Source organism: Pseudomonas sp. Choline-02u-1, from assembly GCF_002836515.1.
GTDB lineage: Bacteria > Pseudomonadota > Gammaproteobacteria > Pseudomonadales > Pseudomonadaceae > Aquipseudomonas.
On the sequence record NZ_PJBC01000007.1, the window covers coordinates 1 to 94,823 of the forward strand.

Sequence of the window (94,823 nt, forward strand, 5' to 3'; positions counted from 1 at the left end):
TTACAACCGGCATCGGTATTACGACCCGAGATTGGGGCGGTATCTGACCCCGGACCCGGTGAAGCTCGCGGGTGGGTTGAATCAATACCAGTACGTGCCGAACCCGACGGGGTGGGTGGATCCGTTGGGGTTGAACTCCAATTGCCCGCCGCCGAATAGGCCTGGGTGTGAGGTGCCGGGTGGGATTGGCTCGGCTAGAGTTGATAAGGGGGAGCCGGATGTACCGGCCATTGCTCACGATATAGATCCACAAACTTTGAAAAGAGTACATACAATCGAGGGAAAGACCTCAACCAAGACAGTCGAGGACTATAAAAGCCAAATGCGTAACGGGTACGACTCAGTGGAACCTATCGACGTAATAGAACATGACGGCCATTTATACATTCTGAACGGACACCATCGCGCAGCAGCTGCACGGCAAACTTCGACCAATGTGACAATCAGACTCATAACCGATCTCACAAAATACGACAGAACTCTAAACAGCATTGAAGATGTACTAAAGTCAGCAAACAACGTAGGTTTAGACAGATTGGAGCATCGCAGAAGAAGATGAGTGAACAAAGTGAAACTTTGGAAATCCTGATAAATGACTTTATCTCTATGGTAGAGTCCAGCACTCTGGTATTTGAGAGAAAATTTGGCACTCGAGATATTCGAAGGCTTTGGCGCACCGAGTCAATAAAGCGATGCGGGAGGGTCACTCGAGGCGTTAAATATGAATTGCATGGTATTGGCTGTCGAATCAATTTATCGACCGGAAGTGTAGATTTTGACTATGGCCCTAACGGTGAAATCAATGGATTTGATGTTTGGCGCCTATACAACTTCGCTCGCGAGAGACCATCAAAATATAAAAAATATTGCAACAAAAACAACATCGAAAAAGAATTAGAAGAGTATATAAATCTAAAAAAAATAAAAAAAATGTCAGCCATAAGCAATCTATATGTATTGGCCGACTCAAAAGAAATCGATTAGACCCACCACAAAAAGGGCCTGCTCACTCAGGCCCTCAAAACCAAATCCAAACTTTCAAGCCACCCTACTCCACTCACTGCTCATCCCCATCCTCCTCATACTCCATATCCGCCTCATCCGCATCATTCAACGGCACTGTCGCATCATCCATCAGCGAGCCCGGATCTTCATTCCCCGGGTCATTGATAAACGGCAGTCCACTCGGGCCCTTCTCTTCTTTGCCTTCGGTTTCAGGAGTCATGGCGAACCTCTTGATCGTGTGGGATGTATGACGTTCGAAAAGCCCTGCCGCCAATCGTTCCTCTGCCTGACGGCCAGACACGAAAAACCCGGCACCAGGCCGGGTTTTTCGTTGATCAATCAGCGATGTTTATTTTTGTGTTTGTTCTTGTGCTTGTGGCCGCCGGAATGAGATCCGCCGTCGTCGTCGCCAAGATTGTTACCTACCGCGCCGCCTGCTGCACCGCCCAGGCCCGCGCCGATGGCGGAGCCGGTGGAGCCGCCGATGCTGTTGCCGACGACCGAGCCGCCTGCTGCGCCCAGACCGCCACCAATGGCGGCTTCAGTGCGGTTGCGTTTGTTCGCGCCGACGGCACTGCCCGCCGCGCCGCCAACACCTGCGCCGACCGCCGCGCCCGTGCTGCCGCCGAGTTGTCCGCCAACCACATTACCCAACGCACCGCCGAGACCACCGCCTACGGCAGCGGTGCCGTCTCCGGCTGCCATCGCGCCTTGCGCCACGAACAAGCCAAAAAACAGTGCAGATAATGACAATCGCATATGAACCTCGCAGTTCCCGAAACGGGACAATCCGCCCAAGCGGGGCGTATGCAGATTGGAGATGATTTCGGACAAAACGTTCAGCCATGAAAAAGCCCGACATCGAGCCGGGCTTTTTCTGACAGGCAATCAGCCTCAGTGGCGCTTGTGACCTTTGCCCAGGTTGCTGCCGACTGCGCCGCCTGCCGCACCGCCCAGACCCGCGCCGATGGTGGCGCCGTTGCGACCGCCCAGGCTGTTGCCGATCACCGAACCACCGGCCGCACCGACACCGCCGCCGATCGCCGCTTTGGTACGGCTGCCCTTGCGTGCGGCGACGGCACTGCCCGCTGCGCCCGCGAGGCCAGCGCCGATGGCGGCACCGGTGCTGCCGCCCATTTTCTGACCGACCACATTACCCAGCGCACCACCCAGGCCACCGCCCAGCGCAGCGGTGCCATCACCGGCAGCCATCGCACCTTGAGCAACCAGAAGGCCAAGAACCAGAGCAGGCAGTGTTAAACGCATGACGAAAACCTCAAATAAACGGGATGACGAAAAGGAGCGGGATCTATGTGCGGCGCAGGAAAGTCCAGACGCCGGCGACAGCGTCGATTGGACAGCGATCAGGGAAAAGGTTTTATGCCGGGCAAAAAAAAGCCCGCTGGGGAGACGGGCTGGAGACTTGCTTTCTAACGGATGGCTTCACCCTACGTTGACCAACGTGAAAAGTTTGTGAAAAAAAACCGACATTAATGTCAACGCCCGCCCTGCATTCCATCTCCCATTCTTGCGCATAAAAAACCCCGCTCAGAGACGGGGTGCAGGATGAAATCACTTTCTGGTCCTTGCCGTGACCTTGGGCAGAAATTTCGCTTTCGGCCCTTTGGGGGCTATAGATTTGATTTTGCCGATGCTGACCGGATCTTCGCCAAAACCCGACTGATACTCCGACTGACCGCAGCGCACGCAGTTGTTGAATGAAAACTCTGCGCCATCATCTTCGATAAATGGACCTGACATAGACTCTCCCCTACGCAACCGGGTCGACACCGGCAAAACAGTTTTGCCTGGAAAATATCGTCCCTCAGCGCTTTTGAGACTAGCCGGTCATTACTGGACTTGCCGTCCAGCGGCATTGATCACCGACGAATGGATCAAGCGCTGCAATCAGCGCTCACTCGCTAAATCGGCTTTGGCTTGACGGCAAGCTCAGCGCAGCTTCACCGCCGTTCCGGTGACAAACACCACGACCATGCCGCCCTTGCCTGCCGGCATGCTGATCTCAAAATCCACGCCGACCACGGCGTCAGCCTGCAATGCCCGCGCTCGATCTTTCAGTTCGTCGGTTGCCTGAATGCGGGCCTCTTTAAGAGCCCGCTCCAACGTCTGCGACCGCCCACCAAAGAAGTCGCGCATGCCGGCGAACATATCGCGAATCACGTTGACGCCTTGCACAGACTCGGCGCTGACAATGTCCAGATAGGCCGTGATCTGCCGCCCCTCGACGGAATGAGTGGAGGAAATGATCATGAAAGCCGTCCTTATACTGCAAAAGTGAAAGCGGCGATTGTAACGCGGCACCAAACGTCGCACCCGCTGCTTCAATTACATTTAACGACCCACAATTGATCCAGCTTCGTCGTAAAACTCGAACTCATCATCTCCCGTCGCATCCCCCAATCCGGATCGGCTGGCACACTTCCCGCGCGCAACGTTCCATGGCCCCATCGCTGATTGATTCGATCCAGTACGCCCATCACCTTCTGCGCCGCTTGGGGTTGAGAATCTGCAAACAGGTCTTCGGTAAACTCTCCGGGCTGCCGAAGATCCATCAATAACACCTCAGCCTTGCTGTACTTGAAACCCGGCCGGAACAATCGGTCAATCGCCTCGCTCGCCAACTTGCTCAACAGTCGCACGTCGTTTGTCGGATAAGGCAATTCAATCAGCGCGCCATTGGCGTACTTGGCCTCCTGCGGATTGAACATGCCCGTGCGGATACTCACGCGGATCTTTTTGCACAGTGAATTCTGTGCCCGCAGCTTTTGCGCCGCTCGATGTACATAAGTCGCCACGGCTTCCTTGATCGGTTCGATGGTAGTCAAACGGTTGCCAAACATGCGGCTGCTGCAGATTTCCTGTTTCGGCGGCTCGGTTTCGGACAGTTCCAGACACGATGTGCCGCCCAGTTCGCGCGCGGTCTTCTCGATCACCACGCTGAACTTGCGCCGAAGTGTCCACGGATCAGCCCTGGCCAGGTCCATCGCGCTTCTGATCTGCATGCTCTCAAGATGAGCTTTCATGCGCCGACCGATGCCCCACACTTCGCCGACATCGGTGTTGCGCAGCACCCAGTCGCGTTTGACCGGATCGCAGATGTCGACCACGCCACCGGTGTGCGCCTGCAGGCGTTTCGCAGTGTGGTTGGCGAGCTTGGCCAGCGTTTTCGTAGGGGCGATGCCGACGCCGACGGGGATGCCGGTGCGTTTATAGACAGCAGAGCGGATGGTCCGGCCAAACAAGGTCAGGTCGCCTGGTATGCCGCTGAGATCGGCAAACGCCTCATCAATGCTGTACACCTCGACGGCGGGCACCATGGATTCGATGATCGTCATCACCCGCTCGCTCATGTCGCCGTACAACGCGTAGTTGCTGCTGAACACTTGGATACCGTGGCGGCGCAGATCATCACGAATCTGAAAATACGGCGCGCCCATTTTCACAAAGGGCTTGGCGTCGTAGCTGCGCGCAATCACGCAGCCATCGTTATTGCTCAGCACCACAATCGGCGTCTTCGCCAGATCGGGGCGAAAAACTCGCTCACAGCTGGCATAGAAGCTGTTGCAATCAATCAGCGCAAAGACCTGCTCACGATTTGCCATGGTCGCGCACGCTGTAAGTCACCACGCCCCAGATCACCAGCTCATCTCCTTCCATCACGTAACGAGGCGGATATTTACTGTTGGCTGAAAGAAGAATGATGGCGTTATCGCGCATGTGCAGGCGCTTGCAGACGGGCTCGGAGTTGAGCCCAGCGATCACGATATCGCCGTGCTCGGCATTCAGGCTGCGATTGACGATCACCAGATCACCGCAAAATATCCCCGCGTCCTGCATGCTCTCGCCTTCGATCTTCGCCAGATAAACGTGCGGCGCACGAATGTCGAAAACCTCGTCCAGAGAGATGTGCTTTTCAATGTGATCGGCCGCTGGCGAAGGAAAACCGGCGGGAATCCGAAACGAATACAGCGCAAGCTTTTCGCCTGCGCCAGACAAAGGGCCGAGGATGGTGACGCTCATGATACGAACCTGATAGTGAATTTACTGTATGCGCATACAGTAAACTCGGGACGGTTCAAGGGGTCAATGAGGCGTGTAGGAGATTTCGACGGGTGACAGGGTTTTGTACAACTTCTCGGAAAGAAAGGCACGCCGCCATACATTCCAGATCGTCGGTCCCAGTTGTTCGTTATTGCCCTTTTTTCCAGACGCCAAAAAACACAAACCCCCGACTTTCTCTAGGAAAATCAGTGGCTTGCGTTTACTGAATGTGGCGGTGAAGGAGAGATTCGAAACTACCCGTTTGCGTTCTTTTCAGCACACCCCCCCGATTTATAAGGGCTGCAGAGGAGCGAGTTTTTTAATCTCAGTCCCATGTCAGTCCCATCGGTTTTGCGCACCAGGTTGCAGCACACGGATGTGAAGCCCGTTTCGACGTTTCATGTTGACCCATGGGAAAAAGGTAATTTTGGTAATGCGGCATGAGGCAAGCTCTGGAAGCCTTGAAAATCGGGGCGTAGAGAGAAGTATGCAGAGGTAATAATTTGGTAAGTATGAGGTTAGAAAATTACCTTTCCTATGGGTAATCCCTTATAGCCCTCAAACCCAGTAAAACTGGGCACTTGAGAAATTATTACCCTAGCTCTTACCTAAAATTACCTCTTGAGGTAATGAGTGAAAGCCAGGCACGGCAAGGGCTTTAGCGCGTATCCACACCTCGCTTACCAAAATTACCTTTTTCCCAGCCCACGTCTGAAAATGGCCAAGACGACGTCCCTTTTCCGTGTTTTTCACATCATGAGAATTTGGGACTGATAGCAAGAAAATTCTTGGTGACTCTGTGCAATACCAGAAAACCCCGCAGAGCCAAGCAGACCGGGCCTTACAACCGCTTTCCCAGCGGACTGGGCGTTGCCGGATTCGCAAGTGGTGCGAACAGTTCCAAAAACGAAAATACTCTGTGCAGTAGGTTTTTCAGGCCGCAGCCCCTGCACGCCGGGCGTCTCACGTCCTTGGCCAACTCGTCGATGCTCCGTAAAGCTGTGCCACGGATCTGCACTTCTTTACAAAACCTTGCACTGCGTGCAATCCATGCAACGCCCCCAGCCCCCGCAGCAGGCCTGGGCAGAGCCGGTGATTGCACCGCTCTGGCCTTTGCACAAAAAAGGGACGCAAAGCCCGCCGGCGGGAGGGGGATAAGTGCTTTTTCACCGATTTTTTATAGAGATCGATTCGTTGCAAACGATTGAACACTCGCAGGGCTGATGTCTCGTGGACTCCAGCCTTTTCGCGTGCAGAGCTTAGAGATTCGCGAGCATCGCCGTAGTCGCATAATCGCGTCTGTAATCGCTTGTGCATTTGCGTCCAAGGTTTCCATGGCGACGAATGCGTTACCTGCAACATCCGCTACGCCGCTCTCTGAAAGCCACTTAGTGATCTCCTCGATGGCCGCGCCTAGCGCGTGCTGATTGTGTAGAAGCAACGTCAGAGCATCTGCCGTGGCGATCTTGCATTCCGAGTTATCCAGCATGGTGGCCATCCTTAAAAAGTGGTCTCGTAAGATTAGTCCATCCTCCGGATAGCTCGCTGGACGTTGCTAGATTAGTCAGCCTTAACCGACTCTGCTCGATGCGACGCTGGCAGGCATGGTAGTAACCGGCTTCGTGTTGAGCGGTATTGAGTACATCGATGGCTGCGCGTATGCGCAGTCGAGGTGGTGTCGACTCGGCTGAAAAGCAATTAGCGTGTGCACACAAAAAACCAAAATACAGACCATTCTTATTTTAAACGGAACAGCCATCTCCCACCCTCAATCAAATACATGCAACGCATGCGTCAGACATAAAAAATCTCACAATAAGTCGCTACATCAACGTGTATACAACGCGCCTCTGCTTTTTTGAGATATTTAACAGGATTATGAATAGGTTTTTTTAAATGCGATCAACACTACTACGCACAGTATCACTTTTAGCTGCTGCTACGATCCCCCTTTGTGCAAATGCTACCTGCACTTACCTTGCGGGGCACGGCCCAGTAACCATGAGCACCAAACTCCCTCCCAGCATTACTGTTCCAGCGAATACGCCCAACGGTACGATAATATACATAGGGGGCGATGGTTTTGCGAAAGAGCTAAAAAATCGATTTGGTTGTACTACTAGCTTTTCCGCTGGAAGTATGGACGCACGAGGACAGAATGCGACCTCTGGAACTTACCCCATAGGAGATACAGGCTTGGCGTGGGAATGGACTACTAACCAGGAGAGAGTTGGACAATACCCTGCTATCACAAAGGATGCCGCCCCCGATTATACTTTCAACTATTTGATCCTAGGTTTTAATATCGTTAAAATCGGAGACATCAAAGCTGGTGCAAGAATCCCCGGCGGAATATTGGGTTATTACAGAGATGGCGAACTTTACCCGATAACCCTAAGCGTCACGGAAATGAATGTTGTCGCAGCCTCCTGCGAAACACCGGATATCACTGTCCGAATGGGCACCTTCACGCTCAGCGACATTGGGAAGGCACAGGGAAGCCACTCTGAGCCTGTTGCTTTTGGCATAAAACTGAATAATTGCCCAGCAGGCCTTAATAAAATAAATTATCGCTTCACGAGAGTCGGCGAGACTGCCGATTATCGAAATGGTGTCATCAGATTGAATTCCAGTTCCACAGCCAAGGGTATTGGCATCCAGATAAAACACTCCAATGGCCAGCCAGCCATAATCGACGGCACAACCAAACAAATTTATGACGGTTATGATTCAAAAGGAGGAAACTTTGAAATCCCTATGACGGCCGCATATTTTCACATCGATAACGAAGACTTGAAGCCTGGCACAGCCAATGCCGAGCTTAACTTTACAATTGAATATCTATAACCGGAAAACTTTACAGCTAACAAAAAAAACAATGCAGCTTGATTGGTTTCAACCGTTGAGTTACGCCTAATAGCGCTGACTCAAAAATTATGCATTTAACTGTGCATCCACAAATAAAACACACTACATCGATACCGCAGGCTTCGGCTGCAACGTTATTTTTTCGAGTTTTACTAGGCCAGTAGAAGCTTGCGATGCATACAGGGTAAAATTGCCCGCATTGTTCGGCGTTTGCGTGACGCCATGATTATGCATGGCTATTTGCACATTCATATGCTCAATTAATTTAAGCACATCGCAAACAACCTGAAATAAGTTAATCGATTCCGACCCAATCCAGTTCTTCGGTGCCATCAGGTGCTGTTGTTTAGCTACGATGCTTCGGCGCAGCCCTTCAATTCGCTCCTGCATATCGCCTCCCACAGTGGCGTTGTACTTCTTTCCGACAACCAGGTTCAGATCACGACCGGTCGCTAGGTGCAGATCATCCACTGCCGCCAAGCTCGCGGATCCGCCCGACATCAGCTTGAGCGCTCCCAGCGCCTCGATCTTTTTCACACCACCCACAGTTTCGGTCGAGTGGTCGTCGATCGTCTGCGTGTAGCTCTGGAACTGCTCGCGGTTGTCCAGAGCTTCGACTTCGCGCTCGATCGCCTGATCTCGGATCTTGCCATCGGTCTGGCGTAGCCAGTTGCCATCGGCGTCGACGCGCTGCTGGGCGGCTTCGCTGTGCTGCCATACCTGGTCGCCCTTGGGCACCAGCGGTCAGCTGTCTGCGGCCAGTGAATTCAAGAAACGCCTGCTCGGCATGGCCGCCGGCGCCATGTTCACCGGCAGCGGCCAGCAGCTCGACAAGTTGATGAAGGATCAGCTGTTTGGCATCAAAACCGTGTCGACCATCGACTACGTCGGCTACAGCAAGGAATACGCCTGCTACGTCTACGGCGACCTCGCGATCAAGGACGGCACCACCTACAAGGTCAACAGTGAAGACTATTTCGAGTTCGGCAAGCTGCGCCTGAAAACGCTGCAGAAAGGCGTACCAATCAAGCTGCAGCGCGATGGAAAAGACTTCAACGAGAAGTGGGTACAGTTGCTGTGGACCTGTTTCGGCGCCCAGGGCTTCGTCGCGCTGGTGTTCTTCTTCGGCTCGCTGTTCTGTGAGCAGATCCGTGCGCGTTACCAGTCCTTCCCCTTCCTGGAAGCCACTGGTGAAGCCGGCGCCGGCAAGACCACACTGCTCAACCTGCTGTGGAAACTGCTCGGCCGCGAAGGTTATGAGGGTTTCGACCCGATGAAATCAACCAAGGCCGGGCGTTCGCGCCTGATGGGGCAGGTGTCCGGCATGCCGGTGGTGTTTCTTGAGGCCGATCGCCACTGCGACGATCGGGCGCACGCCAAAACCTTTGAATGGGACGAGCTGAAAGACTTCTACGGCGGCGGCACGCTGGCCACCAAAGGCGTCAAGACAGCGGGCAACGAGACGTATGAACCGCCCTTTCGCGGAACGATCGCGATCAGCCAGAACGCGGCGGTGGTAGCGCACGAAGCGATCATGACGCGCATCGTTAAATTGCACTTTGTGCGCCCGATCGTTACGCCGGAAAGCCGTACGGCCGCCGATCAGTTGAATGCGTTGGACGGCGCCACCCTCAGTCACTTCCTGTTGCGCGCCGTGGGCAAAGAGTCCGCTGTGCTTGAGCTGTTCGCTCAACGCATGCCCGAAAACGAAGCCAAGCTGCGCCGCCTGCACACGCACTGTTTTGCCTGCGGTACGGCCTATGCGAGCGAGCAAGGCAACTGCAGCAGTTGCGGCTACGACCTGCGCGGTTACATCCGGGTCGAGCGTATCAGCAAGAACCACGCGCAATTGTTGTCGCTGCTGGATGGCCTGCGCCTGGTGCTGAAACTCAGTGATCCGCAGGTCGCCGCCACGCAGCGGCAGATCGTGCGGATGGCCATTGAGCGCCAGGCCTCTATCAGCTCCGACCATCCGGCCGTCGCCGAATTTTGGGAAGTCTACGACTACCTCGAATCCTTGAGCGAAGACCCGGTGGTCGACCACAGCAGTGACCCGGCGGTGATTGCTATCAACCTCAACGAATTCTGCGAGCGCGCCGCCGAACACAAACAGAAGCTGGCGGACGTGGCCACGTTGCGCGACCTGCTTAAGGAGTCGCGCTCGCGCAAATTTCTCGACAGCAATAAGGCCGTGCACAGCGCCGTGCGCGCCGCCTTCAATCACCGCAACCCTGTTTCCCAACCCCGGCCGACCACGGTCAAGTGCTGGACATTCAAGGCGTAAAGGAGAGCAAGACCGATGCAGATCCAAGTGTTTATGGGCAATGCCGGCGACGGCCACACCAACAAGCTCCAGTCGGTGCAAGACCGTTTGGATTTGGCGGGACAACGCGCGCCGATCATTCAGGCCGGTGCTTACGCAGAGGACGGTTTGTTGCAGATGCTGGAAGTTCGAGCCGCCGCTGGACAGCGCGAAATCCTCGTGGACGACTGCAGCCGGCAACAGATTTTGCGGGTGTTGGAATGGCAGTCATGTGTTGAACATGAGCCGCGTTTTGACGGCCTGGTGATCCACCTGGCACGTAAGGACTGAGGAAAAACAGTGTCGAGGAGTTGCAGCTCCTCGACACCCGACTACAACTGAGGACCCTAACCATGCAAGCACAGAACCACAGCAGCAGCGGCGCGAAGGCTACCACACCGGCGCGGCACCTGGTGGCCACCGCGATTATCGGCGCCGCCGTCATCGGCTACCTGGTGCACAAACCCCCCGAGGCCCGCACGCGCCTGGAAAGCCTGAGCCAGATGGCCAGCCACTTGGGCGATCTGAGCGCGACGGATGCCGCCGTGATCAGTCAGCTACTCGCCCGCCCCGCCACACCGGGAGACTCACGCCATGTCCAGTGACCCAGCCGTAACACCGGTGCGCCGCTTTCCCTGGAACATCGATTACACCAGCGTGTGCGATCAGTGCGGCAAGTGGCGAGCCCAGGGCAATCACGATAAATGCAGCCGCCGGCGTCAGCGGCTGAACGCTCATCTGCGCCATCCCAAGCCCAAGGCATAGCCCGCGTCCACCAGAAGACGCACCCGCAGATACTTGGCCCGGAAACGGGCCTTTTTGTTTCCGATCGTCAGACTGTCGACATACGAGTACAGCGTTAGGGGTTTACATGAGTGGGGTTGAAACTCGCGGTAAGTCCGTGAGGATCTATTTTCAGTACAACGGGGAGAAATGCCGGGAGACGTTCCCGGGCGGCAACACACCGGCCACCGTGGCCCAGGCCAAGCGCTTGGCCGAGATCATCGAGTACGAGATCCAGACCGGTACCTTCGACTACGCGCGGCACTTTCCCAATTCGGCCAGATTGGTGGAAAACACCTTCGGCCACTACCTGGATCTGTGGTTGAAAATCAAGGCCAACAGTGTCGCGGCTTCCAGCTACCGAGGTTACGCCAACAAGGCCGAAGTGCATGTGCGCCCGCGCTGGGGCACGGTCCAGATCAACCAGATCGATCACCTGGACCTGCAGGAATGGATTCAGGACACGCTGTCCAAAACCCTGAAGAACAAGACCATCCGCGACATCATCAGCAATGTGCGCCAGGTGTTCCGCTTGTATCGCACGCGGATGAAAGTCGCGCACGACCCGACCGAAGGGTTGATGGTGCGTCTGCCGGATCCCGAAGCGCCGGACCCGTTCACCCGCGCCGAAATCCGACAGATACTCGAAACCCCGACCCAGCGCACGCAAGAACTGCTGATGGTGCAGTTCATGCTGTGGGCAGGTCCACGGGTATCGGAAACCATTGCCCTGGCCTGGGAGGACGTCGACCTGGCGCAAGGCACGGTGACCTTTCGCCGGTCCAAGGTGCGCGGCGCTTATCGCGTGACGAAAACCCGTCGATCAACGCGGCGGGTGCGCCTGCTGGCACCGGCGTGGGACGCCCTGCGCAAGATCGATGCGCTGAACCGCAACCGAAAAGCGGAAACCGTGGATGTGGTTGAGCGGGACAACAAGACGGTGCGAAAACACAAACTGCACTTCGTGTTCCTCAACACCAAAACCGGGCTGCCGCATGCCAATGACTTCGTGGTGCGCGATCGTTTCTTCAAGGCGCACTTGCTCGCCGCCGGCGTTCGTTATCGGGGGCCGGGACAATGCCGGCACACCTACGCCAGCCAGTTGCTGACCACCGGGGTGGCGTCGATCGACTGGATCGCCGAACAGATGGGCCACACCAACGGCAACATGATCCGTCAGCACTACGGGACGTGGATCAATGAAGACGGGCCGGACGTGATTGGGATGTTGCAAATTGCATTAGGAATCGAGACGGCGCCAGTACAGCACGACTTACGCCGCAACGCAGAAACTAGGAGCGGCTAAGCTATTTTATCGAGATAAGACTGAAACGCGTCTCTCGGCTCTGTACCATAGGCCCTGCTTTGGATTACGAGATACCTGAGAGGCTGCTACGAGTTCGGTGAGGAGTTTACCTACTGATCTGCTGGAAGATTTACAGACAATGCGAGCTGGGTGGCCAAATCCAACCCCAATTGAAATTGCATAAAATAGCGAATTTGTTGTAAAAATTGAGACGGTGTCGAGGGGATACCGCATTGGGAATTTTATGATCTTAGGCGTCAGTGTTAACGGTTTCAAATCGCTCGCCAACTTCAATCTAGTCAAAGATGGCCTGAGTAATTTTACTTGCCTCGTCGGGCTCAACGGTGCCGGCAAGAGCAGCGTACTACAATTGCTAGACTTTTCCTCACATCTGATGCGGGGAGATGTGGATAGCTGGCTATCTAAACGAGGTTGGAGTGCCTCCGACCTCCACTCTAAATTCAGTACTGGCTCAAACATAATCATCGCCATTACGGTTCAAATCAAGAGCGGCGACATACTCTCATGGGTGGGAAGCTTCAACAGAAGCACTCTTTCATGCACAACAGAAAGAGTATTCAACGTTGACGACAACTTATTTCAACTTTTGAGAGGGAAATACTCCATACTTGACGCACCGCCCTCTAAAGTTGAATTTAATTATACCGGCTCTATTCTTTCAGTACTGAAAGACGAAGCACTACACCCCGACATCGTTGAAGTCAAAGATATAATTTCAAATATAAAATCTTTAGAGCTTCTATCCCCTCACTTAATGCGATACTCGTTGCGAGAAGTTGCAACAGACATCGGAACAGGTGGCGAAAAGCTGTCTCCATTTTTATATAATATCAAGGGTAAGGAACGAGAGAAGCTCACAAATCTGTTGCGTGAATTTTACCCCTCTGTGATCGACTTCAAAGTTAAACAGGAAAGAGCAGGGTGGAAAAAACTGTCAATCATAGAGAGTTTCAATGGAGAAATCGTTGAAACTGATGCGAAGCACGTAAATGATGGGCTACTAAGGATTCTGGCAATTCTCGCACAGGCAGGCTCAGGTAATTCCACCCTACTTTTTGATGAAGTTGAAAACGGTGTAAATCCTGAAATAGTGGAAAGACTTGTTCACGTGTTACAAAACGCCGGACAACAGGTTATCGTTACTACACATAGCCCAATGATACTAAACTATCTTTCTGATGAAGTGGCCAAAGAGTCTGTTCACTTTATATATCGCACAGTTAGTGGCGGAACCCGCAGTCGCCCGCTATTCAGCATACCTAAAATGGCAAAGAAACTCGAAATAATGGGGCCTGGCGAAGCTTTTGTAGACACAAGCCTTTCCGACCTAACTATTGAATGTGCCAAGCTCGATTCGGACGATACCTCAAAATCAATGAAAGGTGCCTTGTGATAGTAGTGTGCAGTGGAGAGGGTGTAACGGATTTAGGATCATGCATAAATCATGCAGGATTTTGTCAGGATGACATGTACAAATTAGGCCCCCTTACTTTTGTCATCGACTACATAATCGAAGAGGTACTGCAGTACAGCCCACTAGAATCACACATTGGTACTTATAGATACTTCAGCGAAAACCACTTAACTCAACGCCTTGCAGCTAGGAAAAGAGAGCGAAGAGGGTTTGTACTCGCTGGACGCAAACACGGTGTGGAAACTGGCTTTTTTTATTTCAACGCTTGGATGCTCGGTGAGATATCCAAAGAACTAGAAGAGTCAGAACAGGATGTCGCTATTGCAGTCCTCTTCAGAGATTCTGATGGCACAAATGGTGACCCTAGCGATATTGGAGCGCAGAAGAGAGCTTCGATTGAGGCAGGCTTCAAACGCGCCGATTTCACGAGAGGTGTAGCAATGGTACCAAAACCGAAATCAGAATCATGGTTTATATGCGCGGCGAAGGAAAATCCGTATCAGAATTGCGCTGAACTGGAAGAGCTTCCTGGAAATGACCGATCGCCAAATTCTGCAAAGAGGATGCTCAGCGCAATACTAGAAGGAGACGCTACCAACGAACGCTTAGTAACTTGGCTAGAGAACAATAGATTGGATTGCAATAGACTTTCAGAGGTTATGCCAAGCTTTGGCAAATTTCATCGACGGCTAACCGAAGTTTTACAACAAATATAACCCATCATCAAACACGATAGAACAAATGATTTAATAGTGATTACGCGACTAAAAAGCACGAGCCGGTTAGCTTCAATATTAGCCCAATACCCGTGATAGAACACGATCTTCAACGGCTAAGCCAAGAACGAACTCTACGACTTCCGAAGTCGTATAATCGCGTCTGTAAGCGCTTTCGCGTTTGCATCCAGGGTTTCCATGGCGACGAGTGCGTTGTCGGCAACGTTCTCTACACCATTGTCTGAAAGCCATTTAGTGACCTCCTCTATCGCCGCGGCCAAGGCATGCTGGTTATGCAAGAGCAATGTCAGAGCATCTGCTGCAGCGACGTTGGATTGTGAGTCAGATGGCATCGAAGTCGTCCTTGTAGGTGAATTACAAAAAGCCTAGCTCATCGCATCGCTGGTGGTGGTGGTCGGTCATCCACTCGCGAGCCTCTACTTGCGCACCAAAATAGCGCACCAGTCCCATATCAGTCCCATATGGCTTTTTTTAGAACGTCAAAAACCACAAACCCCCGACTTTCTCTAGGAAAATCAGGGGTTTGCGTTTACTGAATGTGGCGGTGAAGGAGAGATTCGAACTCTCGATACAGTTTCCTGTATACACACTTTCCAGGCGTGCTCCTTAAGCCACTCGGACACTTCACCGTATCTCTGCAGACATCTTCTGTCTGTCGAGGCGCGCTAATGTAGTCGAAAGCTTTTCTGATGGCAAACTTTTTTTCAGAATTTTCATGCGCTTAAGAGAGCACCCAACGTTCGGCCTGTGAGCACGATGGCAAACCCGCCAATCTCGGGTAGGCCGCGCGCTTCCTTTATAGAAGGCAAGAGGCGCGCCGCGCTGGCCGAAGTGCTAAACGGTGACTGACAGGTCAGTCACGGCGCTTTACCTGGCTTGCGGCGGTGGGTAACGTCTGCCCATCTTTCTAATAAGGAATAGCGTCATGAGCGAGTTGATTGCCTACCACCTCGAAGACGGTATCGCGACCCTGACCCTGAACAACGGCAAGGTAAATGCCATCTCCCCGGATGTGATTGCGGCGTTTAACGCGGCGCTGGATCAAGCGGTGGCGGATCGGGCCGTGGTGATCATTACCGGCCAACCGGGAATTCTCTCGGGCGGTTATGACCTGAAGGTGATGACGGCAGGGCCGAAAGAGGCCGTTGCGCTGGTGACAGCCGGTTCTACACTCGCCCGTCGCCTGCTCTCTCACCCGTTCCCGGTGATCGTTGCCTGTCCGGGACATGCCGTGGCCAAGGGCGCTTTCCTGCTGTTGTCCGCCGATTACCGCATCGGTGTCGACGGCCCGTTCAGCATCGGTCTGAACGAAGTGCAGATCGGCATGACCATGCACCACGCCGGTATTGAATTGGCACGTGATCGCTTGCGGCGTTCGGCTTTCCATCGTTCGGTAATCAATGGCGAGATGTTCGATCCGCAAGGTGCCGTTGACGCAGGCTTCCTCGACAAGGTCGTGACTGCGCAAGAACTACAGGGCGCCGCTCTGGCTGCCGCGCGTCAGTTGAAGAAGATCAACATGCTCGCGCACAAGAACACCAAGCTCAAAGTGCGCAAGCATTTGCTGGAAATCCTCGACGATGCCATCGTCCAGGACCAACAGCATTTGGGCTGATTCGTCCAAGGTTCGCGTGCTAATGAAAAGCCCGACCCTCGTGTCGGGCTTTTTCTTACAGCGGGTGTTGAAGATTCGCTAGAAGCTCTAGGACGCGCCTGACGAGCAATGCTGAAACATGCGCTTAAACATCGGCCATCTCCGGACTCTATAGCAGCAATTGCCGAAAACAGTGCACATCCGTACACTGCGCCACCTTTTGTCCCGGTGGGCCTGCAAAATGCTGTTCGTGTTTCGTATGTTGTTGATGGGCCTGCACTTTATTCTGGCGGGCGTACTGGGCGTGATCCTTGGACTGTGCCGCCCGTTCAACCCGGACAACAGCCGACTGTGCGCCCGCCTCTACGCGCTGCCAGCAATGCGCATTTTGCGTTTGCGGGTCAAGTCCGAGGTCAACGGCTTGATGAACAAGCCTGACAGTTGCGTGATCATCGCCAACCACCAATCCAACTACGATCTTTTCGTGTTCGGCAACGTAGTCCCGCGCCGCACCGTGTGTATCGGCAAGAAAAGCCTGAAGTGGGTGCCTTTGTTTGGCCAGTTGTTCTGGCTGGCCGGCAATGTGTTGATCGACCGTGGCAATGCGCACAAGGCGCGGCAGTCGATGCTGACGACCACCCACACCCTGCAGAACAAAGACACCTCGATCTGGGTATTTCCGGAAGGCACGCGCAACCTCGGAGAAGAGTTGTTGCCGTTCAAGAAAGGCGCGTTCCAGATGGCGATTGCTGCCGGCGTGCCAATCGTTCCAGTGTGCGTGAGCAGTTACGTCAAGCACATGCGCCTGAATCGCTGGCGCAGCGGCAACGTTCTCATACGCTCGCTGCCAGCGATTCCTACAGTCGGATTGACCATGGATGACATGCCCCAGCTCATCGAGCGATGCCGCGAGCAGATGCGCGAGTGCATCGAGTCGATGGATCGGCAACTGCAAGCCGCGTGAAAAACAAACCCGCCCCGTGCGGGTTTTCTTTTGCCAGCTGAACTGTACAAGTTTCACTGACTCTCAAGCAGCGACACGGCTAAGCTGAAGCCTTGTTCCCCCTGCCATCTGCCAAGAAGAAGTGAATTACCACCATGGGTCGAGTTGTTGCCGCTGCGGTGTACAGCGAGGGTAAGAAAGTCACCAATATTTCTCTGGACGAAGGCGCTGCCTGGGCTGCCAAACCGGGCCACTTTGTCTGGATTGGTCTGGAAGAACCAGACGCACAGGAGTTATCCAACCTGCAACGCCAGTTCAATCTCCACGAACTGGCCATTGAAGATGCGTTGGAAAAACACAGCCGACCGAAACTGGAAACCTTTGGTGACGCTCTGTTTATCGTCACCTACTCACCGGTTCGCGAAAACGGCGTTTTGCAATTCATCGAAACGCATATCTTCGCCGGCAGGGGTTACATCATCACTGCGCGCAACGGCCACTCCGCGTCTTACGCGCATGTGCGCCAACGCTGTGAAGCGCGTCCACTGTTGCTCGAGCATGGCGAAGATTTCGTTCTGTATGCGCTGCTTGATTTCGTCATCGAGAACTATCAGCCGGTAGGCGAAGCGATCCACGCCGAGATCGATGAGCTGGAGCGCAACGTGTTGTGCAGTGCTCTCAATGAGCGAGACATCCAGAAGCTGCACGGTTTACGCCGAGACGTGGTGCGCTTGCGTCGGTATGCGGCGCCGATGGTGGAAATCGGCGAAGAGCTGCAAAAGCTCAGCTTCCCGTTCATCGACAAGAACATGCGCCCGTATTTTCGCGATGTGCAGATCCACGTGACGCGGCAGATGGAAGACCTGAGCACGCTGGCGGACATTGCCAGCCAGACCATCGAGATCGGTGTGCTGCTTGAGGCCTCCCGGCAAAGCGTGGTGCAGCGCAAGTTCGCGGCATGGGCGGCGATTCTGGCATTCCCGACAGCGGTGGCGGGCATTTACGGGATGAACTTCGAGAATATGCCGGAGTTGACCTGGCATTACGGTTATTTTGCGGTGCTGGGGTTTATTGCGGTGGGTTGTGTAAGCTTGTGGGCGAGCTTCAAGCGGTCGGGGTGGTTGTAGAAAAGAAAGATCGCAGCCTTCGGCAACTCCTACAGAATTTCGATGTGGGAGCTGCCGCCGCGATCTTTGGAACTTGCAAGTGTCAGGCAGCTTCCGGCTTGTGCGCCACAAACCGCATCATCCACTCAGCGACCGTAGCGCCGTGATGCTCCTGCTCAAGGCTGGCAACACCCTTGCTGTAGATCTGCGAACCCAGCGCTTCCTGCCGTAGTTCAAGCAGTGCGCGCGAGTAATCGTGAATGAACTCCGGGTGACCCTGGAAGCACAGCACTTGATCGTTGATGTGATAAGCCGCGAACGGGCAGAAATCGCTGGAGGCGATCACCGTCGCATTCTCCGGTAGCTCGGTCACTTGATCCTGGTGGCTGATCAGCAGTGTCAGCTCCTCGCGCACCGGGCTCATCCACGGAGCCTTGGCCGCCAGCTTGTAGCTGTGGGTGCCGACGCCCCACCCCTGGGATGCTCGCTCACTCTTGCCCCCAAGCAGCAACGCCAGCAATTGATGGCCGAAGCACACGCCGAGCAGTTTGTCGCCGCGCTCGTAGCGATTCAAAAGATAAGTCTTGAGAGTTTGAATCCACGGATCGGTACCGAACGAGTCGGCCTTGCTGCCGGTGACCAGGTACGCATCGAAAGTCTGATCGTCGCTTGGGTATTCGCCCTTCACCACGTTGTAGACAGTGAACTCAGCGGCGATCGGTTGTTGCGAAAAAAGGCGCTGAAACATCTGCCCATAGCCCTGATACTGATCGATCAGCTCGGGGCGCAGGATGTCGGTTTCGAGAATGCAGATGCGCAACGGCATAAAAAATACCTGACAGGTGATGGGAATAATGAACACCCCAGAGCCTGCCCTGAAACACCAGGCCAAGGCAAGCCCCGAAATGCCCGCTTGCCTTAGAACATTTCACCTTTCGCCGCTTTATCCAGCAGCAGCGCTGGCGGCGTAAATCGCTCGCCATATTGCTCCGCCAGATATTGCGCACGGGCGATGAAGTCCTTCAGGCCATACTGGTTGATGAACTGCAGCGCACCGCCGGTCCATGCGGCAAACCCAATGCCGAAGATTGAGCCGACGTTGGCATCCGCCGTCGAGGTCAACACGCCCTCCTCCACACAACGCACGGTTTCGATGGCCTGCACAAACAACAGACGATCACGCACATCCTTCGCTGGAATCTGTCCGTCGGGCTTCTCGAAACGCGTCTTCAATTCGGGCCACAGACGCTTTGAGGTTCCCGCCGGGTACTCATAAAAGCCGCCTCCGGCAGCTTTGCCTGATCGCTTGAATTCATTGAGCATCAAGTCAATCACGGCGAAGGCCGGATGCTCGATCGGCGTTTGCCCCTCGGCCTGCAGGTCCCTGGCCGTTTGCAGACGGATATGGCTCATCAGACTGAGGGAAACTTCGTCGGAGATTGCCAGAGGCCCGACCGGCATCCCGGCCTTGCGCGCTTCGGTCTCGATCATCGGCGCACTGACGCCCTCGCCGAGCATGGCAATGCCTTCGTTGGTGAATGTGCCGAAAACCCGTGAGGTGAAGAAGCCGCGACTGTCGTTGACCACAATCGGAGTTTTCTTGATCTGCAGAACGAAATCGAAACCGCGAGCGAGAGTTTCGGCGCTGGTCTGCGCACCTTTGATGATTTCCACCAGCGGCATTTTTTCTACCGGACTGAAGAAATGCAGGCCGATGAATTTGCTTTGATCGGGCACCGCCGTCGCCAGACCGGTGATCGGCAACGTCGACGTATTGGAAGCGATCACCGCTTCGCCACCCGCTACCTGTTGCGCGGCGGCGGACACCTTGGCTTTGAGTTGGCGATCTTCGAACACCGCTTCGATGATCAGATCGCAACCGCTTAGATCGGCATCGCTTTCGCTCGTAACGATACGCGCCAGCACCGCTTCGCGCTGTTCGACAGTCATTTGACCACGGGCGACTTTCTTATCCAGCAGCGCCGCGCAATGCGCTTTGCCCTTCTCGGCAGCGGCGAGGTTGATGTCCTTGAGGACGACGTCGATACCGGCCGAGGCGCTGACGAATGCGATGCCCGCGCCCATCATGCCGGCGCCAAGTACACCCACCTTCTGCGTTTTATGAGGCGCAAAACCTTGCGGCCTTGAACCGCCAGCGTTGATCTCGTTCAACTGGAACCAGAACGTGCCGATCAGGTTTTTCGAGATCTGCCCGGTCGTCAATTCTGTGAAATAACGGGTTTCGATCAGGTGCGCTGTGTCGAAATCGACCTGAGCACCCTCCACCGCCGCGCACAGAATCTTCTCCGGCGCCGGCAGCGTGCCCTGGGTTTTCGCGCGCAGGATCGATGGCGCGATCGCCAGCATCTGCGCCACTTTCGGGTTAGACGGCGTCCCGCCGGGAATCTGGTAACCCTTGACGTCCCAGCGCTGCACTGCCGCCGGGTTGGCGATAATCCAGGCGCGCGCCTTGGCCAGCAGCTCATCGTGATTCGCTGCCAGTTCATCAATCAGCCCGGCCTGCAACGCCTGTTGCGGGCGCACCTTTTTGCCTTCGAGCAGATACGGCAGGGCTTTTTCGATGCCGAGCATGCGCACCATGCGTACGACTCCGCCACCGCCCGGCAACAGCCCCAGCGTCACCTCCGGCAAACCGAGTTGCAGCGAGGCATCATCCACGGCGATGCGGTAATGACAGGCCAGGCAAATTTCCCAACCACCACCCAGCGCAGCGCCGTTGATCGCCGCGACCACCGGCCTACCGAGGGTTTCCAGGCTGCGCAACTGCGCCTTGAGCGTCAGCACCATGTCGTAGAAGGCTTTGGCCTCGGGCTTGCCGACCTTGATCAGTTCATTGAGGTCGCCGCCGGCAAAGAAGGTTTTCTTCGCAGAAGTGATGATCACCCCGGCAATGCTGTCTTTTTCCGCTGCCAGGCGAGCGACGCAAGCGGCCATGGCCTCGCGGTAAACGGCATTCATGGTGTTGGCGCTCTGGCCCGGCATGTCCATGGTCAGCACGACAATACCGTCCTGGCCTTTTTCGTAACGAATGGCTTCGCTCATAACAGAATTCCTTGAAGTCGGGGCTCAGAGCCGTTCGATGATGGTGGCGATGCCCATGCCGCCGCCGACACACAGCGTCGCCAGGCCGTAGCGCAGATGTCGCGCTTCGAGCTCATCGAGCAGGGTGCCCAGGATCGCGCAACCGGTGGCACCCAGCGGGTGGCCCATAGCAATCGAGCCGCCGTTGACGTTGACCTTGTTCGGGTCAACCGCCATGTCCTTGAGGAACTTCAACACCACCGAGGCAAACGCTTCGTTGACTTCGAACAGGTCGATGTCCTGCACACGCAGTCCGGCCTTTGCCAGCGCTTTGCGCGTCGCCGGCGCCGGGCCGGTGAGCATGATGGTCGGGTCGGTACTGGTAACGGCTGTGGCGACGATGCGCGCTCGCGGCTGCAAACCCAGCGCGCGGCCCTTGGCTTCGGAGCCGATGAGCATCAGCGCCGCGCCGTCGACGATCCCGGAACTGTTGCCTGGCGTGTGCACGTGGTTGATCCGCTCGACATGGCTGTAGACCCGCAACGCCGTGGCGTCAAAGCCCATCTGCCCGATCATTTCGAAACTCGGCTTGAGCTTGCCCAAGCCTTCGAGGGTCGATTCGGCGCGAATGAATTCATCGTGATCAAGGAGGATAATGCCGTTCTGGTCCTGCACCGGCACCAGCGACTTGCTGAACGAGCCGTCAGCCCGCGCGCGGGCCGCTTTCTGTTGCGAATGCAGGGCGTAGGCATCGACGTCCTGCCGGCTGAAGCCTTCGAGGGTGGCAATCAGGTCGGCGCCGACGCCTTGGGGGGTGAAGTGGCTGTGCAAATTGGTCTGCGGATCCAGCGCCCAGGCGCCGCCATCGCTGCCCATCGGCACCCGTGACATCGACTCGACGCCGCCGACCACCACCAGATCCTCGAATCCTGAGCGCACTTTCATCGCCCCGAGATTCACGGCTTCCAGACCTGAAGCGCAAAAACGGTTGATCTGCACGCCGGCGACACTGACGTCCCAGTCGGCCACTTGCACCGCCGTTTTGGCGATGTCCGAACCTTGATCGCCAATCGGCGTGACGCAGCCGAGGACGACGTCATCGACCTGACTGGTATCGAGCGCGGTGCGCACCTGCAAAGCACTCAGCAAACCCGCCACCAGGTTGACCGGTTTAACGCTGTGCAGCGCACCATCGGCCTTGCCTTTGCCGCGCGGGGTGCGTAAGGCATCGAAAATCAAAGCTTCAGTCATGACGTCCTCGAACCTGATCTATGGTCGCTTCACTTTCGCCCCGAGCAGACTGCCAGGCAATGACCACATTGCTCAAAGCGCTTGACGCACACGCTCAGACGGACGGTCATCGGGTCTCAGGTGAACCGGTTCAGGTCACCGAGTTGTCTAGCCAGCGGGCGGCGAAGAAGCTGGCAATACGCCTCATGTGTTTTTTAAAGCTTTTCGCGAGCGCTCCATATGAAATGGATCTAAGCCACCGCTGACGTGGGCCCTAAGGTGAACATGTACGCCATCGTCGTCGGGTTTTGCCGAGACGGGCGTCCTCCAACAGGAAGTGCAACGCATGCTGTCAGGGATATGCGGTCAGGCATGCATCAGGAAATAACAATAAAGGCGGTCAAGCCATGTTCAAACAACCGAAAGTACGTCAAGCAGGACTCATTCTTTTTGCCACGACGCTGTTGTTGATCTTGCCGAATCTGACCAAGGTCATCGGCTGACTCAAGCGGCGCGTGCTGTATATCGCCACTGAAAATGTGACTGGCCCGCTACCCGGGCCAGCGTGGTTGTGCCAACCTTTGCGCACTCCCCCGACATGGACGGCGATCATTTGAAAACGCTCATTGCGCTCGCAGCCATGCTGCTGAGCTTGCCCTTGGCTGCCGCACAACTGGACCTGCAGTTAGGCGCAAACAGCCGCACCTGGCAGACCGAGGAATTACTCAAGCATCCTCAAGTGCAAACCCTCACGATCAACAATGATGTTTCCTACAAAAAAGACATGACCTATCAAGTTGTGCCTGTGGCAGCGCTGCTGATCGGCGTCAAGCCCGAAGATCACTTGCAAGCGGTGGCGCTGGACGGCTTTGCCGCAGAATTGGCGGCTGCGCCGTTGCTTGACAGGGACGGCGCACGAGCATGGCTGGCAATCGAGGATCCGGCGCAGCCGTGGCCACCGTTGTCGGCGGGCAAGCATAGCGCCGGGCCGTTCTATCTGGTCTGGACTGATCCGCAGGCCGGCAATATCAGCCCCGAACAGTGGCCGTTCGAAGTCGCCAGCATCAAGTTGATGGCGCCAGTGGCCCAGCGCTTCCCTGCCCTGCTGCCGGATCGTGCCTTGAAGGCCGATGATCCGGTGAACCAGGGTTTTGCCTTGTTTCAGAAAAACTGCCTGGCGTGTCACCGGTTGAATGGTGCCGGGGATGCGCAGTTCGGGCCTGATCTGAATATTCCGTATAGCCCGACCGAGTATTTCGGTGCTGATTTCTTGAAGCGTTACATTCGCGACCCGCAGAGTTTGCGCCAGTGGCCGCAGGCGAAGATGCCGGAGTTTTCGGCGCAGGTGTTGCCGGACGGGGATCTCGAAATGCTGGTGGGCTATCTCAAGCACATGGCCGGGCGCAAAGTTAAACCCTGATCAGCAGAAAACTTTGCAGGAGCTGTCGAGTGCAACGAGGCTGCGATCTTTTGATCCTGTTTTTTACAGATAAGATCAAAAGATCGCAGCGTGCCGCAGCTCCTACAGGGCCCCGCAATTACTGTTGCTGCACGGAAATTACCGGCGTCGGCGAGACGAACACCTTCGCGTGCATCTGCTCGCAGCCACCGCCCCGGCGCATGCCACGTACCGGGCAGGCATCAAGATAATCCAGGCCCACCGCCAGTTTGAGATGTCGTTCGGGGCGTGCCAGCTGGTTGGTCACGTCGAAGCTGTACCACGCGTCATCCAGCCACGCTTCCGCCCAGGCATGGCTGGCCAGATGCTCGCAATCTTCGCTATACAGATAACCCGACACGTAACGCGACGGCACGCCGAGGCTGCGGGCGCAGGCGAGAAATGCGTGCGCATGATCCTGACAAACCCCGGCGCGACCAGCGAATGCTTCGGCGGCGCTGGTGTCGACTTCGGTAGAGCCAGGGGTGTAGGTCATGTACTGATTCAGGCCATGCATCAAATCGATCAGCGCGGTGCGATCACGGCGTTGCTTGCAGTTTTTCTCTGCAAACTCGCGCAGGGCTTCGTCGGCTTCGGTCAGCCGCGTGAAGCGCAGGAAGGGCAGCGCTGACTGGCTTTCGTGTTCGGCCTCGCGCAATTCATCGATATCGACCTGACCACGGGCGCCAATAATGATCGCTTCGTGCGGCTCGTCCATGGTCAGCACATGCAGGATGTTGCCAAACGGATCGAGCTGCGCTCGCACCGGACGCGGCAGGTCGAGTTGCCAACTGAGTACATGCTGACGCTCGCTGTCGTGGGGAGTCAGGCGCAGGTACTGGATGCTCGCCCGCACCTGATCTTCGTAGTGATAGGTGGTCTCGTGGCTTATGGAAAGTCTCATGCAGCCTCCAGATAGGAACTGTGAATGGCGTTGCCCAACTGGCGCACCAGCGGAATGAATTCAGTCAGCCAGGCGTGCAGGCCTTCTTCGAGGATCTCGTTGATGCCGGTGTAGCGCAGGCGAGCGTCCATTTCCGCCGCCAGGCGCTGTGCGGGGCGGCCATTGGCGCCCGGCAACTGCGCCAGGATCTGGTCGATTTCTTCGGTACAGGCACGCAGCGAACGCGGCACATCGGCGCGCAACAGCAGCAATTCGGCGACATGCCGGGCGCCGGGCGCATCGCGATAAATTTCGGTATAGGCCTCGAACGACGACAAGGCTCGCAGCAGCGCACTCCACTGGTAATAGGCATGGGCCGTGCCATCGCTGACCGCTTCGGCCTGATCGCCGGCCATTTCGTAGCGGGCATCGAGCAGACGCAGCGTGTTGTCCGCGCGCTCGATGAACGTGCCCAGACGAATGAAGCGAAACGCGTCGTTACGCATGATCGTGCCGTAGGACGCGCCACGAAACAGGTGCGAACGCTCCTTGATCCATTCGCAAAAACGGCTCATGCCGTAGCGGCTCAGGCCCTGTTCGGCGATCCCGCGAATTTCCAGCCAGGTCGCGTTGATGTTTTCCCACATGTCCGCAGTAATTCGCCCGCGTACCGCATGGGCACTGGCCCGAGCCGCGCCGAGGCAGCTGTAGATGCTGGCCGGGTTGGCCGCGTCCAGCGCAAAGAAATGCAGCAGCCTTTCGGCGTGCAGATCGCCGTGGCGTTCAAGGTAATCCTCGAGAGTGCCGGTAATCAGCAACGGCATGGCGAGTTCGTGCAGACCGTCGCCGCGCCCGTCCTGCGGCATCAGCGACAGCGAATAACTGATGTCGAGCATGCGCGCGAGGTTCTCCGCACGCTCCAGGTAACGCGACATCCAGTACAGATCCGAGGCAGTTCTACTTAACATGGCAAGCTTCCTTCAATCCTCGACTACCCAGGTGTCCTTGGTGCCGCCGCCCTGAGACGAATTCACCACCAGGGAGCCTTCACGCAACGCAACACGCGTCAACCCACCGGGCACGACTCGGGTCTCGCGCCCGGACAACACGAACGGGCGCAGGTCGATATGGCGCGGCGCGATGCCGTTTTCGACAAACGTCGGACAGGTCGACAGCGACAGCGTCGGTTGTGCGATGTAGGCATGCGGTTTGGCTTTGATGCGCTCGCGGAAGGCATCGATTTCCGCCGTCGTCGCGGCCGGCCCTACCAACATTCCATAGCCGCCGGAGCCTTGAGTCTCTTTGACCACCAGTTGCGCAAGATTGGCCAGTACGTGGGACAGTTCAGACGGATTGCGGCATTGCCAGGTCGGCACGTTTTTCAGAATCGGTTCTTCGTCGAGGTAGAAACGGATCATGTCAGTGACAAACGGGTACACCGATTTATCGTCCGCGACCCCGGTACCGATGGCATTGGCCAGCACCACATTGCCAGAGCGATAGGAGGACAGCAGCCCCGGCACGCCGAGCATCGAGTCAGGGTTGAACGCGAGCGGATCCAGGAATGCGTCGTCGAGGCGGCGGTAGATCACGTCGACCGCTTTCGGGCCGTCAGTGGTGCGCATGAACACCTTGTCGTCACGCACGAACAGATCCGCGCCTTCCACCAGTTCTACGCCCATTTCCCGCGCCAGAAACGCGTGCTCGAAAAACGCGCTGTTGAAGCGGCCCGGCGTCAGCACCACCACGCTGGGATTGTCGATCGGGCTTGAGCTTTTCAGGGTGTCGAGAAGCAGGTTCGGATAGTGATCAATAGGCGCAATGCGCTGGGCGGCGAACAGTTCGGGGAACAGGCGCATCATCATCTTGCGGTCTTCGAGCATGTAGCTCACGCCGCTGGGTGTACGCAGATTGTCTTCGAGGACGTAATAAGTGCCATCGCCATCGCGCACCAGATCGACGCCTGAGATGTGCGAGTAGATGTCGCGGTGCAGATCCAGGCCCTGCATCGCCAACTGGTATTGCTCGTTGGCCAGCACCTGTTCGGCGGGAATGATCCCGGCTTTGATGATGCGCTGCTCGTGGTAGAGATCGGCGAGAAACATGTTCAACGCCTTGACCCGCTGAATACAGCCGCGCTCGACTATCCGCCATTCACTGGCGGGAATGCTGCGAGGAATCGTATCGAACGGAATCAAGCGCTCGGTGCCCTGCTCATCGCCATAGAGCGTGAAGGTGATACCGGCACGGTGAAACAGCAGATCGGCCTCGCGGCGGCGTTGCGCGAGCAACTCGTCAGGCGTCTCGGCCAGCCAACGGGCAAATTCCCGGTAATGCGGGCGAACCAGGCCGCCAGCATCGTACATCTCGTCAAAATAGGTGCGGATCATGCCGTACTCCTTGTCACTCCGGACATACAGGCCTTCGCAAGGCCCGTGCCATCGGCATAAACGCTTTGATATCAATCGGTTGTAGATCCACGCAAAAGGCAGCGCACCATTCCTGTGCGGCAAATGCCCCGGCCCGATTGCCCCCGCTTCATTGCGACGCATTGCATCGCCTATCACCAGCATAGTCAGAGTTGATTTCACTGCCCGGCCGCGCCTGCGGATAATCCGCGCATTCGCTGCAAAACTTCACCGGCAAGGTGCGGCGACGTAGCCAGCTCAATTGATCTGAACTGCCTTGGCAGCCCCGTGCCGCCAAGACTTCACTGCATAACCGTCTTCCCTTTTAGCCACCCTCTCCGGTGGCTTTTTTTTGCCCGGGATTCTTGTTTCAGGGTTTTGCCACAGCGATGTGCACAGGCCAGAAACGACAACGGCCGACCCGAAGGTCAGCCGTTGCTCGACAGACAATGCGCAAGATCAATTCAAGCGGTAACGATTGCGCACCTCCTGCTTCACGCCCCAACCCTCGATGATGCCGCCCAACGGCTCGACTACGGCGGAGAAGCCCTGTTCAAAATCGCCGATGTCGTCATAGGTTGCGTACATCACTTTGCTCAATTCCAGCGACCAGGCACCATCGTCGCGCGCACTGACCTGGGCATTGATGGACTCGCCACGAAATTTGCCTGCTGCCCTGCGCGCCCGCTCCTCGTCCGGGAAAATCGCGTAGAACTCGATGGGATGGAACCGGGAAAAATCGAAACCGCCTTCTTTCATGCGGCGCAGAACCTTGCTGCTGATGTCTTCTTGATAGGCTGTGCTCATGAATCGTCCCCCTCGATTGATGGATAGACTTTCCGTATTCCCGCCCCGGGCCTTTTGGCCTAAGTACTACGGCAACGTGGTTGCGCGCGGGAAACAAGCATGTAGCTGACAAGACCAGACCTTAGCGATCCATTCGCTGATCTCGCTTGCAGAGTAGCCCCAAGAGAGCGCCGCTGCCAAGGTCTGGTTTACGAGATGACAGGAAGTGTTCAGACAGGTGTGATGCTGCGGATTTCGATGCCGTTCTGGGTTTTGAGGTTTTTCACCCCGGCATCGGCGGTGCGCCCTTCCAGATCGTTGAGATCCAGCTGGGCGGCGATCGGAAGAAGCCGCTCCTTGATGAGCCGCGCGGCTTCATCATCGGACGGGCATTCCTCACGTTCGAAGACTTCATCAACAATTTCGCCGTGATCATCCACGAAAGTGACTTTCCACTTTTGCATCAGTGCCTCCTCGATCAACCCGTAAATGGGCTTACCTCTATCTCGACTTTTTTCCGCGATAGTTGGTTCAAAAGGATTACAGCCGTGATCGTAAAAAACGCACAGAGCACATGTGCGAGCGGGCTTGCTCGAGAATGCGGTGTGCCAGTCACATCAATGTCGACTGGCACGGCCTCTTCGCGAGCAAGCCCGCTCCCACAGGGGGGGATTTTTGCAGGGTCGTCTTAGTCGTTGCTCGGCTTGTTGACTGCTTGCAGCACGTATTGCGGCAGAGCGAATGCGCCGATGTGGATCTCCGGATTGTAGTAACGCGTGACGATGCCGCTGCCGATGAAGCGCTGCTGCAGGGTTTCACGGCTGAGCTTGCGGTAGGCCGGGTTGGTCGAGCCCCAGGCGAAGGTCATCGAGCCGCCGATGTAGGTCGGCACGGCGGCCTGGTAGAAGTGCCAGTCCGGGAACAGACTGCGCAGGCGACCGGCGGTGGTTTTGACTTCGTCGATCTGCATGAACGGGGTGCCGTTCTGGGTGACGAGGATGCCGCCTTCGTTCAGGCAGCGGTGGCACGCCTGGTAGAAGTTCTCCGAGAACAGCACTTCGCCCGGGCCGATCGGGTCGGTGGAGTCGGAGATGATCACGTCGAATCTTTCAGTGGTGGTGGCGACGAAACGCATGCCGTCATCGATCACCAGGTTCAGGCGCGGGTCGTCGTAGGCACCGGCGGAATGGTTCGGCAGGAATTCCTTGCACATGTCGACCACGGTGCCGTCGATTTCGACCATGGTGATGTGCTCGACGCCGGCGTGCTTGGTCACTTCGCGCAGCATGCCGCCGTCACCACCGCCAATGATCAACACGCGCTTGGCAGTGCCGTGGGCGAGGATTGGCACGTGGGTGAGCATTTCGTGATAGATGAATTCGTCAGCTTCGGTGGTCTGGATCACGCCGTCCAGCGCCATGACCCGGCCCATGCGCGGGTTCTGGAAGATCACCAGGTGCTGGTGCTCGGTGCGCACTTCGTGCAGCAGTTTTTCCATGCGAAAACGCTGGCCGTAGCCTTCGTAGAGGGTTTCCAGGTACTCGCTGGTCTTGGTGACGGTCATGGTCAGGTGCTCCGATAAATGCGCGGGCGTCATCGTGGGGACGATTGCCCGGGAAAGGCGCGCATTCTACGTTGCCGAAGATGACAGGTCGAACCTCACAACCACAATTCCTGTAGGAGCTGCCGAAGGCTGCGATCTTTGATCGTTCCCACGCTCTGCGTGGGAATGCAACTGGGGACGCTCTGCGTCCCAAAAAGATCGCAGCCTTCGGCAGCTCCTACAGGGTATTGCGGTGTTAGCTGATTCAGATCCGCACGTTGCCCCGTGGCCCGGCAATCGCCCAGATGATCAGGCCGAGCACCGGCAGGAAGATGATCAGCAACACCCAGACGATTTTCATCCCGGTGGAGGTGCCGCTTTTCAGTACGTTGATGATGGCCCAGATGTCGAGGGCAAGAATGATCAGACCAATCAGACCGTTGAACGTGGAACCCATGGTGTCGCTCCAGAATAGTGGCATGCACTTTTAGGATAGACGGTCGCGCGCAGCGTTCCCTTTTATTGCGTTCAGACGTGAACGGCAACCTTCAAGGCTTCCAGCGCCGGCGCAGCGGCGATGCCGATCTCGGCGCATAACTCGAGCACGCGCGGCACATCGTTCCCGTAGACCAGGACCATCTGCAGCTCATCGTCGAGCAATTGGCTGAAGTTCATCAGCGTGTAACCGCCGTTTTCCTTGTTCAGGCTACTCATCTGCACCTGGATACGGTTGAGTGCAGTCAGCGCTTCGGTCTTGGCCAATTGTTTGGATTTGAGGTTGAAATCCACACCCGGGCCAAACGAGGCAACGATTTGCGCGAACAGATCGACGTAGGTGTCGGCCTGGAACAATACGGTTTCCGGCAGGCTGCCGACCACCACCCACTCACCCAGCGGAATCGGGAAGGTGTCGTCGTAGTTGATGTCCGGATTGGCTGCCAGAAACGCATCGGCATCAGCGTAGGCCTGCGCGGCTTCGTCGGCGACTTTCAGGATCTCGTCCTCGCCCATGCAGCCGGAGCTGATTTTGCTGATGAGTTCGACGAGTGCGGCTTTCATGAGGGCGGATCCTGTGGCGAAGGTAGATTTTGCGGGCGCGAAGAATAGCGCAGAAAAGCAAAACATCGCAGCCTTCGACAGCTGCTACAGATTCTGCGTTTGACCGAGTACAGGCTGCGATGTCTTGACGTTTATCAAGCCAACAACTTTTCCAGCTGCGCAGTGGTATCCACCGCGCCCATGGTTCGCGCCGCATCCAGCGCGGTTACGCCATTGGCATCCCTGGCTTGCGGATCAGCGCCCTGGCCGATCAGGTAATCGACGATTTCAACGCGGTTGAACATCGCCGCCATCATCAATGCCGTGCGGCCATCGAACGAGGAACCTTCGATCTCGGCGCCCGCCTCGACCAGTGCTTTGACTACCGCCAGGTCGCCTTTGAAAGCTGCACCGGCAATCGGGCTCTGGCCATTGCCATTGCGCATTTCCGGATCGGCCTTGTGTTTAAGCAGAACCTTCACCGCATCGATATGGCCGTAGTAACTGGCAAGCATCAGCAGCGTGTCGCCCTTGCTGTTTTTCAGGTTCACCGGCAGCCCGGCGGTGACCAGGCGATCAAGCATTTCGGCATCACCGTCGCGCGCCTTGTTGAAAACCTGCTCAGTGAATTCGGCAGCTTCTTCAGGGGTCATCTGGCGGCTTTGGTCGGACATGGGGCACTCCATTTTCGGTCTATCGGAAGGCCGACAGTTTCCCGAGCGCGACGGTGGCTGTCACTTGGTTTTTTCCGAGCGCCCCAATAGCCACACTCAATATCGATGTTTGCCTTGTTGAATTTCAGTGAAGATTTGCTCACTGACATGCACATAGGTTTCGCTGCAAGGCAGCCAGGCGAAGATCGGGTCATCGCCCGTGAGTCCGGGGTCAAAGCCCTCCTTTTTCAGGCGAGTCTTCTGGTATTTGAAGGTCCCGGTGGTTTCCATTTTTACTTTCACCCGCAAGAACAACGGCACGGCATAAGCCGGCATGCGTTGCCGGGCAAAACTCAACAGTTCGGCAAAATCCAGCGTGGCCAGGGATTCGGCGGGCGTGATCGCCGCCATTCCCGCACGTCCGTTGGTATTGGGGATTTCTACCCCATAGGCCACCGCTTCAGAGATCAACGGATGCTGCAAGAACAGGTTCTCGACTTCGGTGGTCGAGACATTTTCGCCCTTCCAGCGATAGGTATCACCGAGGCGATCTACGAACTGCGCGTGGCCGAAACCGATGTTGCGCAGCAGGTCGCCGGTGTTGAAAAAGCGATCGCCCTTGTTGAACACATCGTGCAGTACGACGCGGGCGGTTTTCTGCGGATCGGTGTAGCCGTCCAGCGGCGCCTTGTCGTCGATCCGCGCCAATAGCAGGCCCTGCTCGCCCTTGCCGGCCTTGCGCATGAAACCATCCTCGCCGCGCAACGGCTCGCCACTGTCGTGATCGTAGGCAACCAGCTCCCAGGCCATCAGCGAGAAACCGACGGTGTTGTCGAAATTGAGGATATTGCTGAAACCGATATTGCCGTCGCTCGCCGCGTACAGCTCACAGATGTGGTCGACGGCAAAACGTGTCTTGAACGCGGCCCAGGCACCGGGGCGCAGGCCGTTGCCGATCATCTTGCGCACCTCGTGACGGTTGTCATCGGCGCTGGCCGGTTGCTCGACCAGGTAGCGGCACAGTTCGCCGACATAGCCGATGGTGGTGGCGCGATACCGGCGCACATCATTCCAGAACTGGCTGGCGCTGAATTTGCGACGGATGGCGAAGCCAGCAGCGCCATTGACCGCCGCCCCCCAGCACACGCAAAGGCCTGTGGCGTGATACAGCGGCAAGGTGCAGTAGACGACATCATCCGGGCGCATATCGAGGGCGATCATGCCGAAGCTCGCCGAACTGCGCATCCAGCGCCCATGTTTGAATACCCCGGCCTTGGGCAGGCCGGTGGTGCCTGAGGTGTAGATGTAGAAGCATGGATCGTCGAAGAAGATCTGTGCACTGCTTGGCGGGTTATCGCTGCAGGCGTCGGCACTGGCACTGATCAGATTGACGTAACCTTCGGGCGCGATGCCCGGATGGCTGTAGGTGTCGTGATCAGCGACAAACCAGGTGCGCGGTGCTGCGATGGACACCTGGTCACGCACGCCGGCATAGGCCGCAGTCAACTCTTCGCCGACCACGATGGCGACCGGCGAGACCAGATTGATGCTGTGGATAAGCGAGTCGCGCATCAGCGAGGTATTGAGCAGCGCACTGACTGCGCCCAGTTTGGCCAGCGCCAGGATCGTCACCAGCAGTTCCGCACGGTTCTCGATGAAAACCGCGACGACATCTCCTTTGCCAACGCCCTGCTCGCTCAGGTAATGGGCGATGCGATTGGCCCACTGGTTGGCCTGAGTGTAGGTCAATGCAACGTCATCCTGCAGTAACGCCACGCCGTCTGGATTGCGCAGCGTCGCTTGCTCGAAAGTCCAGCCCAGGCCACACGTTTGGGTGGGATCAGTGACGTTGGCTGCCTTCATGCCTTTGACCACCCGGGGGATGGCCTTGGCGATCGTCGGCAGCTTGCGGAGCATCATGCCCCAGGTAATCGTGTCGCTTGGCGCATGACGCATGAAAGCTCCCCGTTCGACCCGGGCGTGCGGGTCGCTGTTCTTGTTATCGGGTAATGGCAGCGACCGACGTTTGTGTCGAGGGTCGAGAGGGAAAGTACGTCAGCGCTCGCGGGGCTGTACACGCGGTTTTTGCAATGATTTGTATCCCGAGACACCGGTGGGGAAAGCGCTGATTCTGGTACGGACGTTTGGTTCCGTTCTGCCAGGAAAAATCACGCAAAATGCAGGATGCACGATGGCCATTCATGCAGATTGCACGACGCCTGCAAAATGCATTGCTTGTAAGACGCTGATTTTAAAGGGATTTATTTATCATCAATACTGGCACAAACGCTGCAACTACCTCCGCATGCTTGCCATTCAAGTACATACGGAGCTGATGACATGAGCCTGATTCAAGAAAAATTTACATCGCTGTTCTCCAACTACGAAGTCAGCACTGCCCCACGTCCTGACGGTGGCATCCTGCTCACTCTGCGTAGCAGCGACGGCAAAGTCTTCAAACGCGCACTCTCGTATCAGCAACTGCATGCCGGTGACCAACTGTCGTGGGCGATCAGCGCGATCCGCCGTGACCTGGCCGAACAGGCCAGCGAGCTGCCGCAAATTGCAATGCTGCAGAGCCAGCAGCGTTTTGCTCTGCCGACCTATCACTCGCTGTAATCAGCCTTAAACAAAAAAATGTGGGAGCGGGGCTTGCCCGCGAAAGCGGTGTATCAGCCGACAGAGATGCTGGCTGATACACCGCTTTCGTGAGCAAGCCCACTCCCACATTTCGTTTGGATTAACTCAGAACGCTTCCGGTTCGATTCCAGTAAAAGTGTCCACCGTCACGTGCCCTGCCAATTCGCCGCCTTCACGCGCCAGGCCGCAGGTTTTCAGTCCGGCTGACTGCGCAGCGTCGAGCTCTTCGACGATGTCCGACAGGAACAGGATTTCGTCTGCCTCGACACCTATGGCCTGCTGAATATTGCGATAGGACTGCGCCTCACGCTTGGCGCCCGATGTCGTATCAAAATACCCGCTGAACAGCGGCGTCAGATCCCCGGCCTCCGAGCATCCAAAGATCAGCTTCTGCGCCTGGATCGAACCGGACGAGTAAACAAACAGCTGATAGCCCGCCGCATGCCAGCGTTGCAATGCTGCAACGGCATCCGGGTAAACGTGCCCTTTCAACTGCCCGGCCCGGTACCCCTGCGCCCAGACCATGCCTTGCAAGGCCTTGAGTGGCGTGGCTTTGCGATCCTCGGCGATCCAGCTCAAGAGGATTTCAACAACCCGTTCAACATCGGCCTGCGGCTCAAAGCTGTCGCGGCGCACGGCGTCGAGCTGTTCGGCGACATCAGCACGCGAAGCGTTCTGGCGCACAAAGTCCGGCAAATGTTTGGCGGCGTAGGGGAACAGCACGTCAAACACGAAACTCACCGCGCTGGTGGTGCCTTCGATGTCGGTGAGAATTACTTTGATCGACACGGTTTCAGTCCTCCAGACGCGGAAAGCGGCCGGCGATGTCTTCGCCGGTGAAATTGGCAACCCAGCCTTCCGGGTTGTTGAACAGACGGATCGCCACGAAATGCGGATGCTCGCCCATGTCGAACCAGTGCCTGGTGCCGGCGGGAACCGAGATCAGATCGTTCTTCTCACAAAGCACGGCGTAGACGTAATCGTCGATGTGCAGGGTAAACAAGCCACGCCCGGCGACGAAAAATCGCACCTCGTCTTCGCCATGGCGGTGTTCTTCGAGGAACTTGGCGCGCAATTCGGCTTTCTGCGGATGATCGCTGTTGAGGCTGATCACATCGACGGTGATGTAACCGCGCTCGGTCATCAGCTTGTCGATCTGTTCCTTATAAGCACTGATGACTTCTTCCTGACTGGCGCCGGGCTGGATCTTCGTGGCGGCTTGCCAGCGGTCGAAACGCACGCCGTGCTCGGCCAGCGTCGCGGCGATGTCTTCGAAATGGGTCAGCACCTTGTTGGGAATCTCGGGGCTGGAAACGTGATAAACGGACAGGCTGCTCATGGGCAAATCCTCGGTAGCGGCGGCGCCGTCCGGCTCTTGAAGGCCGGTCGGGCGCGGCATGTCATCAGGCAAACGGCTGTTTCTGGTGAACTCAGCCTTGGCGGTTCATGACGCTGCGGGTTTTCAACTCGCATTCAAACAGGAATTCAAAGGCCTCGATCTGCCGCAGCGCGTCGCTCATCTGCGCGCCCCAGGTGTAGAGGCCATGGCCGCGAATCAGATAACCGACGCAGTCCGGATGAGCGTCAAGCCAAGGCTGCACCTTGGCGGCGAGGCGCGCAATGTCCTGATCGTTGTCAAAAATCGGCACACGCACCCGTGATTCATGGGTGGAAATGCCGCTGAAGGCTTTCTGCAATTCGTAGTCTTCGAACTCGATGAAATCTTCCGGGGTCAGACGCGACAGCACCGTGGCATTCACCGAATGAGTGTGCAGCACCGCACCGATCTCCGCGCGCCAACTGTAGAGCTGGGTGTGCAGCAAGGTTTCGGCGGAGGGTTTCTTGCCCGGCTCCAGGCTATTGCCGGACAGATCGGTGGCGAGTACGTCATCCACACCCAACTGGCCCTTGTGCTTGCCCGACACCGTCAGCAACGCTTCGCTTGGCGACAGGCGTGTCGAATAGTTGCTGCTGGTGGCTGGCGACCAGCCCCGGCCATAGAGAAAACGCCCGGCGTCGACGATCTGCTGGGCGAGCTGTTCACGGGTAAGGCTCATGGCCTGTCCTCTTGCATGCGTGTGGCAATGATAACGGCAGCGGCAAGCGCTGCGAGACTGGCGATACTAAACGTCAATGTTGGGCCGAGGGCGTTCCAGCTGTAACCGGAATACAGCGCGCCGAGCGCTCCCCCGGTGCCGGCCAGTGCCGCGTAAAGCGCCTGGCCCTGGCCTTGCTGGCGGGCGCCAAAACTACGTTGCACGAAAGCGATGGCAGCCGCGTGAAAACTGCCGAAGGTCGCGGCATGCAGCACTTGGGCGAACAACAGCACCCAGAGAAATTCCGCAAACGAACCGAGCAACACCCAGCGCAACGCCGCCAGCAGAAAACTCGCCAACAGCACGCGCCGCAAGGAAAATCGCGCCAGAATGCGACTCATGGCCATGAACATCAGCACTTCCGCCACCACGCCCACGGCCCAGAGCATGCCGATGACGCCACGGCTGTAACCGAGGCGTTCAAGGTGCAGAGTCAGAAAGGTGTAATACGGCCCGTGGCTCACCTGCATCAGCGCGACGCAGGCATAAAACGCCAACACGCCGGGATGGCGCAATTGCTTGAGAAAGCCCTCACCCGCCAGCCGACTGCCTTGCGCCGGCTGCGCATTCGGCACCCACAAACTGCTGAGGACGATGCCAGCCATGATCAGCACCAGCGCCGCCGGATAAATGTCCAGACTGAGCCATTCGAACAGCCGCCCCAGCACCACCACGGTGATGATGAAACCGATCGAGCCCCACAGGCGAATCTGGCTGTAGCGCGACGTCTGCCCTTGCAGATGCGCGAGGGTGATGACTTCGAATTGCGGCAGCACCGCATGCCAGAAGAATGCATGCAGGGCCATGACCATCGCCAACCAGGCGTAGGTCTGGCTGACGAAAATCAGCGAAAAGGTCAGCAACGTGCACACCGCGCCAAAGCGCACGATGGCCAGACGCCTGCCAGTGTAATCGCCGAGCCAGCCCCAGATGTTCGGCGCCACACAGCGCATCAGCATCGGAATCGCCACCAGCTCGCCGATACGGGCGGCGCTGAAGCCGAGGTGATCGAAGTACAGCGCCAGAAACGGCGCTGTCGAACCGAGCAAGGCGAAATAGAACAGATAGAAACTGGACAGCCGCCAGTAAGGAAGCGCCGCCACGCCGGTTATGCCGCGACGGCTTTGAGCGCAGCCATCAGAGCTGGCCCAGCACCGGCGTGCTCACGCGCACATCGGCGTTCTGCCCACGGTGACGCAGCAGGTGATCCATCAGCACGATGGCCATCATCGCCTCGGCAATCGGCGTCGCGCGGATACCGACGCACGGGTCGTGACGGCCCTTGGTGATCACGTCGACCGGGTTGCCATTCACGTCGATCGAGCGGCCCGGCGTGGTGATGCTCGAGGTCGGTTTCAATGCCAGATGCGCAACGATCGGCTGTCCAGACGAGATGCCGCCGAGGATCCCGCCGGCGTTGTTGCTGAGGAAACCTTGCGGCGTCAGTTCATCGCGGTGTTCGGTGCCGCGCTGGGCGACACAGGCGAAACCGGCGCCAATCTCGACACCTTTGACCGCGTTGATGCTCATCAGCGCGTGGGCCAGTTCGGCGTCGAGGCGATCGAAAATCGGTTCGCCAAGACCAGGCATCACTCCTTCAGCGACCACGGTGATCTTCGCCCCGACCGAGTCCTGATCGCGACGCAACTGGTCCATGTAGGCTTCCAGCTCCGGCACCTTGTCCGGGTCAGGGCTGAAGAAAGCGTTTTCTTCGACCGAATCCCAGGTCTTGAAGGGAATTTCGATCGGGCCGAGCTGGCTCATGTAGCCGCGAATGACGATGCCCTGACTGGCCAGATACTTCTTTGCGATCGCCCCGGCCGCCACGCGCATCGCGGTTTCCCGCGCCGAACTGCGCCCACCGCCGCGATAATCGCGCTCGCCGTATTTGTGGTGGTAGGTGTAGTCGGCGTGAGCCGGGCGGAACAGATCCTTGATTGCCGAATAGTCCTTGGACTTCTGGTCGGTGTTGCGGATCAGCAGGCCGATCGAGCAACCGGTGGTGCGGCCCTCGAACACGCCGGAGAGGATTTCGACTTCATCGGCTTCCTGGCGCTGGGTGGTGTGGCGGCTGGTCCCCGGCTTGCGGCGATCGAGGTCGCGCTGCAGGTCTTCCAGAGAAATCTCCAGGCCCGGCGGGCAGCCGTCGACAATGGCGACCAACGCCGGACCATGGCTTTCGCCAGCGGTGGTGACAGTGAACAACTTGCCGTAGGTATTGCCGGACATGCAGGACGCTCCGTGAAATCAAACCCGAATTCTTGATGCGCGCCAGTATACGCAGGCTAACCGAGTAGTTCATCCTCGAACCTTAGCGGTGCTGGCGAGTCCAACCGGCACCTTGACCAATGATGGCGTGATGATGCTGCGAGTTCTGATCTTGAGTCTTACCCTCTTTACCGGCTTTGCCCAAGCGACAGTCCTGCAACGCCCGGTCACTCTGGACACCGGCAACGGCGAACTTTTCGGTTCGCTGTTGCTGCCCAAGTCCGACAGCCCGGTGCCGATTGTTCTGATGATTTCTGGCTCAGGTCCTACAGATCGCGACGGAAACAACCCGGACGGTGGACGCAATGACAGCCTCAAACGTCTGGCCTGGGTGCTGGCCAAACACAACATCGCCAGCGTGCGCTACGACAAGCGCGGCGTCGCGGCGAGCCTGGCGGCCGCGCCTGATGAACGTAATCTTTCAGTAGAAGGCTATGCGGCGGATGCCGTGGCGTGGGGGCAAAAGCTCAAGGCCGACCCGCGTTTCGGCAAACTGATCCTGCTCGGCCACAGCGAAGGCGCGCTGATCGCCAGCCTCGCTGCGCCGAAGCTGGACGCGGCGGCGGTGATCTCGTTGTCCGGCAGTGCGCGGCCGGTCGATCAGGTGATTCGCGAACAATTGGCGCGCAGCCTGCCGCCACCACTGATGCTGCGCAGCAACGAACTGCTCGACAGCCTCAAGGCCGGCCACACCGATGACAACGTGCCGCAACCGTTACAGGTGATCTTTCGCCCGAGCGTGCAGCCGTATCTGATTTCACTGTTTCGTCAGGATCCCTCGCAAGCTTTTGCACAGCTGAAAATGCCGGCATTGATCGTCCAGGGCAGCAACGACATCCAGGTCGGCACCGAGGACGCGAAGCTGCTCAAGGCGGCGAAACCGGACGCGCAACTGACGGTGATCGAAGGCATGAATCACGTGCTGCGCATCGTCCACAACGACATGAAGCGGCAACTGGCCTCCTACAAGGACCCGAATTTGCCCCTGGCCGCCGAACTGGGCGCTGCCGTCATCGACTTTATTGAGGGAATTCGTGCAAGTTAACTGCCTTTTACCCTCCAGCCTCGCAGAAAACGGCCGATAAGCCTTTGTCGCCAGCGCAACGTCTGGCGGCAAGCAGGGCTTGGACAGGATCTCGCCGTTATGACTGAAACCCAGACTTCACCCGACATCAGCGCCGAAAAAGATGCGCCACCCGCAGTCGAGCTGCCGTGGGCGGACGTTCAGGCCGAGCACCACAAGATGCTCCGTCTGGCGCCGCTGCAGACCGATCGCAATACCGGTGGCCGGCCGTTGCGCTTCGTCGAATTCGGTTACGCCGAGCGCAACAGCAAAGAGCGCAGTCTGATGCGCATGGCGATCAAACTGCCGAACCAGCGCGTGCGCAAAGAGCAGAATCATCTTGATGTGTGGGTCGACCACGCTGCAAAACGCGTGAGTTTCGGTCCCGACAGCGGCTTGCAGATTGAACCGCTGAATCGCGGCATCGGCCGCTTCATGGCCGCGCAAGGCATCAACTGGGCAAAGAAGCGCTGGCCGGGATACACCGTTGAAGCCATGGACTTGAACAACAAGGACGCGCTCAACGAGGACACTCGCTTGCGTCGTGACCACTTTCTGCGCGTACACGGTTTTGATGTGGCTTACGCCGACGCGCAGCATTTGAAAGGCAGCATCAAGGCTGTGCAGGTCGGTGATCTGCTTGGTGACTGGAACAGCGAAAAACTGCAGATCGTCGAGATTCTGGAAGCCGCGCAGATGCTGCAGCAGGCCGAGCAGAATCTGGCCGAACAGGAAGTGAAGCTGAAGAAGCAGGAAGAGAAAGTCAGCAAGTTCAAGCGTGAAGATGCCGGTTTGCGCTTCACCATTACGTGTCTGGTGGCGTTTACGGTGTTTCAGGCGGGGTTGTTGATCTGGATTGCTACGCACCGGTAGATCAAAAGATCGCAGCCTTCGGCAGCTTGCACTGGACTCATGTACATCCTGTAGGAGCTGCCGAAGGCTGCGATCCGATCGTTCCCACGCTCTGCGTGGGAATGCAGCCCGGGACGCTCTGCGTCCCTAAAGAGGTCAGACGCGAGCGGCGAAAAGTGCCTGATGCGCGCGGCACTGCTCGGCTGTCAGCATGAACACGCCATGCCCGCCGCGCTGGAACTCCAGCCAGGCGAAATCGACTTCCGGGTACAACGCCTCGACATGCACCTGGCTGTTCCCCACCTCGACGATCAGCAAGCCCTTCTCGGTCAGGTGGTCCGCTGCTTCGGCGAGCATGCGCCGGACCAGATTCAGACCATCATCACCGCAGGCCAGACCGAGTTCCGGCTCGTGCTGATATTCATCCGGCATGTCGGCGAAATCTTCAGCGTCGACGTAGGGCGGGTTCGACACGATCAGATCGAAACGCTGACCCGGCAAGCCATCGAAACCATCACCCTGCACCGTGTAGACGCGCTCATCAACGCCATGGCGCTCGATGTTCTGGTTGGCCACTTCCAACGCTTCAAATGACAAATCAGCGAGCACCACTTCGGCATTCTGGAACTCGTAGGCACAGGCGATACCGATGCAGCCGGAACCGGTACACAGGTCGAGAATCCTTGCCGGTTCGTTGCCGATCCACGGCGCGAAGCGGTTTTCAATCAGCTCGCCAATCGGCGAACGCGGGATCAGTACGCGCTGATCGACAATGAACGACATGCCGCAGAACCACGCTTCACCGAGCAGATAGGCGGTGGGCACGCGATCTTCGATACGGCGCTTGAGCATGCGCTGCAGATTGACCAGTTCGTCATCTTCCAGCGCACAATCGAGATAGCTGTCGGCGATTTCCCACGGCAGGTGCAAAGCGCCCAGAACCAGCTGACGCGCCTCGTCCCAGGCGTTGTCGGTGCCATGGCCGAAAAACAGATCCTCCCCATGGAAGCGGCTGACGGCCCAACGGATGTGGTCGCGCAGGGTACGAAGTCGGGAAGTGATCACGGCATAGAACTCCAGAAAAAACGACTGGCGATTCTACCAGCCAAAACGCGCGACGACGACGCAGGAAAAACCGCGCGACGACGGTAGGAGATTTCTTTTTTTTGCATCAGGCATTGAACGGAACGTGTAACTTGACAAGGCTGCAGGCCAAGAACGACGGCGCCTACGATGGTAGCGATTCACAGAACCGCTCAGCCAGAGGACAATGTCGCAAAAGCCCCACCCCGAGGAGCCCCAGAATGTCCGTTCCAAAAACGATGTTTCAACTCAGCGGTCGCGGTTACGCAGCGGCCACACTGAGCCATGCCACCGTGGTCATCATCGATGCCCAGAAGGAATACCTCAGTGGCCCACTGGCCCTGAGCGGCATGGACGCGGCCGTCGCGAACATCAAACAAGTGGTTGCCGCTGCCCGTGCCGCCGGTCGGCCGATCGTGCACGTGCGCCATCTCGGCACCGTTGGTGGCCTGTTCGACCCCCAGGGCGAACGTGGCGAATTCATCCCTGGCCTCGAACCGCAAGGTGATGAAACCATTATCGGCAAATTGCTGCCGAGCGCATTCCATGGCACCGAACTGCTCGAGCGCCTGCAGAACCTCGGCTCACTGGATCTGATCGTTTGCGGTTTCATGAGCCATTCCAGCGTCAGCACCACGGTGCGTGCGGCGAAGAACCTCGGTTTCCGCTGCACCCTGGTCGAAGATGCCTGTGCGACTCGCGACCTGCCGTTCAAGGGCGGCGTGCTCAGCGCCGAACGCGTGCAGGAAGCGGAAATGGCGATCATGGCCGACAACTTCGCCACCCTGGCCAGGACTCAGGATCTGATCTGATCCTGCCCTTGGAGCGGCGCGTTGGCGCCGCTCATCCGCTATATCCGCTGATTTGCCGCAAATGCCATAGCCTCAGGAACAACCCGGTCAACTCCCGGTCGAAGGGCCGATACCATTGAGGAAGGTCGGAATGAAGTTATCCGATGGATTTGACGCACGCCGTTTGCGGCCCAAAGGCCAAAGCAACTGGCGTTTTCGATTTGGCGCGGCGATCTCGGCCATTCTGGCGACGTTCGGCGTGCTGCTGGCGATGGCCGGCGCCGCCAGCCTGCTCGGCCGCCCGCCAGCGCTGGGTGACCTGAACGCCTCGCCACTGGGCTCGGCGATCATGCTCGCAGTCGGTTTGCTGTTTCTGTATTTCGGCGTTGCCCTGTGGCGCCGCTGCCGCCGTCGTGCGCGGCAATCGCGGGAATTGAACATGTCCCCGCATCTGATGAAAAAACATGACTGACCAACGGCCTGGCTTTTAGCCGGGCCGTTTTCTGTCGACTTGGGTAAACTGGCCGCCCTTCGCGGAGGCTGACATGCAAGACGACGATTTTTCTCTGTTCAAAAGTGCGATCCAGGGCGTCAAGCCGATCAAGCACGACCGCGCCGACACCGGCAAACCCAAGGCTGACCGCGCGCAGATCGCCAAGCTGCGTCAGTCCGCCACCGTGCGCAGCGACACCACCATCATTGACGGCCTCTCCGACCAGTTCGTGATCGATGTCGGCCCGGAAGACGAGTTGATGTGGTCCCGCGACGGCGTGCAGGAAAGCCAGATGCGCAAGCTCAAGGTCGGGCAGATCCCGTTCGAAGGCAGCCTCGACCTGCACGGCATGAGCGTGGAAAAGGCCCGGGAGACGCTTTGGGCCTTTCTCGCCGAAGCGACCAAATTCGAAATCCGCTGCGTGCGCGTGACCCATGGCAAGGCTGTGCGCCTGGATGGCAAGCGGCCGATGATCAAAAGCCACGTGAACACCTGGCTGCGCCAGCATGCGCAAGTGCTCGGTTTCTGTTCCTGCCAGGCTCGCCACGGCGGCGCTGGCGCGGTTTATGTGATGCTCAAACGGACAATGATGGAAGGTCGCGACGAATAAAGCCGTCACACCGAACTTGCAGGGTTGTGTCCGCCACCGTACCCTTGCCCTTTGCGAAAATCCCCACAGGTAGTTTCATGTCCCTGGAACAGAATTACACCGCGATTCTCGGCCAATTGGGCGAGGACGTGTCCCGCGAGGGCCTGCTCGACACGCCAAAGCGTGCCGCCAAAGCCATGCAGTATCTTTGCCGTGGTTATGCACAGACGCTCGAAGAGGTCACCAACGGTGCCCTGTTCAGCTCCGACAACAGCGAAATGGTGCTGGTCAAGGACATCGAGCTGTATTCGTTGTGCGAACATCACCTGCTGCCGTTCATCGGCAAGGCCCACGTTGCCTACATCCCGAGCGGCAAAGTGCTGGGCCTGTCGAAAGTCGCGCGGATCGTCGATATGTACGCCCGCCGTTTGCAGATTCAGGAAAACCTCAGCCGCCAGATCGCCGATGCGGTGATGCAAGTTACCGGCGCGCTGGGCGTGGCCGTGGTGATCGAAGCCAAACACATGTGCATGATGATGCGCGGCGTCGAAAAGCAGAATTCATCGATGATCACTTCGGTGATGCTCGGTGAATTCCGCGAAAACGCGGCAACCCGTAGCGAATTCCTCAGCCTCATCAAGTAATTCGCGACAGAAAAGAGCCGGCGTTGATCGCCGGTTTTTTTTCGCCAGTGAAAAATCGGGTAAGCTGCGCGCCTTTCTTTATTCGCACCGTGAGGCTTTCAACGTGTTCGTCAAAGCGCTTCGTGTCGGCCTCGGCCAACTGGTTATCTTCGCCGACTTCATCACCCGCCCGGGCAAGAAACAACGCCCCGCCGCCGCTCAGGCGCAAGTCGACGCCGCCGCCAAGGATCTGACTCTGTATCAGTTCCACGCCTGCCCGTTTTGTGTGAAGACCCGCCGCGCCCTGCATCGCCTTAATGTACCGGTGGCGCTTAAAGATGCAAAAAACAATGAGCTGGACCGCCAGACCCTGCTGGAACAGGGCGGCCGCATCAAGGTGCCTTGCCTGCGGATTGAAGAGAATGGCCAGACGACCTGGATGTATGAGTCCAAGGTGATCATTGATTATCTGGACAAGCGGTTCGCCGCGGTCTGATGTGGTTGGGCTTTGGCTGATTACTCCATCGCTGGCAAGCCAGTACTCAGACAAAAATAAACCGGCCCTCAGGCCGGTTTGTTATTTTCAGGCCGCCCTCTCCAATTGCGCCCGACGCACGACTGCCGCTAACCGCTTCAACCCTTCATCCAGCCGCGCTGGATCGATGTGGCTGAAATTCAAGCGCAAATGTCCGTGATGCGCGTCCGGCTCGGGAAAAAACGGCTCACCCGGCATGAACGCCACATCATTGGCCAATGCCTCATTGAGCAACGACCGCGTGTCCAGCGGTTGCTTTAACGTCAGCCAGAAAAACAGCCCGCCCTGAGGCGTTTCCCAATCTGCCAAGTCAGCAAAGTGCTGTTCCAGTACCGCCTGGAAGGCATCGCGCCGCTGCCGGTAAAACTCGCGCAGCTCGCTTAAATGCTGTTGATATTTCTCCGAGCCGATCCATTGCAGCGCCTGCCACTGGCCGATGCGATTGGTGTGCAAATCGGCCGACTGCTTGAGTTTCAGCAGATGGGGAAACAGGTCGGGGCTGGCGATCAGATAGCCGACGCGCAATCCCGGCAGCAGGGTTTTCGACACGGTGCCGGTGTAGATCCAACTGGCGCTTTGCAAGCGGCCGGCGATCGGTCTGGCGCTGGCGCCGTCGAACGTCAGTTCGCGGTAGGGTTCGTCTTCGATCAGCGTCACGCCGAATTCATCAAGCAACGCAGCGACGGCGGCACGCTTGGCTTCGCTGTAGCGCACGGCAGACGGGTTCTGGAATGTCGGGATCAGGTAGATGAATGCGGGACGATGCCGCTCCAGGCGCTCGCGCAATTGCGCCAGATTCGGGCCGTCGACCTCTTGCGCGACGGTCAGGCAGCCGGCGCCGAACAGCTGGAATATCTGCAGCGCGGCGAGATAGGTCGGCGCTTCGAGCAAGATCTCCGTGCCCTTGTCGATATACAACTTGGCTACCAGATCCAGGGTTTGCTGCGAGCCGCTGACTACCAGCACCTGACTCGCCTGGCATTCAAGTCCGATCGCCCTCGCCTCCGCCGCCAAGGCTTCACGCAACGCCGGTTCGCCTTCGCTCATACCGTACTGGCCGAGCGAAAGCGGCATGTCGGCCCACTCGACTTTCGGCAGCATGGCCTCGGCGGGCAAGCCACCGGCAAACGACATCACCTCCGGCCGCTGGGCGGCAGCAAGGATTTCGCGGATCAAAGAACTTTTAAGGCGCGTGACACGTTCGGAAAAAGCCATGGGGGTCACCGTAGCAAGGCAGGCAGAAAATGAGTCAAACTGTTTGACTGAAATTACGACAGCGCGAGCGAGTACGTCAACATGCTTGACCTTAAAAATCCGACCAGCCAACAACACGCGATGGAAGCGTTTTTCTTCGGCTATCAGGCGTTCACTGCCAAGGCGGACGAAATGCTCGAGCGCCGCGGACTGTCGCGGGTGCATCAGCGCATCGTGTTTTTCATCGCGCGCTACCCGAACCTCAGCGTGAAAGAGCTGCTGGCCCTACTGGGCGTGAGCAAACAGGCGTTGAACATGCCACTGCGCCAGTTGCAGGAAATGCATCTGGTCGACAGCGTGGCGTCGCAGACCGACAAGCGTAAGCGCCTGCTTGAGCTGACCGCAGAAGGCGCAAAGTTTGAACAGGCGCTGCGCCGTGAGCAGGTGAAATTGCTGGAGCGCGTTTTTGCCGAGGCTGGGGAAGCGGCGGTGAGTGGTTGGCTCGCGGTGAATCTGGCGCTAGGAGGAAGTCAGACACATCTTGAGTGACGGGACCGCCCTTCGCGAGCCGGCTCGCGAAGGGAGCCATATATCCCTATCAGCAAAAAAATCGGCGACAAACCCCAAAACAATATTTGCTTTATTTGTACACAAAAGCATAATCCACTGCGTGCGAGTTCCTGACTACACGGTCAACAAATTCGCGTATGCCTCAAAGGGCCGCTGCCACCCCTCATGGGTCCGGCCCTGGAAATAACAATAAAACTCTTGAGGAGTACTCGCTGTGGAAAGCCGCAAATCCGAAGCACCGCCGCTCGAGCTCACGCCGCCATTACGCAATGGCCTGCTGGAGCGTCTGTTCAAACTCAGCTTGCATGGCACCACGGTGAAGACCGAGCTGATTGCCGGTCTGACAACCTTCATCACCATGGCTTACATCATTTTCGTCAACCCGAACATCATGGCCGATGCCGGCATCGATCACGGTGCAGCCTTCGTCGCCACCTGTATCGCCGCCGCGCTCGGCTGCCTGTTGATGGGCCTTTACGCGAACTGGCCGGTGGGCCTGGCGCCGGGTATGGGCCTCAATGCTTTCTTCACCTACACCGTCGTCGGCACCATGGGCTACAACTGGGAAACCGCCCTCGGCGCGGTGTTCGTCTCGGGCGTGCTGTTCATGTTCCTGACCTTTTCGCGGATTCGCGAATGGCTGCTCAACAGCATTCCGGTCAGCCTGCGTTTTGCGATGGGCGCCGGGGTCGGTCTGTTCCTGGGCCTGATCGGTCTGAAGACCGCCGGTATCGTTGTCGACAGCCCGGCCACGCTGATCAAACTCGGCTCGCTGCGCGAACCCGGCCCGCTGCTCGCGGCGATCTGCTTTTTGATGATCGCGATCCTCAGCTATCACCGCGTGTTTGGCGCGATCCTGATCAGCATCATCACTGTCACCCTCGCTGGCTGGGGCCTGGGCCTCGTCCACTACCAGGGCATCATGTCTGCGCCGCCGAGCCTGGCACCCACCTGGATGGCGATGAACGTCGCCGGCGTATTCAATGTCAGCATGATCAGCGTGGTGCTCGCCTTTCTCTTCGTGCACATGTTCGACACCGCCGGCACGCTGATGGGCGTGGCCCAGCGCGCCAACCTGGTCAACCCTGATGGTCGTATCGAAAACCTCTCCCGCGCGATGAAAGCCGACAGTGCTTCCAGCGTTTTCGGCGCGGTGGTCGGTGTTCCGCCAGTGACAAGTTATGTCGAAAGTGCCGCTGGCGTCGCCGCTGGTGGTCGGACTGGTCTTACCGCCGTCACCGTAGGTGTGCTATTTATAGCGGCGATGTTTTTCGCACCGCTGGCCGGCATGATTCCCGCGTATGCCACCGCTGGTGCACTGATTTACGTGGCAATGCTGATGATGGGCGGCATGGCCCACATCGAATGGGACGAAGCCACTGACGCGATTCCGGCCATCGTCACCGCGATCATGATGCCGCTGACCTTTTCGGTCGCCGACGGCATTGCACTGGGCTTCATCACCTACGTGGCATTGAAGGCCGGTACCGGCAAGTACAAGGAAATTTCCGTCAGCCTGTGGGTGCTCTGCGCGATCTTCATCGCCAAGTTCATCTTTCTGTAAGCGCTGCGCGGTTAAGGCTTCAACACAGCCTCACCCTTACGGGGTGGGGCTTTTGCACATCTCGATAACAACAAAGGAGCAAAACGATGAGTCTGGAAACCTGGCTGCTGTTCAGTGGTGCTGCACTGGTGGTGATCCTGATACCGGGGCCGCTCTCGTTGCTGATGATCAGCAACAGCCTGAACTACGGCTTGCGTCGTTCCTACCCGGCATTTCTGGGTGGTGTGACGGCGTCAATCTGCCTGCTCAGTGCGTCGGCATTGGGGCTTGGCGCATTGCTGCTAGCCTCGGAACAACTGTTCAGCGCCCTGAAAATCGTTGGCGCGCTGTATCTGTTCTACCTCGCCTGGCAGAGCTGGCAACAGTCACGCCAGCCATCGGTCGGGGCCGACGTCCCGCAAACGGCGCCCGTGCCACGCTTTCGCGCACTGTTCACCCGTGCCTTCGTGCTGGGCGCGAGCAACCCGAAAGACATCCTGTTTTTCGCCGCGTTCCTGCCGCAGTTCCTCAGCGCCGAGCAACCTTTCCTGCCGCAACTGCTGGTGATGATCGCCACCTGGACCGTGCTGGACCTGCTGTGCAAACTGGCCTACGGCCTCGGGGCCCACGCCGCCGCGCGTTACCTGCGCAGCGGCAAGGGCCAGAGCTGGTTCAACCGCATCAGTGCGGGTCTGTTCGGCGGTGCCGGCGCCGCGTCGTTGCTCAGCAGCCACTGAGATCCTTGACCGCGTCGCGGTCTATCGAACCCCCGCCAGTCTGACTTGAACTGTTCAGTTCAGGCTGGCGCTCTCCTCGCCTGTCGGCAATTCCCGACTCTCCTGCAGGCCGCGCAATACACCGCAACAACCCGTTGATATACATGCTTGGAACGCTCCTCGTACTATCTCGGCGTGTTTTTACGACAACCCGCCAGAACAAGGACGTTCACATGGCCACCCTGATAAGCGAAGCCTCGATTCAAACTGACCCGGTCGTCATCACGGATATGAAGATCGAGACCAATGAACATAACGCCTCGACCATCGATTTCAACGACGGTAATGACAACGCAGCGGCCAGTTCGAATAAAAGCAAACTCGATCAGTTGAAATTCAACGACTCGGTGTTCGGCCCTTTCCAGATCGGTGAAGTCTCGATTACCCGGGCCTCTCTCGATGCTCTGGGGGCAACGATGGATGGCCAACCTTTAACCCGTGACAACACCTTTTTCCGCATTCCCCCACGATCGTTCATCAACTCCTTGCAGTTCAGCGCCAGTGCTATCGAACAGCACATGAAGTCTTCGAGCGGCAGCAATGCCTACCTGTTGCCGACCTTGCTTTTCGACATGGCCAGCCGCCGCCCGCTGACCGCCCCGCCGCTAATCCGCGATAACCCGCAAGATGACGTCGATTCATCTGATTACCGCAGCAAGATCAAGAAACTCCTCGGCTCGGCACAGAAACTCGACTTGCAGCACAGCCAGTTACCGCAAAACACTCGGCGCTGGGTTGCCACGGCCAAGACGCACCTGACCGTCGGCTCGAGCGTAGGACTTCAGGCGTTCGGCATATTCATGGGTTTGCGTGGCGTGGTTCAGGCCGTCAAGGCCGGTGATAACGCTGAAGTCGTCATTAACAGCGTGGGGATTGCCTCGGAACTGGGTTCCATTGCCATCGACATCGGGGTCAGCAAGATCGCCGCCGAGATGCTGACGGCCGGACAAAGCGCTTTCAAGGACTTCGCTAAAACCAGGTTTGCGGTGCGGCTCGGTCGATCCGGCGGACTGATTGGCGGAGCACTGACATTACCATTCGATGTGTACACCGCCGTCCGCTCGCTGAATGCCGCGAGCAACGCAACCGGCAAAGAGGCCATCGACCATTACGTCAGCGCCGGCTTGAGCATCACCAGCGCCGCCATGACGATCATTCTCGGTAGCGCTGCGCTGGCAGGGTTGTCGTTCGTGGGGCCGGCAGGGCTGCTGGCCGGCGCGATGCTGGCCATTGGATCGCAGATCTACGGCGCGGTACGCATCGTCGACGACATCGATGATTACATCGAACTCACCGTCGGCGAACGCTGGCGCTCGGGCTTTTTCTCGTTCTGCATGATGGACGTCGAGCAAGGCGTCAAGGATCGCTACAGCCGGGCCAGAACCCTGATCCAGCACACCGAGCAACTCAAGCGCAATGCCCGCCGATTGCTGGACGTCGATCTGAAGGATTCCACCGAAGCGGTGGTCAATGGCGCGTTCGAAGTCGATCTGGTCAGCAGGCAAGTGTGGAAACGCAATTGGTGGACGAAAATCGATGCCTGGGAAACCGAAAACGTCCCGGTGATCCGCGGTGGCGATGACACCATCGATGCTCGCGAAGGCGTCACCAAGGACACCCCCGGCGCGGTGCTGGGGGTTGCTGGCGACGACAAGCGTATTTTGTGGCTGCTCGGCGATGGCCAGGATTCGATCAAAGGCGTGGAAAAGAAATCGAATATCTTCCAGTACGGCTCAGGAATAAAAGACCTGACCGGTGGCGAAAAGGACGATCGCTTCGTATTCCAGTCGGCCGGCGATTCCATCTCGAAAAACGCCGAGGGTTCGGCTTATTCGAAGTTGAGGGGCGGCGCAGGTAACGACACCCTGGCGCTGGATGGCCTCAAGCTCACGCAACAGGGCCATGACATCGACTTGCAGGCCGGCACGCTGCAAGTGAGAAAGCCCAATCCCGATGCCGACGACGGGGCCGATTTTACATTCCACAGCCTTCTGGAAAGCATCGAGAACGTGGAAACACTGAACAGTGCGGCAAGCGTCGTCACGGGCACCGAGCAACGTAACATCATCAAATCCCGCGGGCGCGACACGATAAAAGCGGGTGCCGGCAACGATCAAATCCGGTTGCTGCACAAAGATGCGATTGCTTCGGGAGAAGAAGGTATCGATGAGTACTTCATCGCTCATCAGGACGGTCGTTTTTGCATCATCGAAGACGGTAAGCAGGAAAGTACCATCGAATTTGCATGGCGAATCAGCCTGATCGAAAGCTGGGCCATTGAAAAGAACTCGCTGGTCATTACGTCAGGATTCGAGTTTCTCGACAGGCCCAAATGCGTGGTCTTCATCCATGAAGTCTATGAAACGATCAACAAACAGCGCCGCTTGAAAAACAACAAACTGACGTTCCTGACCCATGACGGCTATGTGTTGCGACCGGACCTGCCGGAAACAATCGAAAGCGGCGAGACGGTCGATATCGAAGTGCTCATCCTGAAACACGGCAAGCCTGCGAAGCCGGTCATTCATTACAACCCTGAATGCTGGACCCTGCATCAGCATGAAGCGCGTTATTTTCTGCCGCGCGCCGGGCAAAGCACTACGTTTTATTCGGCCGAACGACCCGACGTCATTACCTGTATTCACCTCGATTACGCCAGCAACGAACTGAACAAGGTCGAAGCTCATTTCCGCGCCAGGGAATCGGCAAAAAACAGCGACCTGCTGGCCGCGTGCGACCTGACCTATCACTTGGGTGATAAAACCCTGACGCTGCAACATTTTGCCTGGGCGCGAGGCGGCTCTGACCCAAGGAACATGGTCAAGATCCTGCGCACCATGGCCGCCCGCCCCAGTCACCAGTACCTGCTGATATTCAACGACGGCGTTGCACTGAATGCGCAGCTTACGGCGGAAACCGACGCCGCCCCTGCCGACGACAACTACCAGGCGAATGCCTTCAAGTGCTGGACGACGGCACTGAAGTTGCCCCTTGAGTTTCGTGCGCGGCAGTTCACTTACCAATTACCAACGAACGAAGCGTGGAAGCTCAGCGCCAAAAATGTATGCGCCGTTATTGCGCCCGGAGCCAACCAGACAGCACTGGAAACACTGGAGGGTGAAGGTGGTACCTATCTGATTCATCTTGTCGTCGACCGGACCATCAAGCTGACAACTCCGGGCGCACTGGCCAACGCGGTGGTCAGGCTGCCTTACTCATCCACCTGGGAGCTCGACGCGACAGCGCTGGGGAAGGTTGAGGTCAAACTGGAAAACAACCAATTGCAGATCGGTACCTGCACGGTGCACCTGCCGGTTTATGAAAGTGAAGACCTGATCGACCAGATCCGCGTCATCAATGAAAAAGGCATCGTCCATGTGGTGGATCTTTCTTTCGACCGGGTCTATCAGGATGGCCTCGATGCGCGGTTCTTTGCTGCGCCCGACGCGGCAGAGGCCCTGCCTGAACTCTTCGCATCGATGGCGAGCCAAGAGGTCAAAGTGCGCAACATCATCTTTGCCGACAACACTTCCGGCGCATTCAGTTACAGCTTTGCAGCCCATCGCTGGATCCTGCGTAGCGACAAATCCCGCGTCGAATATTCGAGGTTGAAAGTCATCAATCGGTGCAGCCATCAGGATGTGCACATTTTCAATCCGCCTGCCCTCGATGTCCCACCGGCATGACGCGGGCGACCGCTGGTCAGCACTGACCACGCCCGCGCCGCAGCAACGACCCAACCTCCACATCCTGTTCCGGATCAGACTTTTGCGCCACGCCTGCGCGTGCGCGTGCGCCTGAAGAATCCGGCGAGCCCCTGATAGCGCTCGATATCAAAACCGAATGAGTAAATTGCACATGGTCAAACCACCGAAAAAGATTGCTGTGACGACGGCAGCCGACACCACCGTTACCACCCGACCTGTTCAATCGGGCTCAGGTACTCGCAGCAACGTCAGGCTGCCTGACACCGGGTTATCCGGCGTCGAATCGACCAAAGCCTCGTCGAGTACTGCAGACATCGCCCCTGCCGTGATCACCGTCAGCACGATGCCGGGACCAGCCGCCCAATCAGTCAGCGTCCCACGCCATGCCGTCGCCTGGCCCGAAAATCGCCTGAGCGAGCTGACCCCGATAGGCGAAAACAGCGGACTGTTCACCGGCCCGGACCAGCGCACTTACGCGCAACTCGGCGGCGAAGGACGCTTTCTCGTCGAACAGGATGTGCAAGGCCGCTATTACGTGCCGATGACGTTCGCGCCAGGCGTGGCCGGCCCGTCCCTGACGAAGCTTGAAGGGCACGCCAGTTGGCATATTCAGCGGCCCGGCTGGCCATCCGGCCAGGCGCGAAACTCAGCCACGGATACCGGCCTCCTCGCCTACCTTTCGCCTGAGGATGCGAACACTCTCACCCGAGCGGAACTGTCGACCGCTGGCATCCGTTACAACAAGCTCAAGCAAGCCTTCGTCGACACCGAAGAAGGCACGGTGATGGTCCGCAAGAATCCGCATGGCGAATACCAGCATGCCTCGGCGACAAGCCGAAGTGCCCCCGACATCGTGTTTGAACAGATCCCCGACAGCCTGCTCTGGCGACGGAAAACCACACAAGCACACTCCGGAATTTCAACTGGCGTGCCTCGCCGTACCGCCGAGCCGACTATCGGCAGCAACAAACGCGTGCGTCTGGATGCCAGCGAGCAGACGGTGCTAGCGCCCCCGTCGGCGCCTGACGCCAGCGTAGCGAACGAGCAGACGCCGTTTTTCTGGTTACCCTGGGGCCACTTGAACAAGCCTCCCGCTCTGGAGTCAATCCAACTGGGCTGGTTTCATTACCCGATCGTGCCGGTTGGCTCCAATCGCACACCGAAAGTCTATTTCGTGCAGCATCCGGACTTTGTGCCGGCTCGCTTCGAGGCGTTTGAACAGATGCTGCGCACCGCGCCTTCAATGCAACCGGTCGCCACGTTTCGCATCGGTAACGATCCCGGTGAAATCCACCCCGGCAAACGCTTTTTCGAAGAGCCTATTTCGCAATCAGTGGCCAACACCTTTCCCGATTTTTCCGCAGCCACTGCATGGGCGGTTGGCAAAAGGCTGTTCGAACTCGCTGACAATTCAGCCGTCATTACCGGCACCGGTCTGGTCAATATCCAGGCGGTCCTGCATCAATGGAAGCAGAAGCCGTTTCCCAGCGCGCCGGCCTATGCCGACCCGCTCAATATGCTGGCAATCGCGCCCTCGATCGATGTCGGCGGCAAGAAACTCATTCCCATGCCGTCGCAATCGGACAGCGAACTGCAAAGGCTGACCTTCGATCCACAAAGGTTTCCCATCGAATGGAATCACTACAAAACCTGGCCCAGCGATCTGAACCTCAGGCGCCTGCTCGGTGCGCTGTTGATTCGCTGCGGTTATGACCTTTTTCCTCTGACGTACGAACACCGCCAGCCGACGTTGGTTTTCAGGCGCGCAGGGCGTGACCCGGTGTACTTCTTGAAGCTGGGCTCGGTTGCCCAGGCGGGCTTGTCCCACAGGCCCGGCAATGAACTGGCAGACCCGAGCCTGCCGAGCAGAATCGGCAGCGACGCGTTTCGGGAGCTGACCACCGCAGCCACTCAAGACAAAGTGATCTGGCTGATCGGCGGGGTATTGAAGGTCGAATCGAATCCGGACTCGGTGTTCATCATCCGGGAGCGCTGAGTTGCCTTTGCAGCACTTGCCCCCTCGCTCACTGGTGTCGGCGCGGATCGTCAACGCCTGCAACACGCGGCAACACGCTTGCCCGGTGCGATACCTATGTACCGCACCCCTCGCCTGCCCTTTGCCGACCATAACGCTTTCAAGCCAAAGCATCGGGCAGGCGCAAACTCGCCCCCGCTTGCCCGGCCCATCCTGATCGGCAGTTCATCGGAGCAGTTTTATGGCCAAGCCCCCCAAGAAAATCCCTCGCCCGTCTTCGGCGCAAACGCCGACTACGTCGACCCACCCCTTACCAGATACAGGAGGAACATCAGCAGGCGCCAGCGAGCAATCCGCCTCGAGCGCGATCACTGCAAGCGCTTTGCCGGAAACCGGGGCGACCCGTCCCACGGTCACCATCAGTCAGTCCCCCGCTGCTGACACTTCGCCGAGCATGGCCCGCGCCACCGATTCAATACAACAGCATGCTCTTGCCAGCGAGCCGCCTGCATCGCACAGCCCATCCAACAGCGAAGGTTCGTCGGAGACGATTTTTATCAATCCCGTATTCGCCACCCAACTGAAACGCAAACGAGACAGCGAAGAGGGTTTTCTTTACGACAAGCGCAACAAAACCTACGTCGAACTGCACGAAGGCATCGTCATGATCGGCTACGGCGCCGATGGCTGGCGTCAGACCTATGCGGGCGAATCGACGCCGACCGGAAGAAAAGTCGAGCAGATTCCAGGCTCGACACTCTGGCGTGAAATCGACGTAGCGCAGTCCGCTGCAGTATCGGCGCTCCATTCCACGCAAAGCATGCCCGCAGCACAACGGTCGCCTGAGTTGAGCGACGCCAGCACGCTGATCGAGAATCTTGTATCGCGCCAGACCGCCGCTCTGGACCTTTCCGCCGGCCTCTGGCAAAACTGGGGCAGATCGAACCGCCCCGATTCAGGCGAATCTATCGAAATAGACGGGCTGCACTACCCGATCCTTGCACAAAACCTGGGCAGTGAAAGCGGCCTGGTGTATGTGCAGCATCCGGGCTTTACCCCGGACAGGTTCGATGCCTTCGAAAACATGTTGCGCGATGAACCGTCGCGCCAGCCGATGTGGGCGCGCAAACGCGACGGCCACTGGCAGGTTCTGGATGGCTATCCGCCGTTTGAAATGTCCCCGAGCCAATACGTCGCCACCGCATTCAGACACCTGTCAGAGCGTTCGAGCAGCAACCTCGCCCGTGCTGTGTTCGATCGCGCCTCTCTGCCCACAGGCATAAACGGCGACGGTCTTTCCGTGGTGTCATTGACGTATCGCCATTGGCTCGACAGGGTGAATAACGTAGCACCGGGATTCGGCCTTGCCGAACCGTTGCTGATGCTACCGAAACTGTCCACTGCGCCCGGCAGCACGGCCGGCGCAGGACTGCTGGCGTTGCCAGACTACAACTCCAGTGTGCTGCAGCGTCTGGACTTCGATCCGAGCGAATTCCCTGCACAATGGGCCACCTATACCGCACAGCCGAATGCACTCAATCTGCGTGCGCTGTTCATCAACCTTCTGCAAGACAACGGCTACAGCGTCGCGCCGCCGGTAGATATGCTTGTTGAAAACGCTCTGGTCTTCCACCGTCCAGGTATTGCCGGGTTATTCATCTTGAAACTTCCGTTGGTCAGTGGTGACCAAGTCCCTCGCTACACCGCCCCCGGCTCCAACTTCGCCGATCCGGATTTTCTCGCAGGGCTTGGCGCAGATAACAAACGTCATCTTGATCAATACCTGAGCCAGGTTGAAGTCGCTCATCTGGTAGGCGGCGTACAACGGCTGTCAGCCGACACCCGGACACTTTTCATCGTGCGTGAGGGTTGAGCATCCATGAACAAACCACCCAAGCGCGGGGCGGGAGTCACTCCCGCTGATATTTCACCGATAACCCTGCATCCGATAAATGACGTACCGGAACGGCCTCGTCTCGATCTGCAAAACAGCCACCATGCAAATGAACAGGCTGATTCTGCCGGCGGACCAGACGCATCCACGCTGCCAGCGTCCGTGCTGATCAAGGCAGAACGGCAACCGCTGTGGAACGTCGAAATACCGGACTGGTTGACGCAAGATCCACAGCGCGAAGATCAGTACACGGAGATTGATCAGCCAATTTACCTGGCAGCGGCTGACGCAGCCCGTCTCTCATCGCCCCTGGATAACCTCGACGGCATCCGCTATGACAAGCACCGCAAGACGTATGTCGATACGGCGCAAGGAACGGTCATGGTGCGCAAGAACAGCACCGGCGAGTATCAGCAAAGCTCGGCGACGCGCCGCACTGATTTCGCCCTGCTGTTCGAACCGGTTCCGGGAACACGACTGTGGCGGCGCAAAGCGGCGCGCGATGATTCTGGCCCCGTCCCCACCGATCCCGGCGAAGCACTGGCTGCCAGCCTGCTATCGGCCAACCCTGAGGCGACGAATCTGCGTTTCGGACTCTGGCGAAACTGGGGCCGCAGCAGCCGCCCAACGCTGGGGCAGTACATTGAAATAGACGGCCAGCACTACCCGATCGTGCAGCAGGACCTGAATGCCCAACCATCATTGGCATACCTGCAACACCCGCTGTTTTCACCTGCCCTGTACGAAGCCTTCGAATCCATGCTGCGCGATCACCCGTCACTGCAACCGAAGTTCGTCGTTAACCGAAACAATCAGTGGACGGTGCTCGATGATCCCGCTCCCTTTGCAATGCCGATCACCCGATACATCGCCACAACGTTCAAATCTCTTGCGGACCGTTCTGTCAGCGCATTGGCCCGGGCCTTGTTCAATCAGGCCAGTCACTCTGAAGTCATCACCGGCTCGGGATTGGCCGTGCTGAATCAGGTCCTGCGCTATTGGTCCTGTAGAGATGCGGAACAGGCACCGCCAGTGGGGCTGGCCGACCCGCTGCTGATGTTACACAACCAGCCCGCCACAACTGGCCTGTCCCTCTCCAACAAGCAAGACCATCTGCGCCGCCTGGATCTTGACCCCGGACGATTCGCCCAACACTGGAACCGCTTCGCCAGCCAGCCCTCGACGACCCGCTTGCAACGACTGTTCAGCGAGGTGCTGGCTGCTGAGGGCTATGTCATCGAACGCACCGCAACGGAGGAATCGAGGCATGAGTTGCGCTTTCATCGTGCCGGCATAGATCGGATATTCGCGCTGAAGGTTTATCCGCCGAGCGCACTCGACGATGCCGGGCTGGAGCACAGGCGTGCCGACGCCAGCGATACACGCAAAGCGGTGTGGTTGCGCGGTGGCGTACAAACGGACGCGTTGGGGCAGACAACGTTGTTTATTGTCAGGGGAAGCTGAAGGGGCGGCCAGTCGAAAAAAAGCCCGCAGTGTGAGCGGGCGAAAGACCAAAGAAGCTATATGCGCAGTCGCTTCCCGGTGGGGGCTGCTGCTTGGGGTCAGCTGCCCCGATACGTGGAATAGCTGTAAGGCGAAATCAGCAGGGGCACGTGGTAGTGCTCCTGCTCGGCAGAGATGCCGAAACGCAGCACCACCACATCCAGAAACGCCGGCTCCGGCAACTGGACACCGCGGGCGCGGTAGTAATCGCCTGCATGGAACTGAACCTGATAAACCCCGGTGCGATAGTCATCGCCTTGCAGCAGCGGCGCATCGACCCGGCCGTCGTTGTTGGTGACCGCACTGGCGACCAATTCCAGGTGCGATCCTTCGACGCGGTACAGCTCGACCTTGATCGAACTGCCCGGGCAACCGTGTGCAGCGTCCAAAACGTGAGTAGTCAAACGTCCCATTGATTCTGCGCGCCTGCCTGCGTGGAGCAGTCAGACTTCGCGCCTCCCGAAGTCAGTTGAAAGGAGACCGCACCGTTTCGGAGCACGAAACACTGCGGCGAGCGACTGATTAAGACACTTTTGAAAAAAATTGTACACAATAAAAACGACATTTTTCGCCTCGGCCCCGCCATCCGGGCTTTTATCGCCAATCGGCAGACAAAGCGCCTGAACATTGAACCTTCCATTCATTAGCTGACCGGTCAGGCAGGTTTCTTGCAGGCTTGAACCGTTAACAGCAAAAGATGACAGTCGGTGAGAAATGCGAAAAATCAGGCTTACAAAATGCAAATAAAGTTGTATACAATCAGCCCATCGCTGTGACGCCAGCCTGCCAGGCCGCCACACCAATCTGTCAACGTACAAGAAGGAAGACTGCAGTGAGCGCTGACTACCCACGCGACCTGATCGGTTACGGCAGTAACCCTCCTCACCCACACTGGCCGGGCAATGCCCGGATCGCCCTGTCCTTCGTACTCAATTACGAAGAAGGTGGCGAGCGCAACATTCTCCACGGCGACAAGGAATCCGAAGCCTTCCTGTCCGAAATGGTCGCCGCGCAGCCGCTGCAAGGCGCGCGCAACATGAGCATGGAATCGCTTTACGAGTATGGCAGCCGTGCCGGCGTCTGGCGCATTCTGAAACTGTTCAAGGAATTCGATATTCCGCTGACCATTTTCGCCGTGGCCATGGCCGCTCAGCGTCACCCGGATGTGATCCGCGCGATGGTCGAAGCCGGTCACGAAATCTGCAGCCACGGCTACCGCTGGATCGACTACCAGTACATGGATGAAGCGCAGGAACGCGAGCACATGCTCGAAGCGATCCGCATCCTCACCGAACTTACCGGCGAGCGCCCGCTGGGCTGGTACACCGGACGCACCGGGCCGAACACCCGTCGCCTGGTCATGGAAGAAGGCGGTTTCCTCTACGACTGCGACACCTACGACGATGACCTGCCCTACTGGGAACCGAACAACCCGACCGGCAAGCCGCATCTGGTGATTCCGTACACCCTCGACACCAACGACATGCGCTTCACCCAGGTGCAGGGTTTCAACAAAGGTGACGATTTCTTCGAATACCTCAAAGACGCGTTCGACGTGCTTTACGCCGAAGGTGCCGAAGCGCCGAAAATGCTCTCGATCGGTCTGCACTGCCGGCTGATCGGCCGCCCCGGTCGCCTCGCTTCGCTCAAGCGCTTTATCGAATACGCCAAAAGTCATGAACAGGTGTGGTTCAGCCGTCGCGTCGACATCGCGCGTCACTGGCACGAAACCCACCCGTACCAAGGGACTGCAAAATGAGCCGCTTTCAAACCCTGCAACCGTCGACCTTGAGCCGCGACGCTTTCGTCAACGCCTTCGCCGACATCTACGAACACTCGCCATGGGTGGCCGAAAAGGCCTACGACCTCGGTGCGGACGCTTCGATCGACGAGATCGAAACCCTGCACCAACGCATGAGCGATATCCTGTTGAGCGCCGATCACGCCAGTCAGCTGGCCCTGATCAACGCTCACCCGGACCTGGCCGGCAAAGCCGCCGTCCAGGGCCAACTGACCGAAGCCAGCACCAACGAACAGGCTGGCGCCGGTATTCACCAATGCACGGCCGAAGAGTTCCAGCGCTTCACCGAGCTGAACGACGCCTACAAAGCCAAGTTCAAGTTTCCCTTCATCATGGCGGTAAAAGGCAGCAACCGGCATCAGATCCTCGCGGCGTTCGAAACGCGCATCAACAATTCGGTGGAAGCCGAGTTCAAATGCGCGCTGGCGGAGATCAACAAGATTGCCCTGTTCCGTTTACTGACTCTTTAGCAAGCTTGGCCCGAGCGTGAATGAACGCGTAAACGCCCAGGGCCCTGCAAGCATCCCCAGCCACTAATTCAAAGGCAGACAAGAAGAATGAAAGCTTACGCCGTACCTTTCGAAAAATACGTCAACCTGGCCGATGCCCGTCTGGGCACCAAGATCATTTCGGTCACCGATGACTGGTTCGCAGACGCCAATCGTCTGTTTCAGCCGACCCCGGCCGTATGGAAGGAGGGCGTGTTCGATGACAACGGCAAGTGGATGGACGGCTGGGAGTCGCGCCGCAAGCGCTTCGAAGGTTTCGACAGCGCGGTGATCCGTCTCGGCGTACCGGGCTCGATCAAAGGCGTGGACATCGACACTTCATTCTTCACCGGCAACTACCCGCCGTCGGCCTCGCTGGAAGCCTGCTTCCTGGCCTCGGGCGAGCCGGATGAAAACACCCAGTGGACCGAAGTGCTGTCGGCCGTCGAGTTGCAGGGCAACAGCCACCACTACCACGAAATCAGCAACGACAAAGCGTTCAGCCACCTGCGCTTCAACATCTACCCGGACGGCGGCGTTGCGCGTCTGCGTGTGTACGGCGTTCCGTTCCGCGATTGGTCGGCAGTAGGCGACAACGAACAGGTCGACCTGGCTGCAGCCCTGAACGGTGGACGCGCCCTCGCCTGCTCCGACGAACACTTCGGCCGCATGAGCAACATCCTCAACCCGGGCCGTGGCATCAACATGGGCGACGGCTGGGAAACCGCGCGCCGTCGCACGCCGGGCAATGACTGGGTCATCGTCGCGCTGGGTCATCCGGGCGAGATCGAAAAAATCGTCGTCGACACCCTGCACTTCAAAGGCAACTACCCCGACACCTGCTCGATCCAGGGCGCGTTCGTCAAGGGCGGCACCGACAGCCAGATCGAAACCCAGTCGCTGTTCTGGCGCGAACTGCTGCCAAGCCAGAAGCTGGAAATGCACGCCGAACATACCTTCGTCGAGCAGATCAAGGCACTCGGCCCGATCACCCACATCCGCCTCAACGTGTTCCCGGATGGTGGCGTGAGTCGCCTGCGTGTACTCGGCAAGGTCGCGAAGTAATGCTGAGTCTGTAGGAGCTGCCGCAGGCTGCGATCTTTTGATCTTAAAAACAAAGTCAAAAGATCGCAGGCTTCGCCAGCTCCTACGGGGTCGCGCAAGACGCATTGACAAGTTGAACAACACAGAATTTTGGATAAGAAGAACAGCATGCGCACACTGACGATTGAACCGCTGACCAAAGAAGCCTTCGCCCCTTTCGGTGACGTGATCGAAACCGACGGCAGCGATCACTTCATGATCAACAACGGTTCGACCATGCGCTTCCACAAACTGGCGACGGTCGAAACCGCACAGCCTGAGGACAACGCGATCATCAGCATTTTCCGCGCCGACGCGCAGGACATGCCGCTGACCGTTTGCATGCTGGAACGCCATCCGCTGGGCAGCCAGGCTTTCATTCCGCTGCTCGGCAACCCCTTTCTGATCGTGGTCGCGCCAGTTGGCGATGAACCTGTATCAGGCTTGGTCCGCGCCTTCGTCACCAACGGCAGGCAGGGCATCAATTACCATCGCGGCGTCTGGCACCACCCGGTGCTGACGATCGAAAAGCGGGATGACTTCCTGGTGGTTGATCGCAGTGGCACAGGCAATAACTGCGATGAGCATTTTTTCAAAGAGGATGAGCGTTTGATCCTCGCCCCCCACCAATAAGAGAAGGTCTGATCACTCGACAACAAGAGTGACAGGCGAGAGGTAAAGACTGTGGAAGCACATCTGTTGGAATGGCTGAACCTGAGCGTGCGCTGGGTTCACATGATCACTGGCGTGGCCTGGATCGGCGCGTCGTTCTACTTCGTCTGGCTGGAGAACAACCTCAACCGCGTCAACCCCAAAACCGGTCTGGCCGGTGATCTGTGGGCGATCCACGGCGGCGGCATCTACCACCTGGAAAAATACAAACTGGCCCCTCCGTCCATGCCGGACAACCTGCACTGGTTCAAGTGGGAAGCCTACTTCACCTGGATGTCGGGGATCGCGCTGCTGTGCGTGGTGTTCTATTCCAATCCGACGCTTTACCTGCTCGCACCGGGCAGCACCCTGAGCGGTCCGGAAGGCGTGGCCATCGGTCTTGGCTCGCTGTTCGTCGGCTGGTTCATCTACTCCTTCCTCTGCGACTCGGCACTGGGCAAGCGCCCCGCTCTGCTGGGCTTCATCCTGTTCGTGCTGATCATCGGCGCGGCGTATGGCTTCAGCAAAGTGTTCAGCGGTCGTGGTGCGTACCTGCATGTCGGCGCGATCATCGGCACCATCATGGTCGGTAACGTGTTCCGCATCATCATGCCGGCGCAGCGCGCACTGGTTGCAGCAATCGCTGAAAACCGTACGCCGGACCCGGCGCTGCCGGCCAAGGGCCTGCTGCGTTCGCGACACAACAACTACTTCACCCTGCCGGTGCTGTTCATCATGATCAGCAACCACTTCCCGAGCACCTACGGCAGCCAGTACAACTGGTTGATCCTGGCCGGGATCGCGGTGTTGGCAGTGTTGGTGCGTCACTACTTCAATACCCGTCACGACAGCCACAAGTTTGCCTGGACCCTGCCGGTGGCAGCGGTGGGCATGATCTGCCTGGCTTACGTCACCGGTCCGATGCCGATGTCGAACGCACCTGAAGTGGCGAAAGCTCCAGCGAAAATCGAGTACCAACCGCTGCCGGAAACGGCACTGGGCGGTGGCGCGAAACCGGCTGAAGCGGCGCAACCTGCCGAGCCTGCCTCAGCACCGGCGCAAGCCTCCAACGCCGGTCCCGGCTTCGACAAAGTGCATCACGTGATTCAAGAGCGTTGCACGGTTTGTCATTCGTCGAAGCCGACCAGCCCGTTGTTCAGCGCAGCGCCTGCCGGTGTGATCCTCGACACCCCCGAGCAGATCCGTCAGAACGCTGCGCGCATTCAGGCGCAAGCCATCACCACGCAGATCATGCCACTGGGCAACATCACTCAGATGACCCAGCAGGAGCGTGACCTGATCGGTGCCTGGATTGCCCAGGGAGCGCAGACCAACTAAGCAGTAAAAGCTTCGCGAGCAGGCTCGCTTCCACAAGGACACTGTCAAACCCTGTGGGAGCGAGCCTGCTCGCGAAAGCGGTCGATCAGACAAATTGATGTTGAGTGAAACGGCGCCTTCGCGAGCAAGCCCGCTCCCACAGGTCTGCCTGATGCAAAGAAACAGCTGCAAGCAACCCGGCAGCTGTTAATCACAAGAATAAAAAAGATCCGAGGTGTTGCATGTCCGAGCTGTCCAAAGCGCGCATCCCCGACGCACCCGCCATTCAGCGTTTGCCCCTTTTGCAACTGATCCTGGTCGGTCTGCAACATGTTCTGCTGATGTACGGTGGCGCCATCGCGGTGCCGCTGATCATCGGACAGGCCGCTGGCCTGAGTCGTGAAGAAATCGCCTTCCTGATCAACGCCGACCTGCTGGTCGCCGGCATCGCTACCATCGTGCAATCGCTGGGCATCGGCCCGATGGGCATTCGCATGCCGGTGATGATGGGCGCCAGTTTCGCCGCAGTCGGCAGCATGGTCGCCATGGCCGGCATGCCCGGTATCGGCCTGCAAGGCATCTTCGGCGCGACGATCGCCGCCGGTTTCTTTGGCATGCTGATCGCACCCTTCATGTCCAAAGTCGTGCGTTTCTTCCCGCCGCTGGTGACCGGCACGGTCATCACCTCGATCGGTTTATCGCTTTTCCCCGTGGCCGTGAACTGGGCTGGTGGTGGTGTGGACGCCGCGCAATTCGGCTCGCCGATCTATCTGGCCATCGCCGCGCTGGTGCTGGCCACCATCCTGCTCGTTCACCGCTTCATGCGCGGTTTCTGGGTGAACATTTCCGTGCTGATCGGCATGTGCCTGGGCTACGTGCTGTGCGGCGTGATCGGCATGGTCGACCTCAGTGGAATGGCCAGCGCGCCGTGGATTCAGTTCGTCACGCCGGTGCATTTCGGCATGCCAAAGTTCGAGCTCGCGCCGATTCTGTCGATGTGCCTGGTGGTGGTGATCATCTTCGTTGAGTCGACCGGGATGTTTCTCGCGCTGGGCAAGATCACCGGTCAGGAAGTCTGCCCGCGCATGCTGCGCCGCGGCTTGCTGTGTGATGCCGGCGCATCGTTCTTTGCCGGTTTCTTCAATACCTTCACCCATTCCTCCTTCGCGCAGAACATCGGCCTGGTGCAGATGACCGGCGTGCGTTGCCGTTCGGTAACCATCGTCGCCGGTGGTCTGCTGATCGTCCTCAGCCTGTTGCCGAAAGCGGCGTTTCTGGTGGCGTCGATTCCACCGGCGGTGCTCGGTGGTGCGGCGATTGCGATGTTCGGCATGGTTGCGGCGACCGGTATCAAGATCCTTCAGGAGGCCGACATCGGTGACCGCCGCAACCAGTTGCTGGTCGCGGTGAGCATCGGCATGGGTCTGATCCCGGTGGTGCGTCCGGAGTTTTTCGCTCACCTGCCGATGTGGATGAGCCCGATCACGCACAGCGGCATCGCCATGGCCACTCTCAGCGCGCTGACCCTGAACCTGTTGTTCAACATCCTCGGCGGCAAAGAGCGTGCAGCGATCAACGATTGCCATGCGCACTGATTGAAATCTTCACACAACCTGTGGAAGCGAGCTTGCTCGCGAAGAGGCCCGGTCAGTCGCCATCACTGTTGAATGACCCGCCGCTTTCGCGAGCAAGCTCGCTCCCACAAGTGACATGCAACCCCCTGTCTCAAACAATAAAAACAAGAGTGAGCAACCGATGATCCGCACGCAAACCAGCGTTCTGTTGAGTGGCGGCCTGCTGGCCGCGAGTCAGGCCATGGCCGGCGATCTGCTGCTGTGGCAGACCAATAGTCTCAGCTATCTGTACGGCAAGAATTTCGCGATCAACCCGTCGTATCAGCAGACGGTCACTTTCGAGCATGCCGACAAGTGGAAGTACGGCGACAACTTTCTGTTTGTCGACAAGATCTTCTACAACGGCAAGGAAGACGCCAACAAAGGCCCGCACACCTTTTATGGCGAATTCAGTCCGCGCCTGTCGTTCGGCAAGATCCTCGACCGCAAGATCGAGTTTGGCCCGATCAAGGACGTGTTGCTGGCAATGACCTACGAGTACGGTGAAGGCGAAAGCGAGGCGTATCTGATCGGCCCCGGCTTCGATCTGAAAGTGCCCGGTTTCAACTACGTCACACTGAACTTCTATCGCCGCCAGACGGAAGGCCCGCGCCCCGGCGACGGCGTCTGGCAGATCACCCCCGCCTGGTCCTACAGCTTCCCGCTGGGCAATTCCGATGTGCTGATCGACGGTTACCTCGACTGGGTCGTCGACAATGATGAGAACTCGCGCGGCACCTACCACGCCAACCTGCACATCAACCCGCAGATCAAATACGACCTGGGCAAAGCCTTGGGCTGGAGCCAGAGGCAGGTGTACGTCGGCACCGAGTACAGCTACTGGAAGAACAAGTACGGCATCGAAAACACCCACTCGTTCGACACCAACCAGAACACCGCGAGCCTGTTGTTGAAGGTGCACTTCTGAGATGGCCCGCAACCGTGCGCCATGTCTGCCGTCGGTGCTCTGTTGCGGAGCACTTGAGCACAAGCCGAGGAGTCAGTATTCTCCGCGGCCTTCCGAATTCGGTCTAAAAAAAAGCCCGGATTTAATTTCTGACCGAAAAGCCAACTTATCCCGGCCCTGGTCAGTTCTGAGGCCTCCCGAAAACACGCTCGTCGACTGTTTTTCAGCAGCCGAACGGGCGTTTTTTGGTTTTTCGAAAGCCTTGGCGCAGCTTTTGCTACGAGCATTCAAAGCTGACCGATCGGATGAAATTTGCGGCACGAAAAAAGGCGCCACATCAGAGCGCCGATCTCAAAAAAAATAACGTGGAACACCTACTTTGGGAGCAACCGAATGAAACGTATGTGCACCAGCCTGATGCTGGCCGGATCGATGTTCGCCGGCGGCCAGGCAATGGCCGAGGGCCTGCTGCAGTGGCAGAACAACAGCCTGACCTATCTGTATGGCAAGGACTTCCAGGTCAACCCGCGCATTCAGCAGACCGTGACTTTCGAGCACGCCGATGCCTGGAAATATGGGGACAACTTCCTGTTCATCGACAAGATCTTCTACAACGGCAAGGATGACGGCGGCGTCGGCTCCAACACCTACTACGGCGAGCTCAGCCCGCGCCTGTCGTTCGGCAAGATCTTCGATCAGAAACTGGCCTTCGGCCCGGTGACCGACGTGTTGCTGGCCATGACCTACGAGTTCGGTGAAGGCGATACCGAGGCGTACCTGATCGGTCCGGGCTTCGACCTGGCGATTCCCGGCTTCGACTACTTCCAGTTGAACTTCTATCAGCGTCACACCCAGGGCGCACGCGCCGGTGACAATGTCTGGCAGATCACCCCGGTCTGGTCCTACACCATTCCAGTGGGCAAATCGAACATCCTCATTGACGGCTTCATGGACTGGGTGGTCGACAACGACTCCAACTCCAAGGGCGACTACCACGCCAACCTGCACTTCAACCCGCAGGTCAAATATGACTTGGGCAAGGCGCTGAATTTCGGCGAGAAGCAGTTGTATGTCGGTGTCGAGTATGACTACTGGTCGGACAAGTACGGGATCAAGGACAGCCAGTACTTCAAGACCGATCAGAGCACCACCAGCTTCCTGGTCAAGTTCCACTTCTGATTCGGCGGTGTCCGCAAGGACGCCTTCGCGAGCAAGCTCGCTCCCACAGTGGCTCTATGTTGATTGCAAATTTTGCATTCAATGCAAAACCCTGTGGGAGCGAGCTTGCTCGCGAATAGGCTCACCGCAATTTCAGGCCGGGGCCACCGCTTGGGATATCCGCAGAAACCGGCAAAGCTCCTCACGCTTGGCCAACGCATCCCGCCGCCCCAATTCGATCAACTCGCTGCAATACCCCGCCTCGAACAGCAGATAACTGAGCACCCCCGCCCCACTGGTCTTCGTCGCCCCGGGCCCGCGCAGAAACAGGCGCAACGCCGCTGGCAGTTCCTGGCGATGCCGCGCGGCGATTTCATCGATCGGCTGACTCGGCGCAATCACTAGCACCTCCACAGGCGCCACGCCCAGTGCACGCGTTGGTGTGCCGTCGGGAAGCAAATGACTGAACTGATTCAAACGCTGCAGCAACTCGATATCGCTCTCCAGGCTGTCAATGAACGTGCTGTTGAGCATGTGCCCGCCGATCTGCGCCAGCGTCGGTTGCTGGCCGCTGTAGGCGCGCTCCTGCGGCGGCTGCGGATCAACGCCGCGCGGGTTGCCGCTGACGCCCACCACCAGCACGCGACTGGCGCCCAGGTGCAGTGCCGGACTGATCGGCGCCGACTGACGCACTGCGCCGTCACCGAAATATTCCTCAGCGATTTTCACCGGTGCGAACAACAGCGGAATCGCCGAACTGGCCAGCAGGTGATCGACCGACAACTGCGTCGGCACGCCAATGCGGCGGTGCCGCAGCCAGGCGTCGATGGTGCCGCCGCCCTGATAGAACGTGACCGCTTGCCCCGACTCGTAGCCGAATGCGGTCACCGCCACCGCGTGCAACTGCTTGCGCGCGATGGATTCGGCGATGCCGGGCAGGTGCAGTTTTTCCTCGAGCAGTTCGCGCAGCGGCGAACTGTTGAGCAGCGCCACCGGCATCTGCCGACCGAGGCCGAGCAGGCTGTGGCTGATGAAGCGGCTGGCTTGATGGATCACGCCGGGCCAGTCGCTGCGCAACACGCGGTGGCTGCGAAAGCCCTGCCAGAACTGGGTCAGGCGTTCGATGGCGGCGCGAAAGTCCGTGGCGCCGCTGGCCAGGCTGACCGCATTGATCGCCCCGGCCGAGGTGCCGACGATCACCGGAAAGGGATTGTCCGCGCCTACCGGCAGCAACTCGGCAATCGCCGCCAGCACCCCGACCTGATAAGCCGCCCGAGCCCCGCCGCCGGAAAGAATCAAACCTGTAACCGGTTCAGCAGGACTCATCGCAACACTCCAGGGGGCCTAGCAGAATGGCAGGATCAGCGGCGCTTGGGATAAAGCTTCGGCTCGCCCGGCGGGCGGCTCTTGAAACGCCGATGCGCCCACAGATATTGCTCGGGGCAGGCACGCATGACGCTCTCGACCCACTGATTGATGCGGATGCAATCGGCCTCTTCACTCTCGCCGGGAAAATCCTCCAGCGGCGGATGAATCACCAGGCGATAACCGCTGCCGTCGGCCAGACGTTCCTGAGTAAACGGCACCACCAGCGCCTTGCCCAGGCGAGCAAACTTGGTCGTTGCGGTGACGGTGGCGGCCTGAATGCCGAACAGCGGCACGAAGATGCTTTGCTTGGCGCCGTAGTCCTGATCCGGCGCATACCAGATCGCCCGGCCCGAGCGCAGCAGCTTGAGCATGCCGCGAACGTCGTCGCGCTCCACCGCCAGCGAATCCAGATTGTGCCGCTCGCGACCACGGCGCTGGACGAAGTCGAACAAGGGGTTTTTGTGTTCGCGGTACATGCCGTCGATGGTGTGCTGCTGGCCAAGCAGCGCCGCGCCGATTTCCAGGGTGGTGAAATGCGCAGCCATGAGGATCACGCCTTTGCCTTCGCGCTGGGCCTTCTGCAGATGTTCAAGGCCTTCGACGTGGGCCAGTTTCGCCAGACGCTCGCGCGACCACCACCAGCTCATCGCCATTTCAAAAAAAGCGATCCCGGTGGAGGCGAAGTTTTCCTTGAGCAGGCGTTTGCGCTCGGCGGCGGATTTTTCCGGGAAGCACAATTGCAGATTGCGCCGCGCGATGGTTCGCCGGTCGCTGGCGAGGCGATACATCAACGCACCCAAAACTCGACCGATGGTCAGCAGCGCCGGATACGGCAACTGCACGATCAGCCATAAAAGCCCCAGACCGCACCAGAGCGGCCAGAAGCGCGGAGCAAGAAATGCTTTTCGAAAACGCGGGCGATCCATTAAAGCTTCCGTAAATACAGTGGCCGCGCATTCTACATCGTTCGACCCGGCTTGCGGCTCGCGGGCGTTCTCGTTATAAGTCTCGGCACTTTTAGTGACAAGCCGTTGTATGCCGACATGAGCCAAACCGACCCGTTAGACCAAGATCCCGTATTCCAGCTCAAGGGCAGCATGCTGGCCATTACTGTGCTGGAACTGGCCCGTAACGACCTCGAAAGCCTCGATCGGCAACTGGCCGCCAAAGTCGCCCAGGCGCCAAATTTTTTCAGCAATGCACCGCTGGTTCTGGCGCTCGACAAATTGCCGCCGAGCCAGGGCGCTGTCGACCTGCCGGGGCTGATGCGCGTCTGCCGTCAACATGGCCTGCGCACCCTGGCCATTCGCGCCAGCCGCATCGAAGACATCGCCGCCGCCATCGCCATCGACATCCCCGTGCTGCCGCCCTCCGGCGCCCGCGAGCGTCCGCTGGAGACGCCGGAAGCGGAAGTCAGAAAGAAGCCGGAAAAACCGCCTGAGCCGACCGTTAAACCGACCCGCGTAATCACCACGCCAGTACGTGGTGGCCAACAGATATACGCCCAGGGTGGCGATCTGGTCGTGGTCTCATCGGTCAGTCCGGGGGCGGAACTTCTCGCCGATGGCAACATCCATGTATACGGCCCGATGCGTGGCCGTGCACTGGCCGGCGTCAAAGGTGACACCAAGGCACGGATTTTCTGTCAGCAATTGAGCGCTGAACTGATCTCCATCGCCGGTCATTACAAGGTTTCCGAAGATCTGCGTCGCGATCCGATGTGGGGCTCGGGCGTCCAGGTCAGCCTGTCAGGCGACGTGTTGAACATCATTCGGCTTTAACGGATACTGCCGCATTTTCCAAGCATCTCTAAAACGTAGCGAAAACGGCTCAAACGAAGTAGGAAAAAGGCCTAAAGCCAAATTCCAGCCAAGGCTGTCCGACTGCAGTAGTTTTCAGGAGATGTTTTTCAGGGGCTGAACAGTCCTTCTTCCTTAGGGGTGAAACACCTTGGCCAAGATTCTCGTGGTTACATCCGGCAAGGGTGGTGTGGGTAAGACCACCACCAGCGCCGCTATCGGTACCGGTCTCGCACTGCGCGGCCACAAAACAGTGATCGTCGACTTCGACGTCGGCTTGCGTAACCTCGACCTGATCATGGGTTGCGAGCGCCGCGTGGTATACGACTTCGTCAACGTCGTGAACGGCGAAGCCAACCTGCAACAGGCGCTGATCAAAGACAAGCGCCTGGAAAACCTCTACGTGCTGGCAGCCAGCCAGACCCGCGACAAAGACGCGCTGACCGTCGAAGGCGTGGAAAAGGTCCTGATGGAGCTCAAGGAACAATTCGAGTTCGTCGTCTGCGATTCCCCGGCTGGCATCGAGAAAGGTGCGCACCTGGCCATGTACTTCGCTGACGAAGCGATCGTTGTGACCAACCCGGAAGTCTCCTCGGTACGTGACTCGGACCGCATGCTCGGCCTGCTGGCGAGCAAATCGCGCCGCGCCGAACGTGGCGAAGACCCGATCAAGGAACACCTGCTGATCACCCGCTACCACCCGGAGCGTGTTGAAAAGGGCGAGATGCTTGGCGTTGAAGACGTCAAGGAAATCCTTTCGGTGACCCTGCTCGGCGTGATCCCGGAATCCCAGGCTGTGCTCAAGGCTTCCAACCAGGGCGTGCCGGTAATTCTCGACGACCAGAGTGATGCCGGTCAGGCTTACAGCGATACCGTCGACCGCCTGCTGGGCAAAGAAAAAGCCCACCGATTCCTCGATGTCGAGAAGAAGGGATTCTTCGAGCGCCTGTTTGGAGGTAGGTAATGAACCTTTTTGACTTCTTTCGTGCCAACAAAAAGCCAAGTACCGCCTCGGTAGCGAAAGAGCGTCTACAGATCATCGTGGCGCATGAGCGCGGCCAGCGCAGCACGCCGGATTACCTGCCAGCCTTGCAGAAGGAACTGGTCGACGTGATCCGCAAGTACGTCAATATCGGCAACGATGACGTACACGTTGCACTGGAAAGCCAGGGCAGTTGCTCGATTCTGGAACTCAACATCACCCTGCCCGACCGCTGAGTCGATCCGGCAGGTACGACGGCGGTTCAGGGCCATTCCCCGGTGGAATGGTCCTGCACCGCCGTTGGCATTTGTTACGAGGCTGTTTTAATGCCGCTGTCCAACATCCGCATCATCTATCAGGACGCCGCCGTACTGGTGGTCGACAAACCGACCCTGCTGCTCTCGGTGCCCGGCCGCGCCGATGACAACAAGGACTGCCTGATTACCCGTTTGCAGGAAAACGGCTACCCGGAAGCGCGCATCGTCCATCGCCTGGACTGGGAAACCTCCGGCATCATTTTGCTGGCCCGTGATGCCGACACCCATCGTGAGTTGTCGCGGCAGTTTCATGATCGCGAAACCGAAAAGGCCTACACCGCTTTGGCCTGGGGTCAGCCGGAACTGGACAGCGGTAGCATCGACCTGCCGTTGCGCTACGACCCACCGACCAAGCCGCGCCATGTAGTCGATCACGAATTCGGCAAACATGCGCTGACGTTCTGGAAGGTGCTGGAACGGTGCGGCGACTGGTGCCGGGTCGAGCTGACACCGATCACCGGTCGCTCACATCAATTGCGCGTGCACCTGTTGTCGATCGGCCATCCGCTGCTCGGTGACGGACTCTACGCCCACGAGCAGGCTCTGGCGGCCTGGCCGCGCCTGTGTCTGCACGCGAGCATGCTCAGTTTCACTCATCCGCAAAGCGGCGAGCGCCTGCGATTCGAGTGCCCGGCGCCGTTCTGAATCGCGCCTGCTTCTGAAAGGCCTTCCTGATGGAGGGCTTTTTTTGTTCTGTCAAAAGTTCACCGGCAATAGATTGACGTAAAGAACTGTCATAAAGTTGTAATCAAATATAAAATCATGGCACTTCGACATCAGGCAGGAGGCCTTTTCCGTGTTCTGCAGCAAAACGCTCCAATCCGAATATCCGATCGTGTGCGCATTCGGTAACACCACCCTGCACCTGAGCGAAACCCCCAGCACCCAGGCGCGCCAAGCCCTCGAACAACTGATAGAAAAACGTCGCGCGCGCAAACTGACCCGGGCCAGCGCACCGTTGTCGTCCTGTGAAACACCACTTTTCGCCAAGGTCCAGCCACTGGACACGTTCAAGGCAAAAGTGCGGGTGAGCCTGAACAAACCGCAACGTAACGGGCGCTTCGACTGGCCGCTCGAAGAACTGATGAATTCCCTCGAAGCTCAGCGCCGGGGCGTGAACATGCCGCCATTGAAGGGCTATGGCTACACCCGCAGCAGGCTTGGCCTGACCGAAGAGTTCTTCCTGCTGACGCACCTGCTCGAAGGCCATATTGATGGCGCCGAATGCATCAGGCGCAACCCCGAAAATATCGAAGCTTTCATCCTCGATGCGTTTCAACTGCTCAGCTCGCTGGCCAGTAAAAACATCACCCACATGGATTTCTGGGTGGGCAACATCATGGTGCCCGAGCAAACGCACGGGCCACTAAAAGCCATTGATTTTGAAAACTGCTTCGCAGGCCCGACCGCGCACCTGAGTGAAACGCTCGGTTTTCAACTGGGCTTCTTCTATCGTCGGGAAATCTACAAATTCATCACCGAAGCCGCTTACGATCGCTTGGTCGATCAATACCTCAGTGCGCTGGCTGGTTTGTCTCGAGACAAGTTCGAAACTGTCTATCAGCCGAGCAAGCATGAAGACATCGGTCGCAAGCAGCGCCGCGAAGTCTTCCTCAACGGCAGACTGATCATCGGTTGACGCCACGCCCGGCAACACTTTGACGCAAGTGTGTGGCCTGCAAATCAGCCGACCAATACGGTAAACTCGCGCACCCGCCGTATGGAGCCGCTTATGCGCGAAGCCTTCCCCCCCATGGAAAAAGTACCGCACCAGTTGCTCTACCTGATCTATGGCGACAAAGACGTTTATCGGCGCGAGGCGAAATTCAGCATCCTCACCGCCCTGGCGCAACTGCAGCAGGGTGAATCGGTACGCATCAGAATCCTGACCGATCGCCCGCAGGACTACGCCGGCTGGCCGGTCGACACCGTCGCCCTGAGCGAGCAGACCCTCAGCCAGTGGCAGGGCGAGAACGGCTACCACCACCGCCGCAAAGCGTGCGCCATTGCACTGGGCCTGACACTCGCCGAAAAAACCCTGTTCGTCGACACCGACACGCTGTTTCTGGGTTCGCCGCATCGACTGTTCAGCATGATCACACCCGGCCGTTACGTGATGGACCGCTTCGAATACGATTGGAGTTATGTCTGTAAGCGCACGGACTACGAAAAACTTGCGCGCTGCCTGCAAGTCCACGGCATCTCGCCTGCCAACAGCTTCAAGCTGTACAACAGCGGCTTGTGCGGCGTCACCGATGGCGATGCAGCGCTGCTGGAAACGTCGATCCGACTGATCGATGAGTGGACGCAGGATTCGTTCGACATCCACACGATCGAACAGATTGCACTGTCATTTGCCATGCGCGACCAGCCCATCCAGGAAGCGAAGAAATTCGTCTATCACTACTTCGCCGACAAAAACTTCTTCCACGCCATGCAGAAACATTTCTTCGCCCGCTACGGCGAGGCCTTTCACCCCGAATTGCCAGACCTGAGCACCGAGGTCCCGCGCAGCAAACCGATCCCTTCGACCTGGGAGCGCCTGCGCATCAAGTGGAAGTTGCGCAAAAAGCGCGGCGGCATGAAGAAAGTCGGCCGTGCGTTGCTGTTCGGCAGTGCTGCACCTGAACATCCGTATTACGAAATCTGCCGGCATGAATGGTGGGAATCGGCTTCGCGGGAAATCCTTCGCTGGGACAGCGTCGCGCAACAAGCTTTCTTCGGCACTGACAAGGGTTGGCCAAAACATCTGCCGAAACCTGCGAGGAAGGCTGATCAGAAGGCCATCCTGGCCTATCTGCGCAAGCGCATCGGTCATCAGGCCTGACAATACGTGCGCAAACCACTTGCCCAATGCAGCTGAGTGATGCGTTAAACTGCCGCCCATTGCTGTCTGGAGTTTCTTATGCGCGCAGAGTTGAACCAGGGCCTGATCGACTTTCTCAAGGCCTCCCCTACCCCGTTTCACGCCACCGCCAGCCTCGTTCAGCGTCTGGAGGCCGCCGGTTATGTGCGCCTCGACGAGCGCGAGCCATGGTCCACCGAGGCCAACGGCCGCTATTACGTCACCCGTAACGATTCCTCGATCGTCGCGATCAAAATGGGCCGCAACTCGCCACTGCACGACGGTATTCGTCTGGTCGGCGCCCACACCGACAGCCCATGCCTGCGGGTCAAGCCGCAACCGGAACTGCAGCGTCAGGGCTTCTGGCAGTTGGGCGTCGAAGTCTACGGCGGCGCACTGCTGGCGCCGTGGTTCGACCGCGATCTGTCGCTGGCCGGCCGCGTGACCTTCCGCCGTGACGGCAAGGTCGAAAGCCAGTTGATCGACTTCAAGGCACCGATTGCGATCATTCCCAACCTGGCCATCCATCTCAACCGCGAAGCCAACCAGGGCTGGGCGATCAACGCGCAGACCGAACTGCCGCCGGTCCTCGCCCAGTTCGCCGGTGACGAGCGCGTCGATTTCCGCGCCGTGCTCACTGATCAACTGGCCCGCGAACACGGTCTGAACGCCGACGTGGTGCTGGATTACGAGCTGAGTTTCTACGACACGCAAAGCGCTGCAGTCATCGGTCTTAACGGCGACTTCATCGCTGGTGCGCGGCTGGATAACCTGCTGTCCTGCTACGCCGGCCTGCAGGCGTTGCTCACCGCCGAGACCGACGAAACCTGCGTGCTGGTGTGTAACGACCACGAAGAAGTCGGCTCCTGCTCGGCGTGCGGTGCCGACGGCCCGATGCTCGAACAGACCCTGCGCCGCCTGCTGCCGGAAGGCGACGAGTTCGTGCGCACCATCCAGAAATCCCTACTGGTGTCGGCCGACAACGCCCACGGCGTGCATCCCAACTATGCCGAAAAGCACGACGCCAACCACGGCCCGAAACTCAATGCCGGGCCGGTGATCAAGGTCAACAGCAACCAGCGCTATGCCACCAACAGCGAAACCGCCGGTTTCTTCCGCCACCTGTGCATGGCCGAAGAAGTGCCGGTGCAAAGCTTCGTGGTGCGCAGCGACATGGGCTGCGGCTCGACGATCGGCCCGATCACCGCCAGTCACCTGGGCGTGCGCACCGTCGACATCGGCCTGCCGACTTTCGCCATGCATTCGATCCGCGAGCTGTGCGGCAGCCATGACCTGGCGCATCTGGTCAAAGTGCTCAGCGCGTTCTATGCCAGTCGTGAATTGCCTTAATCAGCGGCGCTGATTGATGCAGGAGCTGCGCAAGGCTGCGGTTTTTTGATTTTGCTTTGAAGATCAAAAGATCGCAGCCTGCGGCAGCTCCTACACGTGCAAACCCGCCTAGACTCAAATGATCCCACCCAGACAAGGCAGTCTCCATGATCTCGATGTCCTCCTTCCATGCCATGCTCATTCCCATCCTCAGCGGGATGATCCTGCTGGCCATAGGCTTCAACTTCCGTGACAAAAATGCCGGGGTGTTCGCCATGTGGGTCGGCATGCTGATGATCCTCGCCACGGTGGTCTACAAGATCCTCGCCAAGCTCAACGAATGACCGCGCCCGGCTCGCATTGCGCCAGAGGGCCTCGTACACTCCAGCGCATCCGCCAATCCCGAGGTTGTCTCCTGGTGTTTGCTCGCCTTTTTGCTTTGCCCAGCCTGCTGCTTGTCTGCCTGATGACGCTGCTGCCGCTGGGGCCCGCGCATGCGGTCGGTTTGCCCGGCCTGCTCAACACCTCCAAACCGCAAGCTGAAGCCCAGGAACCCCTCGGCCAGTCGCTCGACGAGGTGATCAAGTCGCTGGAAAACGACAAGCAACGCGCGCAGTTGCTCAGCGATCTGAAGAAGCTGCGCGACGCCACGAAGCAAGCCCAGGCCACGCCGGAAGAAGGCGTGCTGGGCCTGATCGGCGGCACCCTCGCCAACTTCGAAAAACAGTTTTCCGGCGCCGACAGCCCGATCACCCGCTGGTCCAACGAATTCGACCTGGCCAAGGACGAGCTGACCAGCAAGCTGCTGCCGGCCAATGAATGGCTGCCCATCATTTTCGGCTTCGCCGTTATCCTGATGCTCTGGAGCCTGCTCGCCGCCGCGCTGATCTGGCTTGGCCACCGTGTGCGTCTGCGCTTTGGCCTGACCGAAGAACTGCCGCAACACCCCAAGGCCCTCGACATGTTGCGCTTCGCTTTGCGCAAGCTCGGGCCGTGGCTGATCGCGTTGGTGATGACGGTGTACATGAGCTACGTGCTGCCGTCCTCGCTGGGCAAAAGTCTGGCGATGGTGCTGGCTTATGCGTTGGTGGTGGGTACCTGTTTCTCGGCGATCTGTGTGATTGCCTTCTCCCTGCTCGACGGCCCGCACCGCCATCGCGCGCTGTATATCCTGCGCCATCAGGCGTTCCGGCCGCTGTGGCTGATCGGCAGCTTTGCCGCGTTTGGTGAAGCGCTGAGCGATCCGCGCTTGGTCGAGAGCTTGGGCGTACATCTGGCGCACACCGCAGCGACCACCGCCAATGTGCTCGCCGCGCTGTCGACCGGCCTGTTCATCCTGCGTTTCCGCCGGCCGATTGCGCACCTGATCCGCAATCAACCACTGTCGCGGCGCCTGACCCGCCGCGCCCTCAGCGACACCATCGAAATCCTCGGCACCTTCTGGTACGTGCCGGCGCTGGTGCTGGTCGGCATCTCACTGTTTGCCACTTTCGTCTCCGCTGGCGACACCAGCACGGCGCTGCGGCAGTCGCTGATCTGCACGGTTCTGCTGGTGTTGTGCATGGTCATCAACGGCCTCGTGCGCCGCCATTCGCTGAAACCGCAACGCGGGCCGAAACGCCATGCGCTGTACTCGGAGCGACTGAAAAACTTCTTCTACACCCTGACGCATTTGCTGGTGTGGCTGATCTTTATCGAACTGGGCCTGCGCGTGTGGGGCCATTCGCTGATCGCGTTCGCCGAAGGTGATGGCCACGACATCAGCGTCAAACTGTTCAGCCTGATCGGCACGCTGATTTTCTCCTGGCTGATCTGGATCCTCGCCGACACCGCCGTGCACCACGCCCTCACCCGCTCGCGCAAAGGTCTGGCGAATGCACGGGCGCAGACGATGATGCCGCTGATCCGCAACGTGCTGTTCGTGGCGATTTTCATCATCGCGCTGATCGTCGCGTTGGCGAACATGGGCATGAACGTCACGCCGCTGCTGGCCGGTGCCGGTGTGATCGGTCTGGCCATCGGCTTCGGTGCGCAGTCACTGGTCGCCGACTTGATCACCGGCCTCTTCATCATCATCGAAGACTCGCTGGCCATTGATGACTACGTCGACGTCGGCGGCCACCTCGGCACCGTCGAAGGCCTGACCATCCGTACCGTGCGCCTGCGCGACATCGACGGCATCGTCCATACCATCCCGTTCAGCGAAATCAAAAGCATCAAGAACTACTCGCGGGAATTCGGCTACGCCATCTTCCGTGTCGCCGTGCCGTACAACATGGAAATCGACGACGCGATCAAACTGATGCGCGACGTCGGCCAAAAGATGCGCAGCGACCCGTTGCAACGCCGCAACATCTGGTCGCCACTGGAGATTCAGGGTGTCGAGAGTTTCGAGTCCGGCAGCGCGATTCTGCGCGCACGGTTCAAGACTGCGCCGATCAAGCAGTGGGAGGTTTCCCGGGCGTTCAACTTGGCGTTGAAGCGGCAACTGGATGAGGCGGGACTGGATCTGGCGACACCGCGGATGAGTGTGCAGGTGATTACGCCTGGGGTTGAGATGAAAAAGGAAGGCTGAACTGAGATGGCCCCCTATTGGCAGGCAATACCAATAGGGGGCTAGTTTTATCCGGCTTTGAAACCAGGTTTTCCTTCGGCGGCCCGCCACCTTTTTACTTCCGCCACAATATTTTCCGGACCGCTTTTTCCCGATTCTGGGTAGTAGATTAAATCGGAACGGGCTGGATGCTCGCTCAGTCGTTCAAACTCCATAACAGCTGAGGTATGCCCCTTTTCAGTCGCGTAATCCGATTGACATATCTTTTGTACAAAATGCAAAAACTGCTCTTCGGACATATCACTAATCATTAACTTTTTCATTACTCGACTCCCTTATGAACTGCCAAATGCTGCTTCGGAGTTAGCAAACGCAGGTTATCAATATCGTACAGCTGCCCACCGTCCGATAACGATGAGACGTGGCGCAGCTCAAATTTCACTCGTTTACCGACTCGCTCACCCGCTCTCACAAACGCTGACCGCCCTTTGCTCATTGCACTGAGACTATTTGGATCAAACCACATCGCCAGCTCAACGTCAGCGCTCACCGCCTTCCAGAAAGTCTCCCTGAACGCCCTGAAATCCTTGAAATTCTTGCCTCGCAGTTGATCTGCAATATTTGAGGGAATTGCCGCCCCCTCACCTTGCGTAGCCGCTTCCAGCCATCCACCGTCAACCGGCGCTCCATGACCACTGGCCACCCCTGGATCATTGCGTCGATCCCGGAACATGACGTACTGCGGTGGCAGACCCGATTCCAGTGGGAAGACCAGAATGAAGTCGTCGAAACGAATGTTGCCCCGCCCTGGGTGAGCGTCGATCCGTCCTTCAATCGGCACGAGGTTGCCGCCGGTATATCGCGGTGGGGCCGGATTCGCGATGGGGAACAGCGTTGAACTGTCTGCCGGCGTTACAGAGGGCGTCCAGACCGCGGTTGTCGGCGGGATGTCAGTGAGGGTCGCGCTGTAAGTGTTGTTTCCTGCATTGAAACCAGCTGCAACCACGCGGACGCCGGAAGGCAGTTTTGTCCCCGCTACCGGAACGACAAGCAGTTCGGCGAGAGATCCCGTCAGCGGCCGGGCGCTCAAACGTACCGGCAGATTCAGTCGTGCTCTTTCGCTTGCCAGCCTGTCCAGATCAGGCAGTTGACCGGGCAGCAGATCTGCCAGTGGAAGGCTGAGCAGAAAGCGTTCAGGCAATTCCCCATTACCCAACACCGGCGAGTAGACAAACGAACTCACCCCCACCATCAGACCGGACGCCGTGCCGGCAGCCAGCCCCGATAAACCGGCCACCGCCGAGCGAATCGAAGCGGCAAAACCCGCCATCAGGTTGTCGGCGATCGCGACCGCACCAGCGGACGTCGCAAATACCACTTGGGCGTGGCTGATATTGCCCTGAAAGCGCAAAAGGCTGCTGTGCCCACCGGAGGAGTCCTGCCGGCGCTTTTCCTCAGCAAGCCTGCGTGCTTCGGCTTCCGCCTCAAGCGCCGCCTGTTCCTCGGCACGCTTGCGCTCCAACGCCTCAGCGGCCAAGCGGGCCTGCTCTTCTTCGAGCCGCCTGAGTTCATTGGCGGCGGCCTGCCGCGCCAGCTCCTCGGCCAGCCGCCGCGCTTGCTCCTGAGCGACGCGGGCCTGTTCCTGTGCAACCTGCCGGGCGTGTTCCGCCGCCAACCTCGCCTGCTCCTGAGCGATCCGCTCGGCTTCCTGCGCTTGCACCACGGCAATCATGCCCTTGACCGTGGCCGACTGGCTGTTCAAAACGCCAATGCCTTCAACCATTAACTTGGCGTTGAACAAGGCGCTATAGGCCTGCCGTACGCTGACGCTGCCGCTTCGTCGATTGACTTGCGGTAAACGACCTCCGTTGAAAAAGGTTTCAACCTGGGCGTGGCCGAAACGTTCGATGGCCACGTCCTTGGCCACAAGAAGCGCACCAAACTTTCTGGCGATCAGGGAATCCCTGAATCGCATCTCCCGCGCCAGCGCATCCAAAGGAGGCAATACACTTTGATCGCCTGCTGCCCGTACTTCTGCCAGTTCATGTTCGATGACTTGAGCAATTTTTCTGGAAGTATCTTTGTAGATACTTTCCATATCGAGTATTTCACCCAACGGCGCAAAATTAATGCCTGGCCCCGAGCCGTCTCCTGCACCCAAATAATGTAAATATTCGTCTTGTTTATCCGGACGCACAACAATCGGCGGAAGCGTTATTCCATTACGCTGCATTTATAAATCCTCCATGGACATTAGTTTTGTCGCACTGACCCGTTACCCTCAAACAGCCAATAACGTGACCAGCACCTGGAGGAATTTATGGACATAGATGTTGTGCGGTGCGGTACATGGTTATCGCCCGCGTTTTATCTGTCACGCCGGACGGAACTGATAAAGCGGTAGGAGTTTTCGCTGATAACTTATGCTCAAACGTAAATCTATCGGAGCGCATAGCGCTTTCCGGACCCGATCGCACTTGCGTGCAAAGCCTTTGTCACAGGCAAGGAACCCAACAACAATAATCAAGGAGAAGCCCATGCAACTGACGCGTATTGCCCAGACCCTTTTGCTCACCCTGGTCGCCAGCCACGCCGGCGCCGCGACAATGGACAGCGCCCGCGCGCGAATCGCCGAGCAGGCGCAGAAGCTCGAACCGCAACTGCTGGAAACCCGCCGCGATCTCCACGCCCATCCAGAACTCGGCAACACTGAGAAACGCACCTCTGAACTGGTCGCCAAACAGCTGCAAGCCATGGGTCTTGAAGTGAAAACCGGCGTCGCCCGCACCGGCGTGGTCGCGGTTCTCAAAGGCGCGCTGCCCGGTCCGACCGTGGCGCTGCGGGCCGACATGGACGCGCTGCCGGTCAAGGAAGTCTCCGACTTGCCGTTCGCTTCGAAAGCCAAAGGCATGTATCTCGACAAGGAAGTCGACGTCATGCACGCCTGCGGCCACGACGCCCACACCGCAATCCTGCTCAGCGCGGCAAAGATCCTGACGGGCATGCGCGACACCCTGCCCGGCACCGTGGTGTTCTACTTTCAGCCTGCTGAAGAAGGCCCGAGCGACTTCATTCCCGACGGCAAAAACACCTGGGGCGCAAAAATGATGGTCGAAGAAGGCGTGATGCAATCGCCGAAACCCGATGCGGTATTCGGCCTCCATGTCTGGGCCGGCGTCCCCGCCGGCCAGATCGCCTACCGCCCCGGCCCGACCCTGGCCAGCTCCGACGACCTGCGCATCAAGATTCACGGCAAACAAACCCACGCCGGCCGTCCCTGGGACGGCATTGACCCGATCACCGTCGGTGCGCAAACCATCGTCGGCCTGCAGACCGTGGTCAGTCGCCGCACCGACATTTCCTCGTATCCGTCGGTGGTCAGCATCGGCACCATCAACGGCGGCACGCGCTACAACATCATCCCCGAATCACTCGACATGACCGGGACCATCCGTTCCTACGACTACGGCATCCGCCAGAAACTGCACAACGACGTGCGCCAGACCATCGAGAAAATCGCCGAAAGCGGTGGCGCTAAAGCCGACGTCACCATCATCGAAAAATATGACCCGACGATCAACAACCCGGCACTGACCGAGAAAATGCTGCCGACATTGAAATGGGCGGCCAAGGATGACGTGGTGCAGGGACCGCTGGTGGGTGGGGCGGAAGATTTCTCGTTCTTCGCCAAAGAGGCGCCGGGACTGTTTGTGTTTCTCGGTGTGACCCCCAGGGATCAAGACATGAGCAAGGCTGCGCCGAATCACAATCCAGGTTTCTTTGTGGATGAGTCGGCATTGGTGGTTGGGGTGAGGACACTGGCTTCGCTGGCGACGGATTATTTGTATGGAAATGCGGGGGTGGGCAAGTAGATAGGGGGTGACTGTGGGAGCGCTTTCGCGAGCAGGCTCGCTCCCACAGAACAGCGAAATCAAAATCAACAGATCGTCCGATCGCGGCCCGAGCCTTCGGCAGCTCTCACATTCGATGAGCGCAAGCTCGAGTTCCGCTTTTGGTCCTGGAGCCCGTCGGCAGGCTGAGCGCAGGGATTGATCGGGGCGTGGGAGCGCAGCGACCAGAAGATCAGACCACATCAACCCCTACGTGAATCGCATCATGGCGCCAGAACTCCAGATCACAATCAATCAACCGCCCATGCTGATCATAATTGACCCGCGCAATCCGCAACCCCGGGCTCCCCACCGACACCCGTAACGCCGCTGCCGCATCCACCGACAACGCCGTCGGCACAATCTCGAAGCGCACCCGCCCGTAGTGCAAATCGTAATGCCGCGCATACAACTCAGTGATCGACTGATTCAAATCAAACTCGAGAATCCCCGGAAAAAACTGCGGATTCAAATAGTGCTCCACATACAACACCAGGCGCCCGTCAATCCGCCGCGAGCGGCAAATCTGAATCACGCTCGACAGCGCCGGCAACTGCAACCACGCACACACCGCCGCCGAAGCCGGCTGCAACCGCGCTGAAATCACCTCGGTCGACGGCTCACGCCCCTGCGCACTGACCATGGCGTGGAAGTGACTGCGCTGCATGAGGTTGTAAGCCAGACGCGGCGGCGACACGAACCAGCCGCGCCGCTCCTCACGATAAATCTGCCCCTGCGCCTCAAGTTGCAACAACGCCTCACGCACGGTGATCCGTGTGGTGCCGAACAATTCGCTGAGCTTGCGTTCGGCCGGCAATTTGCTCCCGGCCACCAGCAACGCATGATCGATCTGCTCCTGCAGCACCTGGCCAATCGCTGTCACCGCTTTGGTTGCCTCATCGCGCATCAACGTTACCTATCTGGACTAGACCAGCACTGTTTCGGGGCAAATTCGAACGCCGCTCGAAGCGCCTTCGCATGTTGCAAGCCTAGGCAGTGCAGATGACCGACAGATGACAAAACTACCCAGCGGTCGCGTTCATGGCTTGCAATACATCGGCCAAGTCCTTTGTCTGCCGGGCCCGCGTCATGGTCTACGCTTGTTTGGCAGCTGCCGATCCCGGGCAGAAAAAAGACCTGCCATAAGGCCTTAGACATCAAAGTGTCATCCAGCCTGACTAAATTGGCTCAGGTATTGCTGACCTAGACCAACACAATCCAATCGCAGCGTTGAACACCACCAAGGAGCTTCGGAATGAAACAGCTTTTCCTGGCAACACTGTTAGGCTCGACCATTGCTATGTGCACCGCCGCGATGGCGGCCGACACCGATCTGAAAACCCTCGAAGCCGCGGCAAGAGCGGAAGGTGCCGTGAACAGTGTCGGCATGCCCGACAACTGGGCCAACTGGAAAGGCACTTGGGATGACCTGGCTGCGAATTACGGCTTGAAGCACATCGACACCGACATGAGCTCGGCCCAGGAAATCGCCAAGTTCGCCGCCGAAAAAGACAACGCCACCGCCGACATCGGCGACGTCGGTGCCGCCTTCGGCCCGATCGCGGTCAAGCAAGGCGTGGTGCAACCGTACAAGCCAAGCACCTGGGATCAGGTTCCGGACTGGGCCAAAGACAAGGACGGCAACTGGGCACTGGCCTACACCGGCACCATCGCCTTCATCGTTAACAAGAAGCTGCTGAACGGCTCCGACGTGCCGACCAAATGGGCTGACCTGAAAACCGGCAAGTACAAGGTTTCCATCGGCGACGTAAGCACCGCCGCCCAGGCCGCCAACGGTGTCCTCGCTGCGGCATTGGCCAACGGCGGTGACGAGAAGAACATCAAACCTGCCCTGCTGCTGTTCGCCGACCTCGCCAAACAGGGGCGCCTGTCGATGGCCAACCCGACCATCGCCACCATGGAAAAAGGCGAGATCGAAGTCGGCGTGGTCTGGGATTTCAACGGCCTGAGCTACAAGGCCAAGATGGCCAACCCGGATGACTACGTGGTGCTGATCCCGTCCGACGGTTCGGTGATTTCCGGCTACACCACGATCATCAACAAGTACGCGAAAAACCCCAACGCCGCCAAGCTGGCCCGCGAATACATCTTCAGCGACGCAGGCCAGACCAACCTCGCCCGCGGCAACGCTCGGCCGATCCGCGCCGAACACCTGCAACTGCCGGAAGACGTGAAAGCCCAGCTGCTGCCGAACGAGCAGTACAAGAAGGTCACGCCGGTCAAGGATGCCGACGCCTGGGAAAAAACTTCCAAAGCCCTGCCGCAGCAGTGGAACGAAGAAGTCATTGTCGAAATGAAGTAATCGTTCATCTGTAGGAGCTGCCGGAGGCTGCGATCTTTTGATCTTGCCCTTTAAAAGCAACATCAAAAGATCGCAGCCTCCGGCAGCTCCTACACAGATTGGTTCCAGATTTGTTTTCGGAGTTCTTGCCCCTATGAAGCACAACGTCATCCTTGTCGTGCTCGACGGCCTCAACTACGAGGTTGCGCGTCACGCCTTGGGGCATCTGCAGGCTTATGTTGGCGCAGGACGCGCGGCGCTCTATCAACTGGAGTGCGAACTGCCGGCGCTGTCCCGACCGCTTTACGAATGCATTCTCACCGGCGTTTCGCCGATCAATAGCGGCATCGTCCATAACAACGTGTCGCGCTTGTCCAACCAGCGCAGCATTTATCACTACGCCCGCGATGCCGGTCTGAAAACCGCCGCTGCGGCATATCACTGGGTCAGCGAATTGTATAACCGCTCACCGTTCGTGGCTGCGCGCGACCGCCACACCAACGATCCGGCGTTGCCGATCCAGCACGGGCATTTCTACTGGAACGACCATTACCCGGACTCGCACCTGTTTGCCGACGCCGAGAGTCTACGCCTGCGTCATGCACCGAACTTTCTCCTGATCCACCCGATGAATATCGACGACGCCGGGCACAAGCACGGCCTGGACAGTTCGCAATATCGCAACAGCGCGCGCTCGGCGGACATCATTCTCGCCGACTATCTGCAGAGCTGGCTCGACGCTGGTTACCAAATACTGGTAACAGCCGACCACGGCATGAACAACGATCGCTCGCACAACGGCCTGCTGGCGGAAGAGCGTCAGGTACCGCTGTTCGTCCTCGGCGATGCGTTCAGCCTGAACCCGGACGCCACACCAAAACAGACCGAGCTCTGCGGCACGGTCTGCGAACTGCTCGGCGTGCCCCACGACAAACCTGTATGCCGGGAGTTGTTCAAGTGAATTCCACGATTCGCGGCAAATGGCTGGCGGCGCTGTGTCTGGTGCCATTCGCGCTGTTCTTCATCGTCTTCGAAATCGCCCCACTGGTCTGGGTGATGATCAACAGCCTGCAATCGGAAGAATCCGGTTGGGGCCTGGCCAACTTCAGCAAAATCTTCGGATCGAAATTCTACCGGCAGGCGATCCAGTACAGCCTTGAGATCAGTTTCTGGTCGAGTGTGTTCGGCATCCTGATCGCCGTACTCGGTGCGTACTCTCTGCACCGGGTCGACACGAAACTGCGCAACTTCGTCAATGCCTTCGCCAACATGACCAGCAACTTCGCCGGCGTGCCGCTGGCATTCGCCTTCATCATCCTGCTCGGTTTCAACGGCAGCATCACGATCATGTTGAAGCAGTCGGGGATCATTCAGGATTTCAACCTGTATTCGAAAACCGGTCTGATCATCCTTTACACCTATTTCCAGATTCCCCTCGGCGTGCTGCTGCTTTACCCGGCCTTCGACGCCCTGCGTGAAGACTGGCGCGAGTCCGCCGCGTTGCTCGGCGCCAATGGCTGGCAGTTCTGGCGGCACATCGGTCTACCGGTGTTGACCCCGGCGCTACTCGGCACTTTCGTGATCCTGCTGGCCAACGCCCTCGGTGCCTACGCCACGGTTTACGCGCTGACCACCGGCAATTTCAACGTTCTGCCGATTCGTATCGCGGCCATGGTTTCCGGCGACATTTCCCTCGACCCCAACCTGGCCAGCGCATTGGCCGTGGTACTCGTAGCGTTGATGACCATCGTCACCGTTGTGCATCAATTGCTGTTGAAGAGGAGCTACCATGTCTCGCGCTGAATCCGGCCCGGCCGGCCTCTACCACCGCGTCGTGGTCTATCTGCTGTTCGCGATCCTGTTGCTGCCACTGCTGGGCACGCTGGTCTATTCGATCGCCAGCAGTTGGTCGGCAACGATTCTGCCCAGTGGCTTTACCTTCAAGTGGTACATCCAGCTGTGGAGCGATCCGCGCTTTCTGCACGCATTCGGTCAGTCGCTGATCGTCTGTGTCGGCGCCCTGGTGCTGTCTGTCGTGCTCATCCTGCCGCTGCTGTTCGTCGTGCATTACTACTTTCCGAAACTCGATGCACTGATGAATATCCTGATCCTGCTGCCCTTCGCGGTACCGCCGGTGGTGTCCTCGGTGGGGCTGTTGCAGCTCTACGGTTCCGGGCCGATGGCGATGGTCGGCACGCCGTGGATTCTGATCGGCTGCTACTTCACCGTCGCGCTGCCGTTCATGTACCGCGCGATCACCAATAACCTGCAAGCGATCAATCTGCGCGACCTGATGGATGCTGCGCAATTGCTCGGCGCGAGCACCTTTCAAGCGGCGTTTCTGGTGGTATTGCCGAACCTGCGCAAGGGGCTGATGGTGGCGCTGCTGCTGTCGTTCTCGTTCCTCTTCGGTGAGTTCGTATTCGCCAATATTCTGGTCGGCACGCGCTACGAAACCCTGCAGGTTTATCTGAACAACATGCGCAACAGCAGCGGTCACTTCACCAGTGCGCTGGTCATTTCCTACTTCTTTTTCGTGCTGGTCCTGACCTGGATCGCCAACATCTTGAACAAGGACAAAAGCGAATGAGCTACGTCAGCGTCCAACACCTGCAGAAGAGTTATGCCGGCACCACGGTGTTCAGCGACATTGATTGCGAAATCAACAAAGGCGAGTTTGTCACCCTGCTCGGCCCGTCCGGGTGCGGCAAGTCGACTCTGCTGAGGTGCATTGCCGGGCTGACCCCGGTGGATGGCGGCCAGATCCTCCTCGACGGCGTCGACATCGTGCCGTTGAGTCCGCAGAAACGCGGGATCGGCATGGTCTTTCAGAGTTACGCGCTATTCCCCAACATGACCGTCGAACAGAACGTCGCCTTCGGCCTGCGCATGCAAAAGGTCAACGCCGATGACAGCCACAAACGCGTCTCTGAAGTGTTGAAACTGGTTGAACTGCACGACTTCGCCAGCCGCTACCCGCATCAGCTTTCCGGTGGTCAATGCCAACGTGTTGCCCTTGCCCGTTCGCTGGTGACACGCCCGCGCCTGTTGCTGCTGGACGAGCCGCTGTCGGCCCTCGACGCGCGGATTCGCAAACACCTGCGCGAGCAGATTCGCCAGATTCAGCGTGAACTTGGCCTGACCACGATCTTCGTCACCCATGATCAGGAAGAAGCGCTGACCATGTCCGATCGGATTTTCCTGATGAATCAAGGAAGGATCGTCCAGAGCGGCGACGCCGAAACCCTCTATACCGCGCCAGTCGATGTATTCGCCGCTGGCTTCATTGGCAACTACAACCTGCTCGACGCCGATGCTGCCTCAAAGCTGTTGCAGCGGCCAATCAACCATCGCATCGCCATCCGCCCTGAAGCCATCGAACTGAGCCTCGACGGCGAACTCGACGCGCAGATCCGCAGCCACAGCCTGCTCGGCAATGTCATTCGTTATCGCGTCGAAGCACGCGGCGTGGAACTGGTGGTCGATGTGCTCAACCGTTCCGCCGCCGATCTGCATCCCGACGGACAACGCCTGGCACTTTCCATCGATCCGACGGCCTTGTGTGAGGTAGCCTGATGACTTTGCTGACGTTGAAGAGAGAACTGCACTGATGGCCCTGGCAATTTTTGATCTGGACGAAACCTTGATTCACGGCGACTGCGCCACTCTATGGAGCGAGCAGATGGGGCGCCTGGGCTGGGTCGATCCCGAGTCGTTCATGCGCCGCAACAACGAGCTGATGGACGCGTACAGCCACGGCAAATTGCGGATGGAAGAGTACATGGACTTCAGTCTCGAACCGCTGATCGGCCGCACGCCGGAAGAAGTCGAGCACCTGGTCGGGCCTTGGGTTGAAGACTTCATCGAACCGATCATCTTCAGCGACGCCACCAAAACCATCGCTGCCCACCGCAAGGCTGGCGACCGGATTCTGGTGATTTCGGCCTCGGGCACCCACTTGGTGCGGCCAATTGCCGATCGCCTGGGCATTGACGAGATATTGGCCATCGAACTGGAAGTCGCCCATGGCGTGTACAGCGGCAACACTGTTGGAACCCTGACTTACCGTGAGGGCAAAATCACCCGTTTGCTGGAATGGCTCGATGCCGAAGAAGAAAACCTCGAAGGCGCGAGTTTCTATTCAGATTCGCGCAATGACCTGCCGCTGTTGCTGAAGGTGGATTTTCCGCACGTGGTCAATCCGGATCCGGTACTGCTTGAGCACGCGGAAAAATCCGGCTGGCCGATCCATCTCTGGAAATGACCGAAGATCCAAATGTGGGAGCGGGTTTGCTCGCGAAGGCGATTGTTCATTCAACATCGATGTTGACTGACACGACGCCTTCGCGAGCAAGCCCGCTCCCACAGGGGTTTGGCATTGTCAGCACAGATTGTCGTCAATCACCAACACCAGCTTGCCCGCCACCGTATTGCTCGCCAACGCGGCAAACGCCACTTCGGCATCCTTCACCGCAAACGCTCTGGCCAGTTGCGCACGCAAGCGACCCTCGGCAAACAGCGGCCAGACATGCTGGCCCAGATCGCTGAGCAGATCAGCCTTGAACTGATCGTCACGGCTGCGCAGCGTCGAACCCAGCAGTTGCACGCGCTTGGCCAACACCTGCGCCAGATCCAGTTTCGCCTCACGCCCGCCCATCAACCCGATCAACACCCAACGCCCGTCCAGCGCCATCAGCTTGAGGTTCAATGCTGAATAATTGCCGCCTACCGGGTCGAGAATCACATCAAACGGTCCGAAGTCGCGCAGGCTCTCCAGATCATCGGTACGCACCACGCCGCCCTGGGCACCCAGTGTTTCGCAGTAAGCCAGGCGCTCGGCGGAGCCGACGCTGACCCAGCACGGGTTACCAAACGCCTTGCACAGCTGAATGGCCGCTGAACCGATTCCACTTGCGCCGGCGTGCAGGAGAATTTTCTCACCGGGTTTCAGCGCTGCAAGTTGAAACACATTCAGCCAGACGGTGGCGTACACCTCAGGCAATGCCGCCGCCTCGATCAGCGAAACACCCTCGGGCACCGGCAGCACATGCCGTCCGTCGACGACCACTTCTTCGGCCATGCCGCCTCCGGCCAGTAAGGCGCAAACCCGATCGCCGACCTGCCAGGACGAGCCCGCACCGACCTCGCTGATCACCCCTGAGCACTCAAGACCGAGCACTTGGCTGGCCCCGGGCGGCGGCGGATAAAGCCCTGCCTTCTGTAATAAATCGGCGCGATTGAGGCCGGCTGCCGCCACACGGATGCGGACTTGTCCTACATCACATGTAGGACTCGGCTCTTCAACCCATGCCACTTGACCTTCAACGCCTTGCAATGCCTTCACACTGCCTCCATAGTGAGTCTGGACTGAGCCCGAAGCTGTAGCGCCGGGCTTTTTGCATTATGCGACCGGCTCTCAAAGAACCGGCGACTTCAAAGACGGCCTAATATGCGTTATCAATTGTCCCCGCGTCGAATCAGCATGAAGCATCTGCTCCCCAGCACCGCCCTCGCTCTATTCATCGGTATCGGCCTGTTGCCGGTGTCGGGCACCACATTCGCAGCCAACAGCTGGGACAAGTTGCAGCCTGATCGCGATGAAGTCATCGCCAGCCTGAACGTCGTCGAGTTGCTCAAGCGTCACCACTACAGCAAGCCGCCGCTCGACGATGCGCGCTCGGTGATCATCTACGACAGCTACATCAAGCTGCTCGACCCGTCGCGCAGCTACTTCATGGCCAGCGATATCGCTGAATTCGACAAGTGGAAAACCCAGTTCGACGACTTTCTCAAGAGCGGCGACCTCAACGCCGGGTTCACCATCTACAAGCGCTATCTGGACCGCGTCAAAGCGCGTCTGGACTTTGCCCTTGCCGAGCTGAACAAAGGCGTCGACAAGATGGACTTCAACACCAGGGAGACCTTGCTGATCGATCGCAAGGACGCACCTTGGCTCAAGTCCACCGCAGAACTCGATGACCTGTGGCGCAAACGCGTCAAGGACGAAGTGCTGCGCCAGAAGATCGCCGGCAAAGAGCCGAAGCAGATCCAGGAAACCCTGACCAAGCGCTACAAGAACCAGTTGGCGCGCCTCGACCAGACCCGTGCCGAGGACATCTTCCAGGCGTACATCAACACCTTCGCCATGTCCTACGATCCGCATACCAACTATCTGTCGCCGGATAACGCGGAAAACTTCGACATCAACATGAGTCTGTCCCTTGAGGGCATCGGCGCCGTGTTGCAGAGCGATAACGATCAAGTGAAGGTCGTGCGTCTGGTGCCGGCAGGCCCGGCCGACAAGACCAAGCAGGTTGCTCCGGCCGACAAGATCATCGGCGTTGCCCAGGGCAACAAGGAGATGGTCGACGTGGTCGGCTGGCGCCTGGACGAAGTGGTGAAATTGATCCGCGGCCCGAAAGGTACCGTGGTGCGACTGGAAGTGATCCCGGCGAGCAATGCGCCGAACGACCAGACCACCAAGATCGTGCCGATCACCCGTGAAGCGGTGAAGCTCGAAGATCAGGCCGTGAAGAAGTCGATCCTCAGCCTGAAACAGGACGGCAAGGACTACAAACTTGGCGTGATCGAAATCCCGGCCTTCTACCTCGACTTCAAGGCCTTCCGTGCAGGTGACCCGGATTACAAGAGCACCACCCGCGACGTCAAGAAGCTGCTCACCGAACTGCAGAAAGACAAGGTCGACGGCGTGGTCATCGACCTGCGCAACAACGGAGGCGGTTCCCTGCAGGAAGCCACCGAGCTGACCAGTCTGTTCATCGACAAGGGTCCGACCGTGCTGGTGCGTAATGCCGATGGCCGTGTCGACGTGCTCGAAGATGAAAATCCGGGCGCGTTCTACAAAGGCCCGATGGCGCTGTTGGTCAACCGCCTGTCCGCCTCGGCTTCGGAAATCTTTGCCGGCGCCATGCAGGACTATCATCGCGCGCTGATCATCGGTGGCCAGACCTTCGGCAAAGGCACCGTGCAGACCATTCAGCCGCTGAACCATGGCGAACTGAAACTGACCCTGGCCAAGTTCTACCGCGTCTCCGGGCAGAGCACCCAGCATCAGGGCGTGCTGCCGGACATCGACTACCCGTCGCTGATCGACACCAAGGAAATCGGTGAGAGCGCCCTGCCGGAAGCCATGCCGTGGGACACCATCCGCGCGGCGATCAAACCGGCAGCCGATCCGTTCAAGCCGTTCCTGGCCCAGCTGAAGTCCGAACATGATGCGCGCACCAACAAGGATGCCGAGTTCGTGTTCATTCGCGACAAACTCGCCCTGGCACAGAAACTGATGGAAGAAAAAACCGTCAGCCTCAACGAAGCAGAGCGTCGTGCCCAGCACGCCGATATCGACGCCAAGCAACTGGCTATGGAGAACATCCGTCGCAAGGCCAAAGGCGAAGAACCGCTCAAAGAGCTGAAGAAAGAAGACGAAGACGCACTGGCCGCTGCCGAGCCGGACAAGGTCAAACCGGAAGACGATGCCTACCTGAGCGAAACCGGGCGCGTGCTGCTGGATTACCTGAAGCTGAGCAATCAAGTCGCCAAGAAGTAAGTGATGGCAATTTAGTGCTGACGATCCCCGGATCGTCATCAAACAGTCATCATTCTGTCGTGCAATAAAGGACCGAGAGCAAGCGCTCCCGGTCCTTTTTTTATCGCCAGAGATTGCCATGACCACGACCGAACAGCTGAGCGCCTTGAGCTCGATCCTGACTCAAAGCGGTTTACACAGCCTGTTCCAGCCGATCATCTGTCTCTCAGAACGCCGCATTCTCGGTTACGAAGCCCTGACCCGTGGGCCGTCCAACAGCCCTCTTCACTCGCCGATTGCCCTGTTCGCCGTGGCGCGACAGGCCGGACGATTGAGCGAACTGGAAATCGCCTGCCGACAAAGCGCCTGCCGCCGCTTCAATGAGCAGCAATTGCCCGGCAAGCTATTTCTCAACGTTTCGCCGGAGTCCTTGCTCGAAGCCGCGCACCAACCCGGGCGTACCTTGCAATTGCTGCAGGACTTGGGCATTGCGCCGAGCCAGGTGGTCATCGAGCTCACCGAGCAGACCCCGATCGATGACTTTCAGTTGCTGCAAACCGCTCTGCATCACTATCGGGCGATGGGTTTTTCCATTGCGCTGGACGACTTGGGTGCAGGGTATTCGAGCCTGCGCCTATGGTCGGAATTGCGTCCGGATTACGTGAAGATCGACCGGCACTTCATTGATGGCATTCATCAGGATGCGTTGAAAAGAGAGTTCGTTGGCTCGATCCTGCAAATCGCCAAAGCCTCGCGCGCGCAAGTCATTGCCGAGGGCATCGAGCTACCGGAAGAACTCGCGGTACTGACTGAAATGGGCGTCGATCTGGTCCAGGGTTACCTGCTCGGCCGCCCTCAGGAACATCCATCCCGCGACGCTCGTGCGATGATGCCCAAACACGACAGCAGCGCCGTCGCGCTGAACGACGAAGGCAGTGACCTCAGCGCACTGCTCAACGACCAACCCGCCGTGCACCGTGAAACACCTACCGCCACCGTGCTGGAAGCCTTCCGCCGCCAGGCCAACCTCAATTCGCTCGCCGTGCTCGACGAACAAGGCCAGCCCTGCGGCATCGTCCACCGCCATTCGCTGTCGGACGCTTTGCTCAAACCATTTGCCACCGATCTGTTCGCCCGCAAACCGATCAGCCGCCTGATGAACGACGACTTCCTCGCCGTGGAAATCAGCCAGTCGCTGCAGCAAGTCAGCCGCCTGATCACCAGCCGCGCCCGCCAGCGCATCGAAGAAGATTTCATCATCACCCTCAACGGCAGTTACCTCGGCCTCGGCCGGGTGATCGACGTGCTCAAACTGATCACCGAACTGAAAATCCAACAGGCGCGCTACGCCAATCCCCTCACCCTGCTCCCGGGCAACGTCCCGATCCAGCAGTGCCTCACGCGCCTGCTGCAACAGGCCCGCGAGTCGATCATCTGCTACGTCGACATTGACAGTTTCAAACCCTTCAACGACATCTACGGCTACGGCCGTGGCGACGAAGTCCTGCTCTGCCTCGCGCAATGCCTCAACGAACGCATCGACCCCACCCGCGACTTCGTCGGCCACATCGGCGGCGACGACTTCCTCCTCGTCCTCGGCCCCGAAGACTGGCGCAAACGCCTCAACCAACTACTCGACGACTTCCAGAGCCAATGCCGCCGGTTCTATCGCCCCGAGCATCTGGAGGCCGGCTGCTTCGTTGCACCCAATCGCCAAGGCGTGCGGCAGGAGTTTGCGTTGTTATCGTTATCGATCGGGGTGGTGCATCTGCGGCCTGAGGCTTGCGCAGCGCTTGATGCCAGCCAGCTTGCGGAGATGGCTTCGCAGGCTAAGCATCATGCGAAGGATGTTGTGGGGTTTAGTGTGTATTTGCTCGATGCTGTAGCGCCTCCGGCCCAGACATCACAGTTAGTTGGTTAAACCCGGCACAGTAGCGCATCATGAACTCCATTTAGTTCACAATCAGAATCTAGCGATCACATGCCCCCTCTTTCAAGACACGGAAGGGTAGTAAGTAGTCACGACTAATTCTCAATCTATCGGATAGTCGCAAGCCCAAGGGGGAACGAACAACTCTGGATTGATCCCATTCAATTCAAGGAAGGCATTTATTTCGTCCTCAGTTTCCATTTTTTGCAGCCTTGTAATTGTGGTATCGCTAGCACCAAAACTATCTCTGGTTTCCAAAATATGAACTGGCACAGTGAACTCAACGAAGACGAACTTAGAGCTCTTGGAATCCTCAAGGAAGTCGTAATAGCGTTCTCCTGGGTGCCTATCCATAAAATTCAAGTGATACACAGCATAAATGGCAGCCCATTTCCGAAGCGAACGATCATGCGAAGGCATCTCTTGGGCTATCTCTGTGTAATTTCTAGCTTCCAGCCCCCACCATACTTTTCTAGAAATCACTTTGTGGTTGCTTATTTTCCCGTTTGATGAGGCTCGCCCCATATTACTCTCGTGTGAACTCCATAGTTCACAGACTTCATCAACATCGCATTGTGTGCTCTACGCCGACGGTGGTAATGGACTACTCAAATCGGATACCCGCACCGCCATGGAGGGCAGAACAATTCCGGGTCGATCGCGAGCCGTTCCAAAACCGTATAGATATCCTCCTCAGCATTAACAGGCACAAAATTTAATATGACGATATCCCGATCATCAATACCATCACTGCAGTCAATTTGTTTAATTGCCACAGTAAACACTACAATCGAAAACCTAAACCCTTTCGATTTATGAATAAAATCGTAATATTGATGCGGGTCGCCTGAGAATGAATATTTGTAGTTAGCATATATTGAGACCCATTTTCGACTTGAGTGATCTTTGCACGGAAGTTCTTGCGCAATATTGTCGTAGCTCGCCCCTTCGAGTCCATACCATACGCTACGAGCGATTTTCTTCTGCTGTTTCATTTTTGACCTGCAAATGAGTTTGGCCAGTAAATTCGGATTACTTTGCCGTCCTTTGGGTGCAATTGTAGATGAGGCATTACAGCATGCGGATCGTTAGGACTATGATTTGCCATGTAAACTTTTCGATTTACGACATTAGATACAGCTGTGTCATCCCAGTGGTAGTACGATTCTTTCCCAAAGGGCGTTTGGAAATAGTCTTTGGCGGTAACGGAATTGAACTCTTCAGCATTTCTATATCCTTGACCTAAGTATTTCCCTCTGAACAATTCTTCAGCTTCCGCTCGACTGTTAACAGTAACATCCTTAGCCCCTTGATCCAGCAGCGCAGAAGCTCGTTTAACGCTAGGACTCGACCATTCTATATCCGGAGGAAGAGGCTCTCTGGTATCAACCTTTGCATTCCCGCATGGCGCCGTTGGATTCCCTGTTCCGTCTCCATCTGGCGGGCATCCGTTCAACCCCAACGGATCCACCCACCCCGTCGGATTCGGCACGTACTGGTATTGATTCAACCCACCCGCGAGCTTCACCGGGTCCGGGGTCAGATACCGCCCCAATCTCGGGTCGTAATACCGATGCCGGTTGTAG

Annotated in this window: 93 protein-coding genes, 1 tRNA gene and 3 pseudogenes; 56 read left to right on the forward strand and 41 right to left on the reverse strand. The window is 58.1% G+C overall.

Annotation, left to right across the window (positions count from 1 at the left end):
• Together CXF97_RS06850 and CXF97_RS06855 are read left to right on the forward strand one after the other, a co-directional pair.
• On the forward strand, window positions 1-559 hold a 559-nt coding region (locus CXF97_RS06850), incomplete at its 5' end, for an RHS repeat-associated core domain-containing protein (protein ID WP_178081154.1).
• On the forward strand, window positions 556-984 hold the full coding sequence (locus tag CXF97_RS06855; protein WP_101157402.1) for a hypothetical protein: 429 nt from the start codon (window positions 556-558) through the stop codon (window positions 982-984). The genes CXF97_RS06850 and CXF97_RS06855, both read left to right, overlap by 4 nt.
• Window positions 985-1,057: 73 nt before the next feature.
• Here the strand turns inward: CXF97_RS06855 and CXF97_RS28190 are convergent, their stop codons facing one another.
• The 8 genes and pseudogenes from CXF97_RS28190 to CXF97_RS28405 form a co-directional block, all read right to left on the reverse strand.
• The gene (locus CXF97_RS28190; protein ID WP_016773805.1) at window positions 1,058-1,225 is read right to left on the reverse strand and encodes a hypothetical protein; all 168 of its coding nucleotides are present in this window, start codon (window positions 1,223-1,225) and stop codon (window positions 1,058-1,060) included.
• Between the two features lie 119 nt (window positions 1,226-1,344).
• Complete coding sequence (locus CXF97_RS06860) at window positions 1,345-1,764, reverse strand: glycine zipper domain-containing protein (RefSeq protein ID WP_101157404.1); 420 nt, start codon at window positions 1,762-1,764, stop codon at window positions 1,345-1,347.
• Between the two features lie 135 nt (window positions 1,765-1,899).
• A complete protein-coding gene (locus CXF97_RS06865; protein ID WP_101157406.1) occupies window positions 1,900-2,271 on the reverse strand; it encodes a bacteriocin in 372 nt (123 codons plus the stop codon).
• A gap of 306 nt (window positions 2,272-2,577) precedes the next feature.
• Window positions 2,578-2,766, reverse strand: a complete 189-nt coding sequence (locus CXF97_RS06870; RefSeq protein ID WP_101157408.1) for a hypothetical protein — start codon at window positions 2,764-2,766, stop codon at window positions 2,578-2,580.
• Window positions 2,767-2,955: 189 nt separating this feature from the next.
• Window positions 2,956-3,276, reverse strand: coding sequence for a YbjQ family protein (locus CXF97_RS06875; RefSeq protein WP_101157410.1), 321 nt, complete (start codon window positions 3,274-3,276; stop codon window positions 2,956-2,958).
• Between the two features lie 71 nt (window positions 3,277-3,347).
• Window positions 3,348-4,628, reverse strand: coding sequence for a Y-family DNA polymerase (locus CXF97_RS06880; RefSeq protein ID WP_101157412.1), 1,281 nt, complete (start codon window positions 4,626-4,628; stop codon window positions 3,348-3,350).
• Window positions 4,615-5,046 carry a LexA family transcriptional regulator gene (locus tag CXF97_RS06885; RefSeq protein WP_101157414.1) on the reverse strand — a complete coding sequence of 144 codons (432 nt, stop codon included), beginning with the start codon at window positions 5,044-5,046 and terminating at the stop codon, window positions 4,615-4,617. Before CXF97_RS06885 ends, CXF97_RS06880 begins: the two co-directional genes overlap by 14 nt.
• A 1,297-nt stretch (window positions 5,047-6,343) precedes the next feature.
• Window positions 6,344-6,556, reverse strand: a pseudogene (locus CXF97_RS28405) (hypothetical protein); the annotation flags it as partial.
• Between the two features lie 512 nt (window positions 6,557-7,068).
• Here CXF97_RS28405 and CXF97_RS06895 point away from each other — a divergent pair.
• On the forward strand, window positions 7,069-7,914 hold the full coding sequence (locus CXF97_RS06895) for a fimbrial protein (RefSeq protein ID WP_157830863.1): 846 nt from the start codon (window positions 7,069-7,071) through the stop codon (window positions 7,912-7,914).
• Between the two features lie 123 nt (window positions 7,915-8,037).
• Here the strand turns inward: CXF97_RS06895 and CXF97_RS06900 are convergent.
• Window positions 8,038-8,679 (reverse strand): annotated as a pseudogene (locus CXF97_RS06900) (hypothetical protein); the annotation flags it as partial.
• Between CXF97_RS06900 and CXF97_RS06905 the strand changes: the two are divergent.
• From CXF97_RS06905 to CXF97_RS27940, 7 genes and pseudogenes are all read left to right on the forward strand, one after another.
• Window positions 8,672-10,219: pseudogene (locus CXF97_RS06905) on the forward strand (bifunctional DNA primase/helicase); the annotation flags it as partial. The pseudogenes CXF97_RS06900 and CXF97_RS06905 overlap by 8 nt on opposite strands.
• A 15-nt stretch (window positions 10,220-10,234) precedes the next feature.
• A complete protein-coding gene (locus CXF97_RS06910; RefSeq protein ID WP_101157418.1) occupies window positions 10,235-10,528 on the forward strand; it encodes a hypothetical protein in 294 nt (97 codons plus the stop codon).
• 62 nt (window positions 10,529-10,590) lie between these two features.
• Window positions 10,591-10,842: a hypothetical protein gene (locus CXF97_RS06915; protein ID WP_101157420.1), complete on the forward strand. Its 252-nt coding sequence runs from the start codon at window positions 10,591-10,593 to the stop codon at window positions 10,840-10,842.
• A complete protein-coding gene (locus CXF97_RS28195; RefSeq protein WP_178081155.1) occupies window positions 10,832-11,002 on the forward strand; it encodes a hypothetical protein in 171 nt (56 codons plus the stop codon). The genes CXF97_RS06915 and CXF97_RS28195 overlap by 11 nt, the downstream gene beginning before the upstream one ends.
• 106 nt (window positions 11,003-11,108) lie before the next feature.
• Entirely contained in the window at window positions 11,109-12,326 is a 1,218-nt protein-coding gene (locus tag CXF97_RS06920) for an Arm DNA-binding domain-containing protein (protein WP_101157422.1), read from the forward strand.
• Window positions 12,327-12,570: 244 nt separating this feature from the next.
• Window positions 12,571-13,740, forward strand: coding sequence for an AAA family ATPase (locus CXF97_RS06925; protein ID WP_101157424.1), 1,170 nt, complete (start codon window positions 12,571-12,573; stop codon window positions 13,738-13,740).
• 74 nt (window positions 13,741-13,814) lie between these two features.
• Complete coding sequence (locus CXF97_RS27940; RefSeq protein WP_157830864.1) at window positions 13,815-14,477, forward strand: hypothetical protein; 663 nt, start codon at window positions 13,815-13,817, stop codon at window positions 14,475-14,477.
• Between the two features lie 134 nt (window positions 14,478-14,611).
• Here the strand turns inward: CXF97_RS27940 and CXF97_RS28410 are convergent, their stop codons facing one another.
• Together CXF97_RS28410 and CXF97_RS06935 are read right to left on the reverse strand one after the other, a co-directional pair.
• Window positions 14,612-14,830: a hypothetical protein gene (locus CXF97_RS28410; protein WP_101157426.1), complete on the reverse strand. Its 219-nt coding sequence runs from the start codon at window positions 14,828-14,830 to the stop codon at window positions 14,612-14,614.
• Window positions 14,831-15,037: 207 nt separating this feature from the next.
• A tRNA-Ser gene (locus CXF97_RS06935) sits at window positions 15,038-15,127 on the reverse strand.
• Window positions 15,128-15,423: 296 nt separating this feature from the next.
• Between CXF97_RS06935 and CXF97_RS06940 the strand changes: the two genes are divergently transcribed.
• The 3 genes from CXF97_RS06940 to CXF97_RS06950 all read left to right on the forward strand — a co-directional run bounded on the left by CXF97_RS06940 (window position 15,424) and on the right by CXF97_RS06950 (window position 18,162).
• On the forward strand, window positions 15,424-16,113 hold the full coding sequence (locus CXF97_RS06940; RefSeq protein WP_101157427.1) for a crotonase/enoyl-CoA hydratase family protein: 690 nt from the start codon (window positions 15,424-15,426) through the stop codon (window positions 16,111-16,113).
• Window positions 16,114-16,333: 220 nt separating this feature from the next.
• Window positions 16,334-17,056, forward strand: a complete 723-nt coding sequence (locus CXF97_RS06945) for a 1-acyl-sn-glycerol-3-phosphate acyltransferase (RefSeq protein WP_101157429.1) — start codon at window positions 16,334-16,336, stop codon at window positions 17,054-17,056.
• A gap of 134 nt (window positions 17,057-17,190) precedes the next feature.
• A complete protein-coding gene (locus tag CXF97_RS06950; protein ID WP_101157431.1) occupies window positions 17,191-18,162 on the forward strand; it encodes a magnesium and cobalt transport protein CorA in 972 nt (323 codons plus the stop codon).
• An 82-nt stretch (window positions 18,163-18,244) separates the two neighbouring features.
• Here CXF97_RS06950 and CXF97_RS06955 read toward each other — a convergent pair whose 3' ends face one another.
• The 3 genes from CXF97_RS06955 to CXF97_RS06965 all read right to left on the reverse strand — a co-directional run bounded on the left by CXF97_RS06955 (window position 18,245) and on the right by CXF97_RS06965 (window position 22,434).
• A complete protein-coding gene (locus CXF97_RS06955; protein WP_101157433.1) occupies window positions 18,245-18,967 on the reverse strand; it encodes an amidotransferase in 723 nt (240 codons plus the stop codon).
• A 92-nt stretch (window positions 18,968-19,059) separates the two neighbouring features.
• Window positions 19,060-21,204 carry a 3-hydroxyacyl-CoA dehydrogenase NAD-binding domain-containing protein gene (locus CXF97_RS06960; RefSeq protein WP_101157436.1) on the reverse strand — a complete coding sequence of 715 codons (2,145 nt, stop codon included), beginning with the start codon at window positions 21,202-21,204 and terminating at the stop codon, window positions 19,060-19,062.
• A 24-nt stretch (window positions 21,205-21,228) separates the two neighbouring features.
• Complete coding sequence (locus CXF97_RS06965; RefSeq protein WP_101157438.1) at window positions 21,229-22,434, reverse strand: acetyl-CoA C-acetyltransferase; 1,206 nt, start codon at window positions 22,432-22,434, stop codon at window positions 21,229-21,231.
• 577 nt (window positions 22,435-23,011) lie between these two features.
• Between CXF97_RS06965 and CXF97_RS06975 the strand changes: the two genes are divergently transcribed.
• Complete coding sequence (locus CXF97_RS06975) at window positions 23,012-23,833, forward strand: cytochrome c (protein ID WP_101157442.1); 822 nt, start codon at window positions 23,012-23,014, stop codon at window positions 23,831-23,833.
• 118 nt (window positions 23,834-23,951) lie between these two features.
• Here the strand turns inward: CXF97_RS06975 and CXF97_RS06980 are convergent, their stop codons facing one another.
• The 10 genes from CXF97_RS06980 to CXF97_RS07030 form a co-directional block, all read right to left on the reverse strand.
• Window positions 23,952-24,755, reverse strand: coding sequence for a transglutaminase family protein (locus CXF97_RS06980; protein ID WP_101157444.1), 804 nt, complete (start codon window positions 24,753-24,755; stop codon window positions 23,952-23,954).
• Window positions 24,752-25,702 (reverse strand): alpha-E domain-containing protein, encoded by a 951-nt coding sequence (locus CXF97_RS06985; RefSeq protein WP_101157446.1) that lies wholly within the window; start codon window positions 25,700-25,702, stop codon window positions 24,752-24,754. The genes CXF97_RS06980 and CXF97_RS06985 overlap by 4 nt, the downstream gene beginning before the upstream one ends.
• Window positions 25,703-25,714: 12 nt before the next feature.
• Entirely contained in the window at window positions 25,715-27,124 is a 1,410-nt protein-coding gene (locus tag CXF97_RS06990) for a circularly permuted type 2 ATP-grasp protein (RefSeq protein ID WP_101157448.1), read from the reverse strand.
• Window positions 27,125-27,601: 477 nt separating this feature from the next.
• Window positions 27,602-27,949 carry a ribonuclease E inhibitor RraB gene (locus CXF97_RS06995; protein ID WP_101157450.1) on the reverse strand — a complete coding sequence of 116 codons (348 nt, stop codon included), beginning with the start codon at window positions 27,947-27,949 and terminating at the stop codon, window positions 27,602-27,604.
• Window positions 27,950-28,158: 209 nt separating this feature from the next.
• Entirely contained in the window at window positions 28,159-28,392 is a 234-nt protein-coding gene (locus CXF97_RS07000; RefSeq protein WP_101157452.1) for a hypothetical protein, read from the reverse strand.
• Between the two features lie 224 nt (window positions 28,393-28,616).
• Entirely contained in the window at window positions 28,617-29,492 is an 876-nt protein-coding gene (gene speE / locus CXF97_RS07005; RefSeq protein ID WP_101157454.1) for a polyamine aminopropyltransferase, read from the reverse strand.
• A gap of 244 nt (window positions 29,493-29,736) precedes the next feature.
• Entirely contained in the window at window positions 29,737-29,928 is a 192-nt protein-coding gene (locus tag CXF97_RS07015) for a PLDc N-terminal domain-containing protein (RefSeq protein ID WP_101157458.1), read from the reverse strand.
• Between the two features lie 71 nt (window positions 29,929-29,999).
• Window positions 30,000-30,530, reverse strand: a complete 531-nt coding sequence (locus CXF97_RS07020; protein ID WP_101157460.1) for a hypothetical protein — start codon at window positions 30,528-30,530, stop codon at window positions 30,000-30,002.
• Between the two features lie 134 nt (window positions 30,531-30,664).
• Window positions 30,665-31,183, reverse strand: a complete 519-nt coding sequence (locus tag CXF97_RS07025; protein WP_101157462.1) for an ankyrin repeat domain-containing protein — start codon at window positions 31,181-31,183, stop codon at window positions 30,665-30,667.
• A 96-nt stretch (window positions 31,184-31,279) separates the two neighbouring features.
• Window positions 31,280-33,118, reverse strand: coding sequence for a long-chain-acyl-CoA synthetase (locus CXF97_RS07030; protein ID WP_101157464.1), 1,839 nt, complete (start codon window positions 33,116-33,118; stop codon window positions 31,280-31,282).
• Window positions 33,119-33,502: 384 nt separating this feature from the next.
• Here CXF97_RS07030 and CXF97_RS07035 point away from each other — a divergent pair, with 384 nt between their 5' ends.
• Complete coding sequence (locus CXF97_RS07035) at window positions 33,503-33,781, forward strand: DUF3509 domain-containing protein (RefSeq protein ID WP_016773780.1); 279 nt, start codon at window positions 33,503-33,505, stop codon at window positions 33,779-33,781.
• A 126-nt stretch (window positions 33,782-33,907) separates the two neighbouring features.
• Here CXF97_RS07035 and mtnC read toward each other — a convergent pair whose 3' ends face one another.
• The 5 genes from mtnC to aroC all read right to left on the reverse strand — a co-directional run bounded on the left by mtnC (window position 33,908) and on the right by aroC (window position 38,127).
• The gene (gene mtnC, locus CXF97_RS07040) at window positions 33,908-34,591 is read right to left on the reverse strand and encodes an acireductone synthase (protein ID WP_101157466.1); all 684 of its coding nucleotides are present in this window, start codon (window positions 34,589-34,591) and stop codon (window positions 33,908-33,910) included.
• A gap of 4 nt (window positions 34,592-34,595) precedes the next feature.
• Window positions 34,596-35,141, reverse strand: a complete 546-nt coding sequence (locus CXF97_RS07045; RefSeq protein ID WP_101157551.1) for an acireductone dioxygenase — start codon at window positions 35,139-35,141, stop codon at window positions 34,596-34,598.
• Between the two features lie 91 nt (window positions 35,142-35,232).
• Complete coding sequence (locus tag CXF97_RS07050; protein ID WP_101157468.1) at window positions 35,233-35,859, reverse strand: methylthioribulose 1-phosphate dehydratase; 627 nt, start codon at window positions 35,857-35,859, stop codon at window positions 35,233-35,235.
• Window positions 35,856-37,001: an MFS transporter gene (locus CXF97_RS07055; protein ID WP_101157469.1), complete on the reverse strand. Its 1,146-nt coding sequence runs from the start codon at window positions 36,999-37,001 to the stop codon at window positions 35,856-35,858. The genes CXF97_RS07050 and CXF97_RS07055 overlap by 4 nt, the downstream gene beginning before the upstream one ends.
• Before the next feature lie 34 nt (window positions 37,002-37,035).
• On the reverse strand, window positions 37,036-38,127 hold the full coding sequence (gene aroC, locus CXF97_RS07060) for a chorismate synthase (protein ID WP_101157471.1): 1,092 nt from the start codon (window positions 38,125-38,127) through the stop codon (window positions 37,036-37,038).
• Between the two features lie 130 nt (window positions 38,128-38,257).
• Between aroC and CXF97_RS07065 the strand changes: the two genes are divergently transcribed.
• Both CXF97_RS07065 and CXF97_RS07070 read left to right on the forward strand, forming a co-directional pair.
• Window positions 38,258-39,211 carry an alpha/beta hydrolase gene (locus CXF97_RS07065; RefSeq protein WP_101157553.1) on the forward strand — a complete coding sequence of 318 codons (954 nt, stop codon included), beginning with the start codon at window positions 38,258-38,260 and terminating at the stop codon, window positions 39,209-39,211.
• 99 nt (window positions 39,212-39,310) lie between these two features.
• Complete coding sequence (locus CXF97_RS07070) at window positions 39,311-40,102, forward strand: hypothetical protein (RefSeq protein WP_101157473.1); 792 nt, start codon at window positions 39,311-39,313, stop codon at window positions 40,100-40,102.
• Between the two features lie 135 nt (window positions 40,103-40,237).
• Here CXF97_RS07070 and prmB read toward each other — a convergent pair whose 3' ends face one another.
• On the reverse strand, window positions 40,238-41,146 hold the full coding sequence (prmB, locus tag CXF97_RS07075; RefSeq protein ID WP_101157475.1) for a 50S ribosomal protein L3 N(5)-glutamine methyltransferase: 909 nt from the start codon (window positions 41,144-41,146) through the stop codon (window positions 40,238-40,240).
• Window positions 41,147-41,385: 239 nt separating this feature from the next.
• Here prmB and CXF97_RS07080 point away from each other — a divergent pair, with 239 nt between their 5' ends.
• The 5 genes from CXF97_RS07080 (at window position 41,386) to CXF97_RS07100 (ending at window position 44,156) form a co-directional block, all read left to right on the forward strand.
• Window positions 41,386-41,976 (forward strand): cysteine hydrolase family protein, encoded by a 591-nt coding sequence (locus CXF97_RS07080; protein WP_101157477.1) that lies wholly within the window; start codon window positions 41,386-41,388, stop codon window positions 41,974-41,976.
• A gap of 130 nt (window positions 41,977-42,106) precedes the next feature.
• Complete coding sequence (locus CXF97_RS07085; RefSeq protein ID WP_016773771.1) at window positions 42,107-42,427, forward strand: hypothetical protein; 321 nt, start codon at window positions 42,107-42,109, stop codon at window positions 42,425-42,427.
• A gap of 73 nt (window positions 42,428-42,500) precedes the next feature.
• Complete coding sequence (locus CXF97_RS07090) at window positions 42,501-43,058, forward strand: Smr/MutS family protein (RefSeq protein ID WP_016773770.1); 558 nt, start codon at window positions 42,501-42,503, stop codon at window positions 43,056-43,058.
• 77 nt (window positions 43,059-43,135) lie between these two features.
• Window positions 43,136-43,681, forward strand: coding sequence for a GTP cyclohydrolase I FolE (folE, locus tag CXF97_RS07095; RefSeq protein WP_016773769.1), 546 nt, complete (start codon window positions 43,136-43,138; stop codon window positions 43,679-43,681).
• Between the two features lie 103 nt (window positions 43,682-43,784).
• Window positions 43,785-44,156, forward strand: coding sequence for a glutathione S-transferase N-terminal domain-containing protein (locus CXF97_RS07100; protein WP_101157479.1), 372 nt, complete (start codon window positions 43,785-43,787; stop codon window positions 44,154-44,156).
• Between the two features lie 87 nt (window positions 44,157-44,243).
• Here CXF97_RS07100 and CXF97_RS07105 read toward each other — a convergent pair whose 3' ends face one another.
• Window positions 44,244-45,410, reverse strand: coding sequence for a PLP-dependent aminotransferase family protein (locus tag CXF97_RS07105; RefSeq protein ID WP_101157481.1), 1,167 nt, complete (start codon window positions 45,408-45,410; stop codon window positions 44,244-44,246).
• 81 nt (window positions 45,411-45,491) lie between these two features.
• On the opposite strand from CXF97_RS07105, the gene CXF97_RS07110 reads away from it, so the two are divergent.
• The 7 genes from CXF97_RS07110 to CXF97_RS07140 all read left to right on the forward strand — a co-directional run bounded on the left by CXF97_RS07110 (window position 45,492) and on the right by CXF97_RS07140 (window position 57,318).
• Complete coding sequence (locus tag CXF97_RS07110; RefSeq protein ID WP_101157483.1) at window positions 45,492-45,938, forward strand: MarR family winged helix-turn-helix transcriptional regulator; 447 nt, start codon at window positions 45,492-45,494, stop codon at window positions 45,936-45,938.
• Between the two features lie 235 nt (window positions 45,939-46,173).
• Window positions 46,174-47,523 carry an NCS2 family permease gene (locus CXF97_RS07115; protein ID WP_101157485.1) on the forward strand — a complete coding sequence of 450 codons (1,350 nt, stop codon included), beginning with the start codon at window positions 46,174-46,176 and terminating at the stop codon, window positions 47,521-47,523.
• 86 nt (window positions 47,524-47,609) lie between these two features.
• The gene (locus CXF97_RS07120) at window positions 47,610-48,239 is read left to right on the forward strand and encodes a LysE family translocator (protein ID WP_101157487.1); all 630 of its coding nucleotides are present in this window, start codon (window positions 47,610-47,612) and stop codon (window positions 48,237-48,239) included.
• 212 nt (window positions 48,240-48,451) lie between these two features.
• On the forward strand, window positions 48,452-51,964 hold the full coding sequence (locus CXF97_RS28200; RefSeq protein ID WP_178081156.1) for a calcium-binding protein: 3,513 nt from the start codon (window positions 48,452-48,454) through the stop codon (window positions 51,962-51,964).
• 157 nt (window positions 51,965-52,121) lie between these two features.
• Window positions 52,122-53,981 (forward strand): hypothetical protein, encoded by a 1,860-nt coding sequence (locus CXF97_RS07130; protein ID WP_157830865.1) that lies wholly within the window; start codon window positions 52,122-52,124, stop codon window positions 53,979-53,981.
• A 220-nt stretch (window positions 53,982-54,201) separates the two neighbouring features.
• A complete protein-coding gene (locus CXF97_RS07135; protein ID WP_157830866.1) occupies window positions 54,202-55,833 on the forward strand; it encodes a hypothetical protein in 1,632 nt (543 codons plus the stop codon).
• 6 nt (window positions 55,834-55,839) lie between these two features.
• Complete coding sequence (locus tag CXF97_RS07140) at window positions 55,840-57,318, forward strand: hypothetical protein (RefSeq protein WP_157830867.1); 1,479 nt, start codon at window positions 55,840-55,842, stop codon at window positions 57,316-57,318.
• 98 nt (window positions 57,319-57,416) lie between these two features.
• Here the strand turns inward: CXF97_RS07140 and uraH are convergent, their stop codons facing one another.
• The gene (uraH, locus tag CXF97_RS07145) at window positions 57,417-57,770 is read right to left on the reverse strand and encodes a hydroxyisourate hydrolase (RefSeq protein ID WP_101157495.1); all 354 of its coding nucleotides are present in this window, start codon (window positions 57,768-57,770) and stop codon (window positions 57,417-57,419) included.
• Between the two features lie 419 nt (window positions 57,771-58,189).
• On the opposite strand from uraH, the gene puuE reads away from it, so the two are divergent.
• The 9 genes from puuE to CXF97_RS07195 all read left to right on the forward strand — a co-directional run bounded on the left by puuE (window position 58,190) and on the right by CXF97_RS07195 (window position 66,396).
• Window positions 58,190-59,116, forward strand: coding sequence for an allantoinase PuuE (gene puuE / locus CXF97_RS07155; RefSeq protein ID WP_101157499.1), 927 nt, complete (start codon window positions 58,190-58,192; stop codon window positions 59,114-59,116).
• Window positions 59,113-59,628 carry a 2-oxo-4-hydroxy-4-carboxy-5-ureidoimidazoline decarboxylase gene (gene uraD / locus CXF97_RS07160; RefSeq protein ID WP_064364561.1) on the forward strand — a complete coding sequence of 172 codons (516 nt, stop codon included), beginning with the start codon at window positions 59,113-59,115 and terminating at the stop codon, window positions 59,626-59,628. The genes puuE and uraD overlap by 4 nt, the downstream gene beginning before the upstream one ends.
• A gap of 87 nt (window positions 59,629-59,715) precedes the next feature.
• Window positions 59,716-60,711: an allantoicase gene (alc, locus tag CXF97_RS07165; RefSeq protein ID WP_101157501.1), complete on the forward strand. Its 996-nt coding sequence runs from the start codon at window positions 59,716-59,718 to the stop codon at window positions 60,709-60,711.
• 147 nt (window positions 60,712-60,858) lie between these two features.
• On the forward strand, window positions 60,859-61,362 hold the full coding sequence (locus tag CXF97_RS07170; protein ID WP_024012211.1) for an ureidoglycolate lyase: 504 nt from the start codon (window positions 60,859-60,861) through the stop codon (window positions 61,360-61,362).
• A 51-nt stretch (window positions 61,363-61,413) separates the two neighbouring features.
• Window positions 61,414-62,718: a urate hydroxylase PuuD gene (locus tag CXF97_RS07175; RefSeq protein WP_101157503.1), complete on the forward strand. Its 1,305-nt coding sequence runs from the start codon at window positions 61,414-61,416 to the stop codon at window positions 62,716-62,718.
• Between the two features lie 221 nt (window positions 62,719-62,939).
• Complete coding sequence (locus tag CXF97_RS07180; RefSeq protein ID WP_101157505.1) at window positions 62,940-64,292, forward strand: nucleobase:cation symporter-2 family protein; 1,353 nt, start codon at window positions 62,940-62,942, stop codon at window positions 64,290-64,292.
• A 160-nt stretch (window positions 64,293-64,452) separates the two neighbouring features.
• On the forward strand, window positions 64,453-65,238 hold the full coding sequence (locus tag CXF97_RS07190) for an outer membrane protein OmpK (RefSeq protein WP_101157509.1): 786 nt from the start codon (window positions 64,453-64,455) through the stop codon (window positions 65,236-65,238).
• A gap of 1 nt (window position 65,239) precedes the next feature.
• Complete coding sequence (locus tag CXF97_RS27945) at window positions 65,240-65,581, forward strand: hypothetical protein (RefSeq protein ID WP_157830868.1); 342 nt, start codon at window positions 65,240-65,242, stop codon at window positions 65,579-65,581.
• A 29-nt stretch (window positions 65,582-65,610) separates the two neighbouring features.
• A complete protein-coding gene (locus tag CXF97_RS07195) occupies window positions 65,611-66,396 on the forward strand; it encodes an outer membrane protein OmpK (RefSeq protein ID WP_039763795.1) in 786 nt (261 codons plus the stop codon).
• A gap of 132 nt (window positions 66,397-66,528) precedes the next feature.
• On the opposite strand, the gene CXF97_RS07200 is transcribed toward CXF97_RS07195, so the two are convergent.
• Both CXF97_RS07200 and CXF97_RS07205 read right to left on the reverse strand, forming a co-directional pair.
• A complete protein-coding gene (locus tag CXF97_RS07200) occupies window positions 66,529-67,701 on the reverse strand; it encodes a patatin-like phospholipase family protein (protein WP_101157511.1) in 1,173 nt (390 codons plus the stop codon).
• A gap of 35 nt (window positions 67,702-67,736) precedes the next feature.
• Window positions 67,737-68,669 carry a lipid A biosynthesis lauroyl acyltransferase gene (locus CXF97_RS07205; protein WP_101157513.1) on the reverse strand — a complete coding sequence of 311 codons (933 nt, stop codon included), beginning with the start codon at window positions 68,667-68,669 and terminating at the stop codon, window positions 67,737-67,739.
• 117 nt (window positions 68,670-68,786) lie between these two features.
• Between CXF97_RS07205 and minC the strand changes: the two genes are divergently transcribed.
• The 9 genes from minC to CXF97_RS07245 all read left to right on the forward strand — a co-directional run bounded on the left by minC (window position 68,787) and on the right by CXF97_RS07245 (window position 77,590).
• Window positions 68,787-69,524: a septum site-determining protein MinC gene (gene minC, locus CXF97_RS07210; RefSeq protein ID WP_101157514.1), complete on the forward strand. Its 738-nt coding sequence runs from the start codon at window positions 68,787-68,789 to the stop codon at window positions 69,522-69,524.
• A 169-nt stretch (window positions 69,525-69,693) separates the two neighbouring features.
• Window positions 69,694-70,506, forward strand: a complete 813-nt coding sequence (gene minD, locus CXF97_RS07215; RefSeq protein WP_007913953.1) for a septum site-determining protein MinD — start codon at window positions 69,694-69,696, stop codon at window positions 70,504-70,506.
• Entirely contained in the window at window positions 70,506-70,760 is a 255-nt protein-coding gene (minE, locus tag CXF97_RS07220) for a cell division topological specificity factor MinE (RefSeq protein ID WP_003223146.1), read from the forward strand. Before minD ends, minE begins: the two co-directional genes overlap by 1 nt.
• Before the next feature lie 90 nt (window positions 70,761-70,850).
• The gene (locus CXF97_RS07225) at window positions 70,851-71,486 is read left to right on the forward strand and encodes an RluA family pseudouridine synthase (protein ID WP_101157516.1); all 636 of its coding nucleotides are present in this window, start codon (window positions 70,851-70,853) and stop codon (window positions 71,484-71,486) included.
• Between the two features lie 151 nt (window positions 71,487-71,637).
• A complete protein-coding gene (locus CXF97_RS07230; protein WP_101157519.1) occupies window positions 71,638-72,480 on the forward strand; it encodes a hypothetical protein in 843 nt (280 codons plus the stop codon).
• A gap of 93 nt (window positions 72,481-72,573) precedes the next feature.
• A complete protein-coding gene (locus CXF97_RS07235; protein WP_101157521.1) occupies window positions 72,574-73,668 on the forward strand; it encodes a hypothetical protein in 1,095 nt (364 codons plus the stop codon).
• Window positions 73,669-73,746: 78 nt separating this feature from the next.
• Entirely contained in the window at window positions 73,747-75,036 is a 1,290-nt protein-coding gene (locus CXF97_RS07240; RefSeq protein ID WP_101157523.1) for a M18 family aminopeptidase, read from the forward strand.
• Between the two features lie 146 nt (window positions 75,037-75,182).
• Window positions 75,183-75,359 carry a hypothetical protein gene (locus CXF97_RS28205; RefSeq protein ID WP_007965354.1) on the forward strand — a complete coding sequence of 59 codons (177 nt, stop codon included), beginning with the start codon at window positions 75,183-75,185 and terminating at the stop codon, window positions 75,357-75,359.
• A gap of 74 nt (window positions 75,360-75,433) precedes the next feature.
• A complete protein-coding gene (locus CXF97_RS07245) occupies window positions 75,434-77,590 on the forward strand; it encodes a mechanosensitive ion channel family protein (protein WP_101157525.1) in 2,157 nt (718 codons plus the stop codon).
• Window positions 77,591-77,637: 47 nt separating this feature from the next.
• Here CXF97_RS07245 and CXF97_RS07250 read toward each other — a convergent pair whose 3' ends face one another.
• The gene (locus CXF97_RS07250) at window positions 77,638-77,892 is read right to left on the reverse strand and encodes a bacteriocin immunity protein (protein WP_101157526.1); all 255 of its coding nucleotides are present in this window, start codon (window positions 77,890-77,892) and stop codon (window positions 77,638-77,640) included.
• Window positions 77,892-79,802 carry an S-type pyocin domain-containing protein gene (locus tag CXF97_RS07255; protein WP_101157528.1) on the reverse strand — a complete coding sequence of 637 codons (1,911 nt, stop codon included), beginning with the start codon at window positions 79,800-79,802 and terminating at the stop codon, window positions 77,892-77,894. Before CXF97_RS07255 ends, CXF97_RS07250 begins: the two co-directional genes overlap by 1 nt.
• Before the next feature lie 304 nt (window positions 79,803-80,106).
• On the opposite strand from CXF97_RS07255, the gene CXF97_RS07260 reads away from it, so the two are divergent.
• Window positions 80,107-81,441: an amidohydrolase gene (locus CXF97_RS07260; protein WP_101157530.1), complete on the forward strand. Its 1,335-nt coding sequence runs from the start codon at window positions 80,107-80,109 to the stop codon at window positions 81,439-81,441.
• 211 nt (window positions 81,442-81,652) lie between these two features.
• Here CXF97_RS07260 and phnR read toward each other — a convergent pair whose 3' ends face one another.
• Window positions 81,653-82,366: a phosphonate utilization transcriptional regulator PhnR gene (gene phnR / locus CXF97_RS07265; RefSeq protein WP_101157532.1), complete on the reverse strand. Its 714-nt coding sequence runs from the start codon at window positions 82,364-82,366 to the stop codon at window positions 81,653-81,655.
• 348 nt (window positions 82,367-82,714) lie between these two features.
• Between phnR and CXF97_RS07270 the strand changes: the two genes are divergently transcribed.
• The 6 genes from CXF97_RS07270 to CXF97_RS07300 all read left to right on the forward strand — a co-directional run bounded on the left by CXF97_RS07270 (window position 82,715) and on the right by CXF97_RS07300 (window position 88,025).
• Window positions 82,715-83,782 (forward strand): ABC transporter substrate-binding protein, encoded by a 1,068-nt coding sequence (locus CXF97_RS07270; protein ID WP_101157534.1) that lies wholly within the window; start codon window positions 82,715-82,717, stop codon window positions 83,780-83,782.
• Window positions 83,783-83,915: 133 nt separating this feature from the next.
• Window positions 83,916-84,722: an alkaline phosphatase family protein gene (locus tag CXF97_RS07280; RefSeq protein ID WP_101157536.1), complete on the forward strand. Its 807-nt coding sequence runs from the start codon at window positions 83,916-83,918 to the stop codon at window positions 84,720-84,722.
• A complete protein-coding gene (locus CXF97_RS07285; RefSeq protein WP_178081157.1) occupies window positions 84,701-85,564 on the forward strand; it encodes an ABC transporter permease subunit in 864 nt (287 codons plus the stop codon). Before CXF97_RS07280 ends, CXF97_RS07285 begins: the two co-directional genes overlap by 22 nt.
• Window positions 85,551-86,351 carry an ABC transporter permease gene (locus CXF97_RS07290; RefSeq protein ID WP_016773742.1) on the forward strand — a complete coding sequence of 267 codons (801 nt, stop codon included), beginning with the start codon at window positions 85,551-85,553 and terminating at the stop codon, window positions 86,349-86,351. The genes CXF97_RS07285 and CXF97_RS07290 overlap by 14 nt, the downstream gene beginning before the upstream one ends.
• Window positions 86,348-87,337 carry an ABC transporter ATP-binding protein gene (locus CXF97_RS07295; protein ID WP_101157540.1) on the forward strand — a complete coding sequence of 330 codons (990 nt, stop codon included), beginning with the start codon at window positions 86,348-86,350 and terminating at the stop codon, window positions 87,335-87,337. The genes CXF97_RS07290 and CXF97_RS07295 overlap by 4 nt, the downstream gene beginning before the upstream one ends.
• Before the next feature lie 34 nt (window positions 87,338-87,371).
• Complete coding sequence (locus CXF97_RS07300; RefSeq protein ID WP_101157542.1) at window positions 87,372-88,025, forward strand: HAD family phosphatase; 654 nt, start codon at window positions 87,372-87,374, stop codon at window positions 88,023-88,025.
• Between the two features lie 117 nt (window positions 88,026-88,142).
• Here CXF97_RS07300 and CXF97_RS07305 read toward each other — a convergent pair whose 3' ends face one another.
• Window positions 88,143-89,105, reverse strand: a complete 963-nt coding sequence (locus CXF97_RS07305) for a zinc-binding dehydrogenase (protein ID WP_101157543.1) — start codon at window positions 89,103-89,105, stop codon at window positions 88,143-88,145.
• Window positions 89,106-89,243: 138 nt separating this feature from the next.
• Here CXF97_RS07305 and CXF97_RS07310 point away from each other — a divergent pair, with 138 nt between their 5' ends.
• Window positions 89,244-91,328, forward strand: coding sequence for a carboxy terminal-processing peptidase (locus CXF97_RS07310; RefSeq protein WP_178081158.1), 2,085 nt, complete (start codon window positions 89,244-89,246; stop codon window positions 91,326-91,328).
• A 118-nt stretch (window positions 91,329-91,446) separates the two neighbouring features.
• Window positions 91,447-93,228 carry a bifunctional diguanylate cyclase/phosphodiesterase gene (locus tag CXF97_RS07315; protein WP_101157547.1) on the forward strand — a complete coding sequence of 594 codons (1,782 nt, stop codon included), beginning with the start codon at window positions 91,447-91,449 and terminating at the stop codon, window positions 93,226-93,228.
• 111 nt (window positions 93,229-93,339) lie between these two features.
• Here CXF97_RS07315 and CXF97_RS07320 read toward each other — a convergent pair whose 3' ends face one another.
• The 3 genes from CXF97_RS07320 to CXF97_RS07330 all read right to left on the reverse strand — a co-directional run.
• Window positions 93,340-93,762: a hypothetical protein gene (locus tag CXF97_RS07320; RefSeq protein ID WP_256589724.1), complete on the reverse strand. Its 423-nt coding sequence runs from the start codon at window positions 93,760-93,762 to the stop codon at window positions 93,340-93,342.
• Between the two features lie 83 nt (window positions 93,763-93,845).
• Window positions 93,846-94,232, reverse strand: coding sequence for a hypothetical protein (locus tag CXF97_RS07325; protein WP_101157549.1), 387 nt, complete (start codon window positions 94,230-94,232; stop codon window positions 93,846-93,848).
• Window positions 94,229-94,823, reverse strand: a 595-nt coding sequence (locus CXF97_RS07330) for an RHS repeat-associated core domain-containing protein (protein WP_178081159.1), incomplete at its 5' end; no start/stop codon positions are given. The genes CXF97_RS07325 and CXF97_RS07330, both read right to left, overlap by 4 nt.

What these genes read in the sequence shown, in the direction of transcription:
- CXF97_RS06855 (WP_101157402.1), top strand. Translation starts at nt 556, where the DNA reads ATGAGTGAACAAAGTGAAACTTTGGAAATCCTGATAAATGACTTTATC.
- CXF97_RS28190 (WP_016773805.1), bottom strand. Translation starts at nt 1,225, where the DNA reads ATGACTCCTGAAACCGAAGGCAAAGAAGAGAAGGGCCCGAGTGGACTG.
- CXF97_RS06860 (WP_101157404.1), bottom strand. Translation starts at nt 1,764, where the DNA reads ATGCGATTGTCATTATCTGCACTGTTTTTTGGCTTGTTCGTGGCGCAA.
- CXF97_RS06865 (WP_101157406.1), bottom strand. Translation starts at nt 2,271, where the DNA reads ATGCGTTTAACACTGCCTGCTCTGGTTCTTGGCCTTCTGGTTGCTCAA.
- CXF97_RS06870 (WP_101157408.1), bottom strand. Translation starts at nt 2,766, where the DNA reads ATGTCAGGTCCATTTATCGAAGATGATGGCGCAGAGTTTTCATTCAAC.
- CXF97_RS06875 (WP_101157410.1), bottom strand. Translation starts at nt 3,276, where the DNA reads ATGATCATTTCCTCCACTCATTCCGTCGAGGGGCGGCAGATCACGGCC.
- CXF97_RS06880 (WP_101157412.1), bottom strand. Translation starts at nt 4,628, where the DNA reads ATGGCAAATCGTGAGCAGGTCTTTGCGCTGATTGATTGCAACAGCTTC.
- CXF97_RS06885 (WP_101157414.1), bottom strand. Translation starts at nt 5,046, where the DNA reads ATGAGCGTCACCATCCTCGGCCCTTTGTCTGGCGCAGGCGAAAAGCTT.
- CXF97_RS06895 (WP_157830863.1), top strand. Translation starts at nt 7,069, where the DNA reads ATGAGCACCAAACTCCCTCCCAGCATTACTGTTCCAGCGAATACGCCC.
- CXF97_RS06910 (WP_101157418.1), top strand. Translation starts at nt 10,235, where the DNA reads ATGCAGATCCAAGTGTTTATGGGCAATGCCGGCGACGGCCACACCAAC.
- CXF97_RS06915 (WP_101157420.1), top strand. Translation starts at nt 10,591, where the DNA reads ATGCAAGCACAGAACCACAGCAGCAGCGGCGCGAAGGCTACCACACCG.
- CXF97_RS28195 (WP_178081155.1), top strand. Translation starts at nt 10,832, where the DNA reads ATGTCCAGTGACCCAGCCGTAACACCGGTGCGCCGCTTTCCCTGGAAC.
- CXF97_RS06920 (WP_101157422.1), top strand. Translation starts at nt 11,109, where the DNA reads ATGAGTGGGGTTGAAACTCGCGGTAAGTCCGTGAGGATCTATTTTCAG.
- CXF97_RS06925 (WP_101157424.1), top strand. Translation starts at nt 12,571, where the DNA reads ATGATCTTAGGCGTCAGTGTTAACGGTTTCAAATCGCTCGCCAACTTC.
- CXF97_RS27940 (WP_157830864.1), top strand. Translation starts at nt 13,815, where the DNA reads ATGTACAAATTAGGCCCCCTTACTTTTGTCATCGACTACATAATCGAA.
- CXF97_RS28410 (WP_101157426.1), bottom strand. Translation starts at nt 14,830, where the DNA reads ATGCCATCTGACTCACAATCCAACGTCGCTGCAGCAGATGCTCTGACA.
- CXF97_RS06940 (WP_101157427.1), top strand. Translation starts at nt 15,424, where the DNA reads ATGAGCGAGTTGATTGCCTACCACCTCGAAGACGGTATCGCGACCCTG.
- CXF97_RS06945 (WP_101157429.1), top strand. Translation starts at nt 16,334, where the DNA reads ATGCTGTTCGTGTTTCGTATGTTGTTGATGGGCCTGCACTTTATTCTG.
- CXF97_RS06950 (WP_101157431.1), top strand. Translation starts at nt 17,191, where the DNA reads ATGGGTCGAGTTGTTGCCGCTGCGGTGTACAGCGAGGGTAAGAAAGTC.
- CXF97_RS06955 (WP_101157433.1), bottom strand. Translation starts at nt 18,967, where the DNA reads ATGCCGTTGCGCATCTGCATTCTCGAAACCGACATCCTGCGCCCCGAG.
- CXF97_RS06960 (WP_101157436.1), bottom strand. Translation starts at nt 21,204, where the DNA reads ATGAGCGAAGCCATTCGTTACGAAAAAGGCCAGGACGGTATTGTCGTG.
- CXF97_RS06965 (WP_101157438.1), bottom strand. Translation starts at nt 22,434, where the DNA reads ATGACTGAAGCTTTGATTTTCGATGCCTTACGCACCCCGCGCGGCAAA.
- CXF97_RS06975 (WP_101157442.1), top strand. Translation starts at nt 23,012, where the DNA reads ATGGACGGCGATCATTTGAAAACGCTCATTGCGCTCGCAGCCATGCTG.
- CXF97_RS06980 (WP_101157444.1), bottom strand. Translation starts at nt 24,755, where the DNA reads ATGAGACTTTCCATAAGCCACGAGACCACCTATCACTACGAAGATCAG.
- CXF97_RS06985 (WP_101157446.1), bottom strand. Translation starts at nt 25,702, where the DNA reads ATGTTAAGTAGAACTGCCTCGGATCTGTACTGGATGTCGCGTTACCTG.
- CXF97_RS06990 (WP_101157448.1), bottom strand. Translation starts at nt 27,124, where the DNA reads ATGATCCGCACCTATTTTGACGAGATGTACGATGCTGGCGGCCTGGTT.
- CXF97_RS06995 (WP_101157450.1), bottom strand. Translation starts at nt 27,949, where the DNA reads ATGAGCACAGCCTATCAAGAAGACATCAGCAGCAAGGTTCTGCGCCGC.
- CXF97_RS07000 (WP_101157452.1), bottom strand. Translation starts at nt 28,392, where the DNA reads ATGCAAAAGTGGAAAGTCACTTTCGTGGATGATCACGGCGAAATTGTT.
- speE (WP_101157454.1), bottom strand. Translation starts at nt 29,492, where the DNA reads ATGACCGTCACCAAGACCAGCGAGTACCTGGAAACCCTCTACGAAGGC.
- CXF97_RS07015 (WP_101157458.1), bottom strand. Translation starts at nt 29,928, where the DNA reads ATGGGTTCCACGTTCAACGGTCTGATTGGTCTGATCATTCTTGCCCTC.
- CXF97_RS07020 (WP_101157460.1), bottom strand. Translation starts at nt 30,530, where the DNA reads ATGAAAGCCGCACTCGTCGAACTCATCAGCAAAATCAGCTCCGGCTGC.
- CXF97_RS07025 (WP_101157462.1), bottom strand. Translation starts at nt 31,183, where the DNA reads ATGTCCGACCAAAGCCGCCAGATGACCCCTGAAGAAGCTGCCGAATTC.
- CXF97_RS07030 (WP_101157464.1), bottom strand. Translation starts at nt 33,118, where the DNA reads ATGCGTCATGCGCCAAGCGACACGATTACCTGGGGCATGATGCTCCGC.
- CXF97_RS07035 (WP_016773780.1), top strand. Translation starts at nt 33,503, where the DNA reads ATGAGCCTGATTCAAGAAAAATTTACATCGCTGTTCTCCAACTACGAA.
- CXF97_RS07045 (WP_101157551.1), bottom strand. Translation starts at nt 35,141, where the DNA reads ATGAGCAGCCTGTCCGTTTATCACGTTTCCAGCCCCGAGATTCCCAAC.
- CXF97_RS07050 (WP_101157468.1), bottom strand. Translation starts at nt 35,859, where the DNA reads ATGAGCCTTACCCGTGAACAGCTCGCCCAGCAGATCGTCGACGCCGGG.
- aroC (WP_101157471.1), bottom strand. Translation starts at nt 38,127, where the DNA reads ATGTCCGGCAATACCTACGGCAAGTTGTTCACTGTCACCACCGCTGGC.
- CXF97_RS07065 (WP_101157553.1), top strand. Translation starts at nt 38,258, where the DNA reads ATGATGCTGCGAGTTCTGATCTTGAGTCTTACCCTCTTTACCGGCTTT.
- CXF97_RS07070 (WP_101157473.1), top strand. Translation starts at nt 39,311, where the DNA reads ATGACTGAAACCCAGACTTCACCCGACATCAGCGCCGAAAAAGATGCG.
- CXF97_RS07080 (WP_101157477.1), top strand. Translation starts at nt 41,386, where the DNA reads ATGTCCGTTCCAAAAACGATGTTTCAACTCAGCGGTCGCGGTTACGCA.
- CXF97_RS07085 (WP_016773771.1), top strand. Translation starts at nt 42,107, where the DNA reads ATGAAGTTATCCGATGGATTTGACGCACGCCGTTTGCGGCCCAAAGGC.
- CXF97_RS07090 (WP_016773770.1), top strand. Translation starts at nt 42,501, where the DNA reads ATGCAAGACGACGATTTTTCTCTGTTCAAAAGTGCGATCCAGGGCGTC.
- folE (WP_016773769.1), top strand. Translation starts at nt 43,136, where the DNA reads ATGTCCCTGGAACAGAATTACACCGCGATTCTCGGCCAATTGGGCGAG.
- CXF97_RS07105 (WP_101157481.1), bottom strand. Translation starts at nt 45,410, where the DNA reads ATGGCTTTTTCCGAACGTGTCACGCGCCTTAAAAGTTCTTTGATCCGC.
- CXF97_RS07110 (WP_101157483.1), top strand. Translation starts at nt 45,492, where the DNA reads ATGCTTGACCTTAAAAATCCGACCAGCCAACAACACGCGATGGAAGCG.
- CXF97_RS07120 (WP_101157487.1), top strand. Translation starts at nt 47,610, where the DNA reads ATGAGTCTGGAAACCTGGCTGCTGTTCAGTGGTGCTGCACTGGTGGTG.
- CXF97_RS28200 (WP_178081156.1), top strand. Translation starts at nt 48,452, where the DNA reads ATGGCCACCCTGATAAGCGAAGCCTCGATTCAAACTGACCCGGTCGTC.
- CXF97_RS07130 (WP_157830865.1), top strand. Translation starts at nt 52,122, where the DNA reads ATGAGTAAATTGCACATGGTCAAACCACCGAAAAAGATTGCTGTGACG.
- CXF97_RS07135 (WP_157830866.1), top strand. Translation starts at nt 54,202, where the DNA reads ATGGCCAAGCCCCCCAAGAAAATCCCTCGCCCGTCTTCGGCGCAAACG.
- CXF97_RS07140 (WP_157830867.1), top strand. Translation starts at nt 55,840, where the DNA reads ATGAACAAACCACCCAAGCGCGGGGCGGGAGTCACTCCCGCTGATATT.
- uraH (WP_101157495.1), bottom strand. Translation starts at nt 57,770, where the DNA reads ATGGGACGTTTGACTACTCACGTTTTGGACGCTGCACACGGTTGCCCG.
- uraD (WP_064364561.1), top strand. Translation starts at nt 59,113, where the DNA reads ATGAGCCGCTTTCAAACCCTGCAACCGTCGACCTTGAGCCGCGACGCT.
- alc (WP_101157501.1), top strand. Translation starts at nt 59,716, where the DNA reads ATGAAAGCTTACGCCGTACCTTTCGAAAAATACGTCAACCTGGCCGAT.
- CXF97_RS07170 (WP_024012211.1), top strand. Translation starts at nt 60,859, where the DNA reads ATGCGCACACTGACGATTGAACCGCTGACCAAAGAAGCCTTCGCCCCT.
- CXF97_RS07180 (WP_101157505.1), top strand. Translation starts at nt 62,940, where the DNA reads ATGTCCGAGCTGTCCAAAGCGCGCATCCCCGACGCACCCGCCATTCAG.
- CXF97_RS07190 (WP_101157509.1), top strand. Translation starts at nt 64,453, where the DNA reads ATGATCCGCACGCAAACCAGCGTTCTGTTGAGTGGCGGCCTGCTGGCC.
- CXF97_RS27945 (WP_157830868.1), top strand. Translation starts at nt 65,240, where the DNA reads ATGGCCCGCAACCGTGCGCCATGTCTGCCGTCGGTGCTCTGTTGCGGA.
- CXF97_RS07195 (WP_039763795.1), top strand. Translation starts at nt 65,611, where the DNA reads ATGAAACGTATGTGCACCAGCCTGATGCTGGCCGGATCGATGTTCGCC.
- CXF97_RS07200 (WP_101157511.1), bottom strand. Translation starts at nt 67,701, where the DNA reads ATGAGTCCTGCTGAACCGGTTACAGGTTTGATTCTTTCCGGCGGCGGG.
- CXF97_RS07205 (WP_101157513.1), bottom strand. Translation starts at nt 68,669, where the DNA reads ATGGATCGCCCGCGTTTTCGAAAAGCATTTCTTGCTCCGCGCTTCTGG.
- minC (WP_101157514.1), top strand. Translation starts at nt 68,787, where the DNA reads ATGAGCCAAACCGACCCGTTAGACCAAGATCCCGTATTCCAGCTCAAG.
- minE (WP_003223146.1), top strand. Translation starts at nt 70,506, where the DNA reads ATGAACCTTTTTGACTTCTTTCGTGCCAACAAAAAGCCAAGTACCGCC.
- CXF97_RS07225 (WP_101157516.1), top strand. Translation starts at nt 70,851, where the DNA reads ATGCCGCTGTCCAACATCCGCATCATCTATCAGGACGCCGCCGTACTG.
- CXF97_RS07235 (WP_101157521.1), top strand. Translation starts at nt 72,574, where the DNA reads ATGCGCGAAGCCTTCCCCCCCATGGAAAAAGTACCGCACCAGTTGCTC.
- CXF97_RS07240 (WP_101157523.1), top strand. Translation starts at nt 73,747, where the DNA reads ATGCGCGCAGAGTTGAACCAGGGCCTGATCGACTTTCTCAAGGCCTCC.
- CXF97_RS28205 (WP_007965354.1), top strand. Translation starts at nt 75,183, where the DNA reads ATGATCTCGATGTCCTCCTTCCATGCCATGCTCATTCCCATCCTCAGC.
- CXF97_RS07250 (WP_101157526.1), bottom strand. Translation starts at nt 77,892, where the DNA reads ATGAAAAAGTTAATGATTAGTGATATGTCCGAAGAGCAGTTTTTGCAT.
- CXF97_RS07255 (WP_101157528.1), bottom strand. Translation starts at nt 79,802, where the DNA reads ATGCAGCGTAATGGAATAACGCTTCCGCCGATTGTTGTGCGTCCGGAT.
- CXF97_RS07260 (WP_101157530.1), top strand. Translation starts at nt 80,107, where the DNA reads ATGCAACTGACGCGTATTGCCCAGACCCTTTTGCTCACCCTGGTCGCC.
- phnR (WP_101157532.1), bottom strand. Translation starts at nt 82,366, where the DNA reads ATGCGCGATGAGGCAACCAAAGCGGTGACAGCGATTGGCCAGGTGCTG.
- CXF97_RS07270 (WP_101157534.1), top strand. Translation starts at nt 82,715, where the DNA reads ATGAAACAGCTTTTCCTGGCAACACTGTTAGGCTCGACCATTGCTATG.
- CXF97_RS07280 (WP_101157536.1), top strand. Translation starts at nt 83,916, where the DNA reads ATGAAGCACAACGTCATCCTTGTCGTGCTCGACGGCCTCAACTACGAG.
- CXF97_RS07285 (WP_178081157.1), top strand. Translation starts at nt 84,701, where the DNA reads ATGCCGGGAGTTGTTCAAGTGAATTCCACGATTCGCGGCAAATGGCTG.
- CXF97_RS07290 (WP_016773742.1), top strand. Translation starts at nt 85,551, where the DNA reads ATGTCTCGCGCTGAATCCGGCCCGGCCGGCCTCTACCACCGCGTCGTG.
- CXF97_RS07295 (WP_101157540.1), top strand. Translation starts at nt 86,348, where the DNA reads ATGAGCTACGTCAGCGTCCAACACCTGCAGAAGAGTTATGCCGGCACC.
- CXF97_RS07300 (WP_101157542.1), top strand. Translation starts at nt 87,372, where the DNA reads ATGGCCCTGGCAATTTTTGATCTGGACGAAACCTTGATTCACGGCGAC.
- CXF97_RS07310 (WP_178081158.1), top strand. Translation starts at nt 89,244, where the DNA reads ATGAAGCATCTGCTCCCCAGCACCGCCCTCGCTCTATTCATCGGTATC.
- CXF97_RS07315 (WP_101157547.1), top strand. Translation starts at nt 91,447, where the DNA reads ATGACCACGACCGAACAGCTGAGCGCCTTGAGCTCGATCCTGACTCAA.
- CXF97_RS07320 (WP_256589724.1), bottom strand. Translation starts at nt 93,762, where the DNA reads ATGGGGCGAGCCTCATCAAACGGGAAAATAAGCAACCACAAAGTGATT.
- CXF97_RS07325 (WP_101157549.1), bottom strand. Translation starts at nt 94,232, where the DNA reads ATGAAACAGCAGAAGAAAATCGCTCGTAGCGTATGGTATGGACTCGAA.